Annotated in this window: 82 protein-coding genes and 1 rRNA gene (1 of these 83 running past the window's edge); 38 read left to right on the top strand and 45 right to left on the bottom strand. The window is 64.0% G+C overall.

The window, feature by feature from the left end; translation table 11 throughout:
• The 3 genes in view from ACVOLL_RS04670 to ACVOLL_RS04680 are tightly spaced (at most 43 nt apart) and all read left to right on the top strand, a layout consistent with a single transcriptional unit that may run on beyond the window.
• A protein-coding gene (locus ACVOLL_RS04670) for a uroporphyrinogen-III C-methyltransferase (protein ID WP_481511825.1) crosses the window boundary here: on the top strand, nucleotides 1-291 show its final stretch. It extends 690 nt beyond the left edge of the window; 291 of the gene's 981 nt are visible here — the last part of the coding sequence; its start codon lies beyond the left edge, outside the window; its stop codon occupies nucleotides 289-291.
• Complete coding sequence (locus ACVOLL_RS04675) at nucleotides 288-1,550, top strand: heme biosynthesis HemY N-terminal domain-containing protein (protein WP_481511826.1); 1,263 nt, start codon at nucleotides 288-290, stop codon at nucleotides 1,548-1,550. Before ACVOLL_RS04670 ends, ACVOLL_RS04675 begins: the two co-directional genes overlap by 4 nt.
• A 43-nt stretch (nucleotides 1,551-1,593) precedes the next feature.
• The gene (locus tag ACVOLL_RS04680; RefSeq protein ID WP_481511827.1) at nucleotides 1,594-2,031 is read left to right on the top strand and encodes a hypothetical protein; all 438 of its coding nucleotides are present in this window, start codon (nucleotides 1,594-1,596) and stop codon (nucleotides 2,029-2,031) included.
• Between the two features lie 63 nt (nucleotides 2,032-2,094).
• On the opposite strand, the gene ACVOLL_RS04685 is transcribed toward ACVOLL_RS04680, so the two are convergent.
• The 3 genes from ACVOLL_RS04685 to ACVOLL_RS04695 form a co-directional block, all read right to left on the bottom strand.
• Nucleotides 2,095-2,643 (bottom strand): hypothetical protein, encoded by a 549-nt coding sequence (locus ACVOLL_RS04685; protein ID WP_481511828.1) that lies wholly within the window; start codon nucleotides 2,641-2,643, stop codon nucleotides 2,095-2,097.
• Between the two features lie 139 nt (nucleotides 2,644-2,782).
• Nucleotides 2,783-3,778: a hypothetical protein gene (locus ACVOLL_RS04690; RefSeq protein WP_481511829.1), complete on the bottom strand. Its 996-nt coding sequence runs from the start codon at nucleotides 3,776-3,778 to the stop codon at nucleotides 2,783-2,785.
• A gap of 160 nt (nucleotides 3,779-3,938) precedes the next feature.
• On the bottom strand, nucleotides 3,939-5,234 hold the full coding sequence (locus tag ACVOLL_RS04695; protein WP_303748017.1) for an acetyl-CoA C-acetyltransferase: 1,296 nt from the start codon (nucleotides 5,232-5,234) through the stop codon (nucleotides 3,939-3,941).
• Between the two features lie 72 nt (nucleotides 5,235-5,306).
• Between ACVOLL_RS04695 and ACVOLL_RS04700 the strand changes: the two genes are divergently transcribed.
• Nucleotides 5,307-6,212: a hypothetical protein gene (locus tag ACVOLL_RS04700; protein ID WP_481511830.1), complete on the top strand. Its 906-nt coding sequence runs from the start codon at nucleotides 5,307-5,309 to the stop codon at nucleotides 6,210-6,212.
• A 363-nt stretch (nucleotides 6,213-6,575) separates the two neighbouring features.
• On the opposite strand, the gene ACVOLL_RS04705 is transcribed toward ACVOLL_RS04700, so the two are convergent.
• From ACVOLL_RS04705 to ACVOLL_RS04725, 5 genes are read right to left on the bottom strand one after another with little or no spacing between them, the layout of a single operon-like run.
• Complete coding sequence (locus ACVOLL_RS04705) at nucleotides 6,576-7,190, bottom strand: superoxide dismutase family protein (RefSeq protein WP_481511831.1); 615 nt, start codon at nucleotides 7,188-7,190, stop codon at nucleotides 6,576-6,578.
• Nucleotides 7,191-7,248: 58 nt separating this feature from the next.
• Nucleotides 7,249-7,821 carry a superoxide dismutase family protein gene (locus ACVOLL_RS04710; protein WP_481511832.1) on the bottom strand — a complete coding sequence of 191 codons (573 nt, stop codon included), beginning with the start codon at nucleotides 7,819-7,821 and terminating at the stop codon, nucleotides 7,249-7,251.
• A 41-nt stretch (nucleotides 7,822-7,862) separates the two neighbouring features.
• Nucleotides 7,863-9,311 carry a nitrogen regulation protein NR(I) gene (gene ntrC, locus ACVOLL_RS04715; RefSeq protein ID WP_481511833.1) on the bottom strand — a complete coding sequence of 483 codons (1,449 nt, stop codon included), beginning with the start codon at nucleotides 9,309-9,311 and terminating at the stop codon, nucleotides 7,863-7,865.
• Complete coding sequence (locus ACVOLL_RS04720) at nucleotides 9,304-10,359, bottom strand: two-component system sensor histidine kinase NtrB (RefSeq protein ID WP_481511834.1); 1,056 nt, start codon at nucleotides 10,357-10,359, stop codon at nucleotides 9,304-9,306. The genes ntrC and ACVOLL_RS04720 overlap by 8 nt, the downstream gene beginning before the upstream one ends.
• Nucleotides 10,360-10,387: 28 nt before the next feature.
• A complete protein-coding gene (locus tag ACVOLL_RS04725; protein ID WP_481511835.1) occupies nucleotides 10,388-11,125 on the bottom strand; it encodes an N-acetylmuramoyl-L-alanine amidase in 738 nt (245 codons plus the stop codon).
• Between the two features lie 243 nt (nucleotides 11,126-11,368).
• Here ACVOLL_RS04725 and ACVOLL_RS04730 point away from each other — a divergent pair, with 243 nt between their 5' ends.
• Nucleotides 11,369-11,587 (top strand): DUF6500 family protein, encoded by a 219-nt coding sequence (locus tag ACVOLL_RS04730; RefSeq protein ID WP_481511836.1) that lies wholly within the window; start codon nucleotides 11,369-11,371, stop codon nucleotides 11,585-11,587.
• Between the two features lie 220 nt (nucleotides 11,588-11,807).
• Here the strand turns inward: ACVOLL_RS04730 and ACVOLL_RS04735 are convergent, their stop codons facing one another.
• From ACVOLL_RS04735 to glnA, 3 genes are all read right to left on the bottom strand, one after another.
• Nucleotides 11,808-13,232 (bottom strand): ammonium transporter, encoded by a 1,425-nt coding sequence (locus ACVOLL_RS04735; RefSeq protein WP_481511837.1) that lies wholly within the window; start codon nucleotides 13,230-13,232, stop codon nucleotides 11,808-11,810.
• 90 nt (nucleotides 13,233-13,322) lie between these two features.
• Nucleotides 13,323-13,661, bottom strand: coding sequence for a P-II family nitrogen regulator (locus ACVOLL_RS04740; protein WP_481508674.1), 339 nt, complete (start codon nucleotides 13,659-13,661; stop codon nucleotides 13,323-13,325).
• 378 nt (nucleotides 13,662-14,039) lie between these two features.
• Nucleotides 14,040-15,449, bottom strand: coding sequence for a type I glutamate--ammonia ligase (gene glnA / locus ACVOLL_RS04745; protein WP_481508675.1), 1,410 nt, complete (start codon nucleotides 15,447-15,449; stop codon nucleotides 14,040-14,042).
• A gap of 210 nt (nucleotides 15,450-15,659) precedes the next feature.
• On the opposite strand from glnA, the gene ACVOLL_RS04750 reads away from it, so the two are divergent.
• Nucleotides 15,660-16,454, top strand: coding sequence for an undecaprenyl-diphosphate phosphatase (locus ACVOLL_RS04750; RefSeq protein ID WP_481511838.1), 795 nt, complete (start codon nucleotides 15,660-15,662; stop codon nucleotides 16,452-16,454).
• 83 nt (nucleotides 16,455-16,537) lie between these two features.
• A complete protein-coding gene (locus ACVOLL_RS04755) occupies nucleotides 16,538-17,362 on the top strand; it encodes a DUF4377 domain-containing protein (RefSeq protein ID WP_481511839.1) in 825 nt (274 codons plus the stop codon).
• Between the two features lie 126 nt (nucleotides 17,363-17,488).
• On the opposite strand, the gene ACVOLL_RS04760 is transcribed toward ACVOLL_RS04755, so the two are convergent.
• From ACVOLL_RS04760 to ACVOLL_RS04775, 4 genes are read right to left on the bottom strand one after another with little or no spacing between them, the layout of a single operon-like run.
• Entirely contained in the window at nucleotides 17,489-18,100 is a 612-nt protein-coding gene (locus ACVOLL_RS04760; RefSeq protein WP_481511840.1) for a YbhB/YbcL family Raf kinase inhibitor-like protein, read from the bottom strand.
• A 13-nt stretch (nucleotides 18,101-18,113) separates the two neighbouring features.
• Nucleotides 18,114-20,183: a tetratricopeptide repeat protein gene (locus tag ACVOLL_RS04765; RefSeq protein ID WP_481511841.1), complete on the bottom strand. Its 2,070-nt coding sequence runs from the start codon at nucleotides 20,181-20,183 to the stop codon at nucleotides 18,114-18,116.
• A 58-nt stretch (nucleotides 20,184-20,241) separates the two neighbouring features.
• Complete coding sequence (locus tag ACVOLL_RS04770; RefSeq protein WP_481511901.1) at nucleotides 20,242-21,228, bottom strand: YheT family hydrolase; 987 nt, start codon at nucleotides 21,226-21,228, stop codon at nucleotides 20,242-20,244.
• A 57-nt stretch (nucleotides 21,229-21,285) separates the two neighbouring features.
• The gene (locus tag ACVOLL_RS04775; protein ID WP_481511842.1) at nucleotides 21,286-22,077 is read right to left on the bottom strand and encodes a lysophospholipid acyltransferase family protein; all 792 of its coding nucleotides are present in this window, start codon (nucleotides 22,075-22,077) and stop codon (nucleotides 21,286-21,288) included.
• Nucleotides 22,078-22,273: 196 nt separating this feature from the next.
• Here ACVOLL_RS04775 and ACVOLL_RS04780 point away from each other — a divergent pair, with 196 nt between their 5' ends.
• Nucleotides 22,274-24,847 carry an EAL domain-containing protein gene (locus ACVOLL_RS04780; RefSeq protein ID WP_481511843.1) on the top strand — a complete coding sequence of 858 codons (2,574 nt, stop codon included), beginning with the start codon at nucleotides 22,274-22,276 and terminating at the stop codon, nucleotides 24,845-24,847.
• A 186-nt stretch (nucleotides 24,848-25,033) separates the two neighbouring features.
• On the opposite strand, the gene ACVOLL_RS04785 is transcribed toward ACVOLL_RS04780, so the two are convergent.
• Genes ACVOLL_RS04785 through ACVOLL_RS04805 form a run of 5 tightly spaced genes read right to left on the bottom strand, consistent with a single transcriptional unit; the run spans nucleotide 25,034 to nucleotide 29,167 of the window.
• Nucleotides 25,034-25,462, bottom strand: coding sequence for a hotdog fold thioesterase (locus tag ACVOLL_RS04785; protein ID WP_481511844.1), 429 nt, complete (start codon nucleotides 25,460-25,462; stop codon nucleotides 25,034-25,036).
• 29 nt (nucleotides 25,463-25,491) lie between these two features.
• Entirely contained in the window at nucleotides 25,492-27,459 is a 1,968-nt protein-coding gene (locus tag ACVOLL_RS04790) for a phospholipase D family protein (RefSeq protein WP_481511845.1), read from the bottom strand.
• A 5-nt stretch (nucleotides 27,460-27,464) separates the two neighbouring features.
• Nucleotides 27,465-28,034 carry a YceI family protein gene (locus ACVOLL_RS04795; protein ID WP_481511846.1) on the bottom strand — a complete coding sequence of 190 codons (570 nt, stop codon included), beginning with the start codon at nucleotides 28,032-28,034 and terminating at the stop codon, nucleotides 27,465-27,467.
• Nucleotides 28,035-28,038: 4 nt separating this feature from the next.
• Nucleotides 28,039-28,515, bottom strand: a complete 477-nt coding sequence (locus tag ACVOLL_RS04800; protein ID WP_481511847.1) for a SixA phosphatase family protein — start codon at nucleotides 28,513-28,515, stop codon at nucleotides 28,039-28,041.
• A 19-nt stretch (nucleotides 28,516-28,534) separates the two neighbouring features.
• Nucleotides 28,535-29,167, bottom strand: a complete 633-nt coding sequence (locus ACVOLL_RS04805; RefSeq protein WP_481511848.1) for a nucleotide-binding protein — start codon at nucleotides 29,165-29,167, stop codon at nucleotides 28,535-28,537.
• 134 nt (nucleotides 29,168-29,301) lie between these two features.
• Here ACVOLL_RS04805 and ACVOLL_RS04810 point away from each other — a divergent pair, with 134 nt between their 5' ends.
• On the top strand, nucleotides 29,302-30,783 hold the full coding sequence (locus tag ACVOLL_RS04810; RefSeq protein WP_481511849.1) for an AAA family ATPase: 1,482 nt from the start codon (nucleotides 29,302-29,304) through the stop codon (nucleotides 30,781-30,783).
• A gap of 202 nt (nucleotides 30,784-30,985) precedes the next feature.
• Here ACVOLL_RS04810 and ACVOLL_RS04815 read toward each other — a convergent pair whose 3' ends face one another.
• The 5 genes from ACVOLL_RS04815 to ACVOLL_RS04835 form a co-directional block, all read right to left on the bottom strand.
• Complete coding sequence (locus ACVOLL_RS04815) at nucleotides 30,986-31,537, bottom strand: hypothetical protein (protein ID WP_481511850.1); 552 nt, start codon at nucleotides 31,535-31,537, stop codon at nucleotides 30,986-30,988.
• A 257-nt stretch (nucleotides 31,538-31,794) separates the two neighbouring features.
• Complete coding sequence (locus tag ACVOLL_RS04820) at nucleotides 31,795-31,995, bottom strand: hypothetical protein (protein WP_481511851.1); 201 nt, start codon at nucleotides 31,993-31,995, stop codon at nucleotides 31,795-31,797.
• Nucleotides 31,996-32,044: 49 nt separating this feature from the next.
• A complete protein-coding gene (locus ACVOLL_RS04825; RefSeq protein WP_481511852.1) occupies nucleotides 32,045-33,097 on the bottom strand; it encodes a hypothetical protein in 1,053 nt (350 codons plus the stop codon).
• Nucleotides 33,098-33,139: 42 nt separating this feature from the next.
• Nucleotides 33,140-34,054 carry an AEC family transporter gene (locus ACVOLL_RS04830; protein ID WP_481511853.1) on the bottom strand — a complete coding sequence of 305 codons (915 nt, stop codon included), beginning with the start codon at nucleotides 34,052-34,054 and terminating at the stop codon, nucleotides 33,140-33,142.
• Between the two features lie 105 nt (nucleotides 34,055-34,159).
• On the bottom strand, nucleotides 34,160-34,798 hold the full coding sequence (locus tag ACVOLL_RS04835; RefSeq protein WP_481511854.1) for a tetratricopeptide repeat protein: 639 nt from the start codon (nucleotides 34,796-34,798) through the stop codon (nucleotides 34,160-34,162).
• 169 nt (nucleotides 34,799-34,967) lie between these two features.
• Between ACVOLL_RS04835 and ACVOLL_RS04840 the strand changes: the two genes are divergently transcribed.
• The gene (locus ACVOLL_RS04840) at nucleotides 34,968-38,678 is read left to right on the top strand and encodes an indolepyruvate ferredoxin oxidoreductase family protein (protein ID WP_481511855.1); all 3,711 of its coding nucleotides are present in this window, start codon (nucleotides 34,968-34,970) and stop codon (nucleotides 38,676-38,678) included.
• 109 nt (nucleotides 38,679-38,787) lie between these two features.
• Here ACVOLL_RS04840 and ACVOLL_RS04845 read toward each other — a convergent pair whose 3' ends face one another.
• From ACVOLL_RS04845 to ACVOLL_RS04855, 3 genes are all read right to left on the bottom strand, one after another.
• Nucleotides 38,788-39,042 (bottom strand): hypothetical protein, encoded by a 255-nt coding sequence (locus tag ACVOLL_RS04845; protein WP_481511856.1) that lies wholly within the window; start codon nucleotides 39,040-39,042, stop codon nucleotides 38,788-38,790.
• A 17-nt stretch (nucleotides 39,043-39,059) separates the two neighbouring features.
• A complete protein-coding gene (locus ACVOLL_RS04850) occupies nucleotides 39,060-39,191 on the bottom strand; it encodes a hypothetical protein (protein ID WP_481511857.1) in 132 nt (43 codons plus the stop codon).
• 193 nt (nucleotides 39,192-39,384) lie between these two features.
• Complete coding sequence (locus ACVOLL_RS04855) at nucleotides 39,385-39,813, bottom strand: hypothetical protein (protein WP_481511858.1); 429 nt, start codon at nucleotides 39,811-39,813, stop codon at nucleotides 39,385-39,387.
• Between the two features lie 349 nt (nucleotides 39,814-40,162).
• Here ACVOLL_RS04855 and ACVOLL_RS04860 point away from each other — a divergent pair, with 349 nt between their 5' ends.
• Nucleotides 40,163-41,056 carry an NAD-dependent epimerase/dehydratase family protein gene (locus tag ACVOLL_RS04860; RefSeq protein WP_481511859.1) on the top strand — a complete coding sequence of 298 codons (894 nt, stop codon included), beginning with the start codon at nucleotides 40,163-40,165 and terminating at the stop codon, nucleotides 41,054-41,056.
• A gap of 111 nt (nucleotides 41,057-41,167) precedes the next feature.
• On the opposite strand, the gene ACVOLL_RS04865 is transcribed toward ACVOLL_RS04860, so the two are convergent.
• The 3 genes from ACVOLL_RS04865 to ACVOLL_RS04875 all read right to left on the bottom strand — a co-directional run bounded on the left by ACVOLL_RS04865 (nucleotide 41,168) and on the right by ACVOLL_RS04875 (nucleotide 43,765).
• Nucleotides 41,168-41,839: a hypothetical protein gene (locus tag ACVOLL_RS04865; protein WP_481511860.1), complete on the bottom strand. Its 672-nt coding sequence runs from the start codon at nucleotides 41,837-41,839 to the stop codon at nucleotides 41,168-41,170.
• Nucleotides 41,840-41,986: 147 nt separating this feature from the next.
• Nucleotides 41,987-42,253 (bottom strand): hypothetical protein, encoded by a 267-nt coding sequence (locus ACVOLL_RS04870; protein WP_296249044.1) that lies wholly within the window; start codon nucleotides 42,251-42,253, stop codon nucleotides 41,987-41,989.
• Nucleotides 42,254-42,811: 558 nt separating this feature from the next.
• The gene (locus ACVOLL_RS04875; protein ID WP_481511861.1) at nucleotides 42,812-43,765 is read right to left on the bottom strand and encodes a helix-turn-helix domain-containing protein; all 954 of its coding nucleotides are present in this window, start codon (nucleotides 43,763-43,765) and stop codon (nucleotides 42,812-42,814) included.
• Nucleotides 43,766-43,901: 136 nt separating this feature from the next.
• Between ACVOLL_RS04875 and ACVOLL_RS04880 the strand changes: the two genes are divergently transcribed.
• From ACVOLL_RS04880 to ACVOLL_RS04890, 3 genes are read left to right on the top strand one after another with little or no spacing between them, the layout of a single operon-like run.
• Complete coding sequence (locus ACVOLL_RS04880) at nucleotides 43,902-44,288, top strand: hypothetical protein (RefSeq protein WP_481511862.1); 387 nt, start codon at nucleotides 43,902-43,904, stop codon at nucleotides 44,286-44,288.
• Nucleotides 44,278-45,498, top strand: a complete 1,221-nt coding sequence (locus ACVOLL_RS04885) for an MFS transporter (protein ID WP_481511863.1) — start codon at nucleotides 44,278-44,280, stop codon at nucleotides 45,496-45,498. Before ACVOLL_RS04880 ends, ACVOLL_RS04885 begins: the two co-directional genes overlap by 11 nt.
• A 17-nt stretch (nucleotides 45,499-45,515) precedes the next feature.
• Nucleotides 45,516-47,768 (top strand): TonB-dependent receptor, encoded by a 2,253-nt coding sequence (locus ACVOLL_RS04890; protein WP_481511864.1) that lies wholly within the window; start codon nucleotides 45,516-45,518, stop codon nucleotides 47,766-47,768.
• A 154-nt stretch (nucleotides 47,769-47,922) separates the two neighbouring features.
• Here the strand turns inward: ACVOLL_RS04890 and ACVOLL_RS04895 are convergent, their stop codons facing one another.
• Nucleotides 47,923-49,824: a M61 family metallopeptidase gene (locus ACVOLL_RS04895; RefSeq protein ID WP_481511865.1), complete on the bottom strand. Its 1,902-nt coding sequence runs from the start codon at nucleotides 49,822-49,824 to the stop codon at nucleotides 47,923-47,925.
• A 48-nt stretch (nucleotides 49,825-49,872) separates the two neighbouring features.
• A complete protein-coding gene (locus tag ACVOLL_RS04900) occupies nucleotides 49,873-50,508 on the bottom strand; it encodes a DUF938 domain-containing protein (RefSeq protein WP_481511866.1) in 636 nt (211 codons plus the stop codon).
• Between the two features lie 154 nt (nucleotides 50,509-50,662).
• On the opposite strand from ACVOLL_RS04900, the gene ACVOLL_RS04905 reads away from it, so the two are divergent.
• Nucleotides 50,663-52,291 carry a TldD/PmbA family protein gene (locus ACVOLL_RS04905; protein ID WP_481511867.1) on the top strand — a complete coding sequence of 543 codons (1,629 nt, stop codon included), beginning with the start codon at nucleotides 50,663-50,665 and terminating at the stop codon, nucleotides 52,289-52,291.
• A 216-nt stretch (nucleotides 52,292-52,507) separates the two neighbouring features.
• On the opposite strand, the gene ACVOLL_RS04910 is transcribed toward ACVOLL_RS04905, so the two are convergent.
• Nucleotides 52,508-53,281 (bottom strand): SDR family oxidoreductase, encoded by a 774-nt coding sequence (locus ACVOLL_RS04910; protein WP_481511868.1) that lies wholly within the window; start codon nucleotides 53,279-53,281, stop codon nucleotides 52,508-52,510.
• 106 nt (nucleotides 53,282-53,387) lie between these two features.
• Between ACVOLL_RS04910 and ACVOLL_RS04915 the strand changes: the two genes are divergently transcribed.
• The 10 genes from ACVOLL_RS04915 (at nucleotide 53,388) to ACVOLL_RS04960 (ending at nucleotide 67,737) form a co-directional block, all read left to right on the top strand.
• Nucleotides 53,388-54,287 carry a LysR family transcriptional regulator gene (locus ACVOLL_RS04915; protein ID WP_481511869.1) on the top strand — a complete coding sequence of 300 codons (900 nt, stop codon included), beginning with the start codon at nucleotides 53,388-53,390 and terminating at the stop codon, nucleotides 54,285-54,287.
• Between the two features lie 291 nt (nucleotides 54,288-54,578).
• Nucleotides 54,579-56,213, top strand: a complete 1,635-nt coding sequence (locus ACVOLL_RS04920; protein ID WP_481511870.1) for a TldD/PmbA family protein — start codon at nucleotides 54,579-54,581, stop codon at nucleotides 56,211-56,213.
• A gap of 21 nt (nucleotides 56,214-56,234) precedes the next feature.
• Complete coding sequence (locus ACVOLL_RS04925; RefSeq protein WP_481511871.1) at nucleotides 56,235-57,569, top strand: TldD/PmbA family protein; 1,335 nt, start codon at nucleotides 56,235-56,237, stop codon at nucleotides 57,567-57,569.
• Nucleotides 57,570-57,852: 283 nt separating this feature from the next.
• Nucleotides 57,853-58,554, top strand: coding sequence for a DUF4159 domain-containing protein (locus ACVOLL_RS04930; protein WP_282266203.1), 702 nt, complete (start codon nucleotides 57,853-57,855; stop codon nucleotides 58,552-58,554).
• 16 nt (nucleotides 58,555-58,570) lie between these two features.
• On the top strand, nucleotides 58,571-59,554 hold the full coding sequence (locus tag ACVOLL_RS04935; protein ID WP_481511872.1) for an AAA family ATPase: 984 nt from the start codon (nucleotides 58,571-58,573) through the stop codon (nucleotides 59,552-59,554).
• Nucleotides 59,555-59,573: 19 nt separating this feature from the next.
• Nucleotides 59,574-60,476, top strand: a complete 903-nt coding sequence (locus ACVOLL_RS04940) for a DUF58 domain-containing protein (protein WP_481511873.1) — start codon at nucleotides 59,574-59,576, stop codon at nucleotides 60,474-60,476.
• On the top strand, nucleotides 60,473-61,621 hold the full coding sequence (locus tag ACVOLL_RS04945) for a BatA domain-containing protein (protein WP_481511874.1): 1,149 nt from the start codon (nucleotides 60,473-60,475) through the stop codon (nucleotides 61,619-61,621). Before ACVOLL_RS04940 ends, ACVOLL_RS04945 begins: the two co-directional genes overlap by 4 nt.
• Nucleotides 61,618-63,774: a hypothetical protein gene (locus tag ACVOLL_RS04950; RefSeq protein ID WP_481511875.1), complete on the top strand. Its 2,157-nt coding sequence runs from the start codon at nucleotides 61,618-61,620 to the stop codon at nucleotides 63,772-63,774. The genes ACVOLL_RS04945 and ACVOLL_RS04950 overlap by 4 nt, the downstream gene beginning before the upstream one ends.
• Nucleotides 63,771-65,501 carry a carboxypeptidase regulatory-like domain-containing protein gene (locus ACVOLL_RS04955; RefSeq protein ID WP_481511876.1) on the top strand — a complete coding sequence of 577 codons (1,731 nt, stop codon included), beginning with the start codon at nucleotides 63,771-63,773 and terminating at the stop codon, nucleotides 65,499-65,501. Before ACVOLL_RS04950 ends, ACVOLL_RS04955 begins: the two co-directional genes overlap by 4 nt.
• A 289-nt stretch (nucleotides 65,502-65,790) precedes the next feature.
• Nucleotides 65,791-67,737 (top strand): N-acetylmuramoyl-L-alanine amidase, encoded by a 1,947-nt coding sequence (locus ACVOLL_RS04960; RefSeq protein ID WP_481511877.1) that lies wholly within the window; start codon nucleotides 65,791-65,793, stop codon nucleotides 67,735-67,737.
• A 411-nt stretch (nucleotides 67,738-68,148) separates the two neighbouring features.
• On the opposite strand, the gene ACVOLL_RS04965 is transcribed toward ACVOLL_RS04960, so the two are convergent.
• The 3 genes from ACVOLL_RS04965 to ACVOLL_RS04975 all read right to left on the bottom strand — a co-directional run bounded on the left by ACVOLL_RS04965 (nucleotide 68,149) and on the right by ACVOLL_RS04975 (nucleotide 72,541).
• Entirely contained in the window at nucleotides 68,149-70,068 is a 1,920-nt protein-coding gene (locus tag ACVOLL_RS04965) for a M61 family metallopeptidase (RefSeq protein ID WP_481511878.1), read from the bottom strand.
• 299 nt (nucleotides 70,069-70,367) lie between these two features.
• On the bottom strand, nucleotides 70,368-71,549 hold the full coding sequence (locus tag ACVOLL_RS04970) for an OmpA family protein (protein ID WP_481511879.1): 1,182 nt from the start codon (nucleotides 71,547-71,549) through the stop codon (nucleotides 70,368-70,370).
• A gap of 86 nt (nucleotides 71,550-71,635) precedes the next feature.
• The gene (locus tag ACVOLL_RS04975; protein ID WP_481511880.1) at nucleotides 71,636-72,541 is read right to left on the bottom strand and encodes a LysR family transcriptional regulator; all 906 of its coding nucleotides are present in this window, start codon (nucleotides 72,539-72,541) and stop codon (nucleotides 71,636-71,638) included.
• Nucleotides 72,542-72,665: 124 nt separating this feature from the next.
• Between ACVOLL_RS04975 and ACVOLL_RS04980 the strand changes: the two genes are divergently transcribed.
• From ACVOLL_RS04980 to ACVOLL_RS04995, 4 genes are all read left to right on the top strand, one after another.
• Nucleotides 72,666-73,532: a pirin family protein gene (locus tag ACVOLL_RS04980; protein ID WP_481511881.1), complete on the top strand. Its 867-nt coding sequence runs from the start codon at nucleotides 72,666-72,668 to the stop codon at nucleotides 73,530-73,532.
• A 96-nt stretch (nucleotides 73,533-73,628) separates the two neighbouring features.
• Complete coding sequence (locus ACVOLL_RS04985) at nucleotides 73,629-74,318, top strand: isochorismatase family protein (protein ID WP_481511882.1); 690 nt, start codon at nucleotides 73,629-73,631, stop codon at nucleotides 74,316-74,318.
• 258 nt (nucleotides 74,319-74,576) lie between these two features.
• Nucleotides 74,577-75,218: a hydrolase gene (locus ACVOLL_RS04990; protein WP_481511883.1), complete on the top strand. Its 642-nt coding sequence runs from the start codon at nucleotides 74,577-74,579 to the stop codon at nucleotides 75,216-75,218.
• A 189-nt stretch (nucleotides 75,219-75,407) separates the two neighbouring features.
• Complete coding sequence (locus ACVOLL_RS04995) at nucleotides 75,408-76,829, top strand: short-chain fatty acid transporter (RefSeq protein ID WP_481511884.1); 1,422 nt, start codon at nucleotides 75,408-75,410, stop codon at nucleotides 76,827-76,829.
• 155 nt (nucleotides 76,830-76,984) lie between these two features.
• On the opposite strand, the gene ACVOLL_RS05000 is transcribed toward ACVOLL_RS04995, so the two are convergent.
• Entirely contained in the window at nucleotides 76,985-77,878 is an 894-nt protein-coding gene (locus ACVOLL_RS05000) for a PIN domain-containing protein (protein WP_481511885.1), read from the bottom strand.
• Between the two features lie 72 nt (nucleotides 77,879-77,950).
• On the opposite strand from ACVOLL_RS05000, the gene ACVOLL_RS05005 reads away from it, so the two are divergent.
• A complete protein-coding gene (locus ACVOLL_RS05005; RefSeq protein WP_481511886.1) occupies nucleotides 77,951-78,400 on the top strand; it encodes a nuclear transport factor 2 family protein in 450 nt (149 codons plus the stop codon).
• Nucleotides 78,401-78,576: 176 nt separating this feature from the next.
• A complete protein-coding gene (locus ACVOLL_RS05010) occupies nucleotides 78,577-79,758 on the top strand; it encodes a DUF3667 domain-containing protein (protein ID WP_481511887.1) in 1,182 nt (393 codons plus the stop codon).
• Between the two features lie 7 nt (nucleotides 79,759-79,765).
• On the opposite strand, the gene rlmF is transcribed toward ACVOLL_RS05010, so the two are convergent.
• The 3 genes from rlmF to ACVOLL_RS05025 form a co-directional block, all read right to left on the bottom strand.
• Complete coding sequence (gene rlmF, locus ACVOLL_RS05015) at nucleotides 79,766-80,746, bottom strand: 23S rRNA (adenine(1618)-N(6))-methyltransferase RlmF (protein WP_481511888.1); 981 nt, start codon at nucleotides 80,744-80,746, stop codon at nucleotides 79,766-79,768.
• 161 nt (nucleotides 80,747-80,907) lie between these two features.
• On the bottom strand, nucleotides 80,908-81,570 hold the full coding sequence (gene tmk, locus ACVOLL_RS05020; RefSeq protein WP_481511889.1) for a dTMP kinase: 663 nt from the start codon (nucleotides 81,568-81,570) through the stop codon (nucleotides 80,908-80,910).
• Between the two features lie 77 nt (nucleotides 81,571-81,647).
• The gene (locus tag ACVOLL_RS05025) at nucleotides 81,648-82,181 is read right to left on the bottom strand and encodes a hypothetical protein (RefSeq protein ID WP_481511890.1); all 534 of its coding nucleotides are present in this window, start codon (nucleotides 82,179-82,181) and stop codon (nucleotides 81,648-81,650) included.
• Between the two features lie 157 nt (nucleotides 82,182-82,338).
• On the opposite strand from ACVOLL_RS05025, the gene ACVOLL_RS05030 reads away from it, so the two are divergent.
• Together ACVOLL_RS05030 and ACVOLL_RS05035 are read left to right on the top strand one after the other, a co-directional pair.
• Nucleotides 82,339-84,822 carry a DEAD/DEAH box helicase gene (locus ACVOLL_RS05030; protein WP_481511891.1) on the top strand — a complete coding sequence of 828 codons (2,484 nt, stop codon included), beginning with the start codon at nucleotides 82,339-82,341 and terminating at the stop codon, nucleotides 84,820-84,822.
• Nucleotides 84,819-85,907: a ribonuclease H-like domain-containing protein gene (locus ACVOLL_RS05035; RefSeq protein WP_481511892.1), complete on the top strand. Its 1,089-nt coding sequence runs from the start codon at nucleotides 84,819-84,821 to the stop codon at nucleotides 85,905-85,907. Before ACVOLL_RS05030 ends, ACVOLL_RS05035 begins: the two co-directional genes overlap by 4 nt.
• Nucleotides 85,908-86,090: 183 nt before the next feature.
• Here ACVOLL_RS05035 and ACVOLL_RS05040 read toward each other — a convergent pair whose 3' ends face one another.
• The 3 genes from ACVOLL_RS05040 to ACVOLL_RS05050 all read right to left on the bottom strand — a co-directional run bounded on the left by ACVOLL_RS05040 (nucleotide 86,091) and on the right by ACVOLL_RS05050 (nucleotide 89,514).
• Complete coding sequence (locus ACVOLL_RS05040; RefSeq protein WP_481511893.1) at nucleotides 86,091-87,911, bottom strand: M56 family metallopeptidase; 1,821 nt, start codon at nucleotides 87,909-87,911, stop codon at nucleotides 86,091-86,093.
• A gap of 3 nt (nucleotides 87,912-87,914) precedes the next feature.
• Entirely contained in the window at nucleotides 87,915-88,301 is a 387-nt protein-coding gene (locus ACVOLL_RS05045) for a BlaI/MecI/CopY family transcriptional regulator (protein ID WP_481511894.1), read from the bottom strand.
• A 97-nt stretch (nucleotides 88,302-88,398) separates the two neighbouring features.
• Entirely contained in the window at nucleotides 88,399-89,514 is a 1,116-nt protein-coding gene (locus ACVOLL_RS05050) for a saccharopine dehydrogenase family protein (RefSeq protein WP_481511895.1), read from the bottom strand.
• 286 nt (nucleotides 89,515-89,800) lie between these two features.
• Between ACVOLL_RS05050 and ACVOLL_RS05055 the strand changes: the two genes are divergently transcribed.
• The 5 genes from ACVOLL_RS05055 (at nucleotide 89,801) to ACVOLL_RS05075 (ending at nucleotide 98,327) form a co-directional block, all read left to right on the top strand.
• Nucleotides 89,801-90,121 carry a hypothetical protein gene (locus ACVOLL_RS05055; RefSeq protein WP_481511896.1) on the top strand — a complete coding sequence of 107 codons (321 nt, stop codon included), beginning with the start codon at nucleotides 89,801-89,803 and terminating at the stop codon, nucleotides 90,119-90,121.
• Nucleotides 90,122-90,328: 207 nt separating this feature from the next.
• On the top strand, nucleotides 90,329-90,715 hold the full coding sequence (locus tag ACVOLL_RS05060) for an I78 family peptidase inhibitor (RefSeq protein ID WP_481511897.1): 387 nt from the start codon (nucleotides 90,329-90,331) through the stop codon (nucleotides 90,713-90,715).
• Nucleotides 90,716-91,009: 294 nt separating this feature from the next.
• Nucleotides 91,010-95,464, top strand: a complete 4,455-nt coding sequence (gltB, locus tag ACVOLL_RS05065) for a glutamate synthase large subunit (RefSeq protein WP_481511898.1) — start codon at nucleotides 91,010-91,012, stop codon at nucleotides 95,462-95,464.
• 131 nt (nucleotides 95,465-95,595) lie between these two features.
• Nucleotides 95,596-97,041: an FAD-dependent oxidoreductase gene (locus tag ACVOLL_RS05070; protein ID WP_481511899.1), complete on the top strand. Its 1,446-nt coding sequence runs from the start codon at nucleotides 95,596-95,598 to the stop codon at nucleotides 97,039-97,041.
• Between the two features lie 413 nt (nucleotides 97,042-97,454).
• The gene (locus tag ACVOLL_RS05075; RefSeq protein ID WP_481511900.1) at nucleotides 97,455-98,327 is read left to right on the top strand and encodes a methylglyoxal synthase; all 873 of its coding nucleotides are present in this window, start codon (nucleotides 97,455-97,457) and stop codon (nucleotides 98,325-98,327) included.
• Between the two features lie 376 nt (nucleotides 98,328-98,703).
• Here ACVOLL_RS05075 and rrf read toward each other — a convergent pair.
• Nucleotides 98,704-98,818 (bottom strand): 5S ribosomal RNA (gene rrf / locus ACVOLL_RS05080).
• Nucleotides 98,819-98,991 lie beyond the last annotated feature (173 nt).

Raw genomic sequence — 98,991 nt, forward strand, 5'->3', positions numbered from 1 at the left:
GGCAAGGTACTGGTTGCCCGCTCTGAGCGGATCGCCGCCAATGACTCGTTGCAGATCGAGCTGAGCCTGGCCCGCGCCGCCCTCGAACGTGGCGATGACAAGGCCTGGCAACAGGCATTGGACCGTGTAGATGGCTGGCTGCAGCGGCTGTGGCCGGATACGCCGCAGCGTCAGCAGGCCCGTCGTGAACTGCGCGAGATGCGTAGCGTGGAACTACGCCCCAACCTGCCCGAGCTTGGCAGCACCCTGCAGCAACTGCGCAGCACGCGCGCCGCCAAGGACGCACCATGAAGGCTTTCCGCTCCCTGTTGCTGGTGTTGCTGGTCGCCGCGGCCGGCATCTTTGGTGCGCAATGGCTGGGCCAGGACTCGGTACGCGCCTTGGGCGAAGTGATCGTCCGTGCCGGCAACCACGACTACATCGCCACCTTGCCGCAGGCTGCGTTGGCAGTGCTGATCGCCGCCTTGCTGTTGTGGCTGCTGTGGTCGCTGATCAGTACCCCGTTCCGGGCCTGGGCACGGCATCGCCGCAAGCAGGGCCGCGCGCGCCTGATCGATGGCCTGCAGGCACTGGATAACGGCCAATGGCAGCGCGCCGAGAAACTGCTGCAGAGCGCCGCAACGGAGAAAGCCGTACGCCCGATCGCCCTGGTCGCCGCGATGCGCGCGGCCGAAGCACGCGAGGACAACAGCAGCGCCGGCCAACACCTGCAGCAGTTGGCGGAGGCCGATCCGCACCTGCACGCCCTGCACAGCGCCGAGCGCTGGCTGCAGCTGGACAAGCCGCTGGAAGCGATCAACGCGCTGGACCTGCCGGCCCTGCAACCGCTGCCGCCACGCGGCCTGTGGCTGCGCACCGAGGCCTTGCAGCGCGCCGGTCGTGCTGAAGAGGCTTACGGCCAGCTCGGCGCGCTACGCCAGCAACAAGTACTGCCGCCGAGCGCCGTTGCCGGCCTGGAAACCACGCTTGCGCTGCAGATGTTGGACGAAGCCAGCGACGTCAATACGCTGGCTGCTCGCTGGGAGGTGCTACCCAAGTCGCTCCGCGTCAGCCCGCAGGCGGTGGCGCGCTACGCACAGCGCGCGGTAGCACTGAACTGGACCGACGTCGCCCTGCGCAGCATCGAGCAGACCCTCGACAGCCACTGGGAGGAAGCGCTGGTCAGCCTGTACACGCAGCTGCCAGTGGAGAAATTCGATTCCCGCCGCGCCAGCGCACAACGCTGGCTGCAGTCGCATCCCAACAGTCCTGCCCTGCTGCTGGGCTTGGCGCGCCTGGCCGCTGGCCAGGGCCAATGGGCGCAAGCCGAGGAGTTCCTGCACCGGGCCATCGCCCAGGATGCAGGTGCCGACGCCTGGGAAGCCCTGGGCGAGGTGTTTGCCGCACAGGATGAGCAAGCACTGGCCAGCCAATGCCTGCTCAATGCCGTGCGCCAGCGCCGTGGCGAAACGCCGCAGCCGATCCAACGCCGCACCTTGCATCAACAGATCCAGGATCAGGCCGTGGCTGAAGAGCGCGATGCGCATGGCTTCCCACGGTTGCCGGGCTGAGTATCTGCAGGCGCACCCTCAACGCTTTCCGCAACGAGCCGTAATGAACATACCCCCGGATATCCATGCGCGTGTGGTCGAGCTGACCGACGCCATCCTCAATGCCAGCGAAGATGGCGAGGAAGACGCCAGTGCTTCGCTGTATGCACAGCTGCACGCTTACTGCGATTCAATCGCTGCAGCTGGCCGCGACCATCCATTCCTGTGGGAAACGCTGGCCGACTTCACCGGCGATGATCATCTCGCCATCAAGCACTACAACCACGCCTTGATGCTAGCCAGCGCAGCACAGGCGATCAACTACGAAGCCTCGATCTGCCTGGCGCTGGCCGAACGTCATTCCAACCTGGGAGATGTTGCCGCGGCCCACGAACACGCGCTGCGCGCAGATGCATTGGCACAGCGTACGAATGACCTGCCGCTGCGCCAAGCCATCAGCCAGTTCCTGCTGGATCACGCGCAGGCGGCCAACGAGGACTGAGCTGGCGCTACGTCGCCCGGGCGCATTGCGCTTGCCCGGGCTGTTGCGTAGCTCGCGGCCGACCTAGTCGCGGCGATACGGATAACGCGGTAGGCGCGCCAGAAACGCCGGCGATACTCCGCGATATACCGCCAAGCTCACATCGATCTTCTTGGGCTTGAGTATCTGCATGCCGATCAGGCCCCACAGCAGCATCACCAGAAACGCCAGTATCCCCAGGCCGATCACCGCGCCGCTGTCGAACAGGAAACAACCAAACAGCGGCACCAGCGACGCCCACGCCATCAGGATGAAGTTCAGCCGCCGCTTGCGGTGCGCCGAGCACAGGCCAACCTGATGCACCGCTGTCTTGCGCACCGCCAGTGCGGCAATCAGATAGACCAGGAAGTGCAGCAGGATCAGCAGATACATCCACGGTGAATGCCAGTAGAACTTGCGCTGGCGGTATTCCAGCGCCGGCTTTCCACATTTGACGCAGTAGCGCGGCAGATCGCTATGCGGCAAGGCCAGCAGCTGATCACCATCACGCCAGCAGGTGCTGTTATCCGGGCTGGTGTTGGCAAGCGGCGGCGGCAAGGCCTCCGGCGCGGCATACGGGTTGAACTCATCCATTCGTTACGTCCCCTGTGAGATTCGAACGGGCCACCTCCCGGGCGATCCGTACCTACGTCGTTGGCATCGCATGCGGTCGCTGGCACTTTCCACGCGACGGGGAAGGCCCGCCGCTGAGCAGCCTGCAGAACAACGCCACTCAGCGCTTGGTCGATGTCGACTCGGCGCCAGCTGCAGCGGCTGCATCTGCTTCCGCAGCGGCTGCTGCTGCAGCGGCGGCGTCCATGGTCGTTCCACTCGTATAGGCGGCATCTGCAGCAGCATCTGCCGCAGATGCTGCCGCTTCGACTGACGCATCGGCCGCCGTCGCAGCGGTATCTGCTGCCGCCTGCGCTGCCTCTGGCGACATACCCGGGGTGCCGGCAATGCGCGCAGTTGCCCCCTCTGCCGCCTCTTTGGCCGGCGGTGCGTTCGCATCCACCGCCATGGTGTTCATCGCGCTGTTGTCGGCGATCAGCTGCAGCTGCTGTGCAATTTCGGCAACGTATTGGCGACGCGCGCGTTCGCGATCCTGCCCAAGCACCAGACGCCCCGGAACTGGCTGCAGGCGCTCGAAACGCGCGCGCGCGGCATCGAAGCGCGACAACCTGCGCTCCCATTCGCCCAGCAACATCTGGCAGTACAACCAGGGCTCGTCCTGATCGGCGGCGGCGCGCGCATCCGGACATTGCTGCGCATTCGCCGCCGAAGCGGCCTGCACGTAACGTGGATATTGCTCGGGCGAAGCCTGCCAGGTTGCACTCTGCAACACCCCGGCACGATCCTTCAGCGGTGCATCCACTGCTTCGAACAGGCGCGCCAGCAACCAGTAACTGGTTTCAGTACCGCGCATGCGCTGGTAGTCATCGCTTTCGACCACGGCCGTCAGGCGCTTGATCTCGTCGGCGCTGTAGTCATCCTTGTAGATGACAAAGCCATTGCCCGGGCAGGACACCAGCGGCCACGGCGATTGGATGGCGCCATGCAGGCGTCCATCGAGGAAGTGACCAAACGCCGTGCCAGAGCCCATTTCCTGCGCACTGAAGCGCTCACCGCCAACCGGGCAGACATGCTCCACTTTCATGAAGGTCATGGCAGCAGCCGGTGCTGCCCATCCTGCCAACAGCACAGCCAAACCAATCGCAATACGCTTCATGCCCTGCCCCATCCTTTGGTATGGCAGCCATTGTAGTGCCGACCCATGGTCGGCAAGCGGCATTACCGGGAACGCCGCTGCTGTAGTGCCGACCCATGGTCGGCAGGAGGCACTACCGGGAACGCCTCTGCCGAGCATGGCTCGGCACTACAGAACTACATCAACGCTCGACGATAGCGACCACGCCCATGCCGCCGGCGGTGCAGATCGACACCAGCGCGCGGCCGCCGCCGCGTGCGGCCAGTTCCTTGGCCACGGTGCCGATGATGCGAGCGCCGGTGGCGGCGAACGGGTGGCCGGTGGCCAGCGACGAACCCAGCGGGTTGATCTTGGCCGGGTCGATGCGGCCCAGCGCCGCATCCAGGCCCAGGCGGTTGCGGCAGTAGTCCTCGCTTTCCCAGGCACTCAGCGTGCACAACACCTGCGCGGCGAAAGCTTCGTGGATCTCATAGATATCGAAATCCTGCAGGGTCAGGCCATTGCGCTTGAGCATTTCCGGCACGGCAGTGGTCGGTGCCATCAGCAGGCCTTCGCCATGCACGAAGTCCACCGCCGAAACCTGCGAGTCACGCAGATAGGCCAGCGGCTCATGGCCGTGCGCGCGTGCCCATTCCTCGCTCGCCAACAGCACCGCAGCGGCGCCATCGGTCAGCGGGGTGGAGTTGGCGGCGGTCAGGGTGCCGCGGCCAGAGGCCTTGTCGAAGGCCGGCTTCAAGGTGGCCAGCTTTTCCAGCGAGGTATCCGGGCGCAGTACGTTGTCGCGCTCGACGCCGCGGAACGGTGCGATCAGGTCGCTGAAGAAACCACGCTCGTAAGCGGCAGCCAGCTTCTTGTGCGAAGACACCGCCCATTCGTCCTGTGCTTCACGCGAGATGTTCCATTCCTTGGCCATGTCCTCGCAGTGGTCGCCCATGCTCTTGCCGGTGCGCGGCTCGGCCACGCCGGGGAACTCAGGCTTGAGCTCGGAGAACTTGAAGCCCTTGAGCAGGGTACGGATCTTGTCGCCGGTGCTCTTGGCACGGTTTGCGGCCAACAGGCGCGCACGCAGCTTCTTGCCGTAGACGATCGGCACGTCGGAGGTGGTATCCGAGCCGCCGCCGATGCCGGACTCGATCTGCCCCAAGGCGATCTTGTTGGCGACGGTGATGATGCTGTCCAGCGAGGTACCACAGGCACGTTGCAGGGTGATGCCCGGGGTCAGCGGCGACAGGCCGGACGACAGTGCGGCCTCGCGGCCGAGGTTCCAGTCGCTGGGATGCTTGATCACCGCGCCCATCGCTACTTCGCCCAACTGCTGGCCGTGCAGGCCGAACCGTTCAACAAGTGCCCCAAGCGTACGGACCGACATGCCAAGATTGCCAACGTCCGAATAAGCGGTGTTCTGACGGCAGAACGGAATGCGGACACCACCGAGGATGGCGACGGGTCGAGCGCTGGGCATGCGGGTACCTGACATGGGAATGAGTGTTCAAAGTGGCCTGCACGCGATAGCAGGCATAATGGTGTTGAGTGTAGCTTCGAGGCCGTGATGGGCCAACCGCGAATCATGAGCAATTCAAACCCCGACGTGAACGCCCTTGGCGTAGTGGCACTGGAACTGGCTGGCGGCGAGCAGCCCGGCAAGGCAGCCTTGGGCTCCGAGCAGGCTGGTGAACTGGCAGCGCTGATCGGCCGTGACCTGACCAAGCTGGTACCGCAGGTCAGCGAACTGGACCTGGTTTTCGCCGCCGCGCATTTCGACCCGGCCGAAGTGCTGCGTCCCGGCCTGCCCATTCATCGGCGCCTGGAAGAGCTGCAGATGCGTGCCCCAGGCCGCAACCACGGCGCGCGCTTGTTGGCGTTTGGTGCCGATGCCAATGGCGATATCCCACTGCCACTGCAGGCCGACCCTGCGCTGATCGGCGGTGCGCTGCGACTGCTGCCTTTCGTGCTTGCTGGCGGTGAAGCGGCGCTGCGTCATGAAGTGCGAGATGCGCTGGAAGAAGTGCTGCTGGCCAATGGCATGGCACAGCCGGACACCGCGCTGCTGGCACAGAACAGCTTCGCCGCGCAGATCGAACACGCACGCTATTTCACCGTCAACGATCTGGCCGCGATGATGGCCATGCAGTACGACAACCAGGGCCTGGCCGATTTGTGGCCAATACTGGAAACGGCGATGTTCGCGCCCAACGAAGAACAATGGCTGGATGCCGCACCCGAACCGCTGCTGCGTTACGTCGGCGGCGAGGTGCGGATGGCCTTGTTTGATCCGGCCGGCTGGTGTGCGCATTACGCGCAGGACAAGAACGACTGTGATCGCCTGCAGCGCGTGTACGAGCAGTACATGATGCGCCAGCGGCAGATGGCAGCGGTATTGGAAGCGCATGGCATCGACGTGCTGTATGTGCACGTGAATGCCGGGCAGGATGCGAAGGCGCTGCTGGCGCATTGAGTATGCGCAGGTGAATGCAGAAAAGGCCGCGTAAGCGGCCTTTTTTATTTTGGCGCCGGATGAAGCCAAAGCAAGAGCCCCCCTCCCCAACCCTCCCCTGCGCTTCGCGCAAGGGAGGGAGCGATGCATGCAGCAAGTTGATGCTCGCCGCGAACTGCCCCCTCCCTTTGCCGAAGGCAAGGGGAGGGTTGGGGAGGGGTGCTGTTGCTGTTGCTGTTGCCTTTTGTCTTGCCTCGGTCTTCCGACCGGAAAGCTCAGCGGCTGGTCACTTTGATGACTCTGAGTGGATAGCAGGTGCAAAGACCAAAGCCAAAGCACCCCTCCCCAACCCTCCCCTTCGCTGCGCGAAAGGGAGGGAGTTCATCACTGCACCTTGGCGATCACCGCGCAAGCCAGACGTGCACCTGCATTGCCGGTCGGCTGGGTCTTGTAGTCGTCCGGGTCGGCGTGGACGATCAGGCCGCGGCCGACGATGTCGAAGCCGTCGCCGACACCGACATTGACGTTGCTCGCCACCGGGCCATCGATGTGCGCATTGCCCTGCGCATCGGCCTTGATGTTGGGCATGTCACCACCGTGATGCATCGCGGCGCTGATGCTGCCGTGCTCGCTATGGCCCGGGTTGAAGTGGCCACCGGCGCTGGTGCCGTCCGGTGCGCTGCAATCACCCTTTTCGTGAATGTGGAAGCCGTGCTCGCTGTCGGGCTTCAAGCCGGTGATGTCCCCGCTGGCGCGCAGCTGGCCATCGACCAGGCTGAAGTTGATGGTGCCCGCGACCGTGCTGTCCTTGGTCGGCTGCAGCTGTGCGGTGGCGATCGGTTTGGCCATTTCCGGCGGTGCCGCCGGGTCGGCAGCCGGCGTGGTTGCCGCCGGCGGTGCGACGGTATCGGCCGGTGCGGCATCGGGCTCTGCGCCCTTGTTGCAGGCGGTCAGGGCCAGGGCGCTGGCGAGGAACAAGCTGGTATGGATCAGTCGCATCTGGGTAACTCCCTTGCTGGTCTGGATCGAATCAGTATCTGCATGCCCAGGGGAACATTCAGCGCACTACGCGGATCACCGCGCAGGCGACGCGCGCACCGGCATTGCCGGCCGGTTGGCTGCGGTAATCGTCGGCCGACGCATGTACCACCAGTGCGCGCCCAGCGACGTCGTTTGCAGCACCTCCGCCGAGGGTAACGCCGCGAAGATGAACGTCCACGTGCGCCACACCTTTGGCATCGGCCTGCAGGTTGTCCATGTCGCCGGCATGGTGCGCACCGGCAGCAGCGCGGCCGTGCTGCTGCATGGCGGGGTTGAAGTGGCCGCCGGCACTGCTGGCATCCACCGCGCTGCAGTCGCCCTTTTCGTGCACATGGAAGGCGGCCTGCTGGCCACGCGGCAGGCCACCAATCACACCCGTGATATGCACGCCGCCGGCTTCCGGCACCAAGGCCAGGCGACCGCTGACCAGACTGGCCGAGGCCGGTGCCAGATTCGCTTCAGCCATCTTGGCCGTGCTGACCGTGGACATCGGCGGCGGTGGCGGTGCGGTTTTGGTGCCCGGGCTGGTGCCGCAGGCACTGAGCAACGCGGTTGCGGCCAGGGCGGTAAGAGGAAGCAGGATGCGCATCGATATCTCCTTGCAACAGAACGAACAGGCCGGTGCCGCACTCAACTACCGCGACGGCGTCCGGGCCCAAGTTTGCGGGTAACGGTGTTACGGCCAAGTCCGAGCCGGGTTGCGGCATCGGCGCGGTGGCCGTCGGTGAAATCCAGTGCCACTTCCAGCAGCACGTTGTCCAAGCGCTCACGTGCCTCGGCATGCAGGCCGCTGGCACCTTCGGCCAGGCGCTGCCGGGCCCAGGCAGCCAAGGCGCGGTCCCAATGTTCCGGTGTGACGGCGGTGGTGCCGGCTGCGGCACGGCCGCCACGGTTCAATGCGGCCTGCACGTCGTCGGCCGATACGGTGTCGGCAACTGCCAGCGCGGCCAGACGCCAGCAGACATTCTCCAGCTCGCGGACGTTGCCCGGCCAGTTGTGTTCGCGCAGTGCCTTTACCGCCGCAACGGACAGGCGCTTGGGCGGCATGTCAAGCCGGCGCGCGGCGTTGAGCAGGAAGTTTTCGGCCAGTTGCGGCACATCGCCCAGACGCTCGCGCAGCGGCGGCAGCAACAAGCGCACCATGTCCAGCCGGTGCAGCAGATCAGCACGGAAGCGGCCGTGTTCGACCAGCGTTTCCAGATCCTGATGGGTGGCTGCGACCACCCGCACATCGACGCGGATCAGCTCGCGGCCGCCAACGCGGAAGAACTCACCTTCGGCCAGCACACGCAACAATCGCGTCTGCAACGCCAGCGGCATGTCGCCGATTTCATCGAGGAACAAAGTGCCGCCGTCGGCCTGCTCGAAGCGGCCGATGTGGCGCTTGGTCGCGCCGGTAAAGGCGCCGGCCTCGTGGCCGAACAGTTCGCTTTCCAGCAGCTCGGCCGGGATCGCGGCGGTATTGAGTGCGACGAATGGGCCTTTGGCGCGCGGTGACTCGCGGTGCAATGCATTAGCCACCAACTCCTTGCCGGTGCCGGTCTCGCCATTGATCAGCACCGACAGCGGTGCCTGCGCGAGACGGCCGATGGCGCGGAACAGCGCGCGCATCGCTGGTGTGTCACCGATCAGCTGTGGCGGCCCTTCTTCCTTCTGTGTTGCCGCAGGCGGCAGTGCCACCGGCTGCGGCAGTTCTTCGGCTTCGGGCAGCGCGCGCCGCGCCAGCTCCACCGCATCGTCCAGATCGAAGGGCTTGGACAGGAACTCGTGCGCACCGCCACGGAATGCGCCAGCGGTGCTTGCCACGTCGGTATAGGCCGACATCACGATCACCGGCAGTTGCGGATGCGCGGTCTTGAGCTTGTCCAGCAACACCAATCCATCGTCACCGGGCATGCGCACATCGGTGAACAGCAGATCCGGCACCGGCTGCCGCGCCATCGCACTCAATGCGGCGGCGGCGCTATCGAAACCTTCCACCGTGTAGCCGGCGTCGCGCAGTGCGGTGGTCAGGACAAAACGCACCGAGCGATCGTCATCGACTACCCAGACGGTCGCGGCATGTGGCGACTTATGCATCGCCCACCTCCGGCGCTTCCTCGGCGGCAGGCAACGGCAGCAGCACGGTGAACACGGTGTGGCCGGGGCGCGAACGGTAACTCAAGGTGCCGCGGTGTTCGCGTGCGACTTGCTGGGCCAGCGCCAGTCCGAGACCGGTACCTTCGGCGCGGCCGCTGACCAGCGGCAGGAACAGGTGCTCGGCCAGTTCTTCGGGCACGCCGCGGCCGTCGTCGGCTACTTCCAGCCGCAGGGCCAACGCATAGGGCTGCTCGGCAATGCGCAGGCCGTGCTCGACGCGGGTGCGCAAAGTGACGCTGGTGGCGCCGGCCTGGATCGCATTGCGGACCAGATTCAACAAGGCCTGGGTGAGGCGGTCGCCATCTCCGGGGAACTCGGGAATGCTGGGATCGTAATCCCGCAGCAGCCGTACCGACCAGCCGGCTTCGTTCTCGACCAGGCGCAGCACGCGTTCCAGCGCGGCGTGGATGTTCATCGGCGCATGCGGACGCTGCGGTGCAGGCGACAGCAGTTGCTCCAGCAAGGTATTGAGGCGCTCGATCTCGGCACCGATCAGTTCGATCAGTTCGCGCTCGTCGGCATCACGGCCAGTCGCACGCCGTGCCAGCAGCTGGGCGGCGCCTTTCAGGCCAGCCAGCGGATTGCGCAGCTCGTGGGCCAGACCCTTCAAGGCCGCACTGAATGCACCTGGCAGTACCTGCGCCGGGTCGGCGCCCTGGAACTCGTCCACCGGGTGCGCTTCCAGCAGCCAGCCGCCCTGCTCCACCGCGCTCAACCAAACGTCGGCAAAGCGCGGGGCTTCGCCCGGCAAGGCCAAGGTCAGGCGTGGCAGACGGGTCAGGTCGGTGGCCGGATTGGCCAGGCGCTGCGCCAGCACCTCGCCCTGCGCTTCCAGCGACACCAGCGGCTGGCCAAGCAGGCGCCGCACGCTCACCCCCAGCCAGCGGCAGAAGGCAGGGTTTGCGCCTTGGATACGCCCGTCCACGCCACTCCAGACCAGCGGCGTGGCCAGCAGCTCCGGGATGGGCGAGAAATCGGCGTCGGTCATTGCACCAATATAGTGCAAAGCAGGCCGATCACTGCTTCTGCTGCAGCAGGGAATACAGGATGCGGGCGTCCTCGGCGTCGAGTTCGGCGGGCAAGCTGTCGCTGCCACGGAAGCGGCGGTGGAAGGCGCGTGCGGCGGCAGCGCGGTCATCCAGCGCGTAACCGAAGGCCTGCATCGCCATCCAGCTGTCGAAGCCGGCCGGTGCCGGGCCGTGCTTGGGGTCCGGCCACAGGCCGAAACCGGCTTCGGCCAACTGCTGCCACGGGAAGTAGCGGCTGGGATCAGCCTTGCGGGTCGGGGCCAGGTCGGCGTGGCCGATGATCTGGCTGCGCGGGATGTTGTAGCGCTTGCAGAGGTCATCGAGCAGGCGCAGCAGGCTGACGATCTGCGGCTGGGTGAACGGGCTGTCGCCGTTGTTGTCGATCTCGATACCGATCGAGGTCGAGTTGAGATCGGTGAAGCCGCCCCAGCGGCCACCACCGGCATGCCAGGCGCGTTCGCCATCGGCCACAAGCTGGTAGAGCTCACCATCGCTGCCGACCAGATAATGCGAGCTGACCTTGCCGCCGCTGTTGGCGCTGCGCAGCGTGTCCAGGCTCTCCTGCACCGAGTCCTGCTCGGTGTGGTGCAGCACGATCAACACCGGCTGGCGGTCGTTGTAATTCGGCGACGGCACCCACTGCGCGAGCGGATTGCGCTCCGGTGTGGAGGTACAGGCAGTCAGCGTGGCCAACAGGGCGAGCGGCAGCAGCAGTTTGGTCTTCATGCAGACCATTGCACGTTGCCGGGCGTGGCTTTGCAAGTGCGCTCGGGCATGGAACGACAACTGGGCCGATGACGGCGGCGATGTGGCTTGCTTGCATTGGAGGGCCTGCTCAGGGAGTTGGGGAGCCGACGTGATGCCGGCACGGAACATGCGCTGCATGTTCAAAACGCTTTCCGCTGGGGATGGCTGGCCGATGTGGCTAGGCTATGCAGATGGGTGGTTCGTCGATCTGCTGGAGCGGCAATGCGTGATTCACTGAAACAGAAAATTGTTGCGGTCTGCGATGCAAAGATTGCGGCGAAGGGGCCGACGGTTGGGTTGTCGTTCTATGCGTTTTTTGCGAATCGCAATGATGATCCCGAGCTGCTGATGGAAGCGGCTACGTGGTGGATCAAGATCCATCGCCTGGATCATTTTGAGAAAGCCGAGAAGGTGAAGACGTTGGTATTGGCTGAGGGATGACGCACCTTGGGTTTCTTCGGTTTGGTTCCGGTCGTATGGTGATGCTGCTTCGCCGTACCCTCTCCCCCAACCCCTCTCCCGGAGGGAGAGGGGCTCTGATTGTTTGCGGGATGGTGCCCTGTAGTGCCGAGCCATGCTCGGCAGGGGCTTTACAGGTAAAGCTTGAAAGCTGCCCTCACCCCAACCCCTCTCCCGCAAGCGGGAGAGGGGCTTTGCGAGCTTAAGCCTCGTACGCCGATTCGCCGTGGGTGGTGACGTCCAGGCCGGTGCGCTCGGCTTCTTCGCTGACGCGCAGGCCGACCAGGGCACGGACCACCAGCAGGATCACAGCGGTGACCACGGCCGACCACAACACGGTGAAGCCAACGCTGACTACCTGCACCCACACCTGGTGGGCGATATCCAGATCAACCTTGGTGCCGCCCAGCGACTGCGCACTGAACACGCCGGTGAGGATGGCGCCGACGATACCGCCCACACCATGCACGCCGAAGACGTCAGCGGTGTCGTCGGCCTTCAACAGGCGCTTCAAGCCGGTAACACCCCAGACGCAGATGATGCCGGTGACAAAACCAATCACGATGGCGCCCATCGGACCGACGGTGCCGCAGGCCGGCGTTACACCAACCAGACCAGCCACCGCACCCGAGGCTGCACCAAGCGCCGACGGATGGCCCTTGGTGATGGCTTCCACCAGCGTCCAACCCAGCACCGCTGCAGCAGTCGCCAACACGGTGTTGATGAAGGCCAGCGAGGCGACAGTGTCAGCAGCCGCAGCAGAGCCGGCATTGAAGCCAAACCAGCCCACCCACAGCAGCATCGCGCCGATCCAGGTCAGCGGCAGGTTGTGCGGCTTCAATGCGGTCTGGCCGTAGCCCAGGCGCTTGCCAACGAACCATGCAGCGACCAGGCCGGCAACACCGGCATTGATATGCACCACGGTGCCACCGGCAAAGTCGATCGCGCCCATCTCACCGAGATAGCCGCCGCCCCAGACGATGTGCGCCATCGGGATGTAGCTCAGGGTGAACCACAGCGCCGAGAACAGCAGCACCGCGCGGAACTTGATGCGCTCGGCGAAGGCACCAACGATCAGCGCGGTGGTGATGCCGGCAAAGGTCGACTGGAAGGCGACGAACAGGAAGTCCGGCAAGCCGGCGATCGGCGTATTGCCGACCGAGTCCGGGGTGAAGCCCTTGAGGAAGGCGAACTCGGTGAAGGAACCGAAGAACTGGTTGCCCGCACTGAACACCGCGCTGTAGCCATAGGCCACCCACAGGATCAGCACCAGCGAGAACACCACCAGTACCTGGCTGAGCACCGACAGCACGTTCTTGGCGCGCACCAGGCCGCCGTAGAACAGCGCAAGGCCGGGCACCACCATCATCAAGACCAGCAAGGTGGCGGTCAGCATCCACGCCACGTCGCCCTTGTCGAAGCTGGGTGCGGCTTCTGCTTCAGCGACTGGTGCGGCTGCAGCGTCTGCCGGCGCAGTGGCCACTTCAGTGGCGGTTGCAGGCTGGGCTTGCGCTTGCTGTGCCCACGCACTGCTCGAAAACATGCCCAACAGCATCGCGGTGAGCATGAAAGACAGGCACAGGCCTCCGAGCCGGGCTTTCAACCCGGTGAAAAATTCCGTTCGCATTGTCGACTCCGGTTGTGGGGGTGGAACCTGCCAGCGACCCGTTGTCACCTGGCGGTCGCTGCCGCCGGAGGACGGGGCGGTAGCGGGTTCTTAAAGCGCGTCGGCGCCTGTTTCGCCGGTGCGGATACGCACCACTTGTTCAAGCGCGGTAACGAAGATCTTGCCGTCACCGATCTTGCCGGTGCCAGCAGCGCCCTGCAGGGCTTCGATCACGGCATCGACGTTGTCGTCGGTGACGGCGGTTTCAATGCGGATCTTGGGGAGGAAATCGACGACGTATTCGGCGCCACGGTACAGCTCGGTGTGGCCTTTCTGCCGTCCAAAGCCCTTGACCTCGGTGACGGTGATGCCGGAAACGCCTGCGGCGCCCAAGGCTTCACGCACTTCGTCGAGCTTGAATGGACGGATGATCGCGGAGATTAATTTCATGCGCATGTCCCGATGTGGAGGAGACCGGCCTGCGGCTGCGGGCCGGCATCGTGTCTTCCACCGGCCGTTGTATGGCCGCTGGCTGTTGCGCCGAACGCATCATGGGCCTGGCTGTTGCCGCCGGCATTGCTGCCGGCCGCTACAACCACGCGGGAGGGAGGAGTGGCCCATGCCGCGCGCTCGGATTCTCTTGCCCCTGCAGGCGTGTTGCTCGCTGTTGCATGACCTTTGTGCTCCCCAGCAACAAAGGCGGCGGCGATGACGCAGATGGGAGGGGGAGGGTCCACGCCAACGCCGCCTAAAAACAGCTAGTAACTACACCTGGTGTTGCCGGCGGCCAGCGCCATGCGATGGCCGCCGTTACATCAGCTTGTTGACTCAGCTTGCGTAGTACAGCTGGTATTCGAGCGGGTGGGTCGCTGCGCGGAACGCGGTGACTTCCTTCATCTTCAACGCGATGTAAGCGTCGATGAAGTCGTCGCTCATCACGCCACCGGCCTTGAGGAACTCGCGGTCCTTGTCCAGCGCTTCCAGTGCCTGATCCAGCGAGGAACAGACCTGCGGGATCAGCTTCTCTTCTTCCGGCGGCAGGTCGTACAGATCCTTGTCGCTCGGTGCGCCCGGGTCGATCTGGTTCTTGATACCGTCCAGGCCGGCCATCATCAGCGCGGTGAAGGTCAGGTAGCCGGACTGGATCGGATCGGGGAAGCGCATTTCGATGCGGCGTGCCTTCGGGTTGGACACCCACGGAATGCGGCAAGATGCCGAACGGTTGCGCGCCGAATAGGCCAGCATCACCGGTGCTTCGAAGCCCGGGACCAGACGCTTGTAGCTGTTGGTGCCGGAGTTGGCGAAGGCGTTGATGGCACGGGCGTGCTTGAAGATGCCGCCGATGTACCACAGCGCCATCTGGCTCAGGCCACCGTAGCCGTCACCGGAGAACAGGTTGTTGCCACCCTTGGCCAGCGACTGGTGCACGTGCATGCCGCTGCCGTTGTCGCCGACCAGCGGCTTGGGCATGAAGGTCACGGTCTTGCCGTTGCGGTGGGCGACGTTCTTGATGACGTGCTTCATGCGCTGCAGTTCGTCAGCCTTGGTCACCAGCGTGTTGAACTTGGCACCGATCTCGCACTGGCCGGCATTGGCCACTTCGTGGTGGTGCACTTCGACTTCGATGCCGACCTTTTCCAGCACCTTGCACATCTCTGCGCGGATATCGTGCAGCGAATCGGTCGGCGGCACCGGGAAGTAACCACCCTTCACGGTCGGACGGTAGCCGGTGTTGGTGCCGTCGTAGCTCTTGCCGGTGTTCCAGGCGCCTTCTTCAGAATTGATCTTGTAGAAGGTGTTGCCCATGTCGTTGGCGAACTGCACCGAATCGAAGATGAAGAATTCCGGTTCCGGGCCGAAGAAGGCCAGGTCGGCGATGCCGGAGGACTTCAGGTAGGACTCGGCACGCTTGGCGATGCCGCGCGGGCAGCGGCCGTAGCCCTGCATGGTGGCCGGGTCGAGCACGTCGCAGATCAGCACCAGGGTCGGGTCGGCGTAGAACGGATCGACGTAGGCGCTATCAGCGTCCGGCAGCAGCACCATGTCCGACTCGGCGATGCCCTTCCAGCCGGCGATCGAGCTGCCGTCGAACATCTTGCCTTCTTCAAACAGGGTCGGCTCGATGATCGAAACCGGGAAGGTCACGTGCTGCTCGATGCCACGCATGTCGACGAAACGCAGGTCGATGAACTCGATCTGGTTGTCCTTGATCAGCTTCTCAACGTTTTCCAGCGACATCGGGTGCAACCTCGGATGGATGATGTGCATGTAACAAAGCAAATGACGTGCCAACTTTTAAAATCCGGTAACACGTTGTTTTTATTGATTGTATGCAGATGGTATCAGCGGTCATAAGCACCAATCTGGTGCTGTTTTCATGCCATGCACCATTCAGGTGCATAACACTTAATGTTCTATGCTGTGCCCGCCTTTCCCATACCAGCCCTCATGTCCGACCTGCTCTCCGCCCTGCTCCTTGGCATCCTCGAAGGCCTTACCGAATTCCTCCCGATTTCCAGCACCGGCCACCTGCTGATCGCCCAGCATTGGCTGGGTGAGCGCTCGGACTTCTTCAACATCGTCATCCAGGCCGGCGCCATCATCGCCGTCACCCTGGTGCTTCGGCAGCGGCTGTGGTCGCTGGCCACCGGCTTGAACCAGCGCGAAAACCGCGACTACGTGATGAAGCTGGGCGCGGCCTTCCTGGTCACCGCGCTGGTCGGCCTGCCGGTGCGACTTGCTGGCTGGGAGCTGCCCGAAACCGTTGCCCCGGTGGCCTGGGCGCTGGTCATCGGCGGCATCTGGATGCTGGTCGCCGAGCGTTTTGCCGCACGCATGCCCGACAACGAAACGGTGACCTGGAAAGTAGCCATCGCCGTCGGCCTGGCACAGGTTGTCGCCGGCGTATTCCCCGGCACCTCACGCTCGGCCGCGGCGATCTTCCTGGCCATGCTGCTGGGCCTGAGCCGGCGCTCGGCAGCAACCGAGTTCGTCTTCCTCGTCGGCATCCCGACCATGTTCGCCGCCAGCGCCTACGCCTTCCTGGAACTGGCCAAGGACGGCAAGCTCGGCAGCGAGAACTGGACCGACGTGAGCGTGGCCTTCGCCGCCGCCGTGGTCACCGGTTTCATTGTGGTCAAATGGCTGTTGAGTTATATCAAGCGTCATTCCTTCAGCGGCTTCGCCCTGTATCGGATCGCCTTGGGCATCGGCCTGCTGTTGTTTTTGCCTGCTGGAAACTGAATGCGTCACTGCGGAGTTGACCCCGGCACCCACGCCGGCCCGTTTATCGCCCTGAATCTTTCCACGCTCCCAAGGAGTTCCAAATGAAGCGCATCCTCCTGTTGGCCCTGCCGTTCGCCCTGATGACCGCCTGCAGCAACCCGCCGGCCGCCAAGGACGCCACCGATCCGGCGGCCCCTGCTGCGACCGCAGCTGCCGCGACGCCTGCCGCTGCAACGGCGAGCATCGACGCCAGCCAGCTCGGCGCCAACCACTGGCTGCTGGACAACGCCGTGGACGCCAGCGGCAAGCGCATCGACGGCCTGTTCGTGCAGGCCGACAAGCCGCTGACCCTGGACTTCAAGGACAACCGCCTGTCGGTCAGCAACGCCTGCAACAACATCGGCGGCGGCTACACGTTGGAAGCCGGTGCATTGACCGTCGGCAACCTGATGTCCACCAACAAGGCCTGCCAGGGCCCGCTGATGGCGGTTGACGGCCTGATCAGCGAGCGCCTGCAGGGCAAGCTGACCGTGCGTGCACTCGACGCCTCGGCAATGACCCTGGTCACCGTCAAGGGCGACGTGCTCAGCTTCCGCGCCGAGCCGACCGCCGAAACCCGCTACGGCGGCCCGGGCGAGATCGTGTTCATGGAAGTGGAGCCGCAGACCAAGCCCTGCCCGCACCCGCTGATGAAGGACGCCACCTGCCTGCAGGTGCGTGAGGTGAAGTACAACGAGCAGGGCCTGGAACAGGGCAAGCGCGGTGAGTTCACCAACTTCTACGGCAACATCGAGGGTTACACCCACGAGCCGGGCGTGCGCAACGTGCTGCGTCTGAAGCGTTACCAGATCAAGAACCCGCCGGCCGATGCGCCGTCGCAGGCCTATGTGCTGGACATGGTGGTGATGTCGGAAATGGCGAAATAAGCCCGAAGGGCTTACGCAAACAGCAAGGGCGCCGTCAGGCGCCCTTGCTGTTTTGTAGAGCCGAGCCATGCTCGGCTGGGGCTCTACCGGTGAAGCCTCTGCCGAGCATGGCTCGGCACTACATCGCTAGGCCAGCGCTTTGTTCAACGTATACGTGCCATGCACCGACGCTTCGGCCAGCACATGGCCTTGCATTGCCCGGTACACGTCGGCAGCGGTGAATGCACCCTCCACCGGCAGACGCTCCACATCCAGCGCGAACAACCGGAAGAAATAGCGGTGCAGGCGCTCGTCGTTGAACGGCGGGTACGGGCCGTCGTAGCCGTAGTAAGTGCCACTCATCTGCGCGTTGCCGGCAAACCAGCCGGTGTAATCGTTGATGCCCTGGCGTGCACCGGCCGGACCGGCCGGCTGGGTCTTGCCGTGCGCGGTGAAACCGTCGCTGCAGCTGCCGGCGGCGATTTCCCGCAGCCCGGCAGGAACATCCACCATCACCCAATGCACGAAGTCGGTGCGCGGCTGATCCAGCGGAATGCCGACGTCATCGCGGCCGACCAGCTCAGCCACGGTCGGCACGTCCGGGTCCACGCAGATCAGCGCGAACGAGCGCGTGCCGGCCGGCACATCGCTCCAGGCCAGCTGCGGGTTGCGGTTACCGGCGAAGCCGTTGGCATCGCCGGCAGCAAACTCAGCGGCAATCGGCTGCCCGTTCTGAAAACTCTGACTGTCCAGTTTCATCATTGTTCCTCGATCAGGCTTCGGGATAGCCCAGACGCACCGCGACCGGGGTCAGCACTGCAAACTCCGACGCCAGTACCTGCGTGTAATTGCGCCAATGGCCAGCCGAAATGGTGCCCGGGCCAATACTGCGCACCGGCGGGAACCGCACGCCAAAGGCCTGTTCCAACAGTGCACCCATCGCCGCCGGATCATTCACCGCATCGTCGGTATGGATAAGCATATGGGTGTACAGATCCTGCTCATGCAACAACGCGACCTGGGCCAGCGCGCGGGCAAGCCACTGCGCAGCCTCGCTGGCCGAGGTCACTGCCAGCGGTGCCGGCGCGCCCAGCGCCAGCCATTCCACCAACATGTCGCGCGGGTCGCGCAGGGCGATGATCAGGCGACCTTCCGGCAGCTGCGGGCGCAGCGCCCACAGCAGGGCGTTGTCCCACCACAGCAACCAGTCGATCACGTTGCCGTCTTCAATGCCGCGTGCCGGCAGCGCTTCGCGCCACTGCTGCACCAGCTGCTCCGGGGTCAGTGCATCGGTGGCCAGGCGCTGCAAGGTCAGGAAGTTCTGGAACCCATCATTGGGAGGCGTTGGCCCGAAGCGGTCATCGCGCAGCACGCTGCTGCCGGCGGCCATCACCATTGCCACCCGCTCCACGCCCGAACCCGGGGCGCCCCACAGGAAAATCGGCCGCACCGGGTTGTCGTCGGCCACTTCGCCCATCGCCGGCCATTCGGCCGGTGCACGCGCCTGCTGCGGTAGCGGCAGACGGTTGGGCGCCATTTCCTCGTGTACACGCATCCAGGTAGCCAGCGCACCGGCGCGGTCGCCAGCGCGGTCCTGGGTAGCGCCCAGCCAACCACGCACACCGATGCGCGCCTGCTCCGGCGCACGATCCACCAGCCCCTGCACATGCGCGATCGCCGCGCTTGGCTCGCGCTGCAACAACGCTTCAACAATGCGCTGCTCGCCACTGATCCGGCCCGGCTCCAGTGCGATGATGTGATGGGCCACGGCTTCGGCCTCTTCGGCCTGGTCGTTCATGTCATGCAGACTCATGCGCGCTTCCAGCGCTGGCAGGTGCTCAGGCATCGCTGTCAGCCAGCGTTCAACCACGTCCACCGCCTCTTCGCTGCCGACCTGGGCCACGGCAAGGCGTGCCATCCACAGATCATGCAGCTGCGGATGCGCCTGCACGGCGGCTTCCAGCTCGCTACGGGCTTCTTCCTCGCGGCCCAGACGCTGCCACGCCATCAACAGCATCTGCAGCGTGGGACGGTCACCCGGCACCTGCAACAGCAGCGGGCGCAGGTGTTCAAGTGCCTGCAGTGGCTGACCCGAGGCCAGTTCCAGCTCGCCGGCCAAGCGGCGCATGCCCGGGGTATCACCCTGTGGTGTAGCCAGTACGTCGCGCATCATTTCCGCTGCACGGTCCAGGTGCCCTTGACGCAGCAGCAACTGCACGATCAGGCCACGCAGCGCGTGGTTATCGGGGTTCAATTCGATCACGCGGCGGAACGCCTGTTCGGCAAAGGCCAGCATGTCCTTGCCCAGGTAGGCGAAGCCCAGCGCGTACAGCACGCGGACGTCATTTGGCAGCTTGGCAGCAGCGGCCGACAGAATCGCCAGGGCGCGGTCGGCGTCACCACGGCGCAGCGCGACCATGCCTTCAATCGCGCCCAGTTCGGGGCTGTCCGGATCGACGCGCGCCGCCATCCGACCCAGACGGTCGGCCTCGTCGATGTCATCGCGGCCCAGCGCCAGGTGTGCCTGCATCAGGTAGGCGGAGAATTCATTGGGGTTCAGCGCAGTGCTGCGATCCAGCGCCAGCCCGGCGGCCTCGATCTGACGCTGCGCCAGCAACAGGCCTGCGTGCTGCAGATGCAGTGCTGCGTCATCCGGGGCCAAGCCCAGCGCCTGTTCCAGACTGGCCTGGGCCTGCTCCAGCTGGCCTTGCTGCTGCAGGGCCAACGCCAGCCAGCGGTGGGCCTGGGCTTGTTGCGGTTCTGCGCCAACCCATGCATGGGCCAGGGTCACGGCCTCATCGGTGGCATTACGGCGCAGGGCTTCAATGATCTTGTCTTGCATGGCGGTCCAGCGTTAGCGCAAACCCGCATTGTAGCGGCCCCGGCCGCTGCTGCTGGGTTCAGCTGATGGCAGCGTGCAGTCGCTGCGCCACCCAGCGTTCGGAGAAGCCGTCGCCAAGCAGGTTCTCGATGAAACCGCAGTGGCCGCCCCAGCGCGCGATCTCCAGATGCGCGTCGGCCGGCAGCCGCCAGTGATCGAAGGTGGTGAAGGGAATCACCGGGTCGTCGGCGGCCATCAGGATATCGGCCGGTACCTGCAGCCCAGCCAGCTTGTCGCCGGCAATGGAGTAACCGTCGAAGTACTCCTGCAGCGAGCCGAAATCGGTATGTCGATCAACCAGCCAGCCGGTCAGCGCGCGGATGTCCAGTTTCAACACCTTGTCATCGCAGTCAGCCAGCTCAGGGAACAAGGCACGCTTGCGGCGCAGCGAGCCGGTCCATTTGCGGCGGAAGTACCAGTCGTACATCGCCGGACCACGTTCAATGCTGTCCATGGTGACCGCCGGGTCCAACACTGGGCATACCGAGGCAACATGCCGCAGCGGCACCCCGGCGGCAGGCGCACGCAGTGCCAGCCGCAGCACGAAATTGCCGCCCAGCGAATACCCCGCTGCCACCATCGGCAAACCGGCAAAGCGCTGCGCCACATCGGCAGCGGCATGCACCACTTCATCGATACGGCAGGAATGGAAGATTCCCGGATTGAGGTGATGGGTATTGCCATGGTCGCGGAAGTTCAACCGCACCACGTCAAAGCCCTGCTCCAGCAGGCGCGCGGCGGTCATGCGCATATAGCTGGATTCGGCGCTGCCTTCCCAGCCATGCAACAACAACGCAAGCGCCTGTGGCGGTGCGCCCTGCGGGCGACTGTGCCAGGCCTGCAGGCGCACGCCGTCGCCACCGTCGAGCAGCAGCTCCTGGGTGACCGCGCCGCTGGCGGCCAGCAGCTGGCGGCCACGTCGCAAGCGCAGCCGGCTGGAGGCCAGCATCGACTGCAGGTGTGGGTTACGCAGCCAGCGTGGGGGCTGATAGTTGCAGGCGCTCAGCATGACCGACCAGGTAGGCGTTGACTGCCCAACTCAGCGTTGGCCGCGATAGGCACCTTACAGTCCTTCCATCACCGCCACGATGCGCGCACGCGAAGTCTCGGCGATGCGCCGGCGGCCTTCCAGGTCCTGGATGGCGATGGGCTCAAGGAAATGCACTTCGCCACGCCGTGCCGGTTCGCCGAGCAGTCGCAGGAAATTGCCGAAGAAGCTTTCACCCGGTGCGAATGCCACCGTGGTCTGCGCGTCACCACGCACGCCATAACGCAGCGCGATCGGCTGCACCGGCACACCGGCTTCCACCGCCGCCTGGAAGATGCGCGCGTGGAACGGCCCCACGTCCGTGCCACCGCGGGTACGGCCCTCCGGGAACACCGCCACCGGCCGCTGTTCCTGCAGACGCTTGACCATCTCTTCCATCACCCCGCCCAGCGACTCGGTATTACCGCGCTGGTGGAAGATGGTGTGGCCACGGCTGGCGACCCAGCCAACCACCGGCCAGCCGGCGATTTCGCGCTTGGCGACGAAGCCGACCATCTTCTGGCTGTGAATGACGCAGATATCGACCCAACCCACGTGATTGGCGACAAACAGCACCGCACCCGGCAAGGGCTGGCCATAGCGCTGCAGGCGGAAGCCGAAGATCCACATCAAACCGCCCGACCACCAGCGCACCACCCGCTCTTCCAGCGGGTTGCTGGCGGGGCCGATACGCCCCAACGGCTGCGTCATCAGCAGCAGGATCAGCGGCAGGAACAGGACAATGTGAACCAGTAGCAGCGGGGCGCGGTACAAGTAACGGAACACGCGGGCCACACCGCCCTGGCGGGCGGGACGGGGGGATGTCATCCCCTCACGATACCGGATGCGGTCCAGCTTCCGCCAGCAGGGGACCATGCCTATTGCCATACCCACAGACGCTGCCAAAGGGTGCGCCGTGCCACACTATCGGCAGGAAGTACCGGTCGGCCCGGATTTTGAGGGTACGCCGGCAACATTCCCGGCATGAAGTGTGTACAACAACACTATCGTTCAGGGGGACGGCATGATGGACCGGCAGCTGCTGTCATCGACAGAAGACATGCTGCAACTGTTCTCGGCGGCACTGGAACAGATCGGCAATGGCGTGATTCTGTTCGACGACGCCAATACCATTCTGTACGTCAACCAAGCCATGGAAGATATTTCCGGCTGGACCCGCGCCGAACTACAGGGCAGGAACCTGGGCACGCTGGCACCGGCGAGCATGCGCGAGCGCTACAACACCCGCCTGTACCCCGGCACCAGCAACCGCGTGCAGGAGCTGGCCGCCGACCCGCATGACATCCAGATGATCCGCAAGGACCAGAGCACCTGCTGGATCAGCGTCACCATGTCACAGATTGCCGACGGTGAGCGCAACATCCGCATGGTGCTGGTCAGCGACGTCACCGCGCGGCGCCTGGCACAGGCACGCGAGCGCCTACTGTCGCTGGGCTTCGATGAAACCCAGAGCGCGGTGCTGATCACCGATGCCGAAGGCCGCATCGTGCATCTGAACAAGGGCTTCCGGCGCCTGTTCGGCTTCCTTGATGCCGAGGCGATGGGCCAGTACGTGCCGGCACTGTTGGCGCCGGACAGCTTTTCGCCCGAGCAGCTGAGCGCCTATACCGCGCGATTGCTGGCAGGGCAGCCGATCCGCGCCGACGAGCGGCTCTACCGCAAGAACGGGCAGCCACTATGGTGCTCGGTCAGCACCAACCCGATCTTCGATGACTACGGCAGCTTGGTGAACCTGGTCATCGTGCTGATGGACATCACCCGCACCAAGGTGCACGAAGTCCTGCAGCACAAGATGCTCGACGCGATGGTGCGCGAAGTGCCCACCGCCGAGGTGATGCAGATGATGTGCCTGGAGGTGGAGAAGATCGCCCCGCAGGTGCTGTGCTCGGTGCTGCGGGTGGAAGACGGGCGACTGCGCCACCTGGCTGCGCCGAGCCTGCCCGAAGCCTACACCCGGCTGGTGGACGGCGTGCCGGTAGGGCCGAAAACCGGCGCCTGCGGCACCGCCGCGTACTGCGGCCAGACCGTGCTCAGCCGCGACATCGCTACCGATCCCAACTGGGAAGGCATCAGCCACCTGGCCCTGCAGCACGGCCTGGCTGCCTGCTGGTCCACCCCGATCAAGGCCAACGATGGCCGCGTGCTTGGCACCTTCGCCTTCTACTACCGGCAACCCTACGACCCGGACAGCTTCCATCACCGCCTGGTCGAGGTGATCGTGCACCTGTGTGCGCTGGCACTGGAGCGCGAGGAAGCACGCAACCGGATCCGTCGGCTGGCGTTCTACGACGACCTCACCGGCCTGCCCAACCGCAGCTTGCTGCACGCCCAGGCCGACCAGGCCATCACCGCCGCCAACCATCACGGGCAGACAATGGCGGTGATGTTCATCGATCTGGACCGCTTCAAGCAGATCAACGACTCCTTCGGCCACCCCGGCGGTGACGAACTACTGCGCACGGTGGCGCGCCGCCTACAGGAGGAAACCGGACCGATGGACATCGTCGGTCGGCTCTCCGGCGATGAGTTCGTGGTGATCCTCAACCGCTGCGACGTACCCGCCGCCAGTGAGCGCAGCGAGCGCATCCTGCGTACGCTGGGCCTGCCTTTGGCGCTGGGCGACCTGGAAATCCGGCCCTCGGCCAGCATCGGCATCAGCATCTTTCCGCATGACGGCAACAACATGGATTCGCTGCTGCACCATGCCGACGTCGCCATGTACCAGGCCAAACACAACGGCCGCAACCGGGTGCGCTTCTACAGCAGCGAGATGGACGAGTGCGCGCAGGAGCGCATGGCGCTGGAAGCGGCACTGCGCGAAGCACTTGAACAAGGCCAACTGCAGCTGCACTACCAACCGCAGATCGAAATCCACAGCGGGCGCTTGCACAGCGTCGAAGCGCTGGCGCGCTGGCAGCATCCGCGACTGGGCAGCGTGCCGCCGATACGCTTCATCCCCTTGGCCGAAGAGGCCGGGCTGATTGGTGATCTCGGCCAATGGGCATTGCGCGAAGCCTGCCGGCAGCTGGGCCGCTGGCGTCAGGAAGGCCTGGAGGTGCCGTCGGTGTCGGTGAACCTGTCACCAACCAACTTCCACAGCGTGGCACTGACGGACTGCATCAGCCAGATCCTGCAGCAGGAATCCTTGAGCGCCGAGGACCTGATCCTGGAAATCACCGAAGACGTATTGCTGGATGGCGACCCGATCACGCTGCAGACGCTGCGACAGGTGCATGCACTGGGTGTGCGGCTGTCGATGGACGACTTCGGCACCGGCTATTCCAGCCTCAGTTACCTGCGCCAGCTGCCGATCAGCGAACTCAAGCTGGACCGCAGTTTCGTGCGCGGCATTGAAGGCGACAAGGTTGCCAGCGCGCTGACCCAGGCCATCGCCCACATCGGCCAGAGCCTGCAGTTGAAGGTGGTTGCCGAAGGCGTTGAGAGTCTGGAGCAACTGCGCCTGCTCGGCGCGCAGGGCTACCAGATCGCGCAGGGGTTTCATTTCACCCCGGCCTTGCCGGCACCGGCCTTGGCCGATTGGGTGCGTGAGCATCTGCCGGTGGCGGTATTGGTTTAGCTGGAGGTTGCCGGGGGTGCGGGTGCGGGTACAACAGCAACGGCAAAAGCTACCCCTCCCCAGCCCTCCCCTTCGCTGCGCGAAAGGGAGGGGGCGCAGCTTCAGCCCCTCCCTTTGCCGCAGGCAAGGGGAGGGTTGGAGAGGGGTGCTTTTGAGCTCTTAGCTCTTAGCCAAAACACCAACCACTCACCCAACCGCCACAACCGCCAAGGTCAGCCGCGAAATACACACCGGCTTGCCAGCCTCGTCCTCGATGCGGATCTCCCACACCTGGGTGGTACGGCCCACATGCAGCGCGCGTGCGGTACCGGTAACCACACCACTACGCGCCGCACGCAGATGGTTGGCATTGATCTCCAGGCCAACGCACACCTGCTGGCTCGGGTCCACGCAGAGATTGCCGGCGCTGCTGCCCAGGGTCTCGGCCAGCACTACCGAGGCACCGCCATGCAGCAGACCGTAGGGCTGCTTGGTGCGCGCATCTACCGGCATCGTTGCCTGCAGCCAATCATCGCCGGCAGCGGTGAAGACAATACCCAGATGATCGATCAAGGTGTTGCGGCTCAGCTCGTTGACCAACTGCAGGTCAACCGGCGCACGGAATACTTGGCTCATTGCAGCTACCTGTCGGGGAAATGGAACGATCAGAGGATGGGGACCAGCCCCGCGCCGAACGCGGTCAGCATGCGCACCAGCACCCACTTGGGGCCAACGTCGACTTCCGGGAAGTCACCTACCGCGGTGTAGCAGCTGTGGAAATGCGGGTCCTGCCTGGGCAGCGGCTGCGGGCATTCCGGGCCCGGTTTGAAGGCGTAGTCGGTGGCATAACGCCAGGGCCAGAAATCCAGGATCGGCAGCGCCTCGGAGGCCTTGCCGATACTGTAATTCAGGCCCGACAGCACCGGCGGCTTTTCGCGCGGTGCCACCACCCAGGAGTTGTCCGGGTGCACGTCGCGCAGGATGCTCTGCGCCAGCTGCTCGGCGAACGCCGGGTCCTCGATGATCACCGCGCCTTCGGTGTTGTAGTTTTCGCTGCGCGGATCGAAGTTATGGGTGCCGATCACGCCAATACGGCGATCCACCACCAGCGACTTGGCATGCAGGCCCATGCGCGCACCGCGCCGGGTAACCGGCAAGGGACGGTTGACCGCACGCGTACCCAGGAACGAGGGGCGGGTTTCGGTACGCAGCACCTCACGCTCGACCTCGCTGCCATCGGCACTGAGGCGGCGCCCGGAACCGCTGCCGCGCACATTGCTGCCAGCCGCACTGCCGCCGATCACCCGGTTGCGGGTGGGTGCCACGGCCGGATCACCGTCCAACGGCGCTGGCAACAGCTGCGCGTAGTCGATCGGCGCGTCCAGCGGGAACGGCTTGTACTCGTAGATGTTGAAGCCCAGTACGCGCAGATTGCGACGCTTGTACTTGTACGAAAGCGCATAGACGATGGGGTTGTCGGTAGCCGCCAGACTGTTGGTCGACACCACTACCCGCGGCGGCGTTTCGCGCTTGCGCAGGTTCTTGAACAGCTCCTGCGCGGGCTTGGACAGCACCAGGTAGGGCGTCTGCAGCAGCACCTCGGTCTGGGCCTGCGAGATCAGCGCATCCAACCGCGGCTCGGTCACATGCTGGCCATTGAGCGGCTGCGCCTCACGTTCACGGCGGTGTTTGCGCGGCAGGTCGGCGACGTAGCTGACCGCACTTACCGGCAAGGCGGTGTCGACAAATGCCTGTTCGATGAAGTCCGGGTCAGAGGCTTCCGCATCGACCCGCGCGATGCGATCCGGACGGCGGAATGCCGCCTGCGGCAATGCCGGCACGCCCTCGTTCAACAAGGTCTTGCCGACGTCGTTGAGCCGTTCGGCCGGCACGCTGCGGCGCGCTTCCCAGAACGCCTGGAAGTTGGCCGCCATCTCGCGCGCTTCCGGACCGGCCACCACCACGTCACGGTCGCGGAAGTTGTACTCGCTGTCCCAGTCGTAATAGTCGTCCTGGTAGTTGCGGCCGCCGACCATGCCGATCACATCGTCGATCACCAGCAGCTTGTTGTGCATGCGCTGGTTGAAGCGACGGAAGCAGCACAGCACGCTGCCGGCATAGTCGAAGTAGTTGAGCTTGGCCTTGCCGAATGCGGGGTTGTAGACGCGCAGCTCGAAGTTGGTATGTGCTCCGGACAAGGCGCCCAACATCTGCAGGTCGGAGATGGCCGAGAGTTGATCGATCAGCACCCGTACCTTGACCCCACGCCGGGCTGCGGCCAGCAGTTCGTCGATCACCATCCGCGCACTGTCGTCGGTATCGAAGATATAGGTCTGAAGGTCCACGCTGCGGGTGGCGCTGCGGATCAGGTTCAACCGCGCTATCAGCGACAGCTCGCCCTCGTCGACGATGGTGGCGTAGTGCCGTGGCAGCTGCGCCGTGGATTCGGCGATGGCCTTGCCACCGAGTGCGCGCAGAGGCGAATCCAGCGCACAGCGATCGGGCTGGTCGCAGTCCACCACGGTGGAGCGCGCAGCCACGGCAATGCCAACGGCACGCTCGCGCTGTTGATTGGACAGCGAAGCACAACCGCTGGCCAGCAGAAGCGCCAGCACCGGCAAAAGACGGATCACAGCTTTCACGTTTTGGGGGCGCCCACCAGGCGTGTACGCAGTACGAATATCACTCGATCACTCAGGGCCATCTGCCAGCTATCCATGCCATATCGGCCGCGCAGGACGGTGCCGCGGCTGACGAGATCGCAATCATAGCCGGGCCGCGCGCATTCAGGTTTTGCCAGCCGCATTACTTCAGGCCGGCTGATGCCTCGGATCGACAAGCGCCCCTGTACGTCGCCGCCGGTTTCAGTCAACCGCGGGTCATAGGGATCAGAGTCGAACTCCACCACCGGGTAGCGTGCCGCATCAAAAAAGTCCTCGCCGCGGATCCAGCTGGTGTAGCGCGGCCGCTCCGGGATCTCCACATACTCGGTGAACATGCGCAGCCGCACCTGATGGCGGCCATCGGGCAGCACCGTGATCCAGCCCTCGAAACGCGGAAAGACACCCTCCACCTTCTGCCCGAAGCGGGTACGTATTTCAAAACCAAACCGGGAATGCGCCGTGTCGAAATGCAATGGCTCGGCCGCAAGGGCCGAGCCAGCCAGCATCAACAGAATCAGCAGCAGCCCAAACCGCGCCGCCGCCATGGGCTCAAGGCCACCAGAATGCGGTCAACTTGGCGATGCCAGGTTCGATCGGCGATTCCTTCGGCAAGGACAATACCGCGACCGACGCCGGCGGCATGCCGCGGTAATCGCCGGTCTGGCCGCTGTTCAACAGCGCCACCAGCTGCTCCAGCCCCGGGTTGTGGCCAACCACCAGCACGCGTTCCACTTCGTTGTGTTCGTCCAGCAGTGCCGCCAGGGTGCCCGGCGCGGCGTCATAGATGCGTTCTTCCAGGCGCTGCTCGACATAACCGGTGCGCTCGAGCACCGACTCCAGGGTTTCGCGGGAGCGCCGCGCCGGCGAGCACAGCACCCGGTCCGGCACCAACTTGTTTTCCTGTAACCAACGGCCGGCCGCCTCAGCCTCGGCCAAGCCATGCGGTGAGAGGGGCCGGTCGATATCGGCTTGGCCATTGGCAGCCGGTTCGGCATGGGCATGTCGCAGCAGGATCAATTCACGCATGGTCGGTTAGTACTCCTGATCAGACCTTGTTCAACCACTTGAGCAGCGGCTCCCAGTCTTGCTGGTGCTCGCGTACCTGTGCAGAGTGATAGTCGAACAGGCTGCGCCCAAGCCCGACCATCACCACATAACTCTGGCTGTCACGCAGCTGCGTGACAACCTCATACGGCCATTCGGCCAGCATTTGCCTGGCCTGTTGCGAGGTCTGCGTCCACGGCTTGGTGCGGTTGAGCACCAGCCCCACCGGCACCGCCCGCGAATGGATGCGCTTGATCCTGGACAGGCTGTTGAGGAAGCCGACGATGGCCTCGATATCCAGTGCCGAGGGCAGCACCGGCACCACCACCGCATCGGCGATGTCGATGAAACGCTCCAGATCCTCGCCATAGGCACCGGCCGGGGCATCGATGATGACCTGCTCGGCGCCGTCAGGAATGAGCTTTTCCCAGTTCTTCTTGCGATGCACATCCACCGGCAGCACCGCGCTGTCCAGAATGGAACGGCGTTGCGCCCAGCGGGTGCTGGAACCCTGCGGGTCGGCATCGGCGATCACCGTTGCCAGGCCGGACAAGGCCGAGTGTGCGGCCAGATGGGTAGCGATGGTGGTCTTGCCGACACCGCCTTTGGAGCCGGCTACCAGAATCGTCTTCATGCACGCCTCGTTTCCGCGGGACTTGCCCGCAGCGTACACCGGCCTGCGTTGGCAAAGGTAGTCATCCGGTGAGGAACCCGTCCCGGCAAGGCCTGCGGCTTTGCTATCGTGTCGCCCCCGGCATTGGAACCACCATGAGCGAGCTGCAGGACCTGACCGCACTGATCCGCGCCAACACGCCGCTGATCGTCATCGAAACGCAGGATGAGACCCGTATCGTGGGTCTGTTCCGCGAGGCCCTGATGCATGTGTGGCGGTCCCTGTACCGCTGGTCGATCACCGAAGGCCTGCGCCGCATCGACATGGACCGCGAGGACGAGGCGGTCGGCCCGCCCGATGCCAGCGCCGCCCTGCGCATGATCCAGGAGGCCGATCAGCGCGGCATCTACCTGCTGCTCGATTTCCACCCCTACCTGGGTTACGCCAGCCACCAGCGGCTGCTGCGCGACATCATCCAGCGCCGCCACAGCCAGCCGCACGTGGTGGTGCTGGTCGGCGCCAAGGTCGAGCTGTCGGCCGAACTGGAAGCACTGGCGACCCGCTTCAACCCACGCCTGCCCGATGCCAATGCGCTGCTGAAGATGCTGCGCGAGGAAGCGGCCAGCTATGCCCAGGAGAACGGTGGGCGCCGGGTCGAGGTGGACCAGGAAGCCGTCCAGCAGATCCTGCGCAACCTGCGCGGGCTGAGCATGACTGACGCACGTCGCATCGCCCGCCAGCTGATCTTCGCCGATGGCGCGCTGCAGGCCGATGACCTGCCGCAGCTGGCCAAGCTCAAGTTCGAGCTGCTCAACCGCAGCGGCCACCTGCATTACGAATACGACTCGGCCCGTTTCAGCGACGTGGCCGGCGCGCGCCGGCTCAAGCGCTGGATCGAGCAGCGCCGCGCGGTCTTCGTCTCCGGCAATGCCCCGCCCGGGCTGGACCCGCCCAAGGGCATGCTGCTGCTCGGCGTGCAGGGCTGCGGCAAGTCGATGCTGGCCAAAGCCACCGCCGCCGGCTTCGGCGTGCCGCTGCTGCGGCTGGACTTCGGCACGCTGTACAACAAGTACCACGGCGAGACCGAGAAGAACCTGCGCGACGCGCTGGCCTCGGCCGAGCAGTTGGCGCCCTGCGTGCTGTGGATAGACGAGGTCGAGAAGGGACTGGCCAGCGGCGGTGAGGACGGCGGCGTGTCGCGCCGTGTACTCGGCTACCTGCTGACCTGGATGGCCGAGCGCAAGGCGCCGGTATTCATCGTCGCCACCGCCAACCAGGTGCAGGAACTGCCGGCGGAACTGCTGCGCAAGGGCCGCTTCGACGAAATCTTCTTCGTCGACCTGCCCTCGCCCGACACCCGCGTCGAGCTGCTGCACCTGCACCTGGCCCGCCGCCAACTGCAGCCGGATCTGTTTGCACTGCCGGCGCTGGCAGCGGCCAGCGATGGCTTCTCCGGTGCCGAGATCGAGCAGGTGGTGGTCGCCGGCCTGTATGCCGCGCATGCCGAGCAGAAGCCGCTGGACACCGAGCTGTTGATGGCCGAGATCCGCAATACACGGCCACTGTCAGTACTGATGGCCGAGCAGGTGCAATCGCTGCGCGATTGGGCACGCGAGCGCACCGTGCCTGCGGATTAAAATCGCCCGGAGGCTCTAACGCTGCTGTAGCACGGATAGCGCCAGCGCACCCTTTGGTTCAATGTTCCTTTCGGCAAGGTGAGCTTGTTGTTGATATCTGAAATCGAGAGGCGGGCACGTTCACATCTCATGAGGAAGGCACTGCCATCCAATGCCCATGACTGACAGCAATGTCCTTGAAAATTTGTTGACCTTAGCTGCGTCAGTTAGTCCATAGCTGATTGCTTACTTTTTTTGCGGCAATGGAGCACCTGCTATTGGGACGGGCGTTGGTGACCAGAATCCCTTGCCCATCCCTGATTTCCATGACCTCCAGTGAGCAAGGAGAGCCGTCTATTTTGTAGGATGCGCGATATTCCTTTCCAGCCTCTGGCCGGAAGGTTACGAACGCTTCACAGTATCTGTTCTCAGAGGCAACCCGCTCACCCCCTTTAAAGAACATGCTGAGAAATGAATCATCGCGCGGCACGCTAGCCAATACCGAAACTGTGATGCTTGAATCAGCAGGGATATTTGTAGTTGTTGAAGTGCCGGTGCTGATGCCTATGCGTTTCGACTGAAGAATATCAATCAACTTCCCTGGGTAACCGGCACAATCGGGCTGGCTATGTAGCCGGACCTGTTGATTCCATGTTTCCAGGGTATTTGTAGCAACCGTCAGCTTTGCGACGGAGCCAGAGGGTGCAGCGTAGTTTGGGGTAACGCATCCAGATAGCGATACCGCTAGCGCGGCACCCATGACATAGATCTTCATGACTCCCCTATGGTGGCCGCAAGACCAACCAGACAATAGCCGGAACCTTGACTCCGCATCTCCGTTTTTCGCAGCGCACCGCATGGCGGGCTCCCCCCTTGGTACGGGCTGATCTTAGATCCACCGCGCTGGCCCAACAAGCCGACAAATGACTTCGCGGGACAAGCCGGAGCGGAAGGCCTACAAACGGATATTGAACGCCCGCATAAGGTCGGATGGTGTGCTGCGGCAGTGAGCAGGGACCATCTATGCCGACGTCAGTTCCCGCCAACCCAACCCGACTCAACTTCGTTGATTGCCTTCTGCAACTGTTCCGCAAAGGCGCACGCCTGCGTCAGGTCAAACTCGACCGGATATCCCTGAGGCATTCCAACGACTTTGATGAAGATGACGCCCTCCTCGACGGAGCCCACACAGCTCACCGTTTCGGTGTGACCTGATTCGGAGCCATGTGACATACATGCCCTGCTTGTGGTTGATACCAATGCCCGATCCGGGTCCCTACGGTCACGCCGCCGGAACAGCTGGCTGCCAATCAGCAGGCGGCGCCACCGGCACACCATAGGCTGCAAGCAAGCGTCGCATGGCTGGCAGCTCGCCCTGCTCTGCAAGCCAGCGCGTGTATTCGGCAGGGCTTACCTTGGTGACCTTGCTGGTTTCGTCAGCCAAGATGGCTGTGGCTTCCGTGATGATCCATTGCAGCTCGCGCTTGCGTGCCAACCACGGTACCTGCGCAGGCCCTTGCTCCAGCTCCGCCATGCGCGAAGCCCCATAGCCGGCGAGCAAAAGCGAGCTGCTGTTCGCCACTACATTGAACAGATGTCGGCATTGCTCCCGCTTTGCCGCGTCAGGCACGGTCTTTGGGCAAGTCTCCATCATCTGCTTCAAATCAGCTGGAGAATGCACCGCAGCGATGCTGAACAAGGTGACGGTGCGCTCCTGTTCAAGATAGCTGCCGCTGTTGTGGCGCTGCCACTCAGCTGCCTGCGCGGGATCGGTCAGCGGCCAGGGATAGTCGCGCGTGGCCACATCCATGACGCCGATCAAAGTTGCTGCGGGGTCGCGGTAGCGCGATGCTTTTGCCACACGCTGCCAGGCGCGCTCCGCCTCGATCGGATCCTTGCGATGCTCGGCCAGGCGCATCAACAGCAGCTGGCTTCCAGCATCTTCCGCATCTGCGGTCGCGAGCGTGACGCGGGCCTGTTCCACATCGCACTCGTCCACCCGGATGCAGCGGGTAACCGCAGCCGCCGCGATCACCGGATCCTCGCTGCCGGTACGTATCGCGCGCATCAACCAGGTATCGGCTTCCGGCGAGTAGCTGGTTTTCCCACGCGCCAGATCCAGGCTCATAGGCGCCAGCAGCCACGCCGCATACAGCTTGCGTGGCTGACCGCTTGCGGCGAGCTCTCGCCCAAGCTGCAACCGTGCGGTGTTGATCGCTTCGATCTGCGCGAGCATCTGCTCCGGCGTGGCTTCAGCTTTCGCCGGTTGCGCAATCGCGCCAGCCGTTGCCGCCATCAAGGCCAAGCCAGTAAACATCAACCAGGGTTTACGCATCCTGCTTTCCTCGTTGTGGTGCATCCAAGCTTACATACTGACTCAAACCAGCCGATCAAGCACCCAGACCCAGGCCGGCAAGGTGACCAACGACAGCACAATGCCATAACCCACCATCGCCGCTGCCAAGCGTGGCGCCAGCCGGTGTGAAATGGCCAGCGCGGCGGCCGTGATCATGGTCGGCATTGCCGTTTCCAGCACGTTGACCCGCAGCATCTCGCCCTGCAGCCCAAACGCCCAGGACAGCGGCAACGCGGCGGCGGGTAACACCAGCAGCTTGAGCAACAGGCCAACGCCCAACGGCGCGAGTTCAGCGCGCGACAGCCGCAGCTGGATCGTAAGACCCACCGCCAGCATCACCAGCGGCAGCATCGCATCGGACACATTCTTCAGCGCCCCGGCAATCCATGTCGGCGGCGTTGCCGGCATCACCAGCAAGGCGAAGATCAGTGCCCATAGCGGCGGGAACCGGGCGATGCGCAACAGAATCTGGCTGGTGCTGGGCGGGGTATCGCCGCTGTAGCGGGCCAGCACATACAAACCGAACGTCGACAGCATAACGAAGGTGCCGAACTGGTCGTAGACCACCGCATACGGCAGGGCATGGTCACCCAACAGCGCGCGCACCATCGGGTAGCCGATGAAACTGGAATTGCATAGCGCCACGCATAACAGCAGCACCGCATGTACCTGCCGCCCGAAACCGAACAGGCGTGTGGCCAGGCTTACCAAGGCCAGGGTCAGCAGCATCAACAGCCACGGCGTCAGCATGATGCCGATCAACGAGGCATCCAGCTGCAGGCGCGGCACATAGGTGAGCACCGCTGCCGGCAGGCAGATGTACAGCACCACCTTGTTGAGCACGTCGGCGGCGTTGTCCGGGAATACCCGGAAGCGTGCGAAGACCATGCCCAGCGCGAGCATGGTCAGGATCAGTGCGAAAGCGTCGAATGCCATGATGCGAGCATGGCCCGCGCCGCCCCCGACGGGAATCAGCGCTGGCTCAAAACCTCCTGCTGCAGTGCCGGCACACGGTACGGGCGCTGCATCGCAGCTGCTCCCTTACGGCCAGGCCGGCGGATTGGCTGCCCACGCCTGCTGTACCTGGGCCAGCTGTGTGCGCTCGGCGTCACTCCAGGAAGGCAGCAGCTGCGGGTAAGCCGCCGCTTCACTCCATTGTCCCGGTTCCGTGCGTACGGCGGCCGCATACCAGGCCACGGCTTCGTCCTTGCGGTTCAAGCTCCACAATGCCAATGCCAGCGTCGGCGGCAGCCATGACGGATTGCCGCGCGTGCCCTCGGCGACCTTGGTCCAATGAGCCAGCGCTTCCTCGGGGTTGCCCTTGCGGTAAAGATCCCAGCCGTGATTCCAGCGCAGACTGCGCGCCTGTGCGGAATTGTCGGCGACGGCAGCCAAGGCTTCCTGGTACAGCTTGGCACCCAGTTCCTCACGACCGTCACGGTAGGCGATGCTGGCCAGCTGGGCAGTGGCTTCCACGCCCTTGCGGCCGCGCTCGCGCAGCTTCATAAGCTGATCGACCGCATCCGCCTGTTCAGGCGGCACGATATGGATCGGCTTGGCCGCCACATCGTCATCGAAATAGAACTCGTTGATCTTCGGCAGGCTCTGTGCCTGAACGTTTGCGACAAACAAGCTCGCCAGCAGCAGCGCGCCAGCGACCATGCGCTTTGTAACCCCCATGACTGCAATCCCCATCAAACAGTTATCCCCCACCCGGCCCCGATCCTAACCGCTCCGGGCGCTACGCGCGACATGGTTACAGGGTGATGAAAGCCCCGCTGCTACAATCCGCGGCTGCCACCGGCCCCGCCGGTCGGCACCTGCCAGCCGTTTCCGCAATGGGCCAGCCATGACCAGTACCGCCGAACTTACCTCGCCTGCCTCCGCCAACGATCCGCTGATCGGCGTGCGTGATTCCGATTACACCTTGGAACACAAATACACGCGCACCGATGGCCGCATCTACCTGAGCGGCGTGCAGGCCTTGGTACGCCTGCCCTTGATGCAGCAGCAGCGCGACGCCGCGGCCGGGCTGAATACCGGCGGCTTCGTCAGCGGCTACCGCGGCTCGCCGTTGGGCGGCTTCGATCTGGAGCTATGGCGCGCGCGCAAGCACCTGGAAGCGGCCAAGGTGAAGTTCGTGCCCGGCCTCAACGAGGACCTCGGCGCGACCATGGTCTGGGGCACACAGCAGACCAACCTGTTCCCCGGTGCCAAGGTCGATGGCGTGTATGGCATGTGGTACGGCAAGGGCCCGGGCGTGGACCGCTGCGGTGACGTGTTCAAGCATGCCAATGCCGCCGGTGCTTCGAAGCACGGCGGCGTACTGGCGCTGGCCGCCGACGACCATGCCTGCCGCAGCTCCACCCTGCCGCACGGCAGCGAAGAAGAGTTCGTCAGCGCGATGATGCCGGTGCTGAACCCTGCAGGCGTGCAGGACATCCTCGACATGGGCCTGGTCGGCTGGGCGATGAGCCGCTACACCGGGCGCTGGATCGGCTTCAAGACGATTGCCGAAACGGTGGAGTCCTCGGCCTCGGTGGACGTCAACCCGTTCGCCCGCCAGATCATCCTGCCGGAAGATTTCGAGATGCCGGCCGCCGGCCTCAACATCCGCTGGCCGGACCCGCCGATGGAGCAGGAAATGCGCCTGCACCGTTATGCGGTGAAAGCGGCGCAGGCGTTTGCCCGCGCCAACGGCATCGACAAGGTGGTGATGGATTCGCCGCAGGCACGGCTGGGCATCGTCACCACCGGCAAGAGCTACCTGGACGTGCTGCAGGCGCTGGAATACCTGGGCCTGGACGAGAAGGCCTGCGCCGACATCGGCATCCGCGTCTACAAGGTCGGCATGACCTGGCCGCTGGAGCCGCAGGGCATCGGTGAGTTCTCCCGCGGCCTGCAAGACATCGTCGTAGTGGAGGAGAAGAAGGCCTTCATCGAGCGGCAGATGAAGGAATACTTCTACAACTGGCCGGCCAACTGGGGCGCGCGCCCATCCATCGTCGGCAAGTACGACGAGCAGGGCGAGTGGATCCTGCCGTCCACCGGCGAACTGACCCCGGCGACGATTGCCGGCGTGATCGGTCGTCGCATCCAGCGTTTCTTCAACACCGAATCCATCGAAGAACGCCTGCGCTGGATGGACGTCAAGGAAGCCGAGATGGCGCTGCCGCGCGCGCAGTTCCCGCGCGTGCCGCATTACTGCTCCGGCTGCCCGCACAACACCTCGACCAAGGTGCCGGAAGGCTCGCGTGCGCTGGCCGGCATCGGCTGCCATTACATGGTGACGTGGATGGACCGCGACACCGACACCTTCACCCACATGGGCGGCGAAGGCGTCACCTGGGCCGGCCAAGCCGCGTTCACCGACACCGAGCACGTGTTCCAGAACCTCGGCGACGGCACCTATTTCCACAGCGGCTCGCTGGCGATCCGCCAGGCCATCGCCGCTGGCGTCAACATCACCTACAAGATCCTCTACAACGATGCGGTGGCGATGACCGGCGGCCAGCCGGTGGACGGCACCCTGACCGTGCCGCAGATCGCCCACCAGATGCGTTCGGAAGGCGTGCACACCATCGTGCTGCTGTCCGACGACATCCAGAAGTGGAAGTCGCGTCGTCACGAGTTCCCGAGTGATGTGGAATTCCACGACCGCGCCGAGCTCGATGCCGTGCAGCAGCAGCTGCGCACGGTGAAGGGCACCAGCATCCTGATCTACGAACAGACCTGTGCCACCGAGAAGCGCCGCCGCCGCAAGCGCGGCAAGATCGTCGACCCGGCCAAGCGCACCATGATCAACTCGCTGGTCTGCGAAGGCTGCGGTGACTGTGGTGAGAAGAGCTTCTGCGTGTCGGTGCTGCCGAAGGAAACCGAATTCGGGCGCAAGCGCGACATCGACCAGTCCAACTGCAACAAGGATTTCACCTGCACGACGGGCTTCTGCCCGAGCTTCGTCACCGTGCACGGCGGCCAGCTGCGCAAGGGCAGCAAGAGCAGCGCGGCCAGCCTGCTCGACAACCTGCCGGCACCGACCTTCCGCACTGACTTCTCGCAGCCCTGGAACATCCTGATCACCGGCGTCGGCGGCACCGGCGTGGTGACCATCGGCGCGCTGCTCGGCATGGCCGGCCACCTCGAAGGCAAGGGTGCCAGCGTGCTCGACCAGACCGGCCTGGCGCAGAAGGGCGGTGCAGTCACCACCCATATCCGCATCGCCAACCGTCCGGCCGACATCCACGCCGTGCGTATCGCCGCCGGTGAAGCCGACCTGGTGCTGGGCTGCGACATGGTGGTGGTCAACGATTACTGGGCACTGTCCAAGGTGCGCGGCGAGCGCTCGCAGGTGGTGTTGAACACCTACGAAGCGATGCCCGGCACCTTCACCACGCACCCGGACATGCAGTTCCCAGCCGCCGACATCATTGCCGGCGTCAAGCTGGCACTGGGCGGTCGCGACCCGATCCTGCTCGACGCTACCCAGCTGGCCACCGCCCTGCTCGGCGACGCGATTGCCTCCAACCTGTTCATCCTCGGCTTCGCCTGGCAGCAGGGCCTGGTGCCGCTGTCGCTGGAATCGCTGATGCGCGCGGTGGAGCTCAACGGCGCAGCCGTGACCATGAACCAGACCGCGTTCGCCTGGGGCCGCCTGGCCGCGATCGATCCGCAGGCCGTGCAGCAGGCCGCCGGTCTCATCCACAACGCGCCGACCGATGCCGAGCGCAAACCGGCCGCGCTGCGCGAACTGCCGCCCGGTGAATGGGAAGGCAACGAAGCCGGCGCACCGTCGGCACCGCGCAACCCGGGCAACGAGCCGGATATCCGCGGCTTGCCAGCCGCCAGCCAGACCAGCGGTGAAGCCGCGTTCGCATCGCTGGACGATGCGCACCTGTCGCGTTCGCTGGACGAGTTGATCGCCCGCCGCAGCAGCTTCCTCACCGACTACCAGGACGCCGCTTACGCCAATCGCTATCGCACGCTGATCGATGCCGTGCGCAAGGCCGAGCAGCAGGCCATCCCGGGCAGCACCGCATTGAGCGAAGCCGCCGCGCGCTACTTCTTCAAGCTGATGGCCTACAAGGACGAATACGAAGTGGCCCGCCTGTACACCAGCGGCGACTTCGCCAAGCGTGTGGCAGAGAAGTTCGAAGGCGACTACCAGGTCCGTTTCCACCTTGCCCCGCCGTTGTTCGCCAAGCGCGACGAACAGGGCCAGCTGCAGAAGAAGGAATACGGCCCGTGGATGTTCAAGGCCTTCGGCCTGCTGGCCAAGTTCAAGGGCCTGCGCGGCGGCCGCTTCGACGTGTTCGGTTACACCGAGGAACGTCGTGGCGAGCGTCAGCTGATCGCTGACTACGAGAAGACTCTGCAGGAACTGATCAGTGGGCTGGATGCACGCCGTCTTGCACTGGCAGTGGACATCGCCAGCATCCCCGAGCACATCCGCGGCTACGGCCACGTCAAGGAAGCGCATCTGCACGAAGCCAAGGCCCGCGAAGCCACACTGCTGGCAACGTGGCGCAACCCGAAGGCGCTGCATATCGTGCAGGCGGCCTGAGAAGGCAACTGATACGTTGCTTATGCGCAATGCAACCAATGAGTTGCATTGCGCAGGCTGAGCTTCAGCGCCAACGTTGAAGCTCAGGCCGTTACCGACTTAAGCTGCGTCAGTGGATCTCGAAATTCATGGCCACCAGGGAAGGCCGAGCTTGCCCGCCTACCTGCGCCGGCGTCCATTGAACGGAAAGAATCACCTGCTTCTCCTGTTCGGTCAGCCCCATTCGCGACGGATAGGAAACGATGGCGTCCTGCGGCTTGCCAGTTTCGTCCAGGACAACGACGACGCAGGTCAGGCTGCTGCCGGAGCGCATCCAGATGCCGCGCGGGAACTGGGGCAGCTTCTCTACCGGCTTCGGATCCACACCCGCGGTTTTTCCAATCACGTGATCGGGAAGCAGCCTCTGGATTTCGGCCAGAAGGGGGCTTTCTCGCAGGAGCGGATGGGGCGGTCGCGGGTCATGGCGCTCTTTGCAGCTAGAAGCGTCACTGCGAAGACCATGATCTTGAGCATGTTTTCCAACCTTCCGATGGTTTGATATCCGCAGGGCGCGTTAAGAGCTGAGTCTGGAAACGCGCGGATACTGTTCGATGTCTGCTAACGGCCAGGAACGGACATGCTCCCGAATGATGGCCAGCTTCAAACCGGAGCGCTTCAAATTTCCGTCTACACAAGAATCTGCACACACGTCATGCTCAGTTTCCACTCATCCCCGTGCGGTCTGCTCGCCAAAGGCCAACCGTAGCGCTTCGGTGTCGCCGCTCAGCGCGGCACGCATGCGGCCTTCGTCCAAAGGGCGTACCACCCAGTCGACATCCCATTGGAAGCCATTGCGTCTTGAAATCGGAATGGCCAGATACCAACTTGGCCCGGGCCCGACGCAGTACCAGAATGCATCGTCTGAGGCCTGTGCCATCCAGCGCGGCCCCGGTTGCTGCATACCATCGAACCGTCCGTGCACCTGCTTCACCACCTGTACCTGGGCACCGGTGAAGGCAGAACCATCGCGCGACGGAAACCGCAGCTGCTCGAATGTTTCCTGGCGGGCAGCCCGCAACCGCTGCGGGCCGTTGAGTTGCGCAGCCGCCGCCATCACCACCCCCATTCCCAGCAATATCACCAATGCGCTCTTCATTACGCCCTGCCCGTAGTACTACCGAAATCGTCAATGATAGCGATCAGCTGCAGCAGGACGCTGCACTACGGCACCGGAAGGAAAGTGTCGAGTAAGCGACCAGAGCTGGAGAGCCGCAGCCGGATTGACCCCTGCCCCCTCAACTTGAATCACCCATTTCTTTCCAGACAGCGTAGGTCTGCTTTGGGTCGAAAGACGACATCTGCGCCTCAACCCCAAGCTCTCCGGACATAGACACTCTCAGTTAGATCTCCATATTCCTGCCAGGACCATCGGGTAGCTGAAAATGAGGCAAGGGGTCTACCATGCCTCCATCCCGGCAGCTCCCGGGCGCCAAACTCATTTTCTCGTGAAAGCTCTTATCACCGGTAGTTCAGGCCGGATTGGCCGCGCAATCTACAACGCGATTGCCGCAGACCATGAGGCTGTCGGCCTCGACCGCTCCCCTTTCTCCTGCTCGTCGCTTATTGGTGACTTCACCGATAGCCGCTTGCTGCATTCGGCATTGCAGGGCGTGGATGTGGTCTTCCACACCGCTTCGTACCATGCGCCGCATGTCGGCCTGGTATCTGATCGCGAGTTCGAGCGGGTCAATGTGGCGGGGGTGCAGCAGTTGCTGGAAGCTGCGCAGCAGGCAGGTGTGAAGCAGGTGGTCTACACTAGTACCACCGCACTGTATGGCGATGCTGTCGCCGAGCGGGGTTGCACGTGGATCGATGAGTCCGTGGTGCCGCAGCCCAAGACGGTGTATCACCGCACCAAGCTGGAAGCCGAGCAGATCCTGGCCGAGTGGTCCGGTGCAGGGCTGACACGTAGCGTCATCCGCATGTCACGCTGTTTCCCGCAACCTGCGGATCAGATGTCGGTGTTGCGCCTGCACCGCGGCGTTGATTTGCGCGATGTTGCTGATGCGCATGTGGCAGCGTTGGCTTTGCCGGCTGGTTCATTCAGTAAATTTGTCGTCAGCGGATCTACGCCGTTTCAGCGCGAAGACCTTGAGCAGTTGGGGTGTGATGCAGTTGAAGTGCTGCGTCTGCGTTGCCCGGAGTTGGTTGCCGAGCATGCGCGGCGTGGTTGGCCGCTGCCTTCGGTCATTGATCGGGTTTACGACAATGCCGCTATGCGGCGGGCCTTGGGTTGGGAGCCTGCGTTTGGTTTCAACGAGGTTTTGGCGCAGGTGGATCGTCGTAGTCTTGAAGTGTTGCCTTATACGCGTGGTTTCGTTGATAGGACTGTGGATTGATTCTGTTGCATTGGTAGGTCGGTAGGCGGTGCTTGCTTCGCGGCTTACGCCGCTCCTACAAAAGAAGGAGCCTCTCGCTGCTGATGCGGATACGCAGGCAGGGCACCTTCTTCAGCGCCCTGCGTGTTTGCCTTCGTTGTCTGTCCCGGTGGCGCGGCTCTTTGCGAACTCCGGGAAGGTTTCTTCCAGGCTGTCCTTGTCCGGCAGGATGTAGAACAGGCCGCCGCGCTCGAATGTCGGGCTGACGATCTGCTCGTAGAAGTCCGGCGCGATGTTGATGCAGCCATGGGTGACACGGTTGTCGTCCGGTGTTGGTGATGCGAGGCGCTCTGCGCGTCGCTCGGCAGGCACGCCGGTAGCGGTGGGATGGATGGAGACTGCGGAATCGTAGTCCACCCACAGCACGCGTCCCGCGTCGAGCGAGGGGCCGAAGCCGCCGATGAAACGACCCGCAGGTGTGGTGCGGTCGCGGCCCGGAATCTCACGCAGCGCTAGGCCGGCGACGCCGGGAGCGACGTGATCGCCGGTTGCCGAGCCAAACAGTCCCGGTGTGGCGCCGCGCAGTCGGCCATCTCCGCTGAACACCAGGATCTGTGCAGCGGCCTTGTCCATGATCGCGAAGGGATAGCCCTGGTTGTCCTTGCTTGCGACAACCCAGCCGGCAAGTTCGATCACCGTGTCCGACACCTTTTGATCTGGCGGAAGTTGATCGACGGCGCTTGCCGCTTGTTGCACGGTCGCATCCTTGGCGCTGGCCGCGTCGATGCTCGCGAACGCCAGCATGCCAAGGGCGGCGAGGATTACAGGGTAGGTGTGCGTACGGATGGGACGGTTCCTTGCAATGAAGACTGATCGAGGGGAGGAAGCCAGTGGCCGGTAAAGGCCACCGGATCCTGAATTCAGATACTCATCATGAATCGAACAGAGCGATCAGCCGCGCGGTGTGCGACGTGGTGCCCTTTCGAGTTGCTGGACGCGACCTTCAATTTGATCCAGTCGTTGATTGGCCTGCTGTGCGGACTGATTGGCGGACTCGGCGCTCTGTGCTGCACCCTGCACCCTCGTATCGAGTTGGTCGAGGCGTGAGTTGATCCCTGCGAACTCTTCTTTATAGGTTGCACAGGACGCCAGGCTCATGACGACGACTGCCACGCCGAGCGTACGCGCCATCACCATTTTCTGCTTGGTCATGAACATTCCACTTCCTCCTACGTTTGGGGGATCTCGAATATAGCTACGTTTTTGCAGAGCAGCGTGATGCGCTTTCAGCTGACGTTTGCACAGATAAATGAACTGTGAAGGTGTTTGAATGAGCAGCGTTGTGGCTTGAATTCAGCAAGCTCAAGGAATGCCGTTGAATTTGATGGACCAATGCCTGGTGTTCGCAGTCATCTATGCAAATTCGAGGTGAAAATTTGCGGGTGAACAAGCGTTCGCTTCTGCACTTATTGGTGTGCCGTGATGTCTTCGGCTTGCCAATTCATCGGTATGAATTGGAATCGTAGTGGGTTGCAAGACGTGAATGGAGACGGCGTGATCTCCGCGTGCAACCTTCAACTGCTGCATCGCGCGGTGCGGCGGCTTCATGCCACGAGCTGTCTATCGGAACGTTCGGCACGATGATCAATCTCTGCGCGTTTGTTGGTCAGTTCGTTCGCTGCCAGCTGGCATCATTGGATGCGCGGACCGTGCAGGTATTTTAGTTTGGTGGCTTCGCGGCTTACGCCGCTCCTACAAACAGCCAAACAGTGAGCGCTACTTCAGCTGCGAGGGTGATGTGCCGTATTGGCGCTTGAACGCGGCGCTGAAGCTGCTGGTGTGCGCGTAGCCGGCGATGGTGGCAGCTACATCCACGGGAACGCGCTGGCGCAGCAGTGCCTGGCGTGCGCGTTCCAGCCGTAGCTCGCGCTGGTAGTTGGCGATGCTTTGGCCATGGCAATGCTGGAAGCCACGCTGCAGGTCAACTGCATTGGTGCCGAGCTGGCGAGCCATCTGCGCGATGCTCAGTGTGTCGGCCTCTCCACTTTGCAACCACTGCTGCAGGCGGGTGACGCAGCGCTGCAGGTGCGAACCCAAAGGCCGTTCGCCACCCTCGTTGGCCAGTGTCTGCAGCACGTCCGCCGCCAGTTCCAGGGCAAAGCTTTCCTGCTGCAGGCGGCGCAGCAATGGCAGCGAACCGGTCTTGTTCTCCAGCAGTTGCGTCGCCCGCTGCAACAACGGCGCCGGCGGCCGCCATGCATGGTTGTCGGCGTGGCCATGACAAACGCGTGCCAATCGGGTACTGCCACGGGAATCGGCCTGCAACTGCCGCTGCAACCAGTCATCGCTGAGGTGCAGGCTGACCTTGCCTTCCTGTCGTCCAGCCTGCCAATGCCGCTGGAAGCTGTCTTCCTCACGCAGGTGGACCAGCATGGTCGGCATGCGTCGATGGTTGCCCTCCAGCCGCAAGCGATGCCTGCCGATGGCAACGTCGGCTTCGCCATCCACCAGGAAACCGGCGGTGATGCCCGCTGCCAGGCGGTTGTGGCTGCAGCCGCCCACCATGTCGCGGCTACGGCTCAAGTAGAGCGACACGCCATCGTCCAGCGCGTGCACCTGCTGCCAGCCGGCCAGCACCGGCGTGGCGTCGGCCATGCCGGCATTGAAATCAACCTGCCCGCCCAGCGCGTGGGCTGCGGTCATCAGTTCGGCGCAGGTGAAAACCTGCATGCAGGGCATCCCGGAATGTGGTCCTGCCTAAATTTTCCTTCGCTGCGCCTAAACTTTCAATGGTATTGATAACTATTCTTATTTGAGGGGCCGCGTATGGACGGCCCTGCCCCGTATTCAGTGAAGGTCAGTGGCAATGGGTTTGACGATCAAGCAAGCGGCCGTGGTCCGCGCCGTCTTCCACGATGCGGTCAGCGCGGACGATATCCGCCACTGGCTGCAGCACGTGGAAGCGTTGATCGTGGCCGCCACGCCGTTCTACTTCATCGCCAGCACCGTACCCGGTGCCAGCTTCAGTGAGGATTACCGCGCCATCCAGGCGGTCTGGTACAAGCAGCACAAGCCGGCCTTCCGCGTTTACTGCAAGGGCCTGGTGCGCATTGCCAGCAGCGCCGCCGAGCAGCAGCGGCTGGATACGCCGGCCCTGCACGCGGCCTGGGGCGTGCCCTACTACGTCACCACCGACGCCGCCGACGGCATACGCTGGGTCGGCCAACAGCTGGAGCAGGCCGATGCGTACTGAGCACGGCGCGGCCTCGCGTTTCGGCCTGGGCGTCATCGTGGTGCTGTACATGGCCCATGCGCTGCCGCTGTATTTCTACAACGTGGCGGTACCCGCCATCCTGCGCAGCCAGGGCGTGGACCTGCGCTGGATCGGCATGTTGTCGCTGCTATACCTGCCGTGGGCGTTCAAATTCCTGTGGGCGCCGCTGGTGGACCGTTGGCACCTGCCTGCCCTAGGCCGTCGCCGCAGCTGGTTGTGGCTGACCCAGTTGCTGTTGCTGGTCGGCATCCTGGTGTTGGCCTTCACCGGCCTGGACCATGGCCTGACTGTGTTTGTGCTGGTCGGCATGTGGATCTCCACCATCGCCGCCACCCAGGACATCGCCATCGATGGCTATACGGTGGAAGCCTTGGCACCGGCCGAGCACCGCCTCGGCAGCATGGCGCAGAGCGTGGGCGTGGCGCTGGGCAGCATGGTCGGCGGCGCAGGCGTGCTGTGGCTGTACGAAACGCGCGGCTGGAACGTGGCCCTGCTGAGTCTGGCGGCGATGAGTGCCCTGACCCTGTTCGCCGTGCAGCAGATCAGCGAGGTGCCACGGCCAGCGGCCAGCCAGCGGCCGAGCGTGCTGCGTGCGCTGCGCCGGCCCGAGCTGCGCTGGGCACTGCTGCTGATCGTCCTGTATCGCATGGTGGAAGCACCGGCGATGGCGATGGTCAATCCGCTGCTGGTCGACCAGAAGTGGAGCCTGACCGAGATCGGCCTGCTGATCTCGGTGGGCGGTGCTGGCGTAGGCATGTTGGCTGCGGTGGGCGCGGCCTGGCTGCTCAAGCAGCGCAGCGCCGAACAGCTGCTGATGCACGCCGGTTGGTGGCGCACGCTGCTGTATGTGCTGCTGGCCGCCTTGCTGCACTGCGGTGTGCTTGCCTCATCGCAGTTTGGGCTGGGCGCGCTGGTGATCGCCCTGCTGGCCCTGCGCTATGTCGCCATGACCAGCCTGTATGCCTTGTTCATGCGCATCAGCTCGCGCGAGCAGGCCGGCACCGACTTCACCCTGCTGGTGTGCTTCGAACTGCTGATCTATTTCATCGGTGGTGCCTTGTCCGGCTTCCTCGCCAAGGGCCTGGGTTACCCCGCTTATTACGTGGCGCTGGCGATCGTCTCCGCGCTTGGGTTGCTGTTGTGCCGGCCGCTGCTGCGCCGCTTCGCGCCCTCTCCTTCTTCTCCCTGATACGTTCCGAGGACACCATGCGGCATACCGCAGCAACGCTTCCGCTCGCCCTGCTGAGCCTGGCCATCAGTGGCCAGCTGGCAGCACAGGCCAACACCACCAGCGGCACCCGCCAGCTGGATGCCGTCAGCGTCACCGCCGTGCGCGGCGCACGCAGCGTGGCCGAGATCGCCGGCACCGTGTACGCCATCGAGCGCGAGCAGATCGCCCAGCAGACCGCTGCCAGCCGCAGTACCGCCGACATCCTCGGCCAGCTGGTGCCGTCGCTGGCACCGGCCAGTGGCACCACCAGCAACTACGGCATGACCATGCGTGGCCGCAGCGTGCAGGTGATGATCGATGGCGTGCCGCTGACCGGCGCACGCGATGGCTCGCGCCAGCTCAACAGCATCTCGCCGACGATGATCGAGCGCATCGAGGTGATCTCTGGTGCCACCGCGCTGTACGGCGCCGGTGCCAGCGGCGGCATCATCAACATCATCACCCTGCAGCCGGGCGACGCGCCGGTGCAGCTGGCCAGCCAGCTCGGCCTGCGCACGCCCTCCGATGTTTCCAGCGACAACCTGGCCTGGAATGCCGCGCAGACCATGACCGTGCGCGGTGACAGCTTCAGCGGTGCCTTCGGTATCGCCTATGGCCGCCAGGGCGCGTCGCTGGATGCGCATGGCCGCCGCATCGGCCCGGAGATCGCCCAGACCGACCGCCAGGACACCGAGACCAAGGAACTCAACGCGCGCCTTGAATGGGCGCTTAGCCCGGCCCAGCAGCTCAGCGTGGGCCTGCGTTGGTATGACGACCAGCAGGACAGCGACTACGGCCCGGACTACGGCCCGCGCCTGGCAGTGCTGTTCAATCCCGCCTACCAGCCCAGCCACAATGCCGTCGATGGCCTGCAGTTGAACGCACAGCCGCGCACCCGCCACCAGGGCGTCAATGCGCAATACCGCAACCGTGATGTGTTCGGCGGCCAGGAGCTGAGCGTGGAAGCCTATTACCGCAATGAGCAGGGCCGCTGGTTCCCGTCGGTATCGACTCTGGTGCATCCGGCGCTGCCCGGCGGCTATGCCTATGTGGCCATGCAGTCCAATACCGACATCGACGTCTGGGGCCTGCGCAGTGCCCTGCACAAGGGTTTCGATATCGGCGGGCGCAGCCTGCAGCTGTCCTACGGCGTTGACCATGAGCGCGAAGAGGACAGCCAGCGCGGCCAGATGTACGACATCAACCGCTTCATCGCCAGCAACGGCCTGAATTACGTGCCGACCGCGCAGTACGCGATGGGCCCGGATGTGCGCGTGGATACCACCGGCCTGTTCCTGCAGGCCGACCATGCACTGAGCGAACGCTTCAGCGTGCAGGCCGGCGTGCGCCACCAGATCCTGCGCAACAACGTGGACGATTCACTGCCCTACACCGAGGCGATCACTGCCGACGCGGTGGCCGGCTATCAGCCGCAGCTGCTGGCCGGTGGCCGCGTGCGGCATTCGCAGACGCTGTTCAATGCCGGCGTGGTCTACAAGTTCAGCGATGCGCAGCAGTTGTTCGCCAACTTCTCGCAGGGCTTCAGCCTGCCCGATACGCAGCGCATGCTGCGTGACGTGCCAGCCAACTTCGTCATCGACAGCCGCAATATCGGCCCGATCAAGGTCGACAACTACGAGCTGGGCTGGCGCTTGAACAACACGCAGCTGCAGAGTGCGGTGACCGCGTTCTACAACCGCTCGGACAAGACCGTGCAGTTCAACCGCAACTACAGCGTGTCAGTCGCCGATACCGACGAGCGCGTCTACGGCGTGGAAGCCAACCTGCGCTACACGCCTACCGCGCAGCTGGAGCTGGGTGCCAGCGTGGCCAGCACCCATGGCCAGTACCGTGATGCGGCCGGCCAGTGGCGCGAGCTCAATGCGTTCCGTGTATCGCCGTTGAAGGCAGGTGTGCATGGTCAGTGGCGCTTTGCCAACGATAGTTTGCTGCGCCTGCAGGGCCAGGCCGTCGGCGGTACCGATGATGCATGGCGTGACGCGCAGCTGGCCTCGGTCAGCCCGACCATCCGCGCGACGCCGGCGGCGAAAATCCGTGGCTATGCGGTGTTCGATCTGATTGGTGAGCTGCCGCTGGCGAGTGGGCGTTTCAGCGTGGGCGTCTACAACCTGGCTGATCGCGACTACAAGACGGTCTATGGGCAGCAGGCGGAAGCGACCTACGGCAAGCTGTCGAGCGTGCCGGCGCAGGGGCGGACGTTTGGGGTTGGGTATCGGGTCGAATACTGAGGCTGTTGCTTTCGCTTGAAGCCCCTCTCCTACGGGAGAGGGGTTGGAGTGAGGGTTGGGGCGAAGCCCGCGCGATACTTTTCACGAGGCTTCGCTCTTACCCTCATCCGCCCCGTTGGGGCACCTTCTCCCAGCGGGAGAAGGGGGCGGCCCGTTACCGCTTGGCCGCCAAAATCCGCGTCAACAGATCCGCCGTCCCTGCAATCCTCCGCAGATGCGGATACCGCAGCCCTTCGCGGTAATCGATACGCACAGTACGGAAGCTGTCCGCCTGGCGTACGATCAACTCGATCGGCGTGCCGTTCTGCTTGCCATCAATCAGCGCCTGCTTGATACGCCCACCGCTGTAGGCCAGGCCATTTACCGCAACAATCGTCACATCCTTGGCCAAGCCTGCCTTGAATGCAGGGCTGTCCCAACCAACCGCCTGCAGCACGCCATCACCGCCGATCTTCAAACCTAGGGAATACTGCAGATCGGTAGCGCCATCGGCCTCGCCATCGGCAACCACCAGATTCGGCTGGTCGTCGAAGTACAGCTCCCAGCCCGCAGCGGCCAAACCATCCGGCGCCTTGCCATCGCGGGCATCCAGGCGGCTGCCGATGAAGGCATCCCAGTCGCCGGGCTGCACTGCTTCCAGGCCCCGCATCACATCGGCGCGGTCATACAGGCGAATCTCACCCTGCTTTCCGCCCTGGTGGAAGCGCTTGGCGAAATCGTCCAGCGTGACTTTTCCTTTCGACAAACTGCGCAGGCGTGCATCCACGCCCAGCCATAGCAGCGTGCTCTCGTTATAGAACTCGAACGCACGCTGCCAGTCGGCCCATGCCTGCGGCTTGGAATTGAAGTCGAGGATGCCCTGGTGCACGGTGTCGTGCAGGTCACGCCATTGCCGGCCCGGCTGTGTTGCGTAGTTGGCCTGCAGCTGGGCCAGCATCGCCATCGCATAGTCCGGCTTCCACAGTTCGGAACGTGCTGCCAGCACCACTGCCCAGTACTGGGTCTGGCCTTCGTACATCCACAACACGTCGTTGTGCATCGGCGCGTTGTAATGCGGCACCCAGGTTGGGCGTGGACGCCATGCCTTTCCTACCCAGGCGTGGGCGTATTCGTGCGGCAGCAGGTCGTTGTCGAGGAAGGGCCGCTCGCCGCGCAGATAGCCGTCGTGCATGCCGTTCTCGCTGCTCTGCGCATGCTCAAGACCGATGCCACTGAACACGTCCGATACCGCCAGCAGGAAGTTGTAGCGCGTGTACGGGCGCGAACCGAATACTGCATCGGCCTCGCGCACCAGCGCGCGATGCGCATCCAGCACCTTGGCATCGGCCTGCAGGCCCTGCGGGTTCTCGCCGACCACGTCCAGCCACACCGGCTGTTTGGATGCTTCGTCCAGTGCGAAGCGCTTGAAGTACTGGCCGGCGAACACCGGCGAATCGATCAAGGTCATCAGCGACACCGGCGCGTACTGTTCGTTGCCGCCGCTGCGCTGCGCAACATCCAGCGCGGTGCCGCTCTGCCAGCCGTCGGGCAGACGCAGGCTGGGCTTTACCTGGATGCCGCGTGCGTCATAGCCGGCCGGGTACAGCAGCACCCGGTGCCATTGCAGGTCGAGCATGTTCGGCGTCATCGCCACCCGGCCCTGGTCGCTGGCAGTCGGTGACAGGTACTGGAACTCGATATCCAGCACGCCGACGCCTTCCGGCACCTGCAGCTTGAACGCATACATGTCGCCCGAATCGCGCGTCCACTGCAGCACCTGGCCGTTGCCGCGGATGACCAGCCCGGCCATCTGGTTGATCGGGCCAGTTGGCGCGTGATTGCCTGGTATCCACTGCGGATACCACAGGGTCAGCGCACCGGCCGATACCGGAATGCGCTGGTGCACGCGCTGGATGCGGCGCTGGATGTCGCTGGCATCCACATCCAGCTCGATCACGCCCGGGTAGCTTGCCTGCACCTGCATCGCCGCTGCCCGCGCATCCAACGGCTGCGCCTGCAGGCCCGCCAGCGGAACAAGGCCCAGCACCATCGCCACCAACCACTTACGTCCCTGCATCACGCCCCGCCCCTTGCCTGAAGTCTTCGCATCCTAGCCCGCCCGGCTTCAAACGGGCATCCGTCGCCATACCAGGCAGCGGTTGTTGGCCGGCATCGCCACGTCCTCGCGCAGTTCCAGCTGCTGCGCGCGTGCCAAGGCATCAACCGCCTCGAAATCGCGGATGCCAGAGCGCGGATCGCGCGCCTTCAGCCAGCCATCGAAGTTGCGGTTGCTGTCGCTGGTGAAGGCACCGTTGTAGTTGAACGGGCCATAGGCGACCAACAACCCTTCTGGCGCCATCAGCGACGGCACCCTGGCAAACAACGCCTTTACTTCCTCCCAGCCCATGATGTGCAGGGTGTTGGCAGTGAATACGGCATCGAAGCCAGCCACGCCGTCATGCACCGGCAGCGGCGGCAGGGGCTGCAGGCCTTCGCCAATCACTGCCTGCAGTTCCAGCGGCGCAGGCGTATTCGGCAGCGCCGCCTCGTCCAGCCATTGGCGTATCCCGGGCAGGTCGTCGCGGTGATCGCTGGCCTGCCAGCGCAGCCCCGGCATCGCGCCGGCGAAATGCACGGCATGCTGACCGGTGCCACTGCCGATCTCCAGTACAGTGCGGGCCTGGCCCAGGTGCTGCTGCAGCACCTTCAGGATGGGCGCGCTGTTGCGCTCGCAGGATTCGGAGTACGGCTTGCTGGTCATCGCGTGGGGCCCGGGGAATGCTGCGCAGATTGTGCCGCAGTGCCTGTTTACCGCCATGCATGACCATGGTCACTTGTGCGTGAACCCCCGCGCCGCCGAGATTCAAGGGTCTTGTGCGATGCATTGCATCGCTGGCTCTGGAGTTCCGCCCCTCATGCAACGCCGCCAGTTTCTTTCGCTCTCCGGCCTCGGCCTCGCCGGCTTCATGCTGCCCAATGCACAGCTGATTGCCGCCGAAGAATTATTGGCCCCGGCCGATGTGGCCAAGAAGAAGCTGCTGGCCGACACCGTGCTGGCGCTGGCCAAGCAGGGCGGCGCCAGCTACTGCGATGTGCGCATCGGCCGCTACCTCAACCAGGCCATCGTCACCCGCGAAGACAAGGTGCAGAACGTCACCAACAGCGAGTCGGCCGGTGTCGGCATCCGCGTGATCGTCAATGGTGCCTGGGGCTTTGCCGCCAGCAACCAGTCAACCGCGCAGGGCGTTGCAACCGCCGTGGCGCAGGCGCTGGCCATTGCCCGTGCCAACGCCAAGGTGCAGACCAAGCCGGTGCAGCTGGCGCCCACGCCGGGTGTGGGTGAGGTGCAGTGGAAGACGCCGATCCGCCAGAACGCGATGGCGGTGCCGGTCAAGGACAAGGTCGAGCTGCTGCTGTCGATCAATGCGGCGGCGATCAACGCCGGCGCCAGCTTCATCAACTCGCAGCTGTTCCTGGTCAACGAGCAGAAGTACTTCGCCTCCAGCGATGGCTCGTGGATCGACCAGGACGTGCACCGCATCTGGTTGCCTTTCACTGCCACCGCCATCGACAAGGCCAGCGGCAAGTTCCGCACCCGCGCCGGGCTGTCGGCACCGGCCGGCATGGGTTGGGAGTTCCTCGACGGCAATGCCGCCGACAAGCACCAGCTGCCCGGCGGCGTGGTGGCCTACGGCCATTCCTACGATCCGGTGGAAGATGCCATCGCCGCTGCCAAACAGGCGCGCGCCAAGCTCACTGCGCCGTCGGTGAAGCCGGGCAAGTACGACCTGGTGCTGGACCCATCCAACCTGTTCCTGACCATCCACGAGAACGTTGGCCATCCTTTGGAGCTGGACCGCGTGCTGGGCTATGAAGCCAACTACGCGGGCACCAGCTTCGCCACGCTGGACAAGCGCGAGGCCGGCTTCCGCTGGGGCAGCGACATCGTCAACTTCACCGCCGACAAGACCGTGCCTTACAGCCTGGGTGCGGTGGGCTATGACGATGAAGGCGTGAAGACCAAGCAGTGGGATCTGGTCAAGGACGGCATCCTGGTCAATTACCAGGCCACCCGCGATGAGGTGCACATCCTCGGCGAGAACGCCTCGCATGGTTGCAGCTATGCCGACTCGTGGAAGAGCGTGCAGTTCCAGCGCATGGCCAATGTGTCGCTGGCACCGGGCAAGACGCCGTTGACCCCGGCGCAGATGGTCAAGGACGTGGAGAACGGCATCTATATCCACGGCCGTGGTTCGTACTCCATCGACCAGCAGCGTTACAACGCACAGTTTGGTGGGCAGCTCTGCTACCAGATCAAGAACGGCGAGATCGCCGGCATGGTCGAGGATGCGGCCTACCAGATCCGCACGCCTGAATTCTGGAATGCCTGCAGCGCGATCTGCGATGAGCGCGATTTCCGCATGGGCGGTTCGTTCTTTGACGGCAAGGGCCAGCCTGGGCAGGTCTCTGCGGTTTCGCATGGTTCGGCTACCACGCGCTTTGATGGCGTGAACATCATCAATACGGCGCGCAGCCTCGGCTGATGCACAAAGCCCCTCTCCCATCGGGAGAGGGGTTGGGGTGAGGGTACGGCGAAAGCTCGCTGCAGCGGACTGCGAGCAATGGCGATGGAAGCATCGGCGGATGTTCAAGTACGACGCAATCTATCTGCCGCCATTGATGCCCGCCGCACGGACTTCGGCCTTACCCTCATCCGCCCCTTCGGGGCACCTTCTCCCGAAGGGAGAAGGTCAGCAGCCTCAGCGCGTCGTATAGCCACCATTGACCAAAATCGTCTGCCCAGTCATCCACCAGCCTTCAGATACCAGGAAGCGCACCCACGGCACGATGTCCTCGATGTCGGTCAGCCCGGTCTTGGAGAACGGCGACAGCGCCGCTGCAGTCTTGTGATAGGCCACCGCATCGGCACCTTCGGCCGGGTAGAAGAACGAGGTATCCATCGGTCCCGGGCCAATCGCCGTCACTGATATCCCGCGCTCGCCAAACTCCTTGGCCGCCGCGCGGGTGTAATGCTCCACCGGCGCCTTGGTGCCGGCATAGCTGGAATAAAACGGGGTGAATGCACCCAGCAACGAGGTTACCAGCGTGCACACCTTGCCGTTGTCGGCGAGGTTGCGGCCGGCTTCCTTCAAGAAGAAGAACGCAGCCTTGTTGTTCACCGCGTCCATCGCATCGAACTCGGCCTCGCTGATCTGCGTCATCTGCTTCTTCAGCACCTTGCCGACCGTGTTGATGGCGATATCGATGCGCCCCATGGCCTGCTTCGCGTCATCGAACAGCTGCTCCATCGCCGCAGCCGAGGTCAGGTCGGCCTGGAACAGATGTGCATTAGCACCGGCTGCGCGTACGGCTTCGGCAGTGGCCTCGGCCTCTTCTCGCGCGGCCTCACTGTTGTAGTGGATGGCGACGCCGCTGGCGCCTTGACTGGCGAAATCACGGGCCAACAAGCCGCCCAGGTTCTTGCCGCCGCCGGCGATGAGGACGGTCTTGCCGTGGATGCGATGGTCGGTCATGGCTTGCTCCTGTGGCTGAGGGAATGCCAACAGAGCGTATCGACTTGGTTTTCCGGATAAAGCCGGTCATTCTGACTTCACTTGTCGGCATATCCGGACAATTGCCATGGATCGTATCGAGCTGTACCGCGTCTTCGTGCGGGTAGTGGACTGCGTCGGCTTCACCCGCGCCGCCGACCAGCTCAAGCTGCCGCGCTCCACCGTGTCCGAGGCAGTCCGCACGCTGGAGCAGCGGCTCGGCACGCGCCTACTCCACCGCACCACCCGCCGGGTCACGCCAACTCAGGATGGGTTGCTGTTCCATGCCCGCTGCCAGCAGTTGATCGCCGACGCGGACGAGGCCGAGCAGTTGTTCCGGCAATCACCGCAAGCGCTCACTGGGCGGATCAAGGTGGACGTGCCCGGCCGCATCGGTCGCCTGATCATCGCTCCGGCATTGCCCACCTTCCTGCAGGCGTTTCCGCAGATCGACGTCGAACTGGGCATGACCGATCGCAGCATCGATCTGATCGAGGACGGCGTGGATTGCGCGTTGCGGGTAGGTCCGTTGCAGGACTCACGGCTGGTGGCGCGCAGCATGGGCCAGCTGCCGCTGATCAATGTGGCCAGTCCTGCATATGTGGAGCGGCATGGCCTTCCCACCCATCCCTCGCAGCTGGGTACACACTGGGGCGTGCTGTATGCCTCGCCCGGCAACGGCCGGGTGGAAGCCTGGGAGTGGCGCGAAAACGGCGTCCTGCGCAGCCAACCCTTGGCGGGGCGGGTCACCGTCAGCAGTGCCGAGGCCTATATCGCCTGCTGCATCGCCGGCTTGGGGATGATCCAGATACCTGTCTATGACGTGCGCGCCGAGCTGGCGGCTGGCAGCCTGCTGGAAGTGATGCCTGCGTATCGCGCCGATCCAATGCCGATGCATCTGCTGTTTCCGCACCGCCGCCATCCTTCGCAGCGACTGCGGGTATTCGTAGATTGGATGCAGCGGGTGTTGGTGGAAGTGGCTGGGTGATTGGATGCTTTGCCTGCTCGCGGGCAAAAGCGTACCCCTCCCCCTCCCTCCCCTTCGCTGTGCGAAAGGGAGGGAGTAAGCCCGCGTCCTTCTGGCAACAGGCGGAGGGGTAGGGTTGGGTGGGGTGAGCTGTTCGCAGAAATCCCAAATAAATCGCCAGTCCATGCCTAAAGTCACTACCGCTAAAAACACCTGACCGCAAAAATCGAACAGTTCGCAGAACACCGCGAAGCCACCGTCGTTTGTTGCCGTAGCGCCCGCCTCGCGGGCCTTGCCCCGTGGAGAGCAGCCTTGCAGAGACGTGACTTCCTAGCCCTGACCGGGCTTACCGCTGGCGGCCTGATGGTGCCGTCCTTCTTCGGCAAGGCCATCGCCGCCGAACAACTGTTGACCGTGCTCGATCCGGCCATCAAGAAGCGCCTGGCCGATGACGCGCTCAATGCAGCACGCGCCGCCGGTGCCACTTATTGCGACGTGCGCATCGGCCGCTACCTGCGCCAGTTCGTGATCACCCGCGAGGACAAAGTCCAGAACGTGGTGAATACCGAATCCACCGGCACCGGCATCCGCGTCATCGTCAACGGTGCCTGGGGCTTTGCCGCCACCAATGACCTGAGCCCGGCCGGCGTGGTCAAGGCCGCACAGCAGGCCGCCGCCATCGCCAAGGCCAATGCCAAGGTGCAGACCGCACCGGTGCAGTTCGCCAAGGCACCGGGTTACGGCGAGGTCAGCTGGCGCACGCCGATCAAGAAGAACGCGATGGAAGTGCCGATCAAGGACAAGGCCGATCTGCTGCTGGGCGTGAATGCCGCCGCCCTCGGTGCCGGCGCCAGCTTCGTCAACTCCATGCTGTTCCTGGTCAACGAGCAGAAGTACTTCGCTTCCACCGACGGCTCCTACATCGACCAGGACGTGCACCGCATCTGGGCACCGATGACGGTCACCGCCATCGACAAGGCCAGCGGCAAGTTCCGTACCCGCGCAGGTCTGTCCTCGCCGATGGGCCTGGGCTACGAATACCTGGATGGCGATGCCTCCGGCAAGACCGTGCTGCCCAACGGCGTCACCGTCTACGGCCAGTCCTATGACATGCGCGAAGACGCCATCGCCGCCGCCAAGCAGACGCAGGAAAAGCTCAAGGCACCGTCGGTCAAGCCGGGCAAGTACGATCTGATTCTGGATCCGTCGCACACCTGGCTGACCATCCACGAAGCCGTCGGCCATCCGCTGGAACTGGATCGCGTGCTCGGTTACGAAGCCAACTACGCCGGTACCAGCTTCGCCACCCTGGACAAGCGCGAGGCGCGCTTCCAGTACGGCAGCGACAAGGTCAACATCTTCGCCGACAAGACCCAACCGGGTTCGCTCGGTGCCGTTGCCTACGACGACGAAGGCGTGAAGACCAAGCGCTGGCCGCTGATCAGCGACGGCAAGCTGGTCGACTACCAGACCATCCGCGATCAGGCGCATATCCTCGGCAAGACCGAGTCCGATGGTTGCTGCTATGCCGACTCCTGGTCCAGCGTGCAGTTCCAGCGCATGGCCAATGTGTCGCTGGCGCCGGGCAAGACCCCGTTGTCGGTGGCCGACATGATCAAGAACGTCGAGAACGGCATCTACATCATCGGCGACGGTTCGTTCTCCATCGACCAGCAGCGCTACAACGCGCAGTTCGGTGGCCAGCTGTTCTATGAAATCAAGAACGGACAGATCACCCGCATGCTCGAGGACGTCGCCTACCAGATCCGCACACCGGAATTCTGGAACGCCTGCAGCGCCATCGCCGACGAACGCGACTACCGCCTGGGCGGTTCGTTCTTCGACGGCAAGGGCCAACCGGGCCAGGTCTCGGCCGTGTCGCACGGCTCGTCCACCGCCCGTTTCGACGGCATCAACGTCATCAATACCGCGCGCAGCCTCGGCTGATCGTCAAGGAGCTTTTGAACCATGATCATCTTCACCGAACAGGAAGCCAAGACCATCCTGGACAAGGTCATCGCGCTGTCCAAGGCCGATGAATGCACTGCCACGCTGGCCGGCTCGGTCGACGGCAACATCCGTTTCGCGCTGAACAACGTCTCCACCAGCGGCATCGTCAGCAATGCAGAACTCGCCGTGCAGGTTGCCTTCGGCAAGCGCGTTGGCACCGCCTCGATCAACGAGTTCGACGACGCTTCGCTGGAGCGCGTGGTGCGCCGTGCCGAAGACCTGGCCAAGCTGGCGCCGGAGAACCCGGAATTCATGCCGGCCATCGGCAAGCAGCAATACCGTTCGAGCCCGACCTTCAGCGAATCGACCGCGGCAATCACCCCGGAATTCCGCGCCCAGGTGGCTGCTGACTCTATCACCCCGTGCCGCGGCCACGGCCTGATCGCTGCTGGCTTCCTGGAAGACGGCAACGGCTTCGTCGCCATCGCCAACAGCAATGGCAACTTCGGTTACCAGAAGACCACCAACTTCAATTACACCTGCACCGTGCGCACCGAAGACGGCCGCGGCTCGGGCTGGGTTGGTCGCAACCTCGCCAATGCTGCCGACTTCAAGGCCGACCAGGACATCGAGATCGCCAAGCGCAAGGCCACCGAATCGGCCGAAGCCAAGGCACTGGAGCCGGGCAAGTACACGGTGATCCTGGAGCCGGCAGCCGCTGCTGGCCTGATCAGCTTCATGATGAATTTCTTCAGCGCACGCTCGGCAGATGAAGGCCGCAGCTTCCTGTCCAAGAAGGGCGGCGGCAACAAGCTGGGTGAGCAGGTCTACGACAGCAAGGTCAACCTGTTCGCCGATCCGTGGCATCCGGACGCAGCGGTGCTGCCGTGGGATGGCGAAGGCCTGCCGCGCGAACGTATCGCCATCATCGAGGACGGCAAGGTCGCCAACCTGGATTACTCGCGCTACTGGGCACAGAAGCAGGGCAAGACGGCCAAGGCCAGCGCCGGCAACCTGCTGATGAGCGGCGGAACCAAATCGATTGCCGAACTGGTGCGTGGCACCGAGAAAGGCATCCTGGTCACCCGCACCTGGTACATCCGCATGGTCGACCCGCAGACCGTGCTGCTGACCGGCCTGACCCGTGACGGTACCTTCTACATCGAGAACGGCCAGATCAAGCACCCGGTGAAGAATTTCCGCTTCAACGAATCGCCGGTGATCATGCTCAACAACATCGATGAACTGGGCAAGCCGGTGCGTGTGGCTGGTGATGAGTCGAGCTTCGTGATGATGATCCCGCCGATGAAGCTGCGTGATTTCACGTTTACGTCGTTGTCGGATGCGGTGTAAGGGCTTTTAGCTTTTAGCTTTTAGCTTTTAGCTTTTAGCTTTTAGCTTTGGCTCTTTGCTTTGGCTCTTTGCTTTGGCTTTGGCTTTTGGCTTTGGCTTTTGGCTTTAGCAGTTGCAGTTGCTTCATCCCTTCTCCCGCCTGCGGGAGAAGGTGCCCCGAAAGGGGCGGATGAGGGGAGCTTTTGCTCTACGTGCTTCAAGAGCGCCCTCCCCCCAACCCCTCTCCCGCGTGCGGGAGAGGGGCTCCAGTACTTCGAGATTTTCGCCCTTGTCCCCACCCCGTCTGACGCGAGCGCAATTCCTTCACCTGCTGCTGGGCGGCGCGGTGAGCGCCGCCTTGCCGGGCATCGCAAGCGCGCAGGCCAGCCGCTACGACTTCTGGTTCACCCGCCTGCGCTACGACTCCGGTGACTGGGACGTGGACGCGCGCATGCCGTCCAACCTGATCACCTCGCTGGTCGATTACACAACGCTGCGCGTGGACCCAAAGGAACACGTCATCGCGCTGTCCGACCCGAAGATGCTGGCCGCACCGTTCTGCTACCTGGCTGGGCACAAGCTGGTCGAGTTCAATCCGGAAGAACGCCGCAACTTCGAGCGCTATGTGCGCAACGGCGGCTTCGTCTTCGTCGACGACTGCAACCACGACATCGACGGCCTGTTCGCAACCTCCTTCGAAGCACAGATGCGCAGCATCTTCGGCGCCAGCGCAATGAAGAAACTGCCCAACACCCACGCCATCTACAACAGCTTCTTCAAGTTCCCCGAAGGCCCACCAGCCACCGGTTTCGAACTCAACGGCTGGGGTGATGACCTGGTCCACGACTACCTCAAGGGCATCGAGATCGATGGCCGGCTGGGCGTGCTCTACAGCAACAAGGACTACGGTTGCGAATGGGACTACGACTGGCGCAACAAACGCTTCCTGGCCGAAGACAACACCAAGTTCGGCGTGAACATCGTGATGTACGCACTGACGCACTGACCCCACAGGTGACCGCATGACCGCCCCCGATCTGGACTCTCTGCTGCCGCGCTTGAACGAGCTGCGCAGCGCGCTCGCACAGGCCGTGGTTGGCCAGCACGAGGTTGTCGAACAACTGCTGATCGGCCTGCTGGCCGGCGGCCATTGCCTGCTCGAAGGTGCGCCCGGCCTCGGCAAGACCCTGCTGGTACGCTCGCTCGGGCAAGCGCTTGAGCTGCAGTTCCGGCGCGTGCAGTTCACCCCCGACCTGATGCCCAGCGACATCCTCGGTACCGAGCTGCTGGAAGAAGACCATGGCACCGGCAAGCGCGCGTTCCGCTTCCAGCAAGGGCCGATCTTCACCAACCTGCTGCTGGCCGACGAACTCAACCGCACCCCACCCAAGACCCAGGCCGCGCTGCTGGAAGCGATGCAGGAACGCACCGTCAGCTACGCCGGCACCACCTATGCCCTGCCCTCGCTGTTCTTCGTGCTGGCCACGCAGAACCCGATCGAGCAGGCAGGTACCTATCCGCTGCCGGAAGCCCAGCTGGACCGCTTCCTGCTGCATGTGCGCGTCGACTACCCGAGCGAAACCGAAGAACGCGACATCCTCGCCCAGACCACCGGCAGCCACAGCGGCGCCGTGCCCAAGGTGATGGATGCCGAAGCGGTAAAGGCACTGCAGGCCGCCGTGCGTGAAGTGCATATCAGCCCGGGCCTGCTGAGCTGGATCACCCGCTTGGTCCGCGCCAGCCGCCCTGGCGACGGCGCACCTGCCGAAGTAAACAACTGGATCAAATGGGGCGCCGGCCCGCGCGCCGGTCAGTCACTGGTGCTCGCCGCCAAGGCACGCGCCCTGCTGCAGGGCCGCTTCGCCGCCACCCGCGAGGATGTGCAGGCCTTGGCGGCACCGGTGATGCGCCATCGCCTGCTGTTGTCGTTCGCTGCCGAGGCCGAGCACAAGAGTGCCGATGACGTAATCGCCGCGCTGCTGCGTGCGGTGCCGTTCCCGGCCTGATTCGCAACGTTCGAACACCATGAGCGCTCCCACGCCACCGCTGATCCCCGCCGATGTGCGCAGTCGCCTGCGCAGCCTAAGACTGTGGCCGCAGCGGGCCAGTGGCGGCCGTGGCATCGGCGCACATGCCAGCCGCAGCCGCGGTGCCGGCTTGGAATTCGCGCAATACCGCGCCTACGAGCCAGGCGATGAGCTGCGGCAGATCGACTGGAAGCTTTATGCGCGCTCGGACCGTTTCTTCGTGCGCGAGTCCGAACGCGAAAGCCCGATCACCGTGTGGCTGCTGCTCGATGCCAGCGCCTCGATGGCACAGGCCGATCAGGCACGGCCCGACTGGCAGCGCCTGGACGCGGCCAAGGCACTGGTCGCCTGCCTCGCCGAGCTGGCGATGCAGCAAGGCGATGCCTTCGGCCTGATCGCACTCGGCGGTGATGGCGTGCAGTTGCTGCCGACCGGAAACGGCCTGCGCCAACGTGATCGGCTGCACCTGCAGCTGCATGCGTTGAAGGCTGCAGGGCAATGGCCGCCACAACAGAAGCTGTCGCCATTGTGGGAACGCATCTCCAGCAACGACCTGGTGGTGATGATCGGCGACGGCTTTGATGCAGCGGGCATCGAACTAGCCGAGCGCCTGGCAAAGGCCGGCCGCGACGTCGTACACCTGCAGCTGTTGACGGTGGAGGAACGCGATTTTCCGTTCCGCGATGGCCATCGCTTCCGCGACCCGGAAACCAGCGATGAGCTGCTCAGTGATGGCGCAACGGTGCGCGGCGAATACCTCGCCCGCTTCAAGGAAGCACAACGTGTGTTGGATGCGCGGCTGCAGGCCGCCGGTATCCGCCATGACACCGCCTATCTCGATGAAACCATCGATGCACCCTTGAAACGTCTGTTCGGGCGCCGTACCGGGAGCGGCTCATGAGCCTGCTGTGGCTGTTCCCGGCCGGTTTCCTGGCATTGGCAGCACTGCTGCTGCCGCTGCTCATCCACCTCGCCCGCCGCAGCGAGCAGCGCATCATCGACTTCGCCGCGCTGCGCTGGCTGTCGGCCAAACCACGTCCGCGCCGCCGCATCCGCTTCGACGAATGGCCGCTGCTGGTGCTGCGCCTGCTGCTGCTTGCCTTGCTGGCGATGCTGTTGGCACGGCCGGCATTGACCGGTGTGCTTGATACGCAGCCGCGCATCGCCGTATTGCCCGGTGTTGATCTTGCCGCGGCCCAACGCAGCGTTGGCAGTGCCGATGCGCAGTGGTTGTGGCTGGCAGCGGGCTTCCCATCCATCGACAAGACTGCAGCTCCGCAGGACTCGGAGCCACTGTCCAGCCTGTTGCGTGAGCTGGACGCCTCGCTGCCAGCTGATGCTGCACTCACCGTGGTTGTCCCGTCGGTACTCGATGGGCTGGATGCGCAACGGCCACAGCTCTCGCGTACGGTGCACTGGCAGGTGCTGGAGCAGAATGCTGCCGCCACCAAGCCAGTCGTCATTGCCGCGCCTGAACTGCAGATCCGTCACGACGAAGCTGGCAAGCAAGGCATGCGCTATCTCAATGCGGTTGCCAGCGCATGGCGTGGAACCAAACCAGAGACGGCAGACGACAGCGTCGCCTTCAGCAAAGACGACAGGCTGCGCGTCTGGCTGACGGCCAAGCCGCTAACGGCCGATACAAGCGAATGGCTGCAACGCGGCGGCCGCCTGCTGGTAGATGCACGCACGCCGGTTCCCGCCGACGCCCAACGCACGCCGCTATGGCGCGATACCAACGGCGTACTGGTCATTGAACAGATCAGCACGCCACAAGGCCAATGGCTGCGCTGGGCGGCGCAGCTGCAGCCGGCAAGCCTGCCTGTTTTGCTTGATGCGGATTTCCCGAGCGACCTGCGCGCCGTGCTGCAGGCTGCGCCCACGCCACGGCGCGCGCCTGCAGCGACCATGCAGCCGAGCACCGGCGCTACGCCGTATCCGCAGCCCGCAACCGAGCTGAGCCACTGGCTGCTATTGGCAATCGCCCTGTTGTTCCTGCTTGAGCGCTGGCTGGCCAGTGCACCGCGCGGACGAGGCCAGGCATGAGCGCGTCTTCTCTGCTGCGCGCCGCACGCCGACGCACGCTGCTGATTGCCTTGTCAGGCGGCCTGCCCTTGGCCCTGGCTGTCAGTTTGCTGGCCACGCGCGTGCTCGGCTTCGATGCAGGTTACATCATCGGCACGCTTGCCTTGCTTGTGGTCGCAGGTATCGCGGTCTGGCGTGCGCGGCGGCTGGATGCGCGCTGGCTGGTCGCACGTCTGAACGATCATCCGCGCTTCGAAGACAGCGCCGATCTGCTGTTCGCTGCAGCGTCCACGCTCAACCCACTGCAGCAACGCCAGCGCCGTCATATCGAGCAGCGCCTGCAAAGCAATCCGCCAGACCTGCGTCCTCGCTGGCCTTTGCCACGCCTGTTGCTGTGCTTTCTGGTTGCCGTGCTGATAGCGGCGGCTGCACTGCTATGGCCGCGCGGTGTGGTCAATGCACCCGCTGGTGCTGATGTAAGCCAGGCTGGCAGCGTCGCGGCGAACAGCGCGCCCACATTGCGCGGCAGCTGGCTGCAGATCACGCCCCCGGCGTACAGCGGCCAGGCAGCAAGCTCCGGCGACAAACTCGATGCAGGCGCCCTGCAAGGCAGCCGCCTACAGTGGCGTCTGCAGTTCGCACCGCAGCCGCAGCACGCGTGGCTGCAGTTCCACGACGGCCGCCGGCTGGCATTGCAGCGCGATGGCGATTACTGGCGCGCTAGCGAGGTGTTGCAGCGTGCGGGCCTGTACCGCATCCAGACCGAACCGGCGATGGCAGCCGCCGGACGCGCCTATCGCCTCGATGTGGTGGTGGACCGTCCGCCGCAGGTCAAGGTGATCGAGCCAGCGCAGACACTCAACCAGGCAGCACCGCGTCAGCGCTCGTGGCAACTGCGTTTTGAAGCCAGCGATGATTTCGGCGTGAACAGCGCCGCGACGCTGGATATCACCACCGCAAAAGGCAGCGGCGAGAACATCACTTTCCAGCAGCGCCAGCTGACACTGAGCGGCAGCGGCCCGGCGACGGCGCGACGCTTTGCCTACAGCGCCGACCTGGCTGCACTAGGCCTTGAGCCGGGTGACGAAGTAGTCGCGCGGCTTACCGTGCGTGACAACCGCAACCCGCAGCCGCAGGACGCACGCAGCGCCAGCCTGATCCTGCGCCTGCCCAGCGAACAGCAGGTGCAGGCCAGCGATCTGGAAGGCGCGATCAAGAAGGTGATGCCGGCCTACTTCCGCAGCCAGCGGCAGATCATCATCGACGCCGAAGCGCTGCTCAAGCAGCGCGGCAGCCTCGATGCGGACACCTTCATCAAGCGCTCCGATGCGATCGGCGTGGACCAGCGCATCCTGCGCCTGCGTTACGGCCAGTTCCTCGGCGAGGAAGCCGAGGGTGGTGCGAAGGCACCGCCGACCGGCGACCTGCCTACCAGCGATGCCGCCAGCGCCGAAGGACATGCGGATCACGCCGATCATGCGGAAGATGATGGACACGGCCACGCCCACGGCGGCGCAGCTGAAAGCACACCGGTGTTCGGCAGCGCCACCGACGTGCTGTCCGAGTACGGCCATACCCACGACCATGCCGAGGCCGCCACCCTGCTCGATCCGCAGACCCGCGCCATCCTCAAGTCCGCGCTCGACCAGATGTGGCAGTCCGAGGGCCACCTGCGCCAGGGCCACCCGGACCAGGCGCTGCCTTACGCGTACAAAGCCCTGGCCTTCATCAAGCAGGTGCAGCAGGCCGAGCGTATCTATCTGGCGCGCGTGGGCAGTGAACTACCGTCCATCGACATGGCCCGGCGCATGACCGGCAAGCGCGATGGGCTTGGCAATCGCGCTGTGCAGCTGGCGGCGCGTCCAGCGGGTGATGCCGTCGTCGCCAATGCGTGGCATGCATTGGCATCCACCGACGAGAACATCGATCTTGATGCGTTGTCGCGTTGGCTGGATGCACACCCCAACGCCGTGCCCGATCCGCTGGACGTCGTCGCAGCGATAGACGCGCTGCGTCAGCAGCCCGATTGCCGCACATGCCGCAACGAACTGCGTGCGCAACTGTGGCCGGCCCTGCGTCGCACCGACGGGCCGCCCGCGCGCCGCAATGCAGCGGACGCCGCCGGTCGTCGCTACCTTGAAGCACTCTCGGCACCGCAGGAGCCAGCACGATGACGCCCTGGCTCCCGCTCGTCCTGATCGCACTGGCCGTCGCGCTGGGCAGCCTGCGCTTCGCGCTGTCGCCACGTCCGCGCACACCGCGGCTCGCCGCCTTGCTGTTGCTGCAGCTTGCCGCCGCTGCGTTGCTGTACCTCACCCTGTATCCACCATCACGCTCCGGTCGTGCTGGAACGCTGGTGGTTGCCACAGCCGGCGCAAGCACGGCGCAGGTTGCGGCGGTGCCGGCAGCAACGTACGTGCGCCTGCCGGAAGCAGCGGCGCTGGCGTCTGCGACGGCAGTGCCGGATCTTGCCACCGCGCTACGCCAGCACCCAGGCACACGTGAGCTGGTGATCGTCGGCCAGGGCCTGCCAGCACGTGATCGTGATAACGCGCTGCCGCCGCTGCGCTTTCTGCCCACGGCTGCACCGCGAGGGCTGGTGGAATTGCAGGCACCGCCGTTGCTCGCGCCAGGTGCAGCCTTCACCGTGCACAGCCGCGTGCAGGGCATGCCTGAAGTACGCGTGGAACTGCTGGACCCTGCCGCTCATCGTGTCGATATCAGCGCCACTGACGCAGCAGGCCGGGCGAGCTTGCGTGCCAGCGCGCGCGAACCCGGCGATGTGGTTTTCACGCTGCGCGTGTTGGATGCCGGCGGCAAGGTGCTGGACCAACTTCCGGTGCCCGTGCGTGTACGCGCAAGCACAGCTCCCAGCATCCGCGTGCTCGCCGGTGCCCCCGGCCCTGAACTGAAGTATCTGCAACGTTGGGGCAGCGATATCGGCGCAACGCTGCAGACCAGCATGTTGATCGGTGGCGGCCTGCAGATGGGCGATGCGCCGGCCTCTCTCGATGCTGCCAGTCTCGCCCGCCTGGACCTGCTGCTGCTTGATGAGCGCCGGCTTGCGGGCCTGTCATCCGCGCAGCGTGCGGCGATCACCGAGGCGATACGCGGCGGACTGGGTGTACTGGTCCGTACCAGCGGTTCCCTCGATGGCAGCGCTCGCCGCGCGCTGCGCGAATGGGGCCTGGAGGCACGCGGCGGCGATCAGACCAAGCCGGTCACGCTGCGCAGCCTTGTCGATGCCGAGCAGAACAAGGCTGTGCTCACAGTCGAGCGCTTCAATCTGGAATTCAGCAGCGCTGATGTGGTGCCCTTGTTGCGCGCCGCCGACGGCAGCGCGATAGGTGGCTGGCGCGCACTTGGCCTGGGCAGGGTTGGCGTACTGCCGATCACTGACAGCTATGCGCTGGTGCTCTCGGGCCATGCCGACGCACACGCCGAACTATGGAACGCCGCCTTGGCGAGCATGGCCCGATCGCTTCCGGATTCGCCCACGCTGCCATTGCCCGCCTGGGCCTGGAGTGGCGAACGCATCAGTCTTTGCGGGCTGACCGCTCCGGCGCAGATGGTCGCCGAGGACGGCAGCCGTACCGAACTACTGCCCGACCCTTCCGCTGGCAATTGTGCTGCGGCATGGCCACAGACGGCCGGATGGCACCGCGTTGAAGCAGGCGAACAGCAGCAGAGCATGCTGCTGTTGGATCCGGAGAAAGCAGTCGCATTGCATGCGCAACAGATGCGCGATGCGACGTTTGCATTGAGCGGCGGTGCTGTGCGTACAGCTCCACTGCCAATCCCGGGGCCGCGTTGGCCGTGGCTGCTGGGGTTTGTGCTTATCGCCTCCTTGCTTTGGTGGCTGGAGCGCAGGCGAACGGGTGGAGCGGCAGCGCAAGACTGAAGTGATTGATGGCTTGGAAAGCGCAACATCAACAGCGCCCCCTTCCGCCCCCCGCCTTCGCGGGGGCAGGCAAGTCAGCACATAACGTGTCGGAGCCCATGATCAGCCCCTCCCTTTGCCGTAGGTTGGGGAGGGGTGCCTTTCGCATCGGATTGCGATCACACCCAAGCGCAACCCATCCAGCAACACCTTGATCCCCATCACTGATTGACCTTCGATTTCACACACGCGCGGAACCGCTGCGGTAGAACCACACACGCAGGGGGTTCCAAGCTTGGGGGTCCTACCGATGATGCACCGTCATACCGCCGTGCTGCTGTCTGCCGTCATCACCAGTGCCGTAGTTGTTCCCGCACTTGCGCAAACCACGATCAAGGCACCTGTTGCCAACAACGAACAGGCGCTGGACATGCAGTTGAAAATGGAAGAAGCACGCATGCTGCCCTTGCGGGCGATGTACGCGCGCTACTTCCAGCAAGCGTATCGCCGCTATCCCGGCATCCCGCGTGGCACGCTGGAGTCGCTGGCGTTCGTGCAAAGCCGCTGGTCGCCATTGCAACCCGATGCACCTGACCAGGATCAAGCGCATCTGCGCATGCCACCCGCGTGGGGCGTGATGGGGTTGTATGCCGGTGGCGGCTTCGAGGACCAGGTTGGCGAAGCCGCCAAGCTGCTTGGCGTATCCACAACTGCCGTGCGCAACGACGCGGCAACCAATATCCTCGCGGCCGCTGCGTTGTTGGATGCACAGATCCGTCTGGACCATCCCGACGCCGGCACTGGCAGCGCGCCGGCACCTGAAGCAATCCGTCCCGCACTGATGCGCTACGCGGGCTATGCGCCCCGCGGCAGCAGCCTGGCTGCACGCAGCGCCGTCGACGACTACGCGCGCACCAGCTTTGCCTACGATGTGCTGCTGGCGCAGGATCGCGGGGTCAATGATCGCGGCATCGTCGTACCCGAGCGTGCGATCGTCTGGGAGTTGGCCTTCGACGCGCCGCAGCTGGTTACCTTGCGCGCACCGATGGTGCGCCTGGATGTAAGCAGGGACCGCGTCGAGACCGACGCCTTCCGTATCGACCCAATCAGCGAAACCCTGCAGGCAGGCAGCGCTGCCGCCAGAGACGCTGCCGTCAGCCTTGCGCTGGATGCCAGCATCCAGAGCACCGACTATGGCCCCGCGATCTGGAGTGCGGCCTCGACCTCCAACTACGCGGCATCACGCTCGGCAGCGATCAGTGCAGTGACCATCCACACCACGCAGGGCAGCTACGCCGGCACCATCTCCTGGTTCAAGAATGCCTCCGCGCAGGTCAGCGCGCACTATGTCATCCGTTCCTCCGATGGCCAGGTGACACAGATGGTGCGCAACGCCGATACCGCCTGGCACGTCGGCAGCCAGAACAGCTACACCCTAGGCATCGAACACGAAGGCTATGTCGACAACAGCTCCTGGTACACCAATGCCATGTATGACGCTTCGGCAGCACTGGTTCGCAACTTCTGTGCCACGTATAGCGCGATCAATTGCACCAGTGCGTATAGCGGCGCATCCAGCAGCGGCATCAACGTGTTGCCCACCAGCGTCAAGATCAAGGGCCACCAGCATTACAGCGGGCAGACGCATACCGACCCTGGCATCAACTGGAACTGGTCCAAGTACTACACGCTGCTGAATCCGGGCAGCGGTGGTGGCACCGGCACGGTCACCTACCTGGATCGCTTCGAGAGCAGCGTCGGCCATTTCGATACCAGCCCCGGTTACTCGGGTAGCACTACCGGTATTAGCACGGCATCCACTGCCACACGGGATTGCACCACGCAGAAGAACGGGAGCTGTTCGTTGCGGGTGCTGCTGAAGGACAACACCGCGAGCGCTGCCGACTGGGCGGTGCGTCTGCTGTCGGGAAGTGGTGCGCCTGCAAGCAATACCGCGCTGACCCGCGCCAATGGTGTCGTCGGGTTCTGGGTGTGGAGTGGCGGTACCGGAACCACGGTTGGCATCGGCATCGACGACAGTGATGGCACCGAGCGTTCAAGCAGCAAGGCTATCGCTGCCAATACCTGGACCTATGTGTCGTGGTCATTGAACGATGCGGCGCAGTGGAATGCGTGGGTGAATGGCAATGGGGCGATCACCGGCAGCAGTGTCTCGCTGGATGCGATATGGCTGTACCACGCCAACACTGCGTATGACCTCAATGTTTATATCGATGATGTGCAGATAGCGAATTGATCTGCCTGGGGCCGAGAGCCATATCTGTAGAGCGTAGCCATGCTGTGCTGTGGCTTTCCTTGTAAAGCCCCTGCCGAGCATGGCTCGGCACTACAGGTGCCGGCTGCTTCGCTTTTGCTTTAGTCCTTCTCCCGCTTGCGTGGTGAGAAGGGCAACTTGCGAACCACAGGTTCGCTGCCCGTCGAACGCCCTTGCGCCAGCGCAAGGGCCGGGGCGCGGAGCGAGGGTTGGGATGAGGGGGCTGTTGATCTTGCTGGTAAAGCCCCTGCCGAGCATGGCTCGGCACTACAGGAACTGCTTCGGCTGTAGCCCTTCTCCCGCTTGCGGGAGAAGGGTTGGGATGAGGGGAGGCTTTTGATCTTGCTGGTAAAGCCCCTGCCGAGCATGGCTCGGCACTACAGTTGCTTTGCTTTATTTGCGGGCGGTGAAGATCGGGGTCAGGTAGTCCGGCTTGCCCTCGATCCGCTCCAGCGTTGGGTAACGCAGGCCATCGTGGTAGTCGATGCTCAGCGTGCGGTAAACATCCACTTCCTTCACCAGCAGTCGCACCGGTTGCTTGCTGTCCTTGGCCGCACGCACAGCTTCCTCCAACTCGTCGGCGCTGTACTGCAGATCATTCACCGCCAGCACCTGCATGCCGGTGCCGACGCCGGCGTTGAACGCGGCGCTGTCCCAGCGCACTTCGTTGACATAACCGGCCGGGCTCAACGAGACACCCAGCGAGTAGATGAAGTTGGCACCACGGCCCTTCATCGTCGCCTTGAAGTACGCGCTGGGCTTGTCCTTGTAGACCAGCTTCCAGCCAGCTGCTTCAATGCCCCCAACCAGGCCGGTCCTGCGTTCGAGACGATCACGCAGGAACTGCGACCAGTCACCAGTCGGCTGCACCTGTTCCAGGGTCGCGGCGACGTCGTCGTAGGTATAGGTATCCGGACGCTCCCACTGACCGTCGTTCTGGCCGAAGAAGGCCTTGGCGAAATCGTCCAGGCTGCGCTTGCCACCGCTGAGCGTGCGCAGGCGCACGTCGGCTTCCAGCCACAGCATCTGTCCGCCCTGGTAGTAGTCCTCGCTCATCTGGTAGCCGCGATACGGCTTGGGCTTGCGGCGGGCGATCACCGGGTCGTTGGTGGTGTCGCCCAGCGAGCGCCATTCCAGACCGGGGCGGTTGTCCGCATAGGTCGCAGCAACCATCGCCAACGCATCACGAGAGGCATCCAGCGGACGGATACCCGCGCGCGCGGTCAGCACATTGCCCCAGTACTGGGTCTGCCCTTCGTAGACCCACAGCAGGCTGCCCTGCATCGGCACATTGTAGTTCAGCGTGGCCAGATCGGCCGGGCGACGGTACTTGCCGTCCCAGGAATGGGTGTACTCATGGCCGAGCAGATCGCTGCTGCCGACCTTGGCATCCCAACCACTGAAGTAATCGCGGTCTTCGCTGTTCTCGCTGGAGCGCTGGTGCTCAAGGCCGATGCCGCCAAGCTGGTTGGTCACGGCGAACAGGAAATCGTAGTGGTCGTAATGCTCGGCGCCGAACAGCTTGCGTGCCTGCGTCACCAGCGCGCGGTGTTGTTCGATGTGCTCGGGCTTGGCTTCAAGATCCTTTGCCCGGTCGGCAAACACGTTCAAGCGCACCGGGCGGGTACCGGCCGGGGCCAGATCGAACATGCGGTGGTAACGGCCGGCGAATACAGGCGAGTCGACCAGGATTTCCAGATTGGTCGGCGCATAGTTCACTGTGTCGCCGTTGCGGCTGGCCACCGTCAACGCGCTGGCCGCATCCCAGCCTTGCGGATAACGCGCGCTGGCCTGGTAAGTAATGGCATGCGCGGCGTGACCGGCCGGGTACAGCAGCATCGCGTTCCACTGCAGGTTGAGCATGTTCGGCGTCATCACCGTGCGGCCCTGCGCCGAATCGGTGGGGCTGAGGAACTGGAAGTCCATGCGCAGCTCATTGACGCCTTCAGGCACCTGCACGTTGAAGGTGTAGACATCGAGCGGGTCGCGTACCCATTCCAGACGCTGGCCGTTGGCGTTGATCACCAGCCCGGCCAGCTTTTCGATCTGGCCGCTGGGCGAATGGCTGCCCGGCAACCAGGCCGGGTAATGGAAGCGCTGCAGGCCCGGCTGCACGGGTACGGTCTGCCGCACCTTGAACACGCGCTGGCCCAGGTCGGTCGCGTCCACTTCGAGGCGGATGGTGCCCGGATACGCGGCTTCGCTGATCTTCACCCCGCGTGCGTCCACGTCAGCCACCGCCGGCGCCGCATTGGCCAAACCCATGGCGGCCATCAGGGCCAACCCCAGTACTGCAGGACGGAACACATGCATCACCAACCTCTCGCTTGTCTGAGAAGGCCATGATGCGACAAGCCTGTGGTGCATGACACGGGCCGATGGTCATCAACACCTCAGCGGTAGTGCCGAGCCATGCTCGGCAAGGGGCTCCATGCACCAACCAATAATCACCAGATTGCCCGGTTTTGTAGGAGCGGCGTCAGCCGCGAAGCCACGAATGCCTACAACCTGGGCATTCGTGGCGATTGCTATCTGGCCGGGTTGGATCTGGCTATCTGCTGCTCCGGCGGGAGCAGTGGCTTCGCGGCTTACGCCGCTCCTACAAACAGCTGTCAGGTTCTTACAAAAATCTCCACACGCCGATTCAACTGCCTGCCGCTGGGGCTGTCCTTGCCATTGACCTCATTCGGTGCAACAGGCTGCGATTCACCGTAGCCATGTGCGGCCGCATCGGTCGCGCTGCCGCGCTGCCGCAGCGCAGCCAACACCGCCTGTGCACGGCGCTCGGACAGATCCTGGTTGTAGTCGTCGCTGCCCTGTGAATCGGTATGACCACGGATTTCCATCGCACTCGAAGGCACTTTACCCAGCGCCGTCGCCAGCACATCCAGCACCTTGCCGGCATCAGGACGGACCACGTCCTTGTCGAAATCGAACAACACCTTGTCGTTGAGGGTGATCACGTAGCCGCACGGCGCACCGGACGGTTTGAACTTGTCCAGCAGCGGGAACTTCCCGGCGGGCGGCAACGGCGGCAGCGGTGCCATCTTCACTTCGCGCGGCACCGCACCGATCGTGCCGGTGCCGTCACCGCGATTTTCGACGATGCCTTCCGGGCCGCCGATCCACTTGCCCGAGCCGTCGGCGTTGATCTCGATGTTGCCATCGCTGCCCACCCAGCTGCCCGAGCCATCACCGTGGTTCTCGATGGTGCCGAAGCCCCCCACCCAGCTGCCGCCGCCCTTCCCGTCCAGCTCGATGTTGCCGTGCGCGCCTACATAGGTACCGGAGCCATCGGCATTCACTTCGAAGGTGCCCGCCTCGTTGACCACGCTACCACTGCCATCCGGCTTTACTTCCACCACGCCGTCACCGGTCACCGCCTGGCCACTGCCATCGGCACCGATGTTGAACACACCGTGGCCGCCGACGCGTTCAAGGTTGCCCTTCGCATCGACGTTGGTGAAGCCGCTTTCATTGACCAGGCCACCATCGGTGGCGCAGTTGGCTGGGCGCACGCTGATGCCGGCGACCGGATCGATCAATGATTGCATCGACAGCTCCAGCCGCTTCTGTGCCGGGCCGCTGCCGATGATGCTGGGCACCATGATGGTGGGTATCACCGGGAATTCGATGCTGCCTGCAGTGAGCACTTCCGCGCTGGATGGCGTCGGAGCAGCGGCCGCCGCAGGCGCGGCTTCCGGTGCTGCAGCAGTTTGATCGGCAGGTGCATCGCGCCCGCAGGCGGAGACAAGAACGCTGAGACAAGCCAGTGACACAGCAGCAACACGCATGCAGCAACTCCATTTGTGCGGGAGCTGGCATTGTTGCCAAGGCCCCGTTCAATTTCCGTGACTGCTATAGGTGTTCCAACCCACGATCAGGATTCATCCAGCGCAGCAAAGGAGGCCGCAAGGTGATCAATGAACAAGCGCACCGACGGCAACAAGCCGCGCCTGGACGGAAACACCGCGTGGATGATTTCCTTCGGCGGCGCCCAGTTCGGGGCCACGTTGACCAACTGCCCTGCCTCCAGCGCATCGCGCACGATCATCGTCGGCAACTGCGCCACACCGACACCCGCCAGTGCCGCAGCACGCAACGCGGTCATGCCGCGGGTGATCAGACGCGGATGATGCTGTACTTCAGCGGTCGCGCCATTCGGGCCGATCAAGCGCCAGACATGCTCAGCCTGCGGCACGCCCAAGGCAACGCTGGGCAATAGATGCAGATCAGCAGGGCCATGCGAATGGCCATGCGTTTCCAGCAATGAGGGTGCCGCCACCAGGCATTGGGTGCGCTCGGCCAAAACCTTCAACACCAGCTCACTGTCTTCCAACGGTGGCGGGCGCACGCGGATAGCCACATCGACACCTTCGGCGATGACGTCAACGCGGCGGTTGGTGGCGTCCAGGTGCACTTCCACATCCGGGCAATGCGCCATGAAATCAGCCACCATCGCCGCCACCCGGAAATCCAGCAGCATGGTCGGGCAGCTCACCCGCACCACACCGCGCGGCTGCGAACGGGTCAGCTCGATGGATTCGGCCGCGGCTTCGGCCTCCACCAGCATCGCCCGGCAATGCGCGTAGAAGGTCTGGCCGACCTCGGTGACCGAAAAGTGGCGGGTGGAACGCTGGATCAGGCGCACGCCCAGCCGTTCCTCCAGCAGGGCGATACGTCGGCTCAGCTTGGACTTGGGCTCGCCCAGCGCGCGCCCGGCCGGGGCAAAGCCGCCGTGCTCGACCACCTTGGCAAAGTAGTACAGGTCGTTCAGGTCCTGCATTGCAGCTCCAGCGTTCACCAAATAGGACTATCAGACCATTTTTTGCCGTCTACCGGCGTGATCGTCCCAAATCTAATCTTTGCTCCAACGCCGGCGCACCCCGCGCCGCCCAAGGAGCAGACAGATGAAGAAAATCAGTGGCCTGTACAGCGCGCCCCGCCCGCACTGGGTTGGTGATGGCTTCCCGGTCCGTTCGTTGTTTTCGTACAACACCCACGGCCGCCAGCTCAGCCCGTTCCTGCTGCTGGACCACGCCGGCCCGGCCGAGTTCAGCCCCACCACCAGCCCGCGCGGCGTTGGCCAGCATCCCCACCGTGGTTTCGAGACCGTCACCATCGTCTATGAAGGCGAGGTGGCACACCGCGATTCCACCGGCGCAGGCGGCGAGATCGGCCCGGGTGACGTGCAGTGGATGACCGCTGCTTCGGGCATCCTGCATGAGGAGTTCCACTCCGAAGCCTTCACCCAGCGCGGCGGCAAGCTGGAGATGGTGCAGCTGTGGGTCAACCTGCCGGCCAAGGACAAGATGTCGGCACCGGGCTACCAGAACATCAGCAACGCCGACATTCCGGTGGTGCCGCTGGCCGATGACGCCGGCAAGGTGCGTGTGATTGCCGGTGAATTCGGCGGTCAGCGTGGCCCGGCCCGTACACATACACCGATGGACGTGTGGGACCTGCGCCTGTCACGTGACAAGCACGCCACGCTGCAGTTCACCGAAGGCCACACCGTGGCGATGGTGATCCTGCACGGGACTGTGTTGCTCAACGGCAGCCAGCTCGCCCGCGAAGGTCAACTGGTGCTGTTCGACCGTGCTGCCGGTGAGGTGGAACTGGAAGCCAACGCCGACGCCACCGTGCTGGTGCTTGCCGGTGAGCCGATCGATGAGCCCATCGCCGGCTACGGCCCTTTCGTGATGAACACGCAGGAAGAAATCCGTCAGGCGATGGATGACTTCAACTCCGGCCGTTTCGGCCAGATCGCAGCGTAATCCGCCGATGACCGGGTTTAACCACCCGGTCATCTTTCTCTCGCGCAGGCGTTACCCCGTCGGCGCGAACCTGCCCCTCCCAGTGGTGAGACAGCCATGTATACCTTCCCTCAAGTTGCCAACTTCAACGGCGCAAAACCCGTCATCGATCCGGACAACGTCGCAATGCTGTTGATCGATCACCAGAGCGGCCTGTTCCAGACCGTGCACGACATGCCATTCACCACCTTGCGGCGATTGGCCTCGACGTTGGCCAAACTGGCGTCGCTGGCGAAGATCCCGGTGATCACCACCGCCTCGGTACCGCAGGGCCCGAATGGCCCGCTGATTCCGGAGATCCACCAGAACGCACCGCATGCGAAATACGTGGCGCGCAAAGGTGAAATCAACGCCTGGGACAACCCGGACTTCGTGCAGGCAGTGAAGGACACCGGCAAGCAGCAGTTGATCATTGCCGGCACCATCACCAGCGTGTGCATGGCGTTCCCGTCGATAGCAGCGGTGGCCGATGGCTACCAGGTGTTCGCGGTGATTGATGCCTCCGGCACTTACTCCAAGCAGGCGCAGGAAATCACCTTGGCGCGGATGATGCAGGCCGGCGTCGTCGTCATCGATGTGGCCGCGGTCGCCTCGGAACTGCAGAAGACCTGGAACCGCGAAGACGCCGCCGAATGGGCGCAGGCGTACACCAACATCTTCCCCAACTACCAGTTGCTGATCGAGAGCTACAGCAAGGCGCAGGAAGTGGTGACCACCCACGAGCAATTGGATTCCCAGCGCAGCTGAGCCGGATCGCGACCAGGCAGACCCACGCCGCTTCATCTTCGTCGAGCACTGGGCCAGCCATGAGCTGCGCGAAAAGCACCATCACCACGGCCCACACATCAAGTATTTCGAAACGCACCACGCCGACGCCGTCGAGCGCATGGAAGCGGCGTACTTCATGGACCTCGTCAAGTAAGGCCCCCGTTTACCCCGCCGCGATATGCGGTGCGATGCCCAAGCGCGTGCTGCGCCTTCAGCACCCCAGAAAGGAACCTCGCCATGACCAGTGAAACCAAACGTGACCCCAAGCGTGACGACCTGCTGACCCCGGAAAACGCGGCACTGATCGTCATCGACTACCAGCCGGTACAGGTGAACTCCATTGCCTCGATGGATCGCCAGCTGTTGGTCAACAACATCGTCGGCGTGGCCAAGGCCGGCAAGGTCTACGGCCTGCCGATCGTGCATTCCACGGTCAACGTGAAGACCGGCCTGAACCACCCGCCGATCCCGCAGCTGCGCCGTGTGCTGAAGGATGAGCCCACCTACGACCGCACCACCATCAACTCCTGGGAGGACGTGGAGTTCCGCAAGGCCGTGGAAGCCACCGGCCGCAAGAAGCTGATCATGACTGCCCTGTGGACCGAGGCCTGCCTCACCTTCCCGGCGCTGGACGCACTGCGCGAAGGCTATGAGGTGTATGTACCGGTGGACGCTGTGGGCGGCACCTCGCTGGCCGCGCACGATGCCGCATTGCGCCGCATCGAGCAGGCCGGCGGCAAGATGATCAGCGTGCCGCAGCTGTTCTGCGAACTGCAGCGCGACTGGAGCCGCGCCGACACCGCCAAGCAATTCATGGAGCTGTTCATCAGCACCGGCGGTACCGCCGGCATCCAGTTCTCCTACGACGCTGCCGAGTAAGCAGGCAGCGTGCCCTCACTCTCCGGCAAACGGAGAGGGAGGGACATGGCTGCACTCGGGAAATCAGCAGGCATCGTGCCGGCCTCGGCGCCCGTGCATGAATACGCAGGCACTATCCAAAGGTCCAGTTCCACCCATCACCGCTGCCGCGCTACCGTCGCCCGGTTGTTTCCCCACGGTACCCGCCCCATGCAGCCCACTACCCAAGACACCGCCTCGGCGCGCTTCGCGATCCGCTGTGCGAATTTCGCCGAACGCTGGTTCCCCGATTCCTGGGTGTTCGCCGCCCTCGCCCTGGCCGCGGTCTCGCTGGCCGCGCTGTCCATTGGCGCCGCGCCTACCGACACCGCCAAGGCCTTCGGTGACGGCTTCTGGAGCCTGATCCCCTTCACCATGCAGATGGCCTTCGTGGTGATAGGCGGCTATGTGGTGGCCTCGTCGGGTCCGGCCTCGCGCTTGATCGATCGGCTGGCCCGCGTACCCAAGAACGGCCGCAGCGCAGTCGCCCTGGTCGCCATCGTGTCGATGACCGCATCGCTGTTGAACTGGGGCCTGAGCCTGGTATTCGCCGGCCTGCTGGTGCGCGCCCTGGCCCGCCGCAGCGAGCTGAAGATGGATTACCGCGCTGCTGGCGCGGCGGCGTATCTCGGCCTCGGTGCGGTCTGGGCGCTGGGCCTGTCCTCATCGGCCGCACAGCTGCAGGCCAACCCGGCCAGCCTGCCGCCGTCGATCCTGTCGATCACCGGCGTCATCCCGTTCACCGAAACCATCTTCCTGTGGCAGTCCGGCGTCTTGCTGGCCGCGTTGGTGGTGGTATCGCTGATCATTGCCTACGTCACCGCACCGGCCGCCAATTCCGCGCGCGATGCCGCTGATTGCGGCGTGGATGTCATGAGCGATGCCGCACCGGTCAAAACCAAGCCGACCCGCCCCGGTGAATGGCTGGAACACAGCCCGCTGTTGATCCTGCTGCTGGTTGCGCTGGCGGCTGGTTGGTTGATCCATGAGTTCAGCACCAAACCGGCGATCCAGGCGATCTCCGGCTTGAACACCTACAACCTGCTGTTCCTGATGGCCGGTGCGTTGCTGCATTGGCGCCCGCGCAGCTTTCTCGATGCGGTCTCACGCGCCGTGCCCTCGACCACCGGCGTGCTGATCCAGTTCCCGCTGTACGGCTCCATCGCCGCCATCATGACCACGGTCAACGGCAGCGAAGGCCATAGCGTGGCCCACATCATCTCCACCTTCTTTACCCAGATCGCCAGCCACGACACCTACGCGCTGCTGATGGGCAGCTACTCGGCGGTGCTGGGTTTCTTCATTCCCTCCGGCGGTGGCAAGTGGATCATCGAAGCGCCGTACGTGATGCAGGTAGCCAACGACCTGCACTACCACCTCGGCTGGTCGGTACAGATCTACAACGCCGCCGAAGCCCTGCCCAACCTGATCAACCCGTTCTACATGCTGCCGCTGCTCGGCGTACTCGGCCTGAAGGCCCGCGACCTGATCGGCTTCACCTTCGTGCAGCTACTGGTGCACACCCCGCTGGTACTGCTGCTGTTGTGGGCACTGGGTGCGACGCTGGCGTATACACCGCCCGTAATGCCCTGATCGATTGCTGCAACGATTGAAATCAGAACGCCACGCAATGCGTGGCGTTCTGATTTCTGCACCCTGTAGTGCCGAGCCATGCTCGGCAGGGGCTTTCCAAGCAATCAAAGCGACAACAGCACAGACGCTTCAACAATGTAATCACCGCACCGAATTCAGCTGAATATCACCTTGGTACCGTCAACCTTCAATGTGCCCGCCTTCTTCAGACCCGCGATCAGCGCATCAATCTCCTGAGTATTGATCTGATTCTGAAAATTGGACGCGATGTGTTTCTTCAACGCTGCCAGAGTTCCAGGCTTCCCACTTGTCATCTTGGCCAACAACGCCTTCATTCGAACAAGCTTTTCCGTTGCGGACATTGCTTTTGCCTGTACAGCCTTCTTGGCCACGGCAACCGCAGGCTTCTTGGCGAGGGGTTGGGCTTTTTCAACTACAACCGTCACTTTCTTCGCACTCGCTTTTTCAGCTGGCTTTGACGCAGGCACCATAGGCTTGTCGGCAACGACGGGCTTGAACAGCGGCATGTCTCCAACCGCTGCCGAACGGCATGCAAGAATCTTCTTCGTCTTCAGATGCTGTACCAGAGGATCGAATCCGGTGTCCTTGGAGATAATGTGGAAGAACCCGCGTGGGTCGACTGTCGCCAACTGACCGATATGGAAGGCGATATGGAAATCCAAGGCGTTGGAACCATTGCCAGATATCCGCACATAGTCGGCGCGCTCACGCATGACCTGCATCTGGATTGCCAGTTCCGACGATAGTTTGGTCTGCGCGGCACCAACGAATACCCAGAGACGGACATCCTCACGATCAAGCAGATTCAGATCGGTCGGCTGGACGTTCTCGTGATCGACCAACACGTAGTTGATGCGTCGGTTCTCCACCGGCGCCGCCATCGCAACAGTTTCTATTTGCATTCCCTGCAATTCCCAATGCCGCCCCGTTTCGAATCTTCGCCCAGCATTGTCCGTTTGCCAAACCGCATCCTTGAACTGAACACATTCAGCCCATCGTTCCCAACGCAGTTTCAGCAAAACGGCCAATGACCTCCAGCCCATTGCTTCCCCACCAGTAGCTGCCACGATTCCCCAACCACCAACCATCTGGAACCGGCCATGCTGTCAGCTGCACTACGCGTGTTTGTTGTGGGAATGCTTTGTGTCGCCGGCAACGCCGCAGCGGCGCCTCCGGATGCGGCCACCTTGCAGGCCATCGAGGCAACCGCCTACGACTACATGGACGGCCAGCTGGAAGGCGATGTCGCGCGGGTGACGCGGGCGCTGCATCCGGACCTGGCCAAGCGCAATCTCGTTGCCAATCCGAATGAAACACTGGGCCTGGGCCGGATGAGCTCAGACGAGTTGATCCGCTTCACCCGCGAGGGCGCACTGAAGACGCCGCGCGAGCAGTGGCAGCGGACGGTGACGGTGCTACAGGTGGATCAGGACATCGCCACGGTGCGGTTGGAGAGCCCGTGGTTCATCGATCACCTGCAGATGGGGCGGTTTGATGGGCGCTGGGTGATCGTCAATGCGTTATGGCATCGGAAGGTGCGGGGTTCTTGAGTTGGATGGGTTGGCCTTTGGGGTCTACGAGCCAGGAGCTTTCCCCCACCCCAACCCCTCCCCCGTGAACGGGAGAGGGGCTCTACTTCGGCGAGTGTTTTTGTAACGGACACTGAACAGAGCCGGCAAACCCCGCTATCGTATGCGGCTTCCAACCGTTGCCCGCCGCGCCAGCCATGAGCCAGACCGAAGTCGTGCATTCCACTTCCGAACACGGTGCCTGCGAGAACTGCCGCACGCCGTTGCAGGGCCACTACTGCCATGGCTGCGGGCAGTCGGCGCATAACCCGCTGAAGAACTTCGGGCATGCAGTCGAAGAGGTGTTCGAATCGTTCTGGCATCTGGATGGGCGCATTTTCCGCACCCTGCGCGATCTGCTGGTACCGGGTCGGATCGCCGTCAACTTCCTAAAGGGTCAGCGCGTCGGCTATGTGCAGCCGCTGCGGCTGTTCGTGATCCTTACGCTGTTCACCTTCTTCGTTGGCAAACTGACGCTGCACAGCGACGACTTCGGCACCGGCAGCAACGCCGATCCGGCCTTCGCCAAGGCGCAGACCGTAGCCGAGGTGGAAGCCGTGCGTACCACCCAGGTGGCGCAGATCGAGCAACAGCAGAAGACAAATCCTGCGGCCGCGCCAGCGCTTGCCATTGCCATGGCAGCGATCAACACCTCAGCTGCGCAACGCAGCGCGGAACTCGAAGCAAACGCGCAGCCATCCGCACGCAGCGCTACCGACTCGGCGCTGGCGCGTGCTGACGAGGCTGCCGAGCGTGTCAGTGCGGAGAAAAAAGCAGTCTTCATCAATGTCCCGATCAACGGCAAACCCTGGGACCCGGAAACCAATCCCGTCGTGCTGGCTGGCTGGCCGAAGTTCGTCAGCAACTGGCTCAATCGTCGGCTAGCCAACGGCCAAGCCAATGTCGAACGCATGGGCAGCAAGACCGATCTGTACGTGCAGGCCATCCTGACCTCACTGCCCGGTGCGCTGTTCTTTCTGATGCCGATCTTCGCGCTGGTGTTGCGCGTGGCTTACATCATGCGACGGCCGATGGGTTACCTCGAACACCTTGTGGTGGCGCTATACAGCCACTGCTGGCTGATGCTAGTGCTGTTGACCACCTTCCTCATCGCCGGTATCAGCGGTGCAATCGGCAATGCGGTGGTCAGCTCGATTTGTGCCTGGCTGTATGTGCTGTTGTGGCTTGCTGTGCCGGTATATCTGTTCTGGATGCAGCAGCGCGTGTATGGCGGCAACCCGATCCTGACCCTGCTGCGCTACAGCTTCATCGGTTTCATCTATTTCTTCCTGGTCACCTTCGTGGTGATGTACGCGGTGCTGGCCGGCGTGTCAGCTTGAACCCGGCCTAGGCCTGCGTTGCCTGCATCCAGCCCTTGCGTGCAGCGGCTGGATGGAAGCTCCATGCAACAAAGCGACTCTGCTTGTTGCCCTGCGCCATCGCCACTTCACGTACCTCGGCTGCGCCAACCTTGTCCAGCTGCTTGTGGATATCGGCCAGGTGCTCGCTCTTGGCCACCAGTGAACTGAACCACAGCACCTGATTCTGGATATCCACGCTCTCGCGGATCATCCGCCGCAGGAATGATGCCTCACCACCGGTGCACCACAGCTCGTTGGCCTGGCCGCCGAAGTTCAGCGCAGGCGCCTTGCGGCCGCCTGCCTTCGTGCCACCGAGATTACGAAGCTTGCGCTGGCTGCCCTGTGCCGCCTCCTTGGCCGAGGCATGGAATGGCGGATTGCACAGGGTCAGGTGGAAGCGCTCATCGGCTTGCAGCAGGCCGGCGAACAGATTGCCGCGCGCATGCTGCTGGCGCAGTTCGATGAGATGACCGAGGCCATTGGCCTGCACATTGGCATTGGCGGCCTGCAGCGCATCCGCATCGATATCGCTGCCAAGGAAACGCCAGCCGTATTCGGCCTGGCCCAACAAGGGATAGATGCAGTTGGCTCCGACACCAATGTCCAGCGCGCGCACCGTGGGGCCGCGTGAGATCACGCCGTTGTAGTCTGCAGCCAGCAGATCGGCCAGACCGTGCAGGTAGTCCACCCGGCCCGGCACCGGCGGGCACAGATAGCCATCGGGGATATCCCAATGCTGGATGCCGTAGTCGCTGGCGAGCAGCGCGCGGTTGAGTTCGCGCACGGCAGCCGGGTTGCTGAAATCGATGCTGTCAGTACCGGCCGGGGTTCGGATCAGGTGCGCGCGCAAAGCGGGATTCGCCGCAACCAGACGCACCAGGTCATAACGGCCTTGATGGCGGTTGCGGGGATGCAGCAGCGGCTGTGCCGCTGCTTGCCTGTTCGAGCGTTGTGGCCGGGAAATCATGTTCTTGTTGAGCGCTAGGGGTGACGAACCAGGGCAATCGGTGTGCTTGTATGAGCGGCGTAAACCGCGAAGCACGTACAGCAGCAGATGACATGTATTGCCTGCACCTGAGGCATTGTCAGCTTCGCGGCTTACGCCGCTCCTACAGGTTCAACAGCCTTCTACAGCTCCAAACCCTGCACGTTCTGCAGCAGCTGCGCGCCCTGTTCACCCACGCGCAGGGCCAAGGCCGCGGCAATCGCCGCATGCGCATCAGCCAGCACTTCGGCTTCGTTGCGGCTGGCGTCGATGACCTGCTTGTTGGGCAGCTCCAGCTGCTGGAAGATCAGCCGGCAACGCTCCAGGTTCTGCGCGGTTTCGAAGTGGTTGGGCTTGTCGCCACGCGCGCGGATGCGCTCTAGGCCCTGCTCCGGCTGCAGGTCGAGCAACAGCAGCAAATTCGGGCGCGGTGCGAAGTCGTTGGCCTGCAGCATCTCGTCCAGCGGCAGGCCGGCGGCGCCCTGGTAGGCGACCATCGACGGGAAGTAGCGGTCGAGGATGACGATCTCGCCACGGGCCAAGGCCGGGGCGATGACCTCTTCCACATGCTGGCGACGGTCGTGCAGCAGGTATTCGACCTCCTGCTCCGGGCTCAGCCGGCCGGTGGCGGCGGTGGCGCGCAGGCGGGTGCCCCACGGGCCGTTGGTCGGTTCCTTGCCCAGCACCACCTGCGCCCCTGCAGCGCGCAGGTGCTGGGCCAGGGTGTGAGCGAGCGTGGTCTTGCCAGCGCCATCAATGCCTTCGATGGCAATGAGCAGGCCACCGGGAATCTGTTGGTTATCCATGGGCGCTACTTTAATCGGATCCGGCCGATACCGCGCGGCTTGACGCCGCTGCCGCCATGCCAGGAACAGCCCCCGTATCAGCGTTCTGGCACGATGCAGCCGTTGATCGCGCAGTAGTCGGCCGCCCGCCGCTGCTCGTCCTCGGTCAACTCCGGCGGTGGCCGGGCGATCGCGGACTGGATCTGGTCGGGGCCGCCGGTGAGCTTGTTCAGGCCCTGCGCGGCCTTCATCAGGCCATAGCCGATGCCCATCATCAGGTAGCCGCCACTCATGCCGACCTGCTCGGGCGTCGGTGGCTCGCTCCAGTTCTTGCTGAAACGGTTGGGCGCGGCCTGCACCGGGTTCTTGAAGCGGTACAGGTCCAACGGCTCATCGTCTTCGGGCTTGATGGCGCGTACTTCACCCAGGGTGGTGACGTTGCCTTGCGCCGGCACCTCCACGACATCGCTCGGATCGGCTCGCGCGTTGTCGACACCTGCCGGTTCGACCACCTCCGCCCCGGGAGGCGAGGCAGCTGTGCTTGCTGGCACGGTCTGCTGCGCCTGTGCCATCCCCGCCAGCATCATGCCGGCCAACAAGGTGCTCCATTTTGCCGGTAATGCCACAGCCACCCACCCTGCCTGTTGCGCGTCGCCTGCAGCATACGCAGGCTGTCCTTCACATTTTGTTGGAACGCCGGCGTCCGTTCAGCATGTCGTAATCCCAATGGGTCTCACGGCATGAGACACCAATATGCTTCCATATGTTCTTTGATCGGCAGTTGCGTGCATGGCGTTCTCCCTCGCTCCCCGCACCGAAGCCAGCGAACGGGCGCTGGCAACCACCGATGGCCTGCCCTCGCGTGACGGCTCGTTGCTCGGCCAGCGCCTGGCCCGGCGCTACAAGGACCGAGTCACCGGCAGCTTCACCATCCCCGGCCGCGAAGGCAGCTATGCGCCGATTCCCGATGACGTACCCGAGGCGCTGAAAGCTGCATTGAAGGCGCGCGGCATCGAGCAGCTGTACTCGCATCAGGCCGAGGCCTGGGACGCCACCCAGCGCGGCGAGCACGTCGCCATCGTCACGCCTACCGCCTCTGGCAAATCGCTGTGCTACACCTTGCCGGTGGTCAGCGCGGCGATGCAGGGCAATGCCAAGGCCTTGTACCTGTTCCCGACCAAGGCGCTGGCGCAGGATCAGGTGGCCGAGCTGCTGGAGCTCAACCGCGCCGGTGATCTGGGCGTCAAGGCGTTCACCTTCGACGGTGACACCCCCGGCGATGCACGGCAGGCGATCCGCCTACATGGCGACATCGTGGTCAGCAACCCGGACATGCTGCACCAGGCCATCCTGCCGCATCACACCAAATGGGCGCAGTTCTTCGAGAACCTGCGCTATGTGGTGATCGACGAGATCCACACCTACCGCGGCGTGTTCGGCAGCCATGTCACCAATGTGATCCGCCGGCTCAAGCGCATCTGCGCGTTCTATGGCGTGCAACCGCAGTTCATCCTGTGCTCGGCCACCATCGGCAACCCGCATGCGCACGCCGAGGCGCTGGTGGAAGAGCGCGTGCATGCCATCACCGAATCCGGTGCGCCCACCGGGCCCAAGCACGTGCTGCTGTGGAACCCGCCGGTGATCAACCCGGACCTTGGCCTGCGCGCCTCGGCGCGTTCACAGGCCAACCGCATTGCCCGCATCGCGATCAAGAGTGGCTTGAAGACGCTGGTGTTCGCACAGACGCGTTTGATGGTGGAGGTGCTGACCAAGTACCTGAAGGACATCTTCGACAACGACCCGCGCAAGCCGGCACGCATCCGCGCCTATCGTGGCGGCTACCTGCCGACCGAGCGCCGCGAGGTGGAACGGGCGATGCGCGCCGGCAACATCGACGGCATCGTCAGTACCTCGGCGCTGGAGCTGGGCGTGGATATTGGTGCGCTCGACGTGGTCATCCTCAATGGTTACCCGGGCAGCGTTGCGGCAACCTGGCAACGCTTCGGCCGTGCCGGCCGTCGTCAGCAGGCCGCGCTCGGCGTGATGGTGGCCAGCAGCCAGCCGCTGGATCAGTACGTGGTGCGGCATCCGGATTTCTTCGCCAACGCCACGCCCGAGCACGCACGCATCTCGCCGGACCAGCCATTGATCCTGTTCGACCACATACGCTGCGCGGCGTTCGAGCTGCCCTTCCTGGCTGGCGAGCCGTTCGGGCCGATCGATCCGCTGGTGTTCCTGCAGGCGCTGGCCGAGACCGAAGTGGTGCACCAGGAAGGCGACCGCTGGGAGTGGATCGCCGACAGCTATCCCGCCAATGCGGTGAGCCTGCGCGCGGTGGCCGATGGCAACTTCGTGGTGGTGGACCGCAGTGACGGCAAGCAGCAGATCATCGCCGAGGTGGATTATTCCGCCGCTGCACTGACGCTGTACGAAGGCGCCATCCACATGGTGCAGAGCACGCCGTATCAAGTGGAACGGCTGGACTGGGATGGACGTAAAGCCTACGTAACCCGCACGCACGTCGACTACTACACCGACAGCATCGACTACACCAAGCTGAAAGTGCTGGATCGCTTTGATGGCGACGGCGCCGGCCGTGGCGACTCGCATCATGGCGAAGTCCACGTGGTGCGACGCGTCGCCGGCTACAAGAAGATCCGTTACTACACGCACGAGAATATCGGCTACGGCCCGGTCAACCTGCCCGACCAGGAGCTGCATACCACGGCCGTCTGGTGGCAGCTGCCGCAGGCCACGTTGCTGCGCAGCTTCGCGCAGAAGCAGGATGCGCTGGACGGTTTCCTCGGCGCCGCCTATGCGCTGCACATCGTCGCCACCGTAGCAGTGATGGCCGACGCCCGCGATCTGCAGAAAGCAGTGGGCAATGGCGATGGTGCCTGGTTTGCAATCGCCGACCAGACCGGCCGCGGTCAGCTGCGTGGCAATGAAGCTGGCGAAACCACAGTGGAACTGATGCAGAGTTTCGTACCCACGGTATACCTGTACGACAACTTCCCCGGTGGCGTTGGCCTGAGCGAACCGCTGTGGCAGCGTCAGGGCGAGCTGGTGCAGCGCGCCTTGGAGTTGGTGGAGCGTTGCGACTGCAATGCCGGCTGCCCGGCCTGTGTTGGTCCGGTATTGGCTGCACAGGAAGAAGAGAAAGGCCCAACGCCGCGCTCATTGGCATTGACCGTGTTGTCGCTGCTCTCGGCCGAGCGTTGCGATCAGGTGCCAACCATCGTCATGGACGAGGCCGTCGACCTGCTGCCATGAGCATCAGCCTGGACAAATTGAAAGCCCTGCGTAAACAGGCAGGGCTGGCAACGGCAGCACCTGCGGGATCAGCGGAGCCCGCAGCTGTTGTAGGAGCGGCGTCAGCCGCGAAGCCAGCAATGGTGGACGCCGCAGCAGTGCCTGTTGCTCCGGATGCATCTGGTTCTTCTCCTGCTTCGGATGCAGCAGTGGCTTCGCGGCTGACACCGCTCCTACAAAAGCCGAAGCAGGAATCCTCGGTATTCGGCTGGGTCGATCAGATCCAACACAAATCCGCAGTTCCACAAGACGGCGCTGCACTGCGACGCTTGTTGGCTACACGCAACCGCGCCATCGCTCCTGCACAGCCAGTCGAACGCGGCCCGGTTGATCGCGATCTACCCGGCACCGAGATCGCACCCGGACTGCATCTGATCGAAGCCTTCATCCCGCAGGCGATTCCAACGCAGCCGCTGTCACTGGCTTTCAGCAAACGTCCTGAAGAATCTGTCGCGCCGCAGGACCTGCTGTTCTTCGACACCGAAACCACCGGCCTGGCCGGCGGCACCGGTACCCGCGCCTTCATGATCGGCGCCGCCGACTGGCATCACGATGCAGCGCGCGGCGAAGGCCTGCGCGTGCGCCAGCTGCTGATGTCGACGATGGGCGCGGAGAGCGCAATGCTGGAGTTGTTTGCGAGCTGGCTGTCACCAAGCACGGTGCTTTCCAGTTACAACGGTCGCTGCTATGACGCGCCGTTGTTGAAGACTCGATACCGACTGGCGCGTCGTGGTGATCCGATTTCGGCGTTGGATCATGTGGACTTGTTGTTCCCGACCCGTCGTCGCTATCGCGGCACCTGGGAGAACTGTCGACTGGCGACCATCGAACGGCAGCTGCTGCTGATCGCACGCGAGGATGACCTGCCGGGTTCGGAAGCGCCTGCGGCGTGGTTGAGTTATTTGCGCGGTGGCAGCGCGCGCAATCTGCGCCGTGTTGGCGAGCATAACCATCAGGACGTGGTGACTTTGGCGCTGCTGTTCCTGCGCTTGGTACAAGCAGAGGCTGATGAGCGGACGGAATTGGCGTTGGAGGCGGAGCGCTGAGTTTCAGTTGCTCGTCAGGCTTTGCTTGTAGAGCCTACCCCACCCCAGCCCTCCCCTTGGCTACGCCAAAGGGAGGGAGCAGAGCTTGGCCCCCTCCCTTTCGCTGTAGGCGAAGGGGAGGGCTGGGGAGGGGTGCTTTTGCTGTAGCTCTAAAACCAAGCCCCAGCAAACCCTCCCAGAACATCACCCACCAAGCGGCCGCGCAATCCCACTGCTGATCGCTTCACGGATCAACTGCTCCGCATCACGGTTGGCCTTGGCGCTGGCCGCCGCCTGCTGCCGGCCCAACTCAGCCTGCTGCTTGCCCAATTCCCTCTGCTGCGCGGCCAGGCTTTCCATCTCCGCACGCATTGCCGGGTTCTCCATTTCCTCGCGTGCCTGTTCCAGCTTGCGGCGCGCTGCTTCAGATGCACGGCGCTGCGCATCACTACGTTCACCCGAACTCAGTGCCAGCTCCGCCTGCTCACTCGCCAGTTCACCAATCCGTGCGCCGATCTCGCCCATGCGCTCACCGATCTGCCCCTGGCGGTCGCCCAACGCCCCCTGCCGGTCACCCAGACGGCCCTGCGCATCACCCAGACGCACGCTTTCGGCATACAGCTGCTGAAAGCGCGACAAGGTTGCCGCATCGCGCACCACATAGCGCTTGCCATCACGGCGTACCAGCAGTACGCCCTTGCCGTCATCCAGTTGCTTGGCTTCGCGCAGGTCGGCGACGGTGCCATTCATGACGTTATGGTTGCCCTTGATCAGCACATAACCATCGGCGTTCTGGTTGCTGGAAAGATGGATCACGCCTTGCGTACGCAATGGTGCAGCGGGTGCTGGCGGGGCCGCCGGCGGTGCGGGTGGCACCACCAGTGCAGGTGGTGCTGGCGGCGCTGGCGGTGCGGCGGGTACAGCAGCACCGGCAACCACCGTGCGTGTCACCGAACGTGTGACCGGTGCGGTTGGCGCTACCGGTGCAGCTGGCGCAGCCAAAGGTATCGGTGGTGCTGGCGGCACGGGCGGTGCCGGCATCGCCACCAGGCGCAGCGGAGCCACACCGATCACGGCGACCGCAGCAATGATCAAGGCCGCACCGACGCGCGGGAAGGAAGATGTGTCCTGCAACATGAGCAATCTCCGCTTGAGGCTTAGAAAGGTCGGCGACGCGCTGGCCAAACCAGCGCCGGGCCGGGGAGCAACGCCCAACTGCAACAGCAGGCGTCCGTAGTGTTGGCGGCAGTGCCTGTCACCGGCGACCACCGCGGCATCCACCGCGGCTTCGCGGGCAATGCCGTATTCGCGGGCGGCGAGGTGCACCACCGGGTGGAAGAAGAACAGGTGCTGGGCGAGCGCAGGCACCAAGCCCAGCCACAGGTCATGGCGTTGCAGATGCACCAGTTCATGGGTCAAGGCCATGTCCAGCTGGTCGTCGCCCATGCGCTGCAGACCACGCGCAGGCAGCAGCAACACCGGACGCCATGGGCCAATCAGCTGCGGCGAGTCGATCGCAGTGCTGAGCATCAGGCGCGGTGCGCGGCGCAGGCCATGCGCATCGGCGGCAAGCGCAAGCGCGGCGTTGAGTTTGTGATCGTGGCAGGGCTGCGCGGCACGCAGCAGGGCACGACTGGCGCGATACGCCAGCGCAGTGCGCAATGCCATCACCAGTACGCCAGCAGCCCACATCGCCATCAGCACCAGGCTCCATGACCAGCTGCTGTCCGCTGGCAAAGGCTTCATCACTATGAGCGGCGCGGTGGTCATCGGTGCAGCGGTTGCCGCAGCCTGCACTACCATCGGTGCAGCATCGACGGCGGGTAGCAATGGCAACTCCAGCGGTGACGCCCAGAACAGGCCAACCACGGCCTGCACCGCCACCAGCCACCACAGCGTGCACTGGGTGCTGGCCGGCAGGCGTCGCACGTAACGGCACAGCAGCCACACCAGACCCGCCAACAGCGCGGTCTGCACGCTGGTCGCCAGCAAGCGGCTACCCAACAACTCGAGCGTCATCGACATGGCTCAGTCCTCCCGGCGCTGCGATTGCAGCTTGCTGACCAGCGCTTCCAGTTCGGCCAGTTCGTTGTCGCTGACCTCGGCCTTCTCCGACATCCACGCCACGAACGGCGAGATCGAGCCCTGCAGGGTCTTCTCGACGAAGCTGCCGACCGCGCCGTTGACCACGTCCTGCTGTTCGGCGGTGGAGCTGTAGCGGTACACGCCCTCGTCGTGCTCGCGCTGCAGATAGCCCTTGGTACGCAGGCGCTCCATCATCGTCAACACGGTGGAGCGGGCCAGCCCGCGGGCCTCACCGAAGCGTGCGGCAACCTCGCCGACGCTGGTGGGTTCGTTCTCTCCGATGTACTGCAGCAGGGCCAGTTCCTGGTCCCCGATGGTCTTGCGGCGCATGGCCGTCTCCGTGACTACATTTGTCGTCACGGTAGATCTGCCTACATCTGTAGTCAATAGCCCGGATGGCACCCTGCCCGCTGTCGGGCTGAATGATTCAGCTCACCGCGCTGTCGATCTGCCAGCGCGCGAACTCGCTCTCAAACTCCGCCAGCGTCAGCAGGCCGAGACAGGCATGGGCACCAGTCGGCAATGCCTCACCACGGGCAAAGCGGCGCGCCAGCAGCACGGCTGCAAGGGTGGGAATCTCCGGGCCGTGCAGCATTGGAGCAGTGAGGTCCCAATGCACGGTGTGCTGCAGGCCACCACGCTGGCCACGCAGGGTGATGCGCATGCCGCCAAGATCAGTGCCAAAGCGATCGAACCAGCGACCGGCGCGGGCGAATACGCCGGCCAGCGCTTCCATCGGCAATGGCAGGCCAATGCGGCGAAGCCAGGCCATCGCAGCCAGGCATCGCGACAGGAACGGCAATTCCAGCGCCGCGCGGAAGCGCACGGTCGCCACGCCCGGATAGCGCTGTACCAACAGCGTGTGGTCCGGCACATCACAGGGCGAAGCCAAGCGCGGACCGATGCGGGCGAAGCGTACCGGCTGCGGATCGGCCCAGCCGATCACCGTCTGCCAGCGGCCATCCACCCAGCACTGGAACGGCTTGCCGCAATACGACAACACCGCGCGCACCGTGGCCATGCCCAGTGGCGTTGCCTGTGCGGGTGCGATCACCATGTCGATGCTGTGCAGTTGATCGAACTGCGGAGCGAGTGCATCCACGACCGCACTTGAGAGCGCAGGCAAGGTACTGGCGCCGCTGATCGCACTTCGTTGTGTCTGTTCGGCCAAGGCCCGCAGCTGCTGCGGGAAGTCGGCGACAAAGTCGCGGCCGTCGGCCAGATCGATGTAGTGCATGCCAGCGCGCAGACAAGCCTGCGCCACATCGTAACCCTGGCCTTGGAAAGGACCGGCGGTATGGATGACCAGGGCCGCTCGCGTTTCCGCCAGCTTTACTTCGAAATCAGCGGCGGCGGTATCCAATCGACATAGTTCTATTGCCGCCAGATCCACACCGGGTAGATGCGCCGCAGCCTGCGCTGGGTTGCGGCCCGCGGCTATGACTTTGATGCCTGGCGTGATCGCAAGCGCACGCACGATGCGCGCGCCGAAATGACCGTAACCGCCCAACACCAGAACACGACAGCTTTCCTGCTGCGACATCGGATCTTCCTGCGTTGATTGCTGGGTGGATTATCAGCGAGGAATGAACTGCTTTCGCCCCTCGCCTTTGGCGCAGCCAAGGGGGAGGTTGGGAGGGGGTGGCTTTGGCCATTGCTTGTGCTCGTTATTTGGCTTTGTTGCGAAGCGCACCCCTCCCCAACCCTCCCCTTCGCTACGCGAAAGGGAGGGAGTGGATCTGCTGCGCCACGCACCAGAAAGCAACTTTTCATCCCGCTCTTACACCTGCGGCAGCACCCTGCATGCACACCCCTGCCTGGAGTCCGCCATGTATCGGATGCTAGTCACCGCCAGTTTCAGCGCCATCGTCGCCACTGCCTGCAGCACCGCCCAGGTCAGTCAGGTGCAGCCCATCGACGGCGTCATCTCCGGTCAATGCCATAGCGACATGGTGCGCGGCGCGGTCGGCCTGGCGGCAGCTCCCGGCACAGTGGAGCGCGCGCGCGTGGACAGCGACAGCCTGCAGGTACACGTGGTGCGCGGCAGCGGGGATAACACCAACAGCGCCACCCCACCTAGCAGCGGTGGCGAGCGTCTGACCATCGAAGTGGGTCGCACCAACAACATCACGGCGCTGCGTTGCGGCTGACATTGCAGAAGTCGCAGCGCGTCATGCAGCCCATGTAGCTGCATCGTTGAACAGCGCCGACTGTGGCGTTGCTTCCGGGTACTGCGATCTTCCCATTCCCGATAGACAAAGCTCCGCCGGAGTGTCTCGCAATCTGGTGCGACGCAGCGTCAACACTTCCTCACTTGGCGATATGCTTGGGGTGTCCCTCAATAGCTTGGAGTTCCGATGCAATTCCCGTCGACGCCGCGCGCCCTGCGCCGCCCCGCCGCCCTGATTGCCACCGCTGCACTGATGCTGGCCCTGAGCGCCTGCACAAAGCCGGCCCCGGAAGAACAGGATGAGGCACTGAACCAATCCCAGCAGGCCGCGCAGGCCGCCGCCGCGCCCGCTGAAGCCACACCGCCGCCGGGCGCCTGCGATGCCAGCCAGGTGCAAGGCCTGGTCGGCCAGACCTATACCGAGGCCATGCAGGCCCAGGCCAAGGAAGACGCCGGTGCCACCGATGTCCGCGTACTCAAGCCCAACCAGCCGGTCACGATGGAGTTCATCGGCGAGCGCCTGAACATCGAACTCGATGAAAAAGGCACGGTCAGCGGCGTCCGCTGCGGCTGAATTGGCAGCGCCAAAGCCTTGCTGGGCAAGGCTTTGGTTGCGCTCGCAACGATGTATTGCGGCGTTGCAACAACTGTGATTTAGTCGATCCATCCGGTGACCTCAAGGTGCGCTCCAGGTAGAGCACGTTGCGTCCATTGGATGGGCGCGAGGGCGCTTGGGTCGGGCGTATACGCCGCAACGGCGTACGTCGGGTCTTACCCCAACGGCACGACGCGATCCATCTGATGTGCATGACGTGCTCAGCGAGCGGGCAGGAGTGTCGCCGCTCACCTGAATCGCATCGAGGCACAGATGGCAGTCCGCACCCCGCAAGGGCTTTACGACCCGCAAGACGAACGCGACGCCTGTGGTTTCGGCATGGTCGCCCAGCTCGACGACCAGCCATCGCGCCTGTTGGTGGATACCGCCATCGCCGCCCTGTCGCGCATGACCCACCGCGGTGGTGTCGCCGCCGATGGGCTCACCGGCGACGGCTGCGGCCTGCTGCTGCGCAAGCCCACCGTGTTCCTGCGCCAGCTGGCCGAAGAAGCCGGCATCGTGCTCGGCCCCAACTTCGCCGCAGGCGTTGTGTTCCTGCCGCACGATGCTGACGCCGCGCAGCGATGTCGCGCCGAACTGGATGCCCAGCTGCGCGCCGCTGGCTGCCATCCGCGCGGTTGGCGTGAAGTCCCTACCGATGACAGCGTCTGTGGCCAGTTGGCGCGCGACACGCTGCCGAAGATCGAACAGGTGTTCGTCGATGCCGACATCGAGCAGAGCGCCGAGCAATTTGCACTGGCGCTGTTCATGGCCCGCCGCCGCAGCGAACAGGCCCTGCGCGATGTCGCCGACTACTACGTCACCACGCTCAGTGCCGAGTCCATCAGCTACAAGGGCATGGTGCTGCCGGACAAACTGAGCACCTTCTTCCCGGACCTGCAGCGCCACGAACTGGCATCCAGCGTGGTGGTGTTCCACCAGCGCTTCTCCACCAACACCATGCCGCGCTGGCCGCTGGCCCATCCATTCCGCATGCTCGCCCACAACGGCGAGATCAACACCATCGAAGGCAACCGCCACTGGGCGCAGGCGCGCAGCAAGGTGTGGAAGACGCCGAAGTTCGACATCGCCGAGCTCGACCCGGTGATCTCGATGCACGGTTCCGATTCGCAGAGCATGGACAACATGCTGGAGCTGATGGTGGCCGGCGGCATGGAGCTGATCCAGGCGCTGCGCATCCTGGTGCCGCCGGCAACCCAGTCGCTGGAATTCAAGGACGCTGATCTCGCTGCGTTCTACGAGTTCTATGGTTTGAACAGCGAGCCGTGGGACGGCCCGGCCGGCATCGTTGCCTGCGACGGCCGCTACGCCGCCTGCACCCTGGACCGCAACGGCCTGCGCCCGGCGCGCTGGATGCTGACTTCCGATCGCCACTTCCTGGTCGCCTCCGAAGCCGGCGTGTGGGAAGTGCCGACCGAGCGCGTCGTGCGCAAGGGCAAGCTCGGCCCGGGCCAGATGATGGCCATCGATCTCAAGCGTGGTGACCTGCTCGATTCCGAAGCCATCGACCGCATCAACCGTGCACGTGCGCCGTACAAGCAATGGCTGCACCAGGGTGTGACCTACCTGCAGACCGAGCTGATCGATCCCTCGCTGGCCGAGGAACCGTTCGACGAAGCGACGCTGCGCAGTTACCACAAGCTGTTCCAGCTCACGACCGAAGAACTCGAACAGGTGCTGCGGCCACTGGCCGAGACCGGCCAGGAAGCCACCGGCTCGATGGGCGATGACACCCCGATCGCCGTGCTCAGCCGCCATACCCGGCCGCTGTACGACTACTTCCGCCAGGCCTTCGCGCAGGTCACCAACCCGCCGATCGATCCGCTGCGCGAAGAGTGCGCGATGTCGCTGACCACCCAGCTCGGCAAGGAGACCAACATCTTCCACGCCGGTGCGGAGACGGTGAACCACGTCATCCTCAACTCGCCGGTGCTGAGCCAGCGCAAGCTGCGCCAGCTGTTGAAGATGGACCAGTACGTCGAGCGCAATCGCCTGATCGACCTGTCCTACAGCGTCGAGGAAGGATTGAAGGCCGGCATCGAGCGTATCTGCGCCGAGTGCGAGCAGGCCGCCCGCGATGGCGTGGTGATGCTGCTGCTGTCCGACCGCTACCCGGTCGCCGACCGGCCGATGGTGCATGCACTGCTGGCCACCAGCGCCGTGCATCACCATCTCTCGAAGGTCGGGCTTCGCTGCGACGTCAACCTGATCCTGGAAACCGGCACCGCGCGCGATGCGCACCACATGGCCTGTCTGCTGGGCTTTGGTGCGACCGCGGTGTATCCGTACCTGGCCTACCAGACGCTGTTCGACCTGGGCCGGCGCGGCATCCTGCAGTTGAAGAAGGGCGGTGAGGTCTCGCAGATCGGCCGCAGCTACCGCAAGGGCATCTACAAGGGCCTGAGCAAGATCATCTCCAAGATGGGCATCTGCACCATTGCCAGTTATCGCGGCGCGCAGTTGTTCGAGATCGTCGGTCTCGACCCGGACGTGGTTGAACTGTGCTTCCCGGATACCGCTGCCCGCATCGGCGGCGTGGGCCTTGCGCGCCTGGATACCGAAGCGCGCGAACTCACCGTGCGTGCCTGGAATGACCTGGCGCAGCCGGAAGTCGGCGGCCTGCTCAAGTACGTGCATGGCGGCGAATACCACATGTACAACCCGGACGTGGTGATGACGCTGCAGCGTGCCTCGCGTACTGGCGATGCCGAAGACTGGCGCAAGTACATGGACGCGGTGCATTCGCGTCCGACCTCGGCGCTGCGCGATCTGCTGCAGCTCAAGCCGGCAGCAACGCCGGTGCCGCTGGACGAAGTGGAACCGGCCGAAGCGCTGTTCAAGCGTTTCGATACCGCAGCGATTTCGCTGGGCGCGCTGTCACCGGAAGCACACGAAGCACTGGCCATCGCAATGAACCGCCTCGGCGGCCGCTCCAACTCCGGCGAAGGCGGCGAAGACCCGGCACGCTACGGCACCGAGAAGCGTTCCAAGATCAAGCAGGTGGCCTCCGGCCGCTTCGGCGTCACTGCCGAATACCTGGTCAATGCCGAAGTGCTGCAGATCAAGGTCGCGCAAGGCGCCAAGCCCGGCGAAGGCGGCCAGCTGCCCGGCCACAAGGTCAACGAGCTGATCGCACGCCTGCGTTACGCCAAGCCCGGCATCGGCCTGATCTCGCCGCCGCCGCACCACGACATCTATTCGATCGAAGATCTGGCGCAGCTGATCTACGACCTGAAGCAGGTCAATCCGGATGCACTGGTGTCGGTGAAGCTGGTTTCGCACGCAGGCGTCGGCACCATTGCTGCCGGCGTGGTGAAAGCTGGCGCTGATCTGATCACCGTGTCCGGCCATGACGGCGGCACGGGTGCATCTCCGATCAGTTCGATCCGCTATGCCGGCGTGCCGTGGGAACTGGGCGTGGCCGAATCGCATCAGGCGCTGGTCGGCAACGATCTGCGCAGCCGCACCATCCTGCAGACCGACGGTGGCCTGAAGACCGGCCTGGATGTGGTCAAGGCCGCACTGCTGGGCGCCGACAGCTTCGGTTTCGGCACCGGGCCGATGATCGTGCTCGGCTGCAAGTACCTGCGCATCTGCCACCTCAACAACTGCGCCACCGGCGTCGCCACCCAGGACGAGCGCCTGCGTACCGGCTACTTCACCGGCCTGCCGGAGCGCGTGGAGAACTTCTTCCGCCTGCTGGCCGAGGAAGTGCGCGAATGGCTGTCGTATCTGGGCGTGCGTTCGCTGGATGAAATCGTCGGCCGCACCGATCTGCTGCAGCAGCTGGAAGTGTCGCCGCGCGAAGGCGTCAAGGTCGATCTGTCGCGCCTGCTCGCGCCTGCGCATTACGACGGTGCGCATTGCGCTGCGCAGCGCCTGTACCAGTCGCCGGACAGCCTGGCCACGCAGATGGACAACCTGCTCGCCGCTGCCATCGCCAACAAGCAGGGCGGCGAGCATCGCTTCCTGATCCACAACACCGACCGCTCGGTTGGCACGCGCCTGTCCGGCACCATCGCCCGCGCACATGGCAACCACGGCATGAGCGAAGCGCCGTTGAACCTGCGTTTCCGCGGCACCGCCGGACAGAGCTTCGGCGCATTCAACGTCGGCGGCCTGAACCTGGAAGTGGAAGGCGAAGCCAACGACTACGTCGGCAAAGGCATGGCCGGTGGCCGCCTGGTGGTACGTCCGTCGCGCGGCGCCCGCTTCGAGGCACGCAACACCGCCATCATCGGCAACACCTGCCTGTACGGCGCGACCGGCGGCGAGCTGTTTGCCGCAGGACGCGCAGGCGAACGCTTCGGTGTGCGCAACTCCGGCGCGCTGGCAGTGATTGAAGGTGCAGGCGACCACTGCTGCGAATACATGACTGACGGCGTGGTAGCGGTGCTCGGCAAGGTCGGCCTGAACTTCGGTGCCGGCTTCACTGGTGGCCTGGCCTATGTGCTCGACGTCGACCGTGATTTCGTCGACCGCTACAACCATGAGCTGATCGACATCCACCGCATCTCGACCGAAGGCTTCGAGAACCATCGCCAGCACCTGCACACCTTGATCGGCCGCCACCGCGAGTTGACCGGCAGCATCTGGGCGCAGCAGATCCTCGACGAGTTCCGCGACTACGTCGGCAAGTTCTGGCTGGTCAAACCCAAGGCCGCCAGCATCGAGTCGCTGGCCGAATCCTTGCGTCGCGCCGCCTGATGCATTGTCTCCCTCTCCCGCCTGCGGGAGAGGGCCGGGGTGAGGGCAGCTTCAAAGCCCCCTCATCCGCCACTTCGGGCCACCTTCTCCAGCACGCGGGAGAAGGGCTCCTCCAGACGTAACGAGTTCCCATGAGCCGCAAGCAAGCCTTCCAGTTCCTCGATCTGCCCCGCACCATGCCGCAGCGCATTCCGGTGGAATTGCGCACGTCCGGCGATTGGGGCGAGCTCTACGGCAAATTCGACAAAGGCGATGCGCAGTACCAGGCCGGCCGCTGCCTGGATTGCGGCAATCCGTACTGCAGCTGGAAGTGCCCGGTGCACAACGCCATCCCGCAGTGGCTGCAGCTGGTGCAGGAAGACCGCATCCACGAGGCGGCGACGCTCTGCCATTCGACCAACCCGCTACCTGAAGTCTGTGGCCGCGTCTGCCCGCAGGATCGTCTGTGCGAAGGCAGCTGCACGCTTGAAGAGTTCGGCGCGGTCACCATCGGCGCGGTCGAGAAGTACATCGTCGATACCGCGCTGGCCACTGGCTGGAAGCCTGATCTACAGGCAGTTGAGAGCACCGGTAAGCGCGTGGCTGTCGTTGGTGCAGGCCCCGCGGGTTTGGCCTGCGCTGATCGCCTGGCGCGCGCCGGTGTGCAGGCCGTGGTGTTCGATCGCTACGAACAGATTGGTGGCCTGCTGCAATTCGGCATCCCCAGCTTCAAGCTGGACAAGAGCGTGATCGACCGTCGCCGCGAGATCCTCGAAGGCATGGGCGTGCAGTTCCGCCTGGGCGTGGAGATCGGCCGCGACATCAGCATTGAACAGTTGCAAGCCGACTACGACGCGGTGTTCCTCGGCACCGGTGCCTACCGTTACACCGACGGTGGCCTGATCGGGCAGGATCTGAAGAACGTGCTGCCGGCACTGCCCTTCCTGGTACAGAACAGCCGCATTGTCAGTGGCAACGACCCCAAGGGTCGACCGATTGCCGGCTGGGAAGACCAGATCGCCCTGCCCGACCTCAACGGCAAGCGCGTGGTGGTGCTGGGTGGCGGTGACACCGGCATGGACTGCGTACGCAGCGCGATCCGCCTGGGCGCGGCCAAGGTGACCTGCGCGTATCGTCGTGATGAAGCCAACATGCCGGGCTCGGCGCGCGAAGTTGCCAATGCCCGCGAGGAAGGTGTGCGCTTCCTGTTCAACCGCCAGCCCTTGGCGATTGAGGCCGGCGCTGATGATGAAGTGATTGGCGTGACCGTGGTCGAGACCGAATTGAGCGCACCGGACGCCAATGGTCGCCGCAACGCGGTGGCCATTGATGGCAGCGAATCGCTGCTGGAAGCCGATGTGGTGATCATCGCATTTGGCTTCTCGCCGACGTTGCCGGAATGGCTTTCGTCGCAGGGCGTGGAGGCCAGCAGTAACGGTCGCATCATTGCCGGTGGTGCTACGCGTCTGCCGTTCCAGACCCATAACGCCAAGCTGTTTGCCGGTGGTGATGCGGTTCGCGGCGCGGACCTGGTGGTGACTGCGGTTGCTGAAGGCCGTGATGCTGCTGAGAGCATTGTTGCCTTGTTGAAGCGGTAAGGTCGGGTCCGCGCCAAGAGCGCCCTCACCCCTACCCCTCTCCCGTTGAAACGGGAGAGGGGATTACTTCGGCATTGTTTGTCTAATAGCCGCTGAGTTCGCTACTTCGGCTATTGGCTCTGACTCTGGCTCTGACTCTGGCTCTGACTCTGGCTCTGACTCTGGCTGTTGGCTCTGGCTGTTGGCTCTGGCTGTTGGCTCTGGCTGTTGGCTTTGGACTATCCGTTCACCCGATAGCGCCGCATTCCCTTCTCCCGCATGCGGGAGAAGGTGCCCGGAGGGCGGATGAGGGCAGCTTTAGCTTTAGCTTTAGCTTTAGTTTTAGTTTTAGTTTTAGCTTTGGCTCCAACGCCACCAACAAGCCGACACCCAGCTGCCCTACACTCAGAAACTCCGCACAAAGAGAAGCAGCAATGCGCATCGGTCTGGCTGCAAACCGTCTCCATCACGAAAGCACCGACGCTGCGTTGTTCCGTTGGCTACGCGCCAGCGAAAGCGGAATACGCGAACTAGGCGTCGAATTGCACGCTATTGGCCGCACCTACGACGCCATTGCCAGCACCCATCCGCTGCAGAACTACCCCGCACTCAAGCGCTATCCAAACGGTCGCGAAGGCGGTTTGATGAAGCTGGTTGCCGAAGTCGTGGGCATGGGCACACCCGAGCGTACTCTCGACGGCGCGATCTACTTCATCGACCCGGTCGATCCTTCATCGGTGTTCCCTGAGGCCATCGCGCTCAAGCGCCAATGCGTCATCCATGGCAAACCTTTCATTTCCACGGTAGCCACCGCACGTGATTGGATTGAAATGGAGCGCATCCACGCCAGCCTCGCACCGGACCCGGGCGCCGACGATCTACATGACTTCAGCAAGCAGACGCTTGCGCTGATCGCCCACGATGCGCGCAAGCCACAGATGCTCGCCTTCGCATCAGAGCACTTTGACGTGTTGTCGCAGTTCGAGCAGCGCATCGGTACCGGCACCACCGGTCAGCGCTTGAACGAGATGGCCTGGAGCCGCGGCTGGCCACGCGACCAGGAATGGATCCACCGCTTCCAGAGCGGCCCGCTAGGCGGCGACGCGCAGATTGCGGACCGTGTGCTTGAGCATCGCTGCCAACGCGCAATCTTCTTTGAAGATCCGCATGTGGCGCGCCAACATGAAGCGGACATCCAGTTGTTGGAGCGCGCAGTGACCACTGTCACTGATGAAGCGGTGTGCATTACTGCACCGAACATCGCAGCCCGCTGGGCAACCGCCGCGCAGATACGCCAGAGAGCCTGACTGTAGTGCCGAACCATGTTCGGCAGGGGCATTCCACGTAGCGTCTGCTCCACCGATCGCTTTGGCTTTGGCTTTGGCTGTAGCTTTGGCTGTGGCCATCGCCCTGGTTGTTGCTTTAGTCCTTCTCCCGCCTGCGGGAGAAGGGTTGGGATGAGGGGAGCTCTTGGCTCTTGGCTCTTGGCTCTTGGTTTTTGGTTTTTGGTTTTTGACTTCGCTCAAGCCTTTCCGCGCCGTTGTTGCTGCGAGCTTCGCGGCTGATGGCCCTAGGCCACCCAGCGCCGCTCCCACAAAAGCCTGTCACCGCTGCCCAAAGCCTGACTTTGCACCAGGCAAAGAAAAACCCCGCTGCTTTTGGCAGCGGGGTTTTGGGTTTAAATCCTGACGATGACCTACTCTCGCACAGCTTAGGCTGCACTACCATCGGCGCGGCTACGTTTCACTTCCGAGTTCGGGATGGGATCGGGTGGTTCCATAGCGCTGTTTTCATCAGGAAGACGGTTTGAGCAGCGCGTTGCGCCGGCTCCAATGCGTTTCCTTGCGGAACTGAAGCCAGGCTCAAAAACACCTGGCTTACATAAAAAGACAAACCCCGCTGCGTGAGCAGCGGGGTTCTAGGTAAAAACCCTGACGATGACCTACTCTCGCACAGCTTAGGCTGCACTAC

The organism is Stenotrophomonas sp. STEN035 (assembly GCF_056759935.1).

What these genes read in the sequence shown, in the direction of transcription:
- ACVOLL_RS04675 (WP_481511826.1), top strand. Translation starts at nt 288, where the DNA reads ATGAAGGCTTTCCGCTCCCTGTTGCTGGTGTTGCTGGTCGCCGCGGCC.
- ACVOLL_RS04680 (WP_481511827.1), top strand. Translation starts at nt 1,594, where the DNA reads ATGAACATACCCCCGGATATCCATGCGCGTGTGGTCGAGCTGACCGAC.
- ACVOLL_RS04685 (WP_481511828.1), bottom strand. Translation starts at nt 2,643, where the DNA reads ATGGATGAGTTCAACCCGTATGCCGCGCCGGAGGCCTTGCCGCCGCCG.
- ACVOLL_RS04690 (WP_481511829.1), bottom strand. Translation starts at nt 3,778, where the DNA reads ATGAAGCGTATTGCGATTGGTTTGGCTGTGCTGTTGGCAGGATGGGCA.
- ACVOLL_RS04695 (WP_303748017.1), bottom strand. Translation starts at nt 5,234, where the DNA reads ATGTCAGGTACCCGCATGCCCAGCGCTCGACCCGTCGCCATCCTCGGT.
- ACVOLL_RS04700 (WP_481511830.1), top strand. Translation starts at nt 5,307, where the DNA reads ATGGGCCAACCGCGAATCATGAGCAATTCAAACCCCGACGTGAACGCC.
- ACVOLL_RS04705 (WP_481511831.1), bottom strand. Translation starts at nt 7,190, where the DNA reads ATGCGACTGATCCATACCAGCTTGTTCCTCGCCAGCGCCCTGGCCCTG.
- ACVOLL_RS04710 (WP_481511832.1), bottom strand. Translation starts at nt 7,821, where the DNA reads ATGCGCATCCTGCTTCCTCTTACCGCCCTGGCCGCAACCGCGTTGCTC.
- ntrC (WP_481511833.1), bottom strand. Translation starts at nt 9,311, where the DNA reads ATGCATAAGTCGCCACATGCCGCGACCGTCTGGGTAGTCGATGACGAT.
- ACVOLL_RS04720 (WP_481511834.1), bottom strand. Translation starts at nt 10,359, where the DNA reads ATGACCGACGCCGATTTCTCGCCCATCCCGGAGCTGCTGGCCACGCCG.
- ACVOLL_RS04725 (WP_481511835.1), bottom strand. Translation starts at nt 11,125, where the DNA reads ATGAAGACCAAACTGCTGCTGCCGCTCGCCCTGTTGGCCACGCTGACT.
- ACVOLL_RS04730 (WP_481511836.1), top strand. Translation starts at nt 11,369, where the DNA reads ATGCGTGATTCACTGAAACAGAAAATTGTTGCGGTCTGCGATGCAAAG.
- ACVOLL_RS04735 (WP_481511837.1), bottom strand. Translation starts at nt 13,232, where the DNA reads ATGCGAACGGAATTTTTCACCGGGTTGAAAGCCCGGCTCGGAGGCCTG.
- ACVOLL_RS04740 (WP_481508674.1), bottom strand. Translation starts at nt 13,661, where the DNA reads ATGAAATTAATCTCCGCGATCATCCGTCCATTCAAGCTCGACGAAGTG.
- glnA (WP_481508675.1), bottom strand. Translation starts at nt 15,449, where the DNA reads ATGTCGCTGGAAAACGTTGAGAAGCTGATCAAGGACAACCAGATCGAG.
- ACVOLL_RS04750 (WP_481511838.1), top strand. Translation starts at nt 15,660, where the DNA reads ATGTCCGACCTGCTCTCCGCCCTGCTCCTTGGCATCCTCGAAGGCCTT.
- ACVOLL_RS04755 (WP_481511839.1), top strand. Translation starts at nt 16,538, where the DNA reads ATGAAGCGCATCCTCCTGTTGGCCCTGCCGTTCGCCCTGATGACCGCC.
- ACVOLL_RS04760 (WP_481511840.1), bottom strand. Translation starts at nt 18,100, where the DNA reads ATGAAACTGGACAGTCAGAGTTTTCAGAACGGGCAGCCGATTGCCGCT.
- ACVOLL_RS04765 (WP_481511841.1), bottom strand. Translation starts at nt 20,183, where the DNA reads ATGCAAGACAAGATCATTGAAGCCCTGCGCCGTAATGCCACCGATGAG.
- ACVOLL_RS04775 (WP_481511842.1), bottom strand. Translation starts at nt 22,077, where the DNA reads ATGACATCCCCCCGTCCCGCCCGCCAGGGCGGTGTGGCCCGCGTGTTC.
- ACVOLL_RS04780 (WP_481511843.1), top strand. Translation starts at nt 22,274, where the DNA reads ATGATGGACCGGCAGCTGCTGTCATCGACAGAAGACATGCTGCAACTG.
- ACVOLL_RS04785 (WP_481511844.1), bottom strand. Translation starts at nt 25,462, where the DNA reads ATGAGCCAAGTATTCCGTGCGCCGGTTGACCTGCAGTTGGTCAACGAG.
- ACVOLL_RS04795 (WP_481511846.1), bottom strand. Translation starts at nt 28,034, where the DNA reads ATGGCGGCGGCGCGGTTTGGGCTGCTGCTGATTCTGTTGATGCTGGCT.
- ACVOLL_RS04800 (WP_481511847.1), bottom strand. Translation starts at nt 28,515, where the DNA reads ATGCGTGAATTGATCCTGCTGCGACATGCCCATGCCGAACCGGCTGCC.
- ACVOLL_RS04805 (WP_481511848.1), bottom strand. Translation starts at nt 29,167, where the DNA reads ATGAAGACGATTCTGGTAGCCGGCTCCAAAGGCGGTGTCGGCAAGACC.
- ACVOLL_RS04810 (WP_481511849.1), top strand. Translation starts at nt 29,302, where the DNA reads ATGAGCGAGCTGCAGGACCTGACCGCACTGATCCGCGCCAACACGCCG.
- ACVOLL_RS04815 (WP_481511850.1), bottom strand. Translation starts at nt 31,537, where the DNA reads ATGAAGATCTATGTCATGGGTGCCGCGCTAGCGGTATCGCTATCTGGA.
- ACVOLL_RS04820 (WP_481511851.1), bottom strand. Translation starts at nt 31,995, where the DNA reads ATGTCACATGGCTCCGAATCAGGTCACACCGAAACGGTGAGCTGTGTG.
- ACVOLL_RS04825 (WP_481511852.1), bottom strand. Translation starts at nt 33,097, where the DNA reads ATGCGTAAACCCTGGTTGATGTTTACTGGCTTGGCCTTGATGGCGGCA.
- ACVOLL_RS04830 (WP_481511853.1), bottom strand. Translation starts at nt 34,054, where the DNA reads ATGGCATTCGACGCTTTCGCACTGATCCTGACCATGCTCGCGCTGGGC.
- ACVOLL_RS04835 (WP_481511854.1), bottom strand. Translation starts at nt 34,798, where the DNA reads ATGGGGGTTACAAAGCGCATGGTCGCTGGCGCGCTGCTGCTGGCGAGC.
- ACVOLL_RS04840 (WP_481511855.1), top strand. Translation starts at nt 34,968, where the DNA reads ATGACCAGTACCGCCGAACTTACCTCGCCTGCCTCCGCCAACGATCCG.
- ACVOLL_RS04850 (WP_481511857.1), bottom strand. Translation starts at nt 39,191, where the DNA reads ATGCTCAAGATCATGGTCTTCGCAGTGACGCTTCTAGCTGCAAAGAGC.
- ACVOLL_RS04855 (WP_481511858.1), bottom strand. Translation starts at nt 39,813, where the DNA reads ATGAAGAGCGCATTGGTGATATTGCTGGGAATGGGGGTGGTGATGGCG.
- ACVOLL_RS04865 (WP_481511860.1), bottom strand. Translation starts at nt 41,839, where the DNA reads ATGCTGGCGTTCGCGAGCATCGACGCGGCCAGCGCCAAGGATGCGACC.
- ACVOLL_RS04870 (WP_296249044.1), bottom strand. Translation starts at nt 42,253, where the DNA reads ATGTTCATGACCAAGCAGAAAATGGTGATGGCGCGTACGCTCGGCGTG.
- ACVOLL_RS04875 (WP_481511861.1), bottom strand. Translation starts at nt 43,765, where the DNA reads ATGCAGGTTTTCACCTGCGCCGAACTGATGACCGCAGCCCACGCGCTG.
- ACVOLL_RS04880 (WP_481511862.1), top strand. Translation starts at nt 43,902, where the DNA reads ATGGGTTTGACGATCAAGCAAGCGGCCGTGGTCCGCGCCGTCTTCCAC.
- ACVOLL_RS04885 (WP_481511863.1), top strand. Translation starts at nt 44,278, where the DNA reads ATGCGTACTGAGCACGGCGCGGCCTCGCGTTTCGGCCTGGGCGTCATC.
- ACVOLL_RS04890 (WP_481511864.1), top strand. Translation starts at nt 45,516, where the DNA reads ATGCGGCATACCGCAGCAACGCTTCCGCTCGCCCTGCTGAGCCTGGCC.
- ACVOLL_RS04895 (WP_481511865.1), bottom strand. Translation starts at nt 49,824, where the DNA reads ATGCAGGGACGTAAGTGGTTGGTGGCGATGGTGCTGGGCCTTGTTCCG.
- ACVOLL_RS04900 (WP_481511866.1), bottom strand. Translation starts at nt 50,508, where the DNA reads ATGACCAGCAAGCCGTACTCCGAATCCTGCGAGCGCAACAGCGCGCCC.
- ACVOLL_RS04905 (WP_481511867.1), top strand. Translation starts at nt 50,663, where the DNA reads ATGCAACGCCGCCAGTTTCTTTCGCTCTCCGGCCTCGGCCTCGCCGGC.
- ACVOLL_RS04910 (WP_481511868.1), bottom strand. Translation starts at nt 53,281, where the DNA reads ATGACCGACCATCGCATCCACGGCAAGACCGTCCTCATCGCCGGCGGC.
- ACVOLL_RS04915 (WP_481511869.1), top strand. Translation starts at nt 53,388, where the DNA reads ATGGATCGTATCGAGCTGTACCGCGTCTTCGTGCGGGTAGTGGACTGC.
- ACVOLL_RS04925 (WP_481511871.1), top strand. Translation starts at nt 56,235, where the DNA reads ATGATCATCTTCACCGAACAGGAAGCCAAGACCATCCTGGACAAGGTC.
- ACVOLL_RS04935 (WP_481511872.1), top strand. Translation starts at nt 58,571, where the DNA reads ATGACCGCCCCCGATCTGGACTCTCTGCTGCCGCGCTTGAACGAGCTG.
- ACVOLL_RS04940 (WP_481511873.1), top strand. Translation starts at nt 59,574, where the DNA reads ATGAGCGCTCCCACGCCACCGCTGATCCCCGCCGATGTGCGCAGTCGC.
- ACVOLL_RS04945 (WP_481511874.1), top strand. Translation starts at nt 60,473, where the DNA reads ATGAGCCTGCTGTGGCTGTTCCCGGCCGGTTTCCTGGCATTGGCAGCA.
- ACVOLL_RS04950 (WP_481511875.1), top strand. Translation starts at nt 61,618, where the DNA reads ATGAGCGCGTCTTCTCTGCTGCGCGCCGCACGCCGACGCACGCTGCTG.
- ACVOLL_RS04955 (WP_481511876.1), top strand. Translation starts at nt 63,771, where the DNA reads ATGACGCCCTGGCTCCCGCTCGTCCTGATCGCACTGGCCGTCGCGCTG.
- ACVOLL_RS04960 (WP_481511877.1), top strand. Translation starts at nt 65,791, where the DNA reads ATGATGCACCGTCATACCGCCGTGCTGCTGTCTGCCGTCATCACCAGT.
- ACVOLL_RS04965 (WP_481511878.1), bottom strand. Translation starts at nt 70,068, where the DNA reads ATGCATGTGTTCCGTCCTGCAGTACTGGGGTTGGCCCTGATGGCCGCC.
- ACVOLL_RS04970 (WP_481511879.1), bottom strand. Translation starts at nt 71,549, where the DNA reads ATGCGTGTTGCTGCTGTGTCACTGGCTTGTCTCAGCGTTCTTGTCTCC.
- ACVOLL_RS04975 (WP_481511880.1), bottom strand. Translation starts at nt 72,541, where the DNA reads ATGCAGGACCTGAACGACCTGTACTACTTTGCCAAGGTGGTCGAGCAC.
- ACVOLL_RS04980 (WP_481511881.1), top strand. Translation starts at nt 72,666, where the DNA reads ATGAAGAAAATCAGTGGCCTGTACAGCGCGCCCCGCCCGCACTGGGTT.
- ACVOLL_RS04985 (WP_481511882.1), top strand. Translation starts at nt 73,629, where the DNA reads ATGTATACCTTCCCTCAAGTTGCCAACTTCAACGGCGCAAAACCCGTC.
- ACVOLL_RS04990 (WP_481511883.1), top strand. Translation starts at nt 74,577, where the DNA reads ATGACCAGTGAAACCAAACGTGACCCCAAGCGTGACGACCTGCTGACC.
- ACVOLL_RS04995 (WP_481511884.1), top strand. Translation starts at nt 75,408, where the DNA reads ATGCAGCCCACTACCCAAGACACCGCCTCGGCGCGCTTCGCGATCCGC.
- ACVOLL_RS05005 (WP_481511886.1), top strand. Translation starts at nt 77,951, where the DNA reads ATGCTGTCAGCTGCACTACGCGTGTTTGTTGTGGGAATGCTTTGTGTC.
- ACVOLL_RS05010 (WP_481511887.1), top strand. Translation starts at nt 78,577, where the DNA reads ATGAGCCAGACCGAAGTCGTGCATTCCACTTCCGAACACGGTGCCTGC.
- rlmF (WP_481511888.1), bottom strand. Translation starts at nt 80,746, where the DNA reads ATGATTTCCCGGCCACAACGCTCGAACAGGCAAGCAGCGGCACAGCCG.
- tmk (WP_481511889.1), bottom strand. Translation starts at nt 81,570, where the DNA reads ATGGATAACCAACAGATTCCCGGTGGCCTGCTCATTGCCATCGAAGGC.
- ACVOLL_RS05030 (WP_481511891.1), top strand. Translation starts at nt 82,339, where the DNA reads ATGGCGTTCTCCCTCGCTCCCCGCACCGAAGCCAGCGAACGGGCGCTG.
- ACVOLL_RS05035 (WP_481511892.1), top strand. Translation starts at nt 84,819, where the DNA reads ATGAGCATCAGCCTGGACAAATTGAAAGCCCTGCGTAAACAGGCAGGG.
- ACVOLL_RS05040 (WP_481511893.1), bottom strand. Translation starts at nt 87,911, where the DNA reads ATGTCGATGACGCTCGAGTTGTTGGGTAGCCGCTTGCTGGCGACCAGC.
- ACVOLL_RS05045 (WP_481511894.1), bottom strand. Translation starts at nt 88,301, where the DNA reads ATGCGCCGCAAGACCATCGGGGACCAGGAACTGGCCCTGCTGCAGTAC.
- ACVOLL_RS05050 (WP_481511895.1), bottom strand. Translation starts at nt 89,514, where the DNA reads ATGTCGCAGCAGGAAAGCTGTCGTGTTCTGGTGTTGGGCGGTTACGGT.
- ACVOLL_RS05055 (WP_481511896.1), top strand. Translation starts at nt 89,801, where the DNA reads ATGTATCGGATGCTAGTCACCGCCAGTTTCAGCGCCATCGTCGCCACT.
- ACVOLL_RS05060 (WP_481511897.1), top strand. Translation starts at nt 90,329, where the DNA reads ATGCAATTCCCGTCGACGCCGCGCGCCCTGCGCCGCCCCGCCGCCCTG.
- gltB (WP_481511898.1), top strand. Translation starts at nt 91,010, where the DNA reads ATGGCAGTCCGCACCCCGCAAGGGCTTTACGACCCGCAAGACGAACGC.
- ACVOLL_RS05070 (WP_481511899.1), top strand. Translation starts at nt 95,596, where the DNA reads ATGAGCCGCAAGCAAGCCTTCCAGTTCCTCGATCTGCCCCGCACCATG.
- ACVOLL_RS05075 (WP_481511900.1), top strand. Translation starts at nt 97,455, where the DNA reads ATGCGCATCGGTCTGGCTGCAAACCGTCTCCATCACGAAAGCACCGAC.